The organism is Legionella rowbothamii, from assembly GCF_900639985.1.
GTDB classification, from domain to species: Bacteria; Pseudomonadota; Gammaproteobacteria; order Legionellales; family Legionellaceae; genus Legionella; species Legionella rowbothamii.
In genome coordinates, this window is record NZ_CAAAIM010000008.1 from 1 (window position 1) to 115,343 (window position 115,343).

Sequence of the window (115,343 nt, forward strand, 5' to 3'; positions counted from 1 at the left end):
CTGTTAATTTTACTCCTTATAGGTGGTCTTCCTCGGTGGAATTACAGTAAAGACTGGGGTTATGGGCCTAGTGGTTTAATTGGAACAATCCTGATTATTTTACTTATCTTAGCCTTGTTGGGCCGCATTTAATGAGGATGAGCATTCGTTCCCTATGAGTAAAATTAATCTTTTGAGTATTTAGGAGACTGAAATTATGAATAACATTGACCATTTCGCAGATAAGTTAAAAGAAAATGCCGAAGACACGATCGAGAAAATGAAGGATAAAACCGATTACATAAGTGATTCTGTAAAAAAACAGGCGTGTGACGTTCAAAAAAATTTAGAAAGCAATTACGATGAGTTGGTTAAGAAAATCAAGGAAAAGCCGATTAAATCCGTTCTTATTGCTACAGGAATTGGTTATTTGCTTTCAAAATTTGTAAAATAGTGGACGTTATAATTTACTTCAATGCCTTATTTGGTTAATTCATAACACAAAAACAAATAAGGCCTGATTTCACTTCCATTTTCGTTATGTGTCTCATCGAAGAATGTTTATAACCCATTTAATGCGGGCATTAATATTGGCTTATTAAAACGGTATACAATAAAACCAGTATTTTAAATGTTGCCCAGAGTCTTTTCTAATACTATTGGGATTTAGTCACCGATTTGAGTAACTATTTAAGTGAAGAGATTACCCATAATTAATGAATCATAGGAAAATCCGCAGGATAAAAATCATTTACCTTCACACTTAATAAAACATGATGAGGATGGCGTATCAAGCGCGACCAGCCAAGTCTGAATTACTCTACGAAGTGAGGGGACGGTGCCCTCCCTAAGTTTATACTCCAAGTTCACATCCCGATTTCATTATGGGTGCGTAAAAGGGCTGACAAATACATCTGATGTATGATTAACTCCTTAACGATCTATATCCAAATGATATATCATGATTTTTTATAAGGAGAATTTGCATGATTCAAAAAACCTTAAGCTGTTTTTTGCTGTCTCTACCTTTTCTTGTCCATAGTGCCCCCGAATGCATTGTTATTAATCAACAAAATATAAAAACGCTGCCTCTGGAAAAGATTAAGAACTATGTTCAATCAGCTATCTTTGATCAAAAGGTCACCCCAGGCCTTTTAATAGGGGTTATTTCTGGCAATGAACAAGCGGCAATCAGCTGCGGGGAAACGAAAATAGGGAATAATCAACGCCCGCAAATGGATACAGTATGGCCTATCGGATCAGTATCAAAAGTATTAACCACACAAATGCTTGCAGAAATGGTAGCCCAAGGGCAAGTCAAGCTGAATTCAACAATTGATGAATTATTGCAAAATGGCAAGAAAAATGAGAATCCAATTACTCTGCTGGCTTTGGCGACCCACAGCTCAGGCTTGCCTAGAATGTTACCTAGCCTGCCTGATAATGAGGATTATCAAATTAACATTCCTTATGATATGTCAGAATTTGTTAAATGGTATAACACCTACAAACCTGAATATAAACCAGGAACCCATTACCAATATTCTAATGTAGGCTTTGGTTTACTCGGCCAATTGCTGGCAAAAAAAATGGAGACTGATTTTAGCGGGTTACTAAATCAGTTAATTGCTCAGCCTTTACAGCTCAAAGACACAACAATCAAACTTTCTCCTGAACAACAGAAACGTGAAATAGCAAGCTATTGGATCAATAATGATTTGATAAAAAAAGACTGGGAATTTAACTTTGAACAACCAAGTGGTGGCATCTATTCTACAATGCCGGATATGCTCCGATTTACTGCTTATCAATTAAGCCATGAATCTCGTGCAAGAGAAATTTCTTTTTTAAGTCAAGCCAGTTATATTTATCAGTCTGAATTTTCTAATCCCTTCGAGTTTGGCGATGATGCAATGGCTTTAGGCTGGCATGTCAGTTTTCCAAACAAGGCTTTGCCCGTACAACTTGTAAAAAATGGCTGGGTAGATGGAGTGACTACTCATATCCAGATTACTCCGAGCAAAGACATAGGCCTTATTTCAATGACCAATAAACCTTATCTTGCGATTATCAATGATTTAAAACGTATTACAGGCATGATTATTGATTCTCAGATAGCACCAAATCACTCTGAAAAAAGCAATTGACCTCAGTTAAAAATGGTAACAACCTCCTATGAGTTATGATTCACCTTTTATCCCAAGGTGAATCATACGGCTATTGGAAATAGGGTTTACGGGCACACTAATTTGAAGAAGATTGCACTTGTAAAAAACTCCCGCAGGAGAGGTTGCTCCGTCAACCCCACTTAAAGAAAACTTAATATTTTTTCTCTAAAATATTTTAGTAACAATTCAGCCTCCGCTTCAGTCGATAAATACTGGTCATAAACCAATCCCATCATGTGGTTCAGATGACTACTACGAACCAATAAATTAAACTGTTCAGGACGATTATAATTCCATAGTCCCACCTTATTTCCGCTGAGATTAATTAAATTTTCAATCAAATAATCGGCACAAGAAAGTAAACCGCGAGAAGGCTCCAGATTATATTGATTAAAAATAAATCGGGGTTGCGTATATTCAGCGTATGCCGCATCTTCGCTACGTAAAGGATATTGAAAACGCTCAATCAGTTGAAGCACTTGCATCTGAGTATTTTTAAGGGCTTGGGTTGAGGCGCTGTCGGTTTTGACTTCAAAAAGAAAAGGAACACTATCCGCATAATATCCAATCATTTCCGGATCATTTAATCGACCACGATTTGATTTCACCAGACTAATATAAATCTTATTGAGCTTATTTACCTCAGCCAAAGTAAGACAAAAGACGTGGAAATAAAAAGTATAGAGGGAAATATTATGTCGTCGACAAAAAGCATGTACCCTTTCTGAATCTTCATGAGGTAACAGTTTATAAACTACTCCACCAACATAATTTACTGCTTGGGGTCGCTCAATGTCGGGAAGTGGTTCTAACTTCTGATTAATTTCGCTGTAGTAACGATGATATTCTGATTTATTATTCTCATACAGCAACATTTCTTGGTGATAGTCATGCAGATAACTATTTTTGTGTAGATTGGACTCGGAGTTATTTTTCTCCCCAAGATATACATCCTCCAACCGCTTAAAAAATAATTCAGCACCAACACCATCCGCAATTAGATGATGAAAACGAATTAATAAAATCGATTGCTGATGATCATCACAATGAACCAAATAACAACGAAATAAAGGAGCTTGTGTTATGTCAAGTGGATCTACTAATAACCGCCCTATGGTTTCGCAAAGGATTTTATCATTGATAACCTGCACTTCTGTGTTTGCTTTTGGATTAAAATTCCACTTAAGCCGGTCATTATCCTCAATAAAAAATACCTGTAATGCGGGAGTATCCTTAATCACTTTATTGATTGCTTGATTAAGACGTTCTATATCCAAAACCTCGCCAACTTCTTTGAATACAGGCACATAATAAGGAGTCCTATCAGGATGTCCCTTAAATAATGGCCATAAATTGCTTTGCATTATTGTCGCATCATATAAAGCTAGAGGCTTCTCACCCATCTGAGTATTATTTTGTTCCTGAGCTCTTAAGGTATTTACCCAAGCATCTAATAAGGTATTAGCTAATGAATCATCTATCCTATCGCGTCGATATTTCAAACTTAGCTCTAAGCTTTGTGCTTTTAGCAATACTTTAAATGACAATAAACGTGGTTCATCTCCCCATAAATAATTTTGTATATTGCCACTTTTTAATGCTTTTATTTGGAAATGGGTATCAATATTTAAGTCACTACTCCTTTGAAAATCAAATGAAATCATAGGTGTCGCGAGGCCTAATTCTTTGAATACAGGAATATGGTAGTATTGTTTTTCATGTAGCGAAAATATTTGTTGCTGTAATCGTTCAGCGAGACTAAAAATATTCGTATCACGCCTACCAACTAATAAAACATCATTCGAGGTGTCTCCAAAAACTGTAGCAAAGTCACCGTTTTCTCTTCCTGAGAAAAATACAATAATTCCTTGCCTTTCTTGCTCAAACTTATCGAACAACATAGTAAACAGATTTGCTAAAATGTAGTTACTCAATGAGAGTTTATTTTGTTCTATTAATGCCAAAGAGGAATTCATATCTTTAAGTGTGATATTTGTATGAATCACACCTGCTTCTTGAGGATGCTGGGTTTCTAATGCTAAAGGAACGTCTATAGAAACTCCCTGCAATTGCTGAGACCAAAATGTTTCAATTTCGTCATCAAAACGATTGAAAACCTGCTCCCATTGCCAACTCACATAATCACTGTAATGAATGGCTTCATCTTCAAGAGGCTTATCTTCATAATGGGCAATTACTTCTTTTATAAAGGATGTGGCCGTATAGCCATCACAAATTAAATGGTGAAAAACAAGCAGCCAGCGATATTGATCTTCTCCCTCGCGGATTAAGCAGGTTTTGAGCAAAGGGGCTTTGCTAAGATTGAACGTCATATCAAAAAAGTCAGCAACCTGTTGCCCATTATATTCATCATATAATTCTAAGGTGAGGGAGCAATCCTCATGCACATGCTGATTGACCTGATGTACAATTTCATGAAAACTGCAGCGTAAAATATCATGGCGCTTCAGAACAAATGATAACGCTTGCTGCAATTTATCTACAGATAATTTACCCGTAATTGCAAGTTCCATAGGAATCTGGTAAGCCAGATTCTGTGGAGAATTTTGAATGAAATTCCAAATTTCCTGTTGTTGTAATGATAAAGGAAATGTACGTCTGGTTTGATGAGCAGGAGACTGTATGACACTTTTATCCTGCACAGGATTTTTAGAGTGCTCATTCAGTTTTAGCACCAACTCTTGCGCCGACGCATGATTAAACACATCTTGGGACGAAATACGAGTATTTGGATACCTATGATTAATTTTATAGATAAGTTGAGTTGCCATAATGGAATCCATGCCAAACTCAAACCAATTATCCGTAATCGAGAGTTCTCCTGAAGACAGCTTTAGAACTTCTTCAGCAATAGCGAGGATTTTTTCTGCGGTACATACCTTACTCTTATCCAGAGCATTCGAAGAATCATCAGATGATGAAGCATCGACAATAATCAATGAAGGGTCCCTTGAGAAATTATTCACAATTAAATTAGGTTCATTAATTTGATGCTGAAAAACCATTTGTAATTCTGCTCTTAACAACGGGATAATCCCCTTTTCAGCTAAATAAGAAGTTAATTGCTTTTCATTACGTTTAAATAAGCCTGTGTTTTTAACCGGACCTAAAATTAATGATTGAGCAGGTAAGTTTTTTTGGCGGCGATATGTGCTCAACGCATGCAAAAATGCATTGGCTGCAGCATATGCTGCTTGTCCTTGATTGCCTAATGCCGCACTGAGAGAGGATATGGCAATAAACGCTTTAAGTGGATAATTCAAGGTTGCTTGATGCAAGTTCCAAGCTCCAAGGGCTTTGGTACTCAATATCTCTCGAATATCCTCTTGGGTCGTTTCTTGCCAAGGTTTGTCATGAGCAACTCCTGCTGCATGAACAACCATGCCTATGGGTGGAAAATCATCAGGAAGCTTCTCCATCAACTGCAATAGAGCGTCATAATCCGCGATATCGCATGAATAGTACTTAATTTTAGTTCCTTGATTTTTTTGTTGTACTATTTCCTCACTCCAGGTGGGCTCCTGCTTTTTGCGCCCAATCGCAATAATATAGCGAGCCCCCAACGCGGATAATGATTCAATGAGAGCTTGCCCCACATCACCACCTGCTCCGGTAACTAAACATGAAAAATCAGCACTAATTTTCCGTTTACCGCCAATATTTTCCACTTCGACAGGGCTAATATCCTGACGATAAAACACGTCTTCCTCCCTATGCAAAGCCCAGTAATTTTCTTCCTTACTGCCAATAAACTGCATTGGATTATTATCTACATCATTTAAGTTGAATTCCAAATAATGAACAGACCATAGTGGGTATTCTTGTTTTATTGATTTCAATAAGGCCAATAAAGAAGGAGCAATCAAAGAATTATATTCAGTAAGCAATAGAACTGGCTTCTCCGGATGGTTCTGTATTAAATATTGGACAAAATGAGTAAATGAGATGGTCTCAGCGATAATCTCTTCAGGCTCAGACTGGCAAAAATAAACAATCCAATTTGCTTTTTGTAAGACATTCTCATTAGAGTGATCCATTACTTTATCCGTAGGGAGAAAGTTCATCTTCGTACATAAAAATAGCGAGTTAGGTTCGAGAACTGTAGTACCACTCAAAAGTACTTGCTCATTTTTTAGACTAATTAAAGGTAAATGAGGATCTGCTTTTACCCATTGTTGACGATATAAGTAAGTTTTCCACATCTCACTACTTGGGGAACTATTAGTTCCATTTTTTGGAAGCCAATATTCTTTACCCCCAAAAGGATATTTAAGTAATTCCTCATGGACAAAAGATGCATGCTTATTCAACAGGTGCCATTTGATATCAACCCCTCTTAAATAGAAGGTTCCTAATGTTTCCATGAGCCCTGGCCAAGGATTTTCAGGTTCACTTACTGAAGGTAAAACGATAAATTCATGAACCATTTGTGCTTGAGCTACTAAAATAGGTTTGGGGCCTATTTCTTGGCATAACTCCACTCCACAGGCTACTAAAGTATGAATTCCCTGTAAAAATTCCACGGTTTGCAACATATGTGCACACCAATATTCCTTAGTGATTTCCCCCTCGGTTAATAGTGCTCCTGTCACATTAGAAACAACCGCTATTTTTGCTGGGTGATATGTAATTTCAGCAGCAATTTTGGCAAACTCATCAACGATAGGTTGCATCAAGGGCGAATGAAATGCGTGGGAAGTAGCAACTTTTTTACATCGAATTCCCTGCTCGTCACAATAGTTTTGGCAAGCTAAAATTGCAGCATCTGTCCCTGAAACTACCGTTTGTTCCGGGCCATTTTTTAAAGAGATAACCAAATCATCGAAACGATAAATAAACTGCTCTACTTCCGTCGCTGCGGCATTAATAGCCAACATTCCTCCTGAAACAGGTAACGAAGAAATTAATAATGCACGTTTGCACACTAGATATAAGGCATCATGAAGAGTTAATATTCCCGCAACGCAGGTGGCAACATATTCTCCTAAACTATGCCCTAACAACACATTAGGTTTTAGTCCTAAATGCAAGAACCATTGCGCTAAACTATATTCATAAACAAACAAGGTGGGCTGAGCATATAAAGTATTATTAATATCCACATCCGATGGGGTATTTAATAACATTGTCCGTAAGTCAAAAGAAAGCCAATTTTGGGCAATGGCACAACATTGTTCCAAAACAGCAGCAAATTCAGGAATCGTCTGGTATAAAGCGGTCGCTACATTTGGAACCAGGCAACCTTGCCCAGTAAATAACCAGGCCAACTGATTGCTTTTTACAATCTTTCCCTCATGCCATTGCTGTTGTTGCAAAGCGGATAGCCAACTAGATTGATCTTGGGCACTAATAAAAGCTCTATAGGGGAAATGTGTTCGTTGAGTCAACGATTGATGAGCAAGTGAGGGAAAATGAATTGAATGCTGTTCACCATAAGTACGATAATTTTGGAGATATTGCTGCAAAATTTGGGGCTCTTTGGCACTAACCACCCATAAATGCTCAGGTCGATTAATGTACTCTTTCTTATCCTCCACCCTTGATGTGTTGCCTAAAATAATATGGGCATTGGTGCCGCTAAAACCAAAAGCACTAATCCCAGCATAACGCGACTCATTTTCCCAGGGTATACAATGCATTGGAATAGACATGGAGTCGTGTAGATGCAATTTAGGATTCAACTGGTGTAGATTTAAATGAGCAGGGATTTGCCCATATTTAATTGCCAACACCGTTTTAATGAATCCGGCCACTCCTGCAGCAGCCTCAAGATGGCCAATACGTGTTTTTACAGAGCTAACGTACAAAGGATTCCTACGTTCTTGAGCATACGTGCGGCGAATCCCTTCCCATTCAATAGGATCACCTAATTCAGTTCCAGTACCATGTGCTTCAACATGGGTGATTTGCTCAGGTTTTAAGTGAGCCAAATTTAATGCGGTATTAATTACATCTACCTGAGCTGCCAAATTAGGGGCGGTCAAACCGTTACTAGCTCCATCCTGATTCACGGCACTACCGTAAATCACCGCATGAATACGGTCCCCATCGCGTAATGCATCACTTAGCTTTTTCAGCACCACAATACCGCATCCCTCACCACGTACATAACCATCGGCGCTAATATCAAAAGTACTGCATCGGTCATGATGAGAAAGCATGCCACTTTTACAAAAAATAATACTACTTTCAGGTGACAAAATTAAATTAACCCCGCCAGCAATCGCTAACTCACAATCTCCCGCTTGCAGTGCGCGACTTGCCTGATGGATACAAACTAAAGAAGAAGAACAAGCTGTATCAATAGCCATACAAGGGCCATTCGTTCCTAAGAAATAAGCAATTCTCCCTGCAGACGTAGCAAAACTAGTACCTGTAGCCTGATAAGTACCTAATTCAGTGAGTGGTATTTGTTTTTGAATTAATTGATCGTAATCATGGGTACTAATGCCAAGATAAATACCGGTGTGCGAACCTTTTAATTCGCTTTCGACTAACCCCGCATCTTCCAATGCATGCCAGGTGGTCGTTAATGCCAAACGCTGTTGCGGATCAAGGTATTCTGCTTCACGAGGAGCAATATTGAAAAATTTTGTGTCAAAGCGTTTTACATCATTTAAAAATCCTCCTTTTGCAGAATACATTTTACCTTTAGTATCCGGCTGGGCATCAAAATACAATCGATTATCCCAATGAGAGGGAGGAATAGGTTCAATACTGTCCTCCTCTTTTAACAAGCTCTGCCAAAACTCATCAAGCCCATTAATATCCTGATAGTTTTTACCAGGTAGACGACAATCCATTCCAATAATGGCTATAGGTTCGTACTCTTTGGATTCCACACCTTGATTATTAGTAGCTTCGTGTTGGATTAAATGCGCGCATAAACTATGAATATTGGGAAATTCCCAGGCAAGCCATGGATCCAGAGCTTGCTCAACGACTTTTTCCAAATCACTCATCATCGTTACTAATTGGAGTGATGTAAGACCATATTCAGAAAAAGCTCCATTCACTTCAATTGCCTCAAGAGGAGTGCTTGTCTGCGTAGCAATCCACTCCTTCAGCCAGAGTACGAGCTTATGTTCCATCTCATCTATATGCACGATCTGCTGATTTTCAAATTTTTCTGTATACTGTCCCATCCAAGCTAGCCGTTGAAACTCATCATTCAGATAAGCTTGCTTACATGCACTGCGTTGAATCTTGCCGCTACTGGTTTTTAATATTTTTTGCGGAGGTATTAATACAATATCCGATAAACTAACATCTGTTGCCTCAAGAACTGCTTTTTTGATTTTTGCAATAATTTCTCGATACTGGGTATCGCCAAGCTCCGCTTTAGCTTCAGCGACCAACACACATGCCTCACCTGAATCTTGGGTTATCGAAAAGGCAGCCGCACAATGGGACATAATGGCGCGCTCACTTTGATAGCACGCAGCTTCTATGTCCTGAGGATAAATATTGCGTCCATTAATAATGATTAAATCTTTAACACGCCCACAAATCGTTAAACGGCTCTTCTCATCCAGAAAAGCTAAATCGCCTGTTCTTAAAAAGGGGCCTTCATGCGTATCGGCAGTAAACGCCTCAAATATTTCTTTAGTTTTCTCCGGATTTTTATAATAACCAGAGGCAACTGAATCGCCCTGAACCCACAATTCACCGACAGTATTAACAGGGAGTACGTGCAAAGTATTTGGATCCACAATTCGCACTAAATATTCTTCTGGCACATGCCCACAACTGACTAACTCGACAAAGGTACCAGGCTCACTATTCTTAGTTTGTGTCACAATGCCTCTTTCCAAAGAGTTTTTGTCAATCTGAGCAGAGCGCTCTTTAGTCATCGCAACAGAAATACACAGAGTTGTTTCGGCCATACCATAACCAGGTTTCATCGTGCATTCTTTAAGGTTATAAGGTGCTAGTGTTTGCTCAAAGAGTCGTATCGTTTCAGGATTAATAGGTTCTGCCCCATTGACCGCACAACGCAGATATGAGAAATCAAGTTCTAAGGGTGATTTTTGGGATTTTAATGCTTTAAGAGCCAAATCATAAGAGAAATTAGGAGCCATTGTGTAGGTTCCCTGCTCCCTACTCATTGCTTGCAGCCAGAAAAAAGGATGTTTTAAGAACGTAAAGGGTTCCATAAATACACAGGTACCTCCTGTGTATAAAGGTAATAACGTGTTTCCAATTAACCCCATATCATGAAATATAGGAAGCCAAGAAACACATGTACGCACGGATTCATGTCCTAAATATTTTTCTAAAAGCTTAAGATTAGCACAGATATTTTTATGCGTTACCACTACTCCTTTAGGTGAGCCTGTAGAACCAGAAGTATATTGTAAAAATGCAATATGTTCTGAACAAACTTCTGGTAAAGAGATGCTTAAGTTAGATGGCTTTTGCGCTAAGCTATCCACACAAACTAATGTTGTTCCTTTTGGAAATTCAAATTTATTTTCGTCGCAATAGTTTTTTACCGCACTGGTAGTAAGAATCAATTGAGCGGAAGAATCAGTAATAATTTTGAATAAGCGTTGTAAATGTCGTACTTGACGGGGAGGATAAGCGGTGACAGCAATATTACCTGAATGCAATACGGCGAGAAAAGAAACAATATAATTAATACTGGAATCAAATAACAGCAGTATGGGCTTTTGCATTGTTTGATTTTGTTTGGTTTGTAATGCCGCTAGTTTTTTCGCTAAAGATAAAACTTTTTCACCTAGCTGATGATAAGATAATTCCTGACTACTTTGATAATCAGACTCTAAAAACTTTAAGGCTATTTGTTGAGGTTGGGTTTGCGCATAATGAAAAACCATATTTAATAAATTACTCTCGGAATTCATAATACAATACTCACAAATTAAAAACAAAGAAGGGCGTAAATGATCAATATGATTAATTATAGAGCACAAAAAATGCATTGTTATTCACGCTATACTAGATAGGAGCCAACAAGATTTATTCTGGATTTTATCATGTCAACAAAAATCAATGACAATCAAACAGTTGCATTGTTTGACTTTGATGGTACCATCACTAAAAAAAGCACCACAACTCCCTTTTTAAAATGTATTAGTGGGCACACTTTCCTACCAAAATTGATTACTAGGTTCCCTTCTCTGATTAGCTATCATTGTCATTTTAGTAGCCTGGATCAGTTAAATAACATCATTGCATCAACCTTTTTTAAAGGCTTGACTCGTGAACATTTATACCAATCAGGTGAACACTTTTCTAATCAAATTATCCCTTCTTTGGTCAAGAAAACAGCGTTAGAACGACTAAAGTGGCATCAAGATCAAGGTCATTATTGTATATTAGCGACCGCGGCATTTAATGTTTATATCGATTATTGGGCTATGATTAGTGGTTTTGACGCTATAGCCTCTACAAAAATTCACTTTAATTCTCATGATGTTGCGAGCGGTGCTATTCAGGGACAAAGTTGTTACGGCGCAGAGAAATTGAATCGTGTTTTAGAGCTCATTGGAAATGAACCCCGTTTAATTTATGCCTATGGTGACAGCTCGGGGGATGCAGAAATGTTAGCCTATGCAACTCATCCGCATTACAGAATATTTAAATAAGCTCCTTGGCGAGTATCTGACGTATGTATAGATTCGATTAAATCATCCTTTATTTAATATCTGGAGTTTAATTATTGAGGATAAAAACAGTAAAATTTTTTGTTCTAGGGCCTATGCTTAATAGTACCTTGATAAATAGCATCCCACAGGCCGAAGAATAAAATGCGCATGCAAGTAATGAAAGAAAAAAGACAACTCTGGATTATTTTACTAATCGTCTTTATTAGTTTTATTGGTTCGTCTATTGCGTACCCTATTTTTCCACCGTTGTTTTTACACTCTACGGATCAGTCAATTATCTCTCCCCAATGGAGTGATACCAGTAGACGTATTTGGCTAGGATTAACCCTGGCTATTTTCCCGTTAGGGCAATTTATTGGGTCCCCTATTCTTGGGCGAAATTCTGATTTGTATGGCCGAAAAAAAATACTGATCATCAGTTTGCTGGGAAGCATACTGGGGTATTTACTGACGGTAATCTCCTTTTGGACACACTGCTTCTGGCTATTATTATTTAGCCGATTTTTAACCGGTTTTATGGAAGGAACCTTTGCAGTGGCCAGGGCACTAGCAGCAGAACTGACCACTATTAATAAATTTGTTAGTTTTGGCCGTCTCAATACTATGGCTGGTATTGGTTATATAATCGGCCCAATTATTGGTGGTTTATTATCTAATTCAAATATAGTTCCCTGGTTTTCATGGTCATTTCCTTTCACATGCGCGGGAATAGCGTCAATTACGGCATTAGGACTGGCATGGTGGAAATTGCCAGAACATAAAGGTTTGGGTAATGCAGAAAAAGTATCCATAGGGAGCCAGCTCAATATTGTTCGACAATTTAAACTCTTATTTCAGAATCATCCTCATTTGAAGCCTTTATTGATCATTAGTACGCTGTTCACTTTTGCTGTAGATATGTTTTATGAGTTTGGCCCAGTGTATCTGGCGGGAAAATGGTCCATGTCACCAGGCATGATTGCACTTTATAATGCAGCACTGTCAGCGGCCTTGGCGTTCGGTGCCTCATGGCTTCCGCACCATCTTTCAAAACGCATGCCCATCCACCGAGCTATTATCGGGGCGATGATGGTTACAACGTTAATTTTTGCGGCCATGGTTATTTTTCAATACCCCATACCCATGTTTTTATTCTTCGCACTCATTGGCTTTAGTATCACCAGTGTTACCACGACCATGACTATCCATATATCAAACATGTCTCATACGGCCATTCAAGGGGAGGTCATGGGTACGCAAGTGAGTTTGCGTACCTTAGGTGATGCTGTTATCTGCATTGGAGGCAGTTTTTTAATTGTTGCGTCACTCATTTTGCCTATTGTCTTTTGCTGCATTATTGCATTGTGTGCGGCTATTTTATGTTTGGTATATTTAAAACCAACGAATGCGAATAATCATCAATAGATTGGCTTCTATTCTCTGATAATGGCTTTAAATAACGAGTAATGCTAATGTCACTTAAGATAATGGAGATTACATCTGTTACCGTCATTCTAGCTCTTATAAGAAGCTAGAAAATCAACTTTCTAATCAATTTAATCATCCTGAACAACACCTTGCATGCTTAAAAATGCAATAAATACATAGGTCACAATCAATTAACTCTTAACAAATTAAGAGATTTCTTACATGATTATGAGCTATTTTGAGTGTAACTAATTACAATTATTCGCTATGATTAAACCAGTACGAGGAAAGACAGCGGATGTCTCATGAGGATTATTTGAACGCATCAAGGACGATGCACTACCACAAGGATGTGGTCTGTCTCCTCGGAACACTTAAAGTTTTTGCCATTGAATGCCTCATTATTTAATAACGTCGGTTTGAGATTCTTTCTCATGCACACCATACAGCTTTACGGGCATAACCTTCCCTTTCATCATGACTTCTCCTATATTAATGAATTCATAGCGGTCGGGACGTTTCAGCGACTGATAAACACTTTGGCTGATTAGGATATTTTCTTCATATGTTTTTGTCATAGACTCTATTCGCGCAGCCGTATTCACAACATCACCAATCACCGTACTTTCCAGGCGATTTGTCTCCCCAACAATACCAAGCATTAACTCTCCAGAGTTAATTCCTATGCCAACATGTACTTCTTGAGAGGAAAAAAGCCATGAATTAGTTTTATTTAATAGGGCAAGTTTTTTTAAAATCGCTAGGGCTGAATTCACGGCATCATCGGCACAGGTCTCTCCAGGAAAGAGAGCCATGATTGCATCTCCTACAAATTTATCAATAAATCCTTGATGTTCAACAATTATTGGGGACAATTGTTTAAGCACTGAGTTCACAAAATCAAAATTCCCTTGTGGAGTTAAGCTTTCAGAAAGTGTTGTAAAATTTCTTATGTCTAAAAATAATACAGCTATGGTATGTTTTAAGTTATCTCCCAGCGTCACTTCAAGAATATTTTTTTTATTTAATAATTCAAGAAACTCATGGGGAACAAATCGTTCAAAGGAGTTAGTTATCCGTTCTTGCTTTCGAAATAAGAGATAAATTAATATTGAAATTAATAGCAATCCCACCATAGAGACAATAAAAAGTAGCGTTTGATTTCTAACGGCGGCTTTTTGTATGCTTTGGTGCATATCTCTTGATAGGTCAGTTTGCAATAACCCTATTGGTTTAAAATCAAAGTCCTTAAGTACGCTATAAACCGCTAAGCGTTGATTGTTAATTGGTTCAACATAAGAACGACCGCTATCAATCAGTTCTGCTAACTTTTGCTTTCTTTCAGGAGTTGATTCAAGAATAGTAGGAGCTTGCACAGAAATGGCATAATCTAACTTATGACCTATTTTATTGATAAACTCCGGCGTTAATGTTTTCCCAAAAATTATAAATCCATTTGGGTCGTTATTTTCATTAGAGTCAACAGTGTAATTAACAACATAATAATTGGGATATGGTTGCGATGGTTGCTGTAAAAAGCCGGATATGCCCACTGCATTTCCACCTGAATTATTGTATTTCTCTTTATATTTAATCAGTGATAATGAATTATTTTTAAAATAATTCATTATGCTTGGCTCAACTGGATAAAATTTATTTGTAAGTAAATTATATCCTTGGGACCAAACGACCTTGCCATTTAGTGACAGAAAAATCACTTCATTAATATTTTTATCTTTAAAAAAATCCTCGGAAAAATTCGAGTGGATGTACTCATCGTTAGGTTTTTGTATGTAATTATAGGTATCATCCCAATATGCCATATCAGCAGCTAGCACGTCTATATAGTGTAAGTCTGAAATAACTGTGCGTGCAATTCTGCGGCTTGCTTCTATAGCATCACTGTATTCAAGTTGTTCAAAATCAGTAACAATGAGTTTTTTCGCAATGAAAAAACTTGCTCCAAACAGGGCAAGCCAAATGGATAGGACCGCAATTACATACTTAGTCCTTGGATTCATCATATTAATCCTTTAATTTATATCCTAAATTAGTACGTAAAAAGATTTAAATGGTAAGACGAGTGTAAGTTTTGATTCTATTTTAACTATTATAGACGATCGATCTGATTTTAAAGATTAAGCACTAGAGCGAGCATAATGATGAATCACAATGTTAAGATTAAATTTGCAACGATTGACGATGTCCCTTTAATTTTACAATTTATAAAAGAATTAGCAGAATATGAGAAATTAAGTCATGAAGTTGTGGCCACTGAAGAACTGTTACGGAAAACTCTATTTGGTAACAGCTCCCCTGCTGAGGTAATTTTAGGATATTTAGATGACCAACCGGTCAGCTTTGCTTTATTTTTCCACAATTTTTCTACATTTTTAGGTCGCTCTGGTATTTATTTGGAGGATCTATATGTTCGACCAAAAGCTCGCGGCCATGGAGTTGGAAAAATTATGTTGGCTTATTTAGCTCAATTAGCTAAAGAGCGAAATTGTGGACGGTTAGAATGGTGGGTACTTGATTGGAATGAAGCAGCTATCCACTTTTATAAAAGTCTTGGGGCTAAGGCTATGGACGAATGGACGGTATATCGAGTAGCGGGTGATTCTTTAGATAATTTGGCCAATAATTGCAAAATGCAAGTGGAGTAAATTGGCTCAGATCTCCTATCGTACCTCCTTAAGGGTTATCCACAAGCCATGGTAATACGTGAGCCTTTGATAAGAAAATCATAAGTACGTGCTATAGGGCTGGTTGAAACTCGCTATGGCAAAAGATTATAATCCAAAGATGAACAAAAAATGGCTAACTTGATTTCCATTTAAAATAGGATTGAGCATGTTTAATTCGTTCCATATACAGGGAATAAACGCTTTTGATAAAAATGATTATGAGGGAGCGAAAGTTTTTTTTATTCAAGCAATTGAAAAAAATCCAGAAGTAGCAGAAAGCTATTTATATTTAGGAAAATGTTATTTTTTTTGTGATGAAAAGCAACAGGCTATTTTTCCTTTAAAAATATACCTTGAATTAAGGCAAAACAATTCAGATGAGGTAGCTAATATTTCCTATGCGTTCGATGTATTAGGTCAATGCTATGAAGCGCAGAATCAGGATACCGCAGCATTAAGATGTTACGAGACAGCAACTAAGATTTATCCCTCGGGCGCTTCTGCCTGGAACAACATGGGCATGTTTTATATAAAATCTGCCCTGCATTATCTCGAATCAGACTTAGCTAACACCGTTAAGTTGTTTAAGGGAGCGATGCATTTTATCAAAAAAGCCTTAGGGCTAAGTGGTGACAATCCGGTATTTTTGCAAAGTGTGGCCAGTTGGTATGAACAGTACATCACCGTTCTTGAGAAAGCTGTTGAAAATGAGGAAATTATACAAAAAAATATAACACGCAATTTTTGTTACGCAATACAATATTACCGAAAAGCACTATCCGCCTGTCGGGAGGACGACGTAGCATTAAGAAGTGTTATTTCATCTAATCTTACAGAATGTTTAGCGCAGTATGGCCATCATTTGTATAAAAATGAAGAGTATAAAAACGCACAAGAAACTTATTTTGAAGCACTTCAACTTGACCCAGAGCATCTTATTGTCATTAATCAAATAGGAATGTGTCTTTTCAAACAGAATTGTTTTCCGGAAGCAAGAAAATATTTTTCTTCCATTTTGGAAAAAACAGAAGATAAACAAGAAATTGCGGATGCCTGGTTAAATATTGCTTGTACTCATAGATCACAAAAAAACTGGGAGAAGGCTGAAGAAGCCTTTAACTTCGCAAAAAAATTCTCACCTGAAGACTCTTCTATTACTGAGGAAGAAATGAAGTTGAATGAAGCAAAATTGGCGGCTCTTCTTATATCAACGCCTCAAACATTGTTTGGTAGTTCACATGGTGAGTTAGCTACCGTTGCAAAAGGCGGGGCTGAAATTAGTCCAGCCCAAGTTTCACTACATGGGACCCTCAATGGCAATCTGGGGATTTAGGTTGGGCCAGGGCCCCAACCTAGAATTTATACGGTGGAATGGGGGAAGGACTTAACCATCTTTCTAACTACCTCACAAAAGTAACCATCACTCTCTCTAGTGCAAAAGTATCGGTCGCGAAGGAAGTAAGAAATGTACCTATATCCGTGGTACATGCAGTCAAATATCCTGACTGATACACGAAACAGTGGAGATGTTTTGGGATTATAATTGCCAATAAAAATTGTTCTTTAAATATTGACTTGAATGGTTCAGGAAAAGAAAAATCCTTCCATCAGCCTAATTTTTTGATGGTGTTTAAAAATTTAGACTCGATGAGAGAAATTACATATATTCGCTGCAAAAACTACCCTACGTTTTTGCAACGAACTCTCACCTATCTCTATTGATGCAGATGTACACCGAAAACACGCTGGATTGCGGCACCAACTTCCATTAATTTAGAGTCTTGGCCTCTTAATCCATCTAGTTCCAAACCAACAGGTAGACGTTCTCCAGCGGTTAAGCCAATAGGCATACTCAATGCAGGAGTTCCTAATAGAGGAGAGAGCAAACCATTTTCATTATAAAAACCACTGATTCCGCCTGTTCTGCCTGTTTGCGTTGTATAAGCAAAATCATACAACCCATTGGTCAATGGATTACCACCATTCACAACTATTGTTTCTATTTTTGCTGCAGCAAGCAAGGAAGCTGGATAGATCACTGCATCAAGATTATTATCAATAAAATATTGTTCATAAGCTTGAATTGGACCATTCGTTGCTGGCATCAATACATTCATATAATAAGCTTCTTCTGCCGCTTGAGACGTGTATAGAAGACTCAATATCTGATAGATAAATGCCATTCCAGCAGTTGTATCTGCACCAACGGGGTTAAGCGCGATATTATTTGCTTGTGCCCAATAACGTGTGCCACCCAAAAAGATACTGGATTTCGCAAACCATAAACCTTGGTAAGTAGTAATGGGACTAATAAATCCAGGTATAGGTTGAGCAGGATTAATATTAGGAATATTAGGCGTTTTTACTAAAATAGCACCTCGCCCTTCTAATTTCTTAAATGCTTTTTGGATTACTTTAGCAACGTCAGGTTCCATGTTAGTATAAAAATTTTCTGGAACCCCCAAACGCATACCACGTATTTTCTTCCGAAGATTAGGTTGAACTCCTCCATCCTCAGACAAGAACTTATCAATCAACACCACGTCGCGAATAGTACGCGCTACTATACCTCGAACATCCATTTTATCCTTTTCATCAATAGTTGATGGGTAAGGGGCAAAAGGAACGGTCAATGAGGAATTAGTAGAGGATGCATATCGAGACACAGAAGGTCTATATCCGATTACTCCATTTAAAGCTGCCGGAACACGAAGCGACCCCGCAAGATCATCACCAATAGCAACAGGTGCTATTTTACTGGCAACTGCCGCCGCACCGCCACCTGTGCTGCCTCCAGCAACCCGTGTGCTATCATGAGCATTTCTTATTGGTCCATAAGAAAAATTAATTCCAGTTAGGCCTGAACCAAATTCGTGTTGATTATTTTGACCAATTAAAATAGCACCTGCATCAAGTAGCCTTTGAATGCCTGGATCGTTGTTAGGTGGAGTATATTGATTGCTTAAGTATAAATTACCACTAGAATTAGGATATCCTGCAACAGGAATGGTATCTTTGATTGCAATAGGTACCCCCAATAATGGTTTTTTTACTCCAGCGGCTCTTAATTGATCCGCCTGAATCGCCTGTTGTACTAAACTTGGATTTAAATAGATGTAGGCATTCAAACCAGGAAACGTTTGTAACCCCTGATAGTCATTAACTACATGAGGTGTATTAACTGGTGACAGAGTATTAATTCTTTGTAACAACTGATTAACGCAAGATTGGCTCGTGATCAAATGATTATCAAGCGCGCGTTTAATTTGATTAACCGTCATATTCGTGCAATTAAATTGAGTCGCATAAACGAATTCAGTGCTTAAAAGTGATGAAACAGCAATGGAGCTATTGAAAAAAAATCGGGTAATCTTTTTCATTAATAATCCTTTCTATAGTAACAAAAGATTATATTCAAAAATATTTCTCCTGTGGATTAGGAGAGACATAATTTCTGAAACATCAATAACCTACGAATATATTAATTTAGAAGTAATGGAAGAAAATAACAAATATTTTGGCTAATTTTCATATTAAAAATAATCTTGCCACAGATGTCATGCCCCCTGTGGTATCATCTTTTATACGTTGTTGGGTAAAAATGTCATGGCTATTATGCGGGCCAGGCCTTGAATCTTGAACTACATCCTCAAACTCAATAAAAATCTTCATATTCAAAATTCAAGACCGACTCATGGATAGTACACTCAATGTGTGGCGTGCAAACAAGCCTCCTCAAAAATAGCCAGCTTTTTACGTGTATCCGTACAGAAGAACCCCTGGCTATAGATATTCGTGTAAATATAACGCGAGATAAAATTATGGTGGCGATCGATAAAATCACTATTTTCTTTGTCATTTAACTGCTGTTTAATACTATTAAAAAACTCTGGTGCACCCGCTTGACGATCAGCTGTGGGCCGCATAACAAAAGTTAAGGTTTTTCTAAGTAATGTACTTGTTAAGAGCAGCATTTTATCAGCCTTATCATGGCGTTCGGCTATGCTGGAGTTTTCATTTAGCAATGCAACGGTTTTATCTTTTATACTAACTAAGGCATTATAAACATTGAAATAGGTTTTGGAGCGATAAAGTTCTATTTTTTGGATTTCCATGATCCGTCCATAAATACTTTGGGTTAATTGCTCCAAAATAACCACACTTTGTTCTTGTTCTCTATTCTTATCAATAGGTTGCTTAGATGATTCCTCTGGTATATCAATGCAAATATCATTCTGGGATTCTTTAGCAAGATTTTGTTCCTCATCAGGCTCATTGACCTTAGTAAAATACATATTAGAAATAGTTGTAGCTATTTCTAACATTTCGTATTTAACTGACCTCACTGTACGCGATGGAATAGTTTTAATTGCCATTTGCCGGCATTCTTTTACTTGCTCCCCTATATCTTTGATTTCCCCAAAAACCGATTCCAATAAATCACGTATTTGATTAGGAAAAGCTTCTTTCTCTTCAACTTGCATATTGTTCTGATTGTCTTCTTGAAGCTCAATAAATGATTTTTTGGTGGCTAGTACATCGGCTTTTATTAAAATACATAAACTTTCCAGAACCTCAAAAATTTTACAAAAATGGGCAGGATTACTTACATAAATATCTCCTAACAACTGAATGGATTTTAAGAGGTGAGCACATAAATAGTGCAAAGAAATAAGTTCATGCGCCAATTTCGCCATATTTGCCATCACTAAGGAACGATCAATAAGATGCAATGGATCGCTTACAATCTCAAATTTCTTACTGATTTTATTAAAGCGGGTACTTATAAAATTACCACTTTCACGAAATACTTTGCGAATATGCCTTAATTCCTGTTCAATTTCTTCCTGCTCTGTAGAATGACCAAATAGTTTCCTCCCCAGCATGCTTTTCCCTTTATTAAGCAAGGCAAAGAAAATATTAGGTGGGCTAATCTTATTTTCTTCTTTTAAATCAATGCTCAATGACTTTAGATAATATTCCGATAAATTTTTTATCCACTCTCTAAAAATAGAACGCGGAATTTTTATTTCTTTATCGGACCAAATCTCAATTCCTTTTATTTCCGAGTGGATATAATGTTGACGTAAGATCCCCTCTTGCAACTCTTCATGGGCTACGGTGTCGGCCAAATCAGTGTCTGCATCATTAACCACCATTTTTACCAACATCCGAATCAAATGATCGCTGTGACTCACGCAACTGTCTTTTAATTCCGCAACCGTTTCTTGTAATGATAAAACTTCTTTATGTTTTTCCAATTTTTGTTTCGCTTTTAACAGATGCATATATACTGTTGCTAAACGGCTAAAATGCTGGCTCTTTTCTCCACTATTTTGTGAAGAATATGCATTAATGAATTTACAAATAGCATCTAGATAGGCAATGTCATAATCGTAACCTAAAAAGTTAAGGCATTTCGTATCCAGCATTTGCATTAAATAGGAGAGTACTCCAGCAGTCACATCATTAGCTTTGACTTTCCCATCCTCTTTACGAACAAAATAATATTCTTGTAATTTTTTTATTGCAGCACGCACAGATTCCCTATAGCTTGATAAAGCGATGTCGGAACCATGAATCACATTCGAGCCTATGTCTTTCACTTGCTCAGGAGTAAAATGCATGGACTGATACTTACCATCAATGAGCTGAAAAATAGGAGGGAAACCTTGAATTTTACCTCGATGTGGAACCGTTATTTGTTTTAAATGCAAAGCATAAAACGCATTAACTTTTTCTACTTTCTCCTTATGCTTTTTATCCTGATAACTTTTAAATTCTGCATAAGTAAAAAGAGCTGCGCTAACTGCTAAAACAACTCCGGCGGAAACCATGGCCGGGATGGTTTCTGAATTTGCCAGTAAACTAAGTGCACTGGGACTTCCTAATTTTGTTAAATCTGTACTAACAACCATGGCAAAAACTCCTTGTAAATACCAAAATCAAACGATCAATTAATGAGCACTCCCTAAAATTTGAGTATAGTTTCAAATCCAGTGCGAATTTTTATTGATCAAAGCCGGGAAAATTTAGGCAAATCAAGAATATGGGTAAAATAGAATTAAAGAAAACAATATAAAAACATAATGTGCAGAAAAACAAAAGATTTTAGATAAAGTCCGCGAGTTAGAATGAAAAAATAAGAATTAACTACAGAAAAAATCAGATAGTTCTGTAAACAAGTGTCTCTATTATAGGTCTCTGGTCTTTAAAATCCCAACAACTGAAAAAAATACGTAGTCTTGAAGAATTCAACGCACTACTTTTTTTAATAGTTCCGGTATATTTGGGATAAGTTCCCAAACAGTCATTAATGATGTGTACTGAAAACAACGAGAATTATCCAAAAACTACCCAATAAGCCGGCTTGTTACCGAGCGAGGAAAATTTCTATGTATAGTAAAATTGTGTTAGACGTCCCCCTGAGCAGCCAACAAGAACTGGATACACTTATTAAAAAAAGATGTTCCTCTACACCGATAGTACCGGAATTAGTAGAAGAAAAAGAAATAAGAGCGCCTGAAGCCTATAATCGTTTTCGGAATTTAAAAGAAAAGGAAGCGTTCCAAAAAAAGCTGTTACAGAGCTTGCAAGAACAATTCGCTCAAGAGTTTGGTGCCGCAGACGCGGACTATCTTATTAGTGATTTTCTGCAATTAACTGAAATTATGGAACAAGACGGCGCCTTAATTTTTGGAAAAATGATTGACACGGATAGCTTCCAGGACCTAATAAAGCAGTACACAGAGAAACTTGCGATAGATGGAAGTAACAGCTGGATTCATTCTTATATTAATCTAGGTAATCATCCTGATTTTCTGAGCACAAATCAATTTAACAAAGCGTTTATTCATCCATTACTGATAGCGCTTATCTCCTATTCCTCCGGTGGCCCCATTCGTATTGTGGATGCTCGTGGAAAAGATGCTGAGCCATTAGCAGTTCAGGCCCAAGATAATATGTTGCACATCGACAATACGCCTTTTCGTAGAGAATTTAAAATTATTGTCACTTGGGAGCGCGGCAAACCTAGCGGACCTAAAGGGCAAAATTTTGTATTTATTCCTGGGACCCATAAAGGAGTTCGCAATTGTAATGTTTCCGATAATGGGGATGCTTGGTCTACTGAAGACGGTTCCATTTTTACCTCCCCAAAAGCCGTTCAATCTATATTTGATTTACAGCAAAAACTAACAAGGAAGCCCCCTACTGTGGTTGAAGTAACTCATCCTGAAATGCCACTTACCACAATATTTGAAGCTGGGGCCCTGGTTCATCATCGTTATCGTACATTGGAAAAGGATACTCCGCGAAGCTGCATCATCATGGCCTTTCATCGTGCTAAAGATAATCCAGGGCAGTTTTTAAGTAACCATTATTTAGATACTATCGCGGAAGCTGGAAGCTTGATTCATTTGCTCATGGGAAAACATAGTGAGAATACTGAGAAACATTTTATTGCAGCAATTTTAGCAACTACTAAAGTTATTGCAGAAAAAATTATTGAATTAAGTGCCCCCAATATCCCTGGCACAAAAATTATTCCGCTCCCCACTCGTATTTTGAGTGAGGAGTTAGAGAAATGGAAAACTACAGTTACTTCTGCACCAACAGTTGAGGAAATAAAGATTAAAAGTGCTTATTTCCAGTTAGGAGCGGAACTTACCCCCGAATTACTTACGGAAATGATGAAGTATGATAAGCATGGCCCCCTAGATCTTATTCTTTATGGGGACGGCCATGAGGAAATTCGTAAATGGGCACGTAATCGCATTCGTGAAATGCCCATGAGTCGTTTAGAAAATCGCGTCCAGCAAATTTTTTCTTGGGATTTAATCACCGCCCCGAGTGTTTCCGCGCTACTTTCGCCATTGGTACTGCAAAAAATTGCTAAGGATTTAGTATGTTTTATAGATGGGCTACCGACACAAAATAAGGCTTATTTGGATAAGAGTGAAAAAATAACATCCGAAGTTGCTTATCGTTCACTGCGGCAATTGATTGATGATTTAGGGGAGGCCATAGTACGCTGTACATCACGCCAAGTATTTTTATCAACCAGTTTATTCTTATTCTGGGCCAATGATGAATTATCCCGGCTTCTTGGAGGAACTGAGGAGCAGCCCCCCTCCTACTTAATGAAAAATAGTAATTTATTATTATCTCATTACCTCACAACTTATGTGTTAATAGAAAAACAAATTCAGATGGAGCAAAAACTGCAAACAAGCTTTGATCTTAGCAAGAAAAATCTATCTTCGCTCAGTCTCTTTGCCCCCTTAGACATACCAAAAACAGATAAATCAGAACTTGCGAATTCAACACTGATATTTTAACAGCCCGATCAATAGGGGAGACTTTCAGATGATCTTTACCTAAACCCTAGGAGTTTTGCCATGTACACTTCCAAAAAAATTGTTTATTAAATCAAACTATTTTGAACAATTCTATGGACTCGCAGCCTTTAATCGCCCAAAATAATTGCGTTTTGCGCCTGGGGAAAATTTTGCGACAAAACCTGCTGTTTAACTCAACTTGTTAGTTTGAATGGATTAATTATGACAAAATATATAAGAAATATAAGTGTTTTGGTGTTAATGATGGTATGTCACCTCATATTTGCAGGAAGTGGTATGCTTTTTAATGTTTCGTCAACAGGGACGTCAGCTGATGTGGAAATTACCCTCTGCTTAAATGGAAAAGGGGCTTTATCGTGTCAAAATTATGATGTCTCTTCTTTAAGTTTAAATATATGCGCGGTACCAAAACATTCTTATCCAAATGCTGGAATTAAAGTTAATACACCAGATTTTAAAATAGGTAATTTAGGCATGGATTGTGTGCCAGCGGGTAATGGGTATTGTTTATTTCCAGTAAGCAACACTACATGTAGGAGTATCTCCATAGTTGCCAATACACCACTGTCTATTTCTCCAACATCACTACCTAGAGCTGGTCTGAATAACTCTTATAGTCAAACAATTATCGCAAGCGATGGTACGGCTCCATATACTTATGCCATTGTTTCTGGTGCGTTACCACCTGGACTTACTTTTAATACATCAACTGGAGTAATATCCGGAATACCTACTACTGCTGGGAACTTCTCGTTCACTGTCACAGCAACCGATGCCAATGCAAATACAGGTTCTAGAGGATATACCATTGTTGTCTCAACCTCACTTTGTGTAAATAGCACAACCTCTCTTCCTTTTGATTTAGATAATGATTATACAGGAACGGGATCTCCAGCTTGTGGTGACAATGGTAGCAATTCGGGCCGCTATAAACTGTTTCAATACGACAGTTTTTTTTGTAGCGGAGGACAGTTAACAGCAAGCACCTGCGGTCAAACAACTTTAGACACGCAACTTTCGGTATTTCAATCTCAAGTACCTCCTTTCGGAGCCTGTATAGCGGGTAATGATGATTTTTGTAGCGTGCAAAGCCAGGTTACTTGGAGTGCAGCGGGAGAAGTTTATGATATTGTTATAAATGGATATGGCGGTGCAACTGGTAGTGGTTCTATAATTGTAACCTGCACTTGCTAAATTACAGTTTGTCGCAAAACATTTTTGTCTTGCGACAAACTCCAATTTTATCGTATTTTCTAACTTCTAAACATCCGGCTTGGGATGTTGAATTAACCCAGTGAAAAAGTTCAAGACCTGAGCTCCAATATTCATACGTATTCTTAATTCTCGACCATGTCATCCCAAGGTGATTGAGCGGAAAAATCCAATAAATACAGCTCTGCGGATGAAAAGGTACTGCTTGCATAGATGCGTCTGTTAATAGAACATCGTAACTGCTCGGTGTTGATAAAATAAAAACTATTATTCTCATCCCTGGTTCGTTGACAACACAAAGATCCGGCATGAAGTAAAGCGCATGGGGTCCCCTGCTTTTTAGTAATTAACTTTAAATTAGAATAATGCAGATGTCCTGTGCAAACCACATGAATCGGGCTTTCTTTTAAATATTCCAAAAACTCTGTGGCATTATTTAAGGGGTGGTGCATTCCGGAAAAATACTTAAGGTTATGATGAAAAAACAGAATATTTAACTGGGTGGAGTTAGTAGAAAAATGATTGTTAATTCGGGTTAAGGTCTTAGCACTTAAGATTCCATCCTTAACTTTATACGGTGTTGCACTGTTAACCCCTAAGATCTTCACTTCCTCATTCTCATAGCTCATTTCAAGGTTTGGGGAAACATAAGTTTTAAAACGTTTAAATGGGTGGTAAAAACGCAGAAAAAGATTGTCCATAGGAATGTCATGATTGCCTGGAACGATTAGCTGAGGGGCCCCTAAACGTTGCAAGAACTCAGATAATTGCTGAAATTGCTCCGCTCTTGCTCTTTGAGTCAGATCCCCCGAAATAATAATAATCTCAGGTTTCAATAGAGCAAGATCCTCAATAAAGGGCTCAATGATGTCAGGATCATGCATCCCAAAATGCAAGTCAGAAATATGAATTATTCGCATGGTAAATTCGTTAAAAGTGTTAAAGAGCCCGGCAGCATTTCATAGTATAACGGAGTTTTTACTTTACTCGTTTCACCATCTAAAGAGATGGTAACTTCTTTCTCATGGCGAAAATGAATTTCAATAGGATGTTCTGAGTGGTTTCTTTCAAAAAGATTTTTACTACTGAATAAGTGCTTTATCAATTTAAAGATACGAATTTTTCCGTGTTTAAAATAATAAATACCTAATAATGCTTTTTGGAAACTTTCTCGTTTAATGGCTATCGGAAATTCATAAGAATAGACATTATTACTAATCATCAAAAAAGAAGTATGCAAGGAGAGAGTCAAATTTTTACTTTTTAAAGTGAGGTTAAATGATCTGTGTTTTTTGAGACTCTCAATAAAACCAGGAATATAGCTCAACCATTTATTGTAATATTTACTGTATTGATCTCGTTTATCTGCAAATTTTGGATAAAAACCAATGGATGAATTATTAATAAAGATTAAGTCATTTACTTTAGCCAGATCAATTTTGCTGGTCTGCTGCCTCTTTAGGCTGGCAATCAACTCATCCACACTAAGTGGTAATCCCATTTCTTTGGCAAAGTGATTCAAGGTTCCTAATGGAAGGACTCCCAATATTATGGGGGTATGAACACAATGATGTGCCGCTGTTCGTATGGTACCATCTCCTCCACCAACTAAAATAGTATTATGTTTTTTAGTACATTTTTTTATTATTTCTGACAAATCTTCAGGAGTTGTCTCATAAAGCTCATATGTAATTTCTGCATCGTGCAAACCTTGCAAATAGGCAGTAGCTTCACTGTGATTTCGCGCTTTTTTATTGATAATAACGGCAATAGTATTCATCTGCACACCTCTTATATGTTTCGAGTTACAGTGACTTAGTGTTAAGTATAGATTGATAGACCGAATTACAAAAAAATTTGCCGGTAGTTTTCGTTCTTAAATTGCCTCTATGACTTTTCTGGCCCACAATAGGCGAACAAGCCAATTGGACAGGAGGTTTCTAGTGATTACAAAAATGAAGTCTGCGGCGATTGTTTTTGCCCTTTACATCCTCTTTTTTACTGGGGCGATAGCCCAAGAGCGCCCTACTGCTACCATTTTTGAAAATGTACGTATCTTTGATGGGAAAACCCCAACCCTTTCTGGACCATCGTATGTTCTCATCCGTGGTAACATCATTGAGCGGATTACGAATACCCCTATTCCTGTAAATAATCAAGCCAATACCCGAATCATAGCTGGCGGTGGAAGAGTGCTGATGCCTGGCCTCAGTGACATGCATTGGCATGCTATGCTTGTTCGCCCAACTCCCAGCCAGATGATATCGAACGACATTGGATACACAACGCTGTTAGCAGGTGCAGAAGCCACCGCAACGCTCATGCGCGGATTTACAACGGTAAGGGATATGGGTGGCCCTGTCTTTGCTCTGAAGCATGCCATTGACGAAAATATTATCCCCGGCCCACGAATTTATCCATCAGGCGCGATTATCACAGTAACCGGGGGCCACGGAGATTTCCGTGAGCTTTGGGAGTTACCGCGAACTCCTAAGGCAATGAGTCGTGTGGAGCATCTTGGGGGAAGTGTAATTGCGGACAGCCCGGATGAAGTTAGAAAACGCACACGAGAACAACTCATGCAAGGTGCCTCCCAAATCAAGCTAACTGCGGGTGGAGGAGTCGCCTCTCCTCTTACTCCTCTTGAGGTCACTACCTTCACTGAAGCTGAATTACGGGCCGCTGTTGAAGCGGCTTCAAGTTGGGGAACCTATGTGGCGACGCACGCCTATACGCCAAATGCCATTCAACGTTCTATAATGGCAGGTGTCAACGTGATTGAACACGGCCACCTTATGGATGAAGCAACAGCAAAGCTCATGGCCCAAAAAAATATCTGGTTGAGTACGCAACCATTTATTGACCTTGGCGGAGCAGCGATGCTTACACCACTTCAACAAGAACAGATGCGCCAAATTATCCAGGGAACTAATTCTATGTATGAATTCGTAAAAAGATTCAAGATTAAAACTGGTTTTGGAACAGATATTCTCTTCTCAAAAGCATTGGCTGAGCGTCAGGGCCAGGGAATTGTCGATCTCACTCGTTGGTTTACGCCCGCAGAAGCTCTTATTATGGCGACTTCAATCAATGGTGAATTGTTGGCGCTTTCCGGAACCCGCAATCCTTATCCAGGAAAATTGGGGGTTGTGGAAGAAGGCGCGTTGGCTGACCTTCTCCTCGTCGATGGCAATCCGTTGCAAAATATAAGCCTTGTCGCAGACCCTGGAAACAAGTTTCTCATTATCATGAAGGATGGAGTCATCTATAAGGACATTATACCTAAAGTTTAATTTGGCATTATGAATGTTTGCCTTGGATAGGTTATCAAAGCCCTAGGCTTAATCTTCTTAATGGCATCACGTAAGTTTCTCTTGCCCAATAACCTGTACACTTACCGTGGTTTGACCACTGCATCCGACTTTTGATCTTATGTAAAGTTAAATTTGGAATTGAGGTCTATATTTAAGTTAAAAGATGAACTTTTTAAGAGGCATTCATGGATGAAAAAATATTAGAATCACTTCTCAGCGAAAAAGATCGCATTGAAAGCACTATTTCTGAGGAACTTGCTGAAAAAGATATCCGAGAAATACAAAGCGAAGAATTAGAACTATTAAATAAAATTCTCCAACAGTTAAAAAAAGAAGAGTCTATTAATGATCTTGCGTGGGAAAAAAATAATTTATTTTATTCAATTTCTCTACTTAATCATAACATTAGATTTTATCCTACATTATTGGGTCTTAGATCTTCTTTAGCTTGGATTGATAAAGCACTTGCTACGAAAGGAGTCCTTACTCCTCGCCAAAAGACAGAAATGGAACAAGTCACTATTGATTTATTAGGTGATCATGTTAATACACTAATCCATATTGTTGATGGGGAATAATTTTAATTGAGGCCACCGTGGGGTCGGGTATTTTTTTTTATGCCCCATGGTTTTGGTGGGGAATATTAACAAATTAGACCATATTTATCTCTAGCTGGTACGGTGGAGCAGTCAGGAGTAACAATATTATTAGGGCTGTCAGTGTGCGCAGTACCTCTGCCAACGAATGGAATCAACCTCTATCTTCATTTAGCATGAGTTAAATAAATACTGTCGTTCTTAAGTTATAAGGAATCATTGGGTTGCATTTTGTCTCGAGCAAACAGTAAGATGGGACACCATTCTTACTCGCTCATCCCCTCTTACTCCATTTCTCTCTTCATTCAAAAGAAACAAATTTGAACTATTTGAATATTTAATACCCTGAACTTATACTTTATTTATCCATTGAGGAAAATTTACAAGTACTTCCTGGGGATATTGTATGAGCAAAAATAGACATATCTCTTCTGAGACAGAAATAAAACTGCATTTTGAGCATATGGGAAAAGGTAGTGAAAAAAAACCGTTAGTTTTCCAAGTGCAGAATGTACGAATGGATTTTATTCAGTATTGTATTAACCAAGGTCCACAGCTTAAATCACCTGAAACCGAGTTAAACAATTATCTAAACCGAGCATCACATGCTTCTACGCAAACTTCGGCAAATCCTCCTTCTGTAGGAGATTTAAATCGTCAAAAATTATCTGCACTTTTTGCTCATCTTTCCGCATTTAATTACCAAATGGAAGGATTGGTTATAGAGCCTGTTGCTGTAGCTGATCTGATAAAAAAAATGCGCGAAATAAATAATATGAGTGATGATGAGGCCGCTGCATATTTAGATAAGTTGTTAGGTGGAAAGATTCCTGGACAGCTGGACATGCGCATGGATGAATTTTTATTGTATGTTGGAGGGATGTATCAAGAACAAGGAGTTAATTTTCATTGCTATTTGCGAGAGAATTTTTTTCAACCGCTGAAACCTGAGGCCGTAAAAACGTCGGGGCCAGCCTTAAACTATTTTATGCCAGATGTGTTTCATCAGCAACACATCAATACCTGTGAATTATCGAGTGTAATGACCGTATTAAAAAAAGTAGCGACTAATTTTGATCAAATGCAAGAATGGTGTATGGCTAATAATGAAGTGATGCCTGAGACTGTCCTCCAATCGCGGGAAAAAATTAATGCCTTGGAGCAGCAGTTTGAGCAATTTTTAAATAATCCTGATGCCTTTAAGGAAAAGGATATAAAAAAACTTACTCAGGAATATCGTAAAGAACTTGAAAAAATCCAGGTGCATATGGAGCAAGCTTTGGGTAAGGAGATGAACCCTGAGATTGTCCCTTACCTTAAAAAGCACGCGAATCATACCTTAGCTACTATTCATCATTTTATCACAGCTCGAGTCATGCCTGATGGGTTTGATGTAGAGGATTATAAATTGAAGGACGCTTTAAAACCACATCAAACTCCTTTTCAAGCTAAAGTGCTAGGGGATCATCTAAATATTATTGTTGAAAAGGATATTGTGAAAAATTTACATAAAGACAATGATAATCCTGAAGAGAAAAAAGGGTTTTTAGACAACATAAAGCAGATGTTTCTTTATGGCAAATCACGCGCATTTACTGAGTTTGTTGTCTGTGGTCATGCTCTTTTAATGGATATTTGTAATAATGGCATTTTAAAAGTTATTGAGCATCGTAATTCAAAAGATGAGTCAACCATTTTATCCAAAAATGGGTTACGTGATATTGGTATCCAAAGCCCTTCAGGCAACGGTCCTAGTGCGCTCAAAGAAACAGTCGATAGCATTGAGCAGAAGCTCAAAGTTTTATATATGGAACGAGATAATATTGTTAAAATTAAAGCAGGGATTCCTAGCGAGTCATCAATGTTTGAAGAAATGAATACATTACTCGCAAAAAAAGATGATGAAATACGAGATCTTCTGGAAGTAGAAAAGAATGTTAAAGTGAAATATGGTTTAGAAAAACATGTTAGCCCCGAATCCTCATTCAAAAACCATAGAGAGGCATTTAAACAAATGAAAGAGGAACATCAGATAAAACAACCTAAAAAAGAGGTCGAATTAGAACCTGTTGCGATGACTGCACCGCCCAGTTTAAGCTAGCGCACTCCTAATGCCTTTTCTCCTCCTCGGATTATAACTTAAGGAGTTTCTATAAGCTCCGTTGTGCTTCATTGGAGTAGCAAGTGGAGAATAAGATGGTTCTGAACTCCATAATGCAGATTAATTTAGTGCTAAACTCAATGTAAATTGATTGAAGGAGAAGCAGAATGGATTTGCAACTACAGGGAAAAACCGCGTTGGTCACTGGATCTACTGCGGGTATTGGTTTGGCAATTGCTACACGCTTAGCTGAGGAAGGAGCCGTCGTAATTATTAATGGGCGTTCACAAGCGCGTGTGCAACAAGCGATAAAAACTATCAAAGAACATGCCGCAAACGCAGAATTAATCTCTGCCCCAGCTGATTTATGTAATAAAAAAGAAGTGGAAAATCTTCTTCGTCGAATACCTACTGTAGATATTCTAGTCAATAACGTAGGTATTTATGAGACCAAACCTTTTACAGAAATTACGGATGAAGAATGGCTGCATTTATTTGATGTTAATGTAATGAGCGGGATTCGTTTAAGCAGGCATTATATTACTCCAATGTTACAAAATAATTGGGGAAGAATTCTTTTTATGTCTAGCGAATCTGGTTTACAAATTCCAGGAGATATGGTGCATTATGGAATGAGTAAAACAGCACAGCTCGCCGTTGCGCGCGGTATCGCTGAAACTACTGCTGGAACCAATGTTACTGTAAACTCGGTGCTGCCAGGGCCAACTAGTAGCGAGGGTGTTAGTGAGTTCGTGGCGAATATGGGAAAACAGCAAAATAAATCTGCAGCACAAATTGAACATGAGTTCTTTGCCCAGGTAAGACCTACGTCTTTAATTAAGCGTTTTGCCACTGCGGAAGAGGTAGCTAATATGGTGGTATTTTTATGCAGCCCACTTTCATCGGCTACTAATGGTGCATCAATCCGGGTAGATGGTGGCGTCGTTCGTTCTATTGCCTAAAATCAATCATCTCTTTAGATTGTCAAGGAAGAATGGGGGCTGCCCATTCTTCAAATACTTCTTTACTCATTTTGATTTTTAAAATGAATTGCTGGTCATCCTATGAAAAGAGTAATGGTGAACTTGACGTAAATGGTATGGTGCGAGCGATTGTGGACTATAAAAAAGAACCGTTTGGAAAGCGGCTTAATTGAGAATTAACATTTTGTGGGTTATCCCACCTGCCCCATATATGAAACCATAATGATTGGGGTGACCGCATATCTCCAGCCCAAACTGGTAATGAGAATATTAGTGCGATTTGTGCATACTACACACTGGACAAGTATCCTATCCAGTTCAAGGAGAATCCGCTATCAACTTACTTAAAACATTCCGTCCAAGTTTAATTCTTTCATCACCAACCCCTTTATTTAAAAGAATAACTACACCAACTTTTTCATCTGGAATATAAGCCATGTAGCTTGACATTCCATAGCCGGAACCAGTCTTATCTATAAATATCCTATTTTTAGAAAACCCATTGTTTTTTATTATTTCTTTTTTACCAAAAGTTGGATTTCCATCATTATCATAATCAATGAAGTAAGTATCACCCGTAGATTTTCTTAATTCTGCAATAATATGTGCCTGCCAAGCAAGTTGTTCACAAGCTACTTTGTCTACAAAACAATATCTATTTTCATGGACTACTGGAATGGCCTTAGCGAGATTTATTTCTTTTAAAGAGGAGTAATTGATATGAGCATTCAGATAGTTTGCCATATCTGAAATGGTGGATTTTAGCGATGCTGCAGCAAACCATGCTTCAATATCTTTGCTATAAGATACAATGTTATTATTTTTATCATGGCCTAAAGCGATATACTTTTCTTTTTCCATCGGCACGGTTAAATAAGTTGAACTCATATTTAATGGCCTTAAAATTTTATCCTCTAAAATATCTTGATATTTTCTAGAGTATACATTTTCTAAAACGTAGCCCATTGCCCCTATACCTGCATTCGAATAATAGTACTCGCTTCCAGGAGCTTCTTGCCGCTTGAATTGATTTAAGCGGTTAACAAGATCTAAATAGGTCTTTGGTCGTGGCGCAAAATCAAATGGGAATGAAGACACGTGCGCAAGTAGCTCCCTTGAGGTAATTTCACCTAAATTTTTATCATTATTGAGTCCAGGAAAATACTTATTAAAAGGCACGTCTAATTTCAATTTGTTTTCGACGGACGCGACCGAAACTAACGTTGCTGTAAAGGTTTTTGTGAATGAAGCAATCGTATAAATTGTATCGTTTGTAGTCGGAATTTTTTTTAATTCATTGGCAAATCCATAATTAAAAATAAGTGTTTCATTTTTATTTAAGACAGCAATAGACATTCCCTCAACTTGATTTTCCTTCATAAATTTTTGAGCTAAATCATTTATTTTTGTATTTGAAGTCGAAAAAGAATTAATTGGTATTAAAATGGCGAAAAAGAAAAACATTAAGCTATTAAGTTGATTCATAATCCAAATCTCCGGTGAACTGGCGATAAAACACAGCTCCGCAGTTTATATAAGTGGGCTATTTTATGATGATGTGTCACGGAGTATCAGCGCGATTTTCATATCAGCAAGCCAGCAGTATAGGCAATCGCCCATTTTTTCTCAATAATGCCTAAAAATAGCGTTTAGGATATACGTTCTAGGATGGCGATGGCTTACTAAAGAACCTTATATTTAAAATCTTAAATGGGTGGCTAGTTAATGGTATAATTTGACATACTCAATTAGAATTAGTGGAAATGAGGGTATTTTAACGGGAGAAGCTTTTGTCAAAAAAAATACAACATGTTGTGATAATTGGCTCAGGTTTTGGCGGATTAAATGCTGCAAAAATATTGGCGAATCAATCTGGATTTTCAGTCACTATTATTGATAAAACAAACCACCATCTCTTTCAACCATTATTATATCAAGTAGCTACCGCGGCCTTATCTCCTGGAGATATTGCAGCCCCTATTCGCGAAATATTCCGATCTAGTAAAAACGTCAAAACGTTAATGGCCACCGTGATTGCTATAAACAAAAACGATAAGGTCATAACCCTTGATGATCACCAGAACATTTCCTATGACTATCTAATCGTTGCACCAGGATCGCGGCATTCCTATTTTGGACAAAATCAGTGGGAAAAATTTGCTCCTGGATTAAAAACCTTAAAAGATGCTCTGCGTGTTCGCGAAATGATATTAACTTCATTCGAATTAGCGGAAAATGCTACTGATGCATTACTCATTGAACGCTTATTAACGTTCATTGTTATCGGCGCCGGGCCAACAGGAATCGAAATGGCAGGGGCAATAGCTGAAATTGCGCATCAGAGTTTACAAAGTAACTTCCGATCGATTGATCCTAGTAAGACCAAAGTCTATCTTATTGAGGGTGGCAATCAGGTTCTCAATAGTTACCCTCATAAATTAGCATTTTATGCACAACGTACTCTTGAAAAAAAGAGGGTAACTGTACTGTTGAATACAAGGGTCACGGAGATTACCGATGAAGGTGTAGCTTTTGGTGAGCAATTTATTCCGGCACACAACATTATTTGGGCAGCCGGTAACGAGGCGTCTCCCCTATTAAAATCACTTGATGTACCCTGCGATAAATCAGGCCGTGTTATTGTTCAGCCCGATTTAAGTCTGTCGACGAATCCTGATGTGTTTGTGATTGGCGATGCAGCCTGCGCCCAAGAAAATAATCAGCCCTTACCCGCTATTGCACCAGTTGCCTTGCAACAAGGAAAATTTGTTGGAAATTTAATTAGAAAACAATTCCCCCTGAATAATAGACCGGCTTTTCATTATAAAGATAAAGGCATGATGGCAAACATTGGCCGATTCAATGCCCTTGTATTGTCAGGTCCTTTGCAATCCAGCGGTTTTTTCGCATGGCTAGCTTGGTGTTTTGTTCACATTTACTTCTTAATCGGCTTCAGAACTAAAATATTGGTCTTTATAGACTGGGTCTTCTATTTTTTTAAAGGACAAAGAAATGTGCGCTTAATAGTAAGACCTGCAAAGGCGAGAAAAAAAGAAAAAAACTCCTATATATGAATGAATAAGTTACTACTCGGTGGGTGCTATGATTGGTGGTTGTAAGCGTATGGGATTATTACTACATATGTTTTATTTTCCCCTTAACACATAATTTTTGCATGCTGGCTATCAGGCAGCAGACAACGGGTATTTTCCAACTCCTTCAAAAATTCTTGATAAAGGTGGTTAAAATTACCTAAATATTCTTTTAGAGCATCAAGTAGAAAATGAATAGCTGCAGTCTTGGTATGCGTAGTTGAGCTTTGAGTTTCTTGCAGCACCCTTAGGGTGATAAGAACATTAAAACTGGCTTTTAATAGGGCTTCGGTAAGCTGCCAAAATCCTGCTTTTGGGAACAATTTAGGTTCATTTTCTGGAGAGTAAACTGGTCTTAAGTCCGCTTCAAAGGAAAATAAATCACGGTATAAAACACTATTTGGATGAGATATTTTTGAAAAATTGGTTTTAGTCGTATCATCCACACAATCTAACTGTTCAACTTGACGTAATAAATTCTCCAAATAACAATTAAACTGAGCAGCTAATTGCGCACGATCGATATTATTAAAATCAAAAATACTTTTTTCATCAGATAACGAAATTACATTTAACCAAAGATTCATTTGTTCATCAAAAGAAATAGCCTGGCTTAAAGGCAATCCAACAGTTATAGGTGTGCTTTCTTTGTAATCTAGTTGGTTTGGACCGATTAGACTGTTGGTAAAATCAGATAATGCAGTCATTTTATTTAATCGTTGCATTAAAATCTCAGATAAATCATTAGCAAATAGTTGATAATTTCCCATTTCGCCAAAGCGGATGCTCGTAAAGGACTCGAGATATAAATAGTTAGCCAATTGCTCTTTAATATCATTATCCACTAAATCAACAGGTAATTTCCCTAAAATGCTATTCATCATACTTACAAGTGTCTCTTTATTAATTTTTTCTAGTAATTGCTTTGCATGCGTAGAAATAGCCGGGAAAAGGCCTTTGATTCGTTTATAATTTAAAAAATAACCTTTAGTATATCCTTTATGATTAAAAAATCCTTGATATTCAAAAGGATACAAAAGATCGTCATTATTCCTCTTATGACCGTAATAACGAAAGGCAGCCCCCCAATCAATACGTGCAAATTGAATAAAAGGCTCCTCCATTGAAGATAATATTTTTAAACAAACTACATTTCCGCTGTGTACACTATGATCCCCTAGCAATAATGAAAACATTAATGCTATAGCTAAGCCATAATATTGTTTTAATTGAGTCAGTAATAAGTAAGAGTGGGGACCATAGAACATTTCCCAGAGCGGGTCTCGATCAGAACCATCATTATATCCTGTCCCAATAACTTTATATAATTCCTGAAATTCAACTTTAGGTTGAATAAGTCCATAACTGCCATCTTCGAATTGAATTAATTGGGCACAAATCAGCGAGGAATGATATATTTTTTCAATGAAACCTCGGCTCTTAAACTCTTCCAACAATAGGCCTGCGAATAGTTCAGTGAATAGCTCTCGAGCATCCTGTGGCTTTTTTACAAAATATTCAACTCCAGTGTTATCCGAATAAAAACCATCTACATCATTTCGGTTTTTACCGCCCTCTTTACTTTTGAACTTTGTGAGCTCTTTTCCTTGATAAATAAGCATCATTAACTCAAGCACGTCCATTTATACCTATTTTTATCATTATTAAAATTTTTTAGGAAGATTTATTAAAATGATAAGATTTTTATCTATATAATCTGATGTAGAAAGGCGTTATTTCATAATAATTTTTGATAAAAAATCCTAGCAATTAATTCAAACTAATTTCAAGAGAATGAAAACTTATGCTAATCAAGTTAATCATAAGCACATGTTTGGAACTCTCTTTCGACTAAAAGCGATTTATTGTTAGTAATTTGGCCACTTAAGTTACCCAATTCTTCTTGAACTTGGGTTAACATCCAAATAAAAAGAGATTCTAAATTATTTCCAGAATGTTTCGTGATTTCAAAATCATCAAAATATATTTTTGCAGTGTAAGTCAACATTTTAATTCTCGATATGAAGAAGATAAAGGCGCAAGACGGATGCGAACAAGAAGGTATAATGTGGTGGGGTCGAAAAGAAAAACGTTTATACAATCTAATTTAATTATAGCACAGATATATTATAGTTTTTTGTAGATAGTGTTGGGCCTATCAATACAAGTTATTTATAGGTTCAACAATGGGAAGCATCGATTATGGTCTAAAAAACTTATATACAAAAATAAATGCAATTCCCACTACAGCGCAAAAAATACTTGCTAATAGTATTCCTAATCGAGCCGCATTAATAAGTTCTTGAGGGAGCGCTAGATTTGCGATAAAAATAGCCATTGTAAACCCAATCCCGGTTAATATACTGCCACCAGCTAGTAAAAACCAATTAAGGTCTTTAGGCCGAGTTGCTAATCCGAAAAAAGCAGCAATAAAACTAAAGCAAAAAACTCCTAAAGGTTTTCCTAAAATGAAACCTAAAAAAACAGCCGTGGTAACCCCGTGGGTAAAATCCGCCGAAGATATAGATATTCCTGCATTAGCTAATGCAAATAAAGGTAAAACTAGGTAACCGATCCATGGGTGTAAAAAAAATTCCAATCGCTCAACTGGAGAAAGAACTTCACGAGCAGCTACTTCGGTCATGTGAAGTGCTTTACGATCTTCAGTATCACCACTCCAGTGCTCTCCTGGTGGGTAAGAAACCATATGTTCTAAAATTTTATGTAATCGTTTATCACTTACCCAAGTTTTAGTAGGAGTCATTAATCCTAAAATTACTCCGGTAACCGTGGGATGAATTCCTGAGGCATCTATTGCAATCCAAATGAAAAAACCAATAAAAAAATATACCCCAATATTACGAATTCCCAGTGCTTTCATTATCTGTATAAAAATCAATCCTAATAATGATATAAAAAGAGCAGTCCAAGAAATTCCATGACTATATCCAATGGCAACAACCAGAATCGCACCAAGATCATCAATAATTGCTAGTGATAACATGAACATACGAAGACTTTGAGGAATATGTTTATCCAGAAGAGCCAAGCAGCCGATCACAAAAGCAGTATCAGTAGCCATAACTGTACCCCATCCTCTCTGTCCTGGCTCACCTGATTGGAGTATTAGATAAATTAGCGCAGGAATAAGCATCCCGCCCAAAGCGCCCATAATAGGAAATGCAGCCTTCCTAGGCTCTCGCAGCTCACCAAACACTATTTCTCTTTTCAATTCCAAAGAGACAAAAAAGAAAAATAACGTCATTAAGCCATCGTTAATCCATGCATGTATTGAGCGGGAAAATTCGAAATTTCCCACCTGAATTCCCAAAGGTATTTCCCAGATAGACAAGAAAGATCGTGACCAAGGAGAGTTTGCTATAATTAATGAAATAATGGTAAATAACAACAATAAGCATGCCGTACTAGTCTCAACACGAATATAGCGCGCCAAAGGTTTGGATATCAGATGAATTGGTTCTTTAGGTAATTGCGGATTTAAAGACACGTGTTAAAACTCCATTTAATGTGGATTACTTTTAGAGCTTCAAAATTAGGAAAAGATTTTCTTTTTAATATGGTTACTTAAAACCCGTCTTGAAGTAGTTTATATCCGGTTAATCCTCCAATTCCGATTTGCTTAGCACTTTCTGTTGCCCGCTACGGAAAGTACGAAGTGAGTTTCTCCGTCTATGAAGCGTTTTCCTCAAACCGGCTCTTTTGTGGTTCACTCAATAATATGGCAGCACAAAACTCGCACCGCCTAAAATATCTCCTGAATCAATTTTTAGAAAACTGTGTCTATTAATAAGTATAATTCGACTTTATAAACTGTCTATTAATTTATAAATTAATAGACAGTTAAATTTTCTCATATCCGAAAATTATTTGGGATATATAAAATTTTACTAAGATAAATGTTAGTTCATATCCAGCTTGGCTGGATATACGAGGAAACCCTATTCTTAGAGCAAATATCAATTTAATAAATCCCTGTTTTAATTCTTTGGTCTACGTCATGGTCATAGCCAAACTCTTTGGCTAGTCTCGCATGTTTTAAAACAGTCTCTATGGCACTATTTAATTCCATATTAAATAAATACTCTTCATCACATGCCCTGTGAGGTTGATTAAATTGGTGCTTTTGAGGATCAAATTTATACCTTCTGATTCGATCATAGAATAGTCGATAAAGCTCAGCATAGGTCGCACCATACATAGTTTGGTGCTTTATTGAAGAAGGGATACTAAACAACTCAATCTGCTCCATAAGGAATTGATATTCTTGTTGAGCATATTGATTAAATTCTTCTGAATAGCCATTTAAGATGGTGGCTATAGCAGCTTCTTTAAGCAAGTCATAATAAGTATATCCTCCTAAATACAGGCATAGGGAAAAAGGAAAAATAGGATGCGGAGATATGTTTCCATCATGCATTTTTCTTAACTCTGCTTGGATTTGGGCTTTACTGTCTCGCGCAATCTCAATAATTCCACCATATAATTCTTTGCTGGGATTTTGTATTAAACCTTTATAAAGCTCTTGTTGTTGAAGGCTAAGTGCATAGAGATTGACCCGAGACTTAGGTCCAAAAAAGCACAGTTTGCTTTGACTGATAAGTTCTTGCTTGCTGGTTTCAGCGTCAGGTATAATGAAATCAGGTAGGCTGCTCCCATAAGCTAAAAAGTCAGCATAATCTTCTAAGATTAATTGGCTTAGTGCGGTTACAAAATCTTGATGCGCATCTTGATCACGGAAATAAGAAACAGATACGATATCTTTATGGGTTCGAGGCAAGTATCGAAGTTGCAAAGAATTAGCATAGTTAAATCCATCTTGAGTGTCACCAAATCCCTCACATTCCCCAAAATTGGTAAATACTCCTTGATGGGTACGTAGTTTTTGTTCTAAGGCAATGGGATCCTCGATTAATTCTCTGATAGTACTGGGCGAAGCCAAATTTATCTCATTTTCTTTAAATTCCTCTCCCCAGAGTTGGCATAAATATGCCGATCTTTCCGCAATATCATAAGGGACAAAGATTTGTTGTAATAATGCTTGAGTTAACGAGGTTTCCCGATTTTTTTCGCGATTAAATAGCTGAATATAACGTGCAACACGCTCTTCTGAGTGAATACCCAATAGCTTTAACATATCGCAGATGATCCGTTCTGTTGGCGTACGATCATTTTCTTTGGCATTAAAATACCACCAGAGCGAAGAAGAAGAAGTAGTATGAGCACTTGAAATTAAGGAGGGGTTACAGGCGATGGCTCGTTCCTGAAAACCTGGAGTGTTATTAAATATTTCTTGATCTGTTTTTCTACGTCTCATTTTAAGGAGAAATACATCAACATCATCAAAGGCCTTTTTCATAAAATCATAGAGCCGTAATTCTTGAATTATAGGTAACGTAGCACTTGATTTATTGGTCAGTATCGCTTGCCATAAATTAATAAAGCTATAGAGTTGTAAACTGTTAGGTTCAGCGGTGTGGTACATTACCATGTGGTTAGGGTGTTGCTGCAAAAATGTTTCTTCTTGTTCTATAGCTTTTATTATTTGCTTAAAAAAATCCGAGTTGGCACATATTTGTAGTCCTGCATCGCCAATTTTTTCCCTTCTGGGACTCATACTCGACCAATTGATAGGGTGGAAATGGCTCTTTAAATAAGTCGTTAAATCGGTGTGTAGATTACCAGCAAAATCATCACCCAATTGTAATTTAAGTAAAGCTCGTGTTGGGCCGGAATATGCTGGACTTTCTGTCGTCTCAACGGGGGCATACTCTTTAGGCAAAGTTCTTTGTGCTAATTCACGACTTAATTGGTATCCATAGGCTCGTTGCAATACTTCATGTGCGGGATCTATTAGGGGATCTTTGTCTGCCATAATTGCTTGGAATTGATCATAAGTATCTATAGGTTGATATTTACTATTATCAGCTAAGGCATGAATAAAATGGGTTGTATGACTCAAATAGCTCCTTAACTCTTGATAGGCATTACTACCTTCGTCTTGAAGTTGTAATTCTGGGGCAATAAGGTGATGATCTCCGCTTTGGGAGATAAATATTTGTAGGTTATTACAAACAATGTCTTCTGCTTCAAAAGAGAGTTGTTTTTGTAACATTTTTTCCATAAATATTCGAGCATCTTTAAATGGGGCAATGTCATCGTGTACCGAATGCGTAATCAGCAGAGGAACTTCATCGGGCATAGAGGCAGGGATGGGGTATTTTACTCCACCACTTAAGTGAGCGCCTTTAAAAATAGGTTCATAAATTCCTTTTTTAACCCCGGCTAAGAGATGCGCATTAATGAAAGAACCAAAACTTCCACCTCTCAAATAAATTTTTTCTCTATCTACAAATGGCATTTCTTGAACGTATTTAGTCACTGCGTAAACGTCCTGAGGGCCATAAATATGATATTTGTCTTCACATTCATGTTCCCATTTGTACCATTCAAGCGGTTTATCACCAATTTCAGGATAACCTGTGCTTCCACGATAATTGGGGCAAGCCACTACAAATCCTTGAGAAATAAAATAAGCAATTTCTGCATGCAATTTATTTTTATCCATATAAACATTAGGGCCACCATGGGTATGGATGATTAAGGGAGCGGGAGGTTGTTCGCTGCCATTATGTTCCGGTACAAAAAGCACAAAAGGAATTTGAGGTTGGTTTTTAAACAATGCGGGAGCCATCTTATCAGTGAACTGGAAAGGAGTATCTTTCATTAACCGCTGATATTCGTCTGCAAAAAGTTTTTTAGAATCAGGGGTATTATTTTTTGTTTGGGCGTTTTTTTGCAGTATGTAAAGCTTTATTAATTGTTCTAAGGTCATGGACATAGTTATGGGCTTTTTGGTTCCGAATTGGAGAATTAATATACTATTAATGGCTTAAGAGAATATTAAGTTAAGTCAATATGTTTACATACTGGAGTATAAGCATGAACTTTTTTGGATATAATCGTCGTATAGGTAGCAAAGTGATCCTAAAGCCATATTTGGTCTTTATCGCTATGTTTCTTATAGTGATGGCATATACAATCAGAATTCATTTCACATAGGTTTGGTGTTAATGTACTGCTCTGTCCAAAACAAAATTACAGCTTGGATCGCTATTCTTTTAGGGCTGAATTAATTAGGTAAAATAGATATGATTGAAATTGATCACACATTACTAAGCGAAGAAGCTCTTGATAATTTAATTATTGAGGTAATTACCCGCCAAGGTACTGATTATGGGGAGCTTGAACAGCCTATTCAGACTAAGAAAAAACAACTTTTGCTTAATCTCCAATCTGGTAATGCGGTTATTGTGTTTTCTTCCACAGAAAATGTTTGCGATATAATTTCCCAGGAAGATTTTCTAAACTTTATGAAATTGAGTAGTTAGAACAAGTCAACAAAATATAACCCCGCTGGGTTTGCTAGGCAGAGAATGATTCAATATATCTCGAACTATTCTCAAGCTTTTATTTGTATAAACCTTGGCAACTAATTTTCCTCTATAGAGAATACTATGTATAAATTAATCCTCAAAATAGCGATTGTTTTTCTCTGCGCGCTCATTTGCTTTGATGAGAAGCCTTTATATGCGGCTGAATTTCCAAACATCCCATCCCTGCTCCCTCCCCTGCATGCACGTGCTGGGTCTTCAATAACATCAGATGTTTTACTTCAGCTCCCTTCAATTAATTCGAGTAAAGCCACTATTTCCTGGGTTAATAATCATACGCTTATTTATGTGTTACCTGTTAACAAACAAGAGCCGGCTAAGCTCAAGGGATATGACTTGAACAGCAATCAATATATGGATTGGGGTGAAGGCGGTATTCCCAAGCCGTCTCCTGATGGACAATGGATAGCCTACATTAAAGGAACAGGCGAAGATACCCAGCTTTGGTTAAGGAATAATAACAATGGTGTGACAACCCAATTATCACAAATCACCGGAGGCATAAGCGGCTCCTATAAGTTTTCTTATGATTTCATGTGGTTACCTGATTCAAAAAGACTCATCCTTACCTATCAACCCTATGCGAAATCCCGGGAGAAAAAAGAACGTCCGGAAAGTAAAATTATATTGCTTGATAGAGTTACAGGGCAGTCCCAACTGTTAGCATCAATTGATGCGATTATACGTTATCCCGCTTGGCTTCCTGGAACTGAACGTATTGTGTTTGTAAAAGAGCGTAGTACTTTCTTCTATAATGACGAAGAAGATACTGAGTGGATTCAATCATTAAATCTTCTCAATAAATCCATAGAAACGTTAGCTCAATTTAACGGTTTACAACAATTTCTTCAGCCGACCCCATCACCTAATGGAAAATCCATTGCACTTCTTTATGATGCAGATAATCCTATTTATAGTTATATGCTAAGTATTGGTCTGTTATCTACTGAGCCAACAGCCCGCACCCAAGAGAGGACATTAAATCGAGTAACTAATGAAATGCAACTCAACTTAGCTTCCTGGTCTCCTGATAGCCAAAATATTTATGCGTTAAGAACTTATGGTGCTTATTCCCAGCTTTATCGTATCGATACAAATACCGAAAGTTCGGCACAATTGACCGCTGACCCGCTTAAAATTGAAACTTATGCTCTATCTCCAGATGGTTCAAAGCTCGCATGGATTGGTGAGGACGCGTATGGAAATAATGTAGTGAAATTAGCTCATAATGATGGCTCTCATAATAGAACGCTCGATAAACAGAGCATATTGACACCCGATATAGCACTTAGCGAGATTCGCGAAATTGAATGGGTGACGCGTGATTACCCTGTATCTATGCGCGGATTATTAGTGATGCCCTTAAACTATAAAACAGAAAATAAATACCCCTTAATTGTGGATATTCATGGTGGTGATGCAGGAGATTCCATCCATTTAACAGGAGGTGTTCTGGTTTCAACATCAGTCGAATGGCAACTCTGGGCTGCGAAAGGCTATGCCGTATTTGTGCCGGAATTTCGTTCATCGGCTTCTTTTGGTGCTTTAGGTATTTCTCGCGACTTATTTACTGAGCATGATCGTTTAGGTGGTGATCTTAAAGATATTGAAAGCGGTGTAGACTCCCTGATCAGTGCAGGAATAGCTGACCCTACCCGGCTCGCGCTTATTGGGCATAGTGCTGGCGCATTAAGAGCAAATTGGCTTGCTGTCGCGACGCATCGATATAAGGCGATTATATCTAAAGAAGGATGGGCAGATGAATGGACACAAGCACTACATGAATCACCGAATAAGCGTCATTATGCAATGTATGGCGGTACTCCTTGGGAAGTACCTGAAAATTACTTAAAGAATTCGGCTCTCCATCATGCTGCTGCGGCAGATACTCCGGTTTTATTTTTGATGGCTAATCCTGCACTCGGCGGTGCAGATGCGTACCAAACCGTATTTCAATTATATTATCACTTAAAAAATAATGGTATTGATACGCAATACACATATTATGCTGATGAAGGTCATGTATTTAATAAATTTATAAATCGGAAAGATGCATTAGAACAATGTGAAAAGTGGCTGGATAAATATTTCGCGATTAATAATGAGGAAAATGAATGATTGAAATTAATTTACTTAATTTCTGCAAGGAGATACATAGTATATTTTGGAATCATACCAACAAACAATGGGCTCGGTATTTATCACCTTTATTGCTAGGTTGGGATGAAAATTACTTTTTAGCTTTTTCCTGTTTGCAGGAATTAGCAAAGGAACGTAATTTAATTATTAGTGAAAAAGATTTTCATCAACTAAAGCATCATTTTAATGGAAAAAATGGGCGAAATTTTTTAAATAATCGAGATTTAACTCTTAGTTTAAATATTATAAAAATTAAAAAGAGGATAAAAGGCGCTTCGCTCTACTTGTATATTGATTCTAATAAAAAAGTACACAATTTTTATTTTAGTAATAATGAAGATTTGGACACGGTTAAAGAATTTTTTAGAAACTCTCTCGCATCGAACGGTTTACCTTATCGAATATCTCATTTGGTCCAGAAAGCACAAATGATAAGAAATAAATTTGATATTATAAAAAATAATCCTGACATAGATATTTTTTAATCATGGTTGTAGAGCATCATTGTTGTTTTATGCCCCCCTAAAAGTACGGCTATTTTGAAGTAATAAATTTCTTCCTTCACTTCTAGGCGTTCTTGCTACAAGGTTAAAGCCTAAAAAATTAAAAATCTGATTATTTATGCTAAAGAAACCTTAAACATTCCTCAAGAGGTTTGACTTCACCTGCAGACTCGTTGAGCCAACAAAATAGATTGTTAATAACTACCTGGTGTAATCCCTTTAGGAGAATTTCTTGACGGTGTCCTATATCGGTTTATAAAGCCAAAAGAGTTGACTTTATTTTAACTTTTCGTGCTTAATTTGCGCATCGCGATTTAACTGACGCATCATTTTAAAATAACTTAAAAGGGGATTAAATTGGAAAAAAAACAAAACAAGAAATCTGAATTACCAGCAGCAACTAAAAAGCGGTCACATGCTAATACACCCACAGGCCAGGAAGCGCCTACTAAAAAAACCAAACAGCAATCTCATGGCCCACAGACTCCAAACATGCCAACCTTACTTTTTCCACAGAATGCCCCAACATTCACCACAGAATTTCTCTATCAACAAATTTCTGCCTTCCTAAAGCAACGCGAGTATTTCAATTCAATCCAACCTTCAAGCTCAATAACCTCTGTTTCTCGGGTGGTCTCCGCAATATCTGAGCATCCTATAAATGATCCAATACCTCTTAAAGCAATTTTAAAAGAAATCGCAACAACTGAATTATTAAAAAAATTATCCCATAGCGCCGTAGGTGGGTATTCCCCATCTATGTACTACATTGATAGGACAAATAAAGAAAAATTTGTCTCGGCAATTACTTCAATTATCGAGATAGACAGTACTGAGCTGGTTAAAAAGGGGAATTTATCTGTTTCTAGAAATGTATTTAACAAATATTTTAACCACTTTAATGAGGTGATGGAGCCAATAATTGAGTCCAGTGACGGTGCAAATATAAGCGTAGATATGATGATAACCAAGCTTTTCGTTCGGGTTTTTGCTATCAAGTTAGTCCAGACCATTAGAGAGTATGGAATTCCACTAAACAATACGACTGATTTTTCAGGCGAAGAGTATTTAGATTCCATAAAAAAAATATGGGAATATGGGCGAACTGTAAGTACTGAAAATAACTCATTTATCTTAACTTTTAACCCATACAGCGGAAGTCTTATCGCTGATCGTTTCATCATAGATGAAATATCTAATACCTCAAAACCAGGAAAGAAATCAAACCAGGAAGCATGGGATGACGAGTCTCATTTGCATACGTCGATTTTCCCAGCTCTTGAAAAATTTAAAAAAAGCTCCTCGAAGACCTTTGAGGGCAAGCATATAAAGCAGCAAATTAATCGCAGGTCCCCGCCCACACATTTCAGGCCCACATCGGTAATCGATATATATAATTACTTGGTGCAAGAAAAAATTATTGATGCGGATAGTGCGATTAATTTTTTTGATTCATCAATCGGATGGTTAGATAGATTAACAGCAGCACTTCTTTGCGCCAAGGGGAAAGCATTTAAGTCTTATGTTGGGTTTGATCCTAATCCTAAGGTTATTAGCGCTGGAAATCAGCTTGTTGCCTATTTAAAGCCCAAATATAACCCTAATTTTAATACGCAATTATATCAGCAAGGTATAGAAACAGCTGAATTAAAGGAAATAATCAAAAAAAATGGCGGGTATTTTTCATTCGCATTTACCTCCCCTCCATTTTTTGCTCCGTCAGAAAGATATGGTCTTAATGGCGATAATGAAAATGCTCAGGTCTGGAAACTTTATGAAACAAAGGACAAATATAAAAGCCAATTTTTAAAACCCTTACTAGAAACAAACTTTAATGTTCTTAGGGCTGGTGGTGTTTTTGGACTACATTTCAAGGAAGCTAAACTCCTTCAAGAGACATTAGAACTAGTAAATAAAGACATTAATAATGACAGCATGAAAATGAAAGTTTGGCGGCAGGGAATTTATTACTTTAAAGGTCAAAAAGAATCTAGCGAGCTAATCTATTTATTTAGACGCCCCAACCGAATAGAGGAAATACCTTCTTTAATGTTGAGCAAAGAGAATGAGACACAACATCCATTGGCACAGAAAGGATCGAGCGATCAAAGGAATCCATCGCCCCTAGCGAGGATATCCGCCTCCAGAAATGCATTTTTTTCACCATCATCTTCCGCTCAGAGCAGAAGTATGATAACAGTGCCATTACCCCCTGAGCACGCTCCACCGAGGTATTGAGGATTTACGTAGTACGGGGCAACAACTCCGTATTACGATTTTTAATCTAAAGCCCAAATCATATTGGACCTTGCGTACTTCTCAGAAATAAAACCTATTCTGAACAATTGAGATTGATTTGACAAATTACCAGTAACTTTCTAAATTTAAAAAAAATCACTTAATAATAACATGAAAGAGTCTTGTTTTTTAACGAAGCAATTACTGGCCTTTATGCTTATGCTATTTATTACCAGCATAGCTTTTAGCAGCTCGTTAACTGTTGGCGTGGGCGTTTCTGGACCTCCACTTGTCGAAAAAGCCCATGATTCTAAAGGAGTCTTCTATTTTGGCTTTTCCATTGATTTAATGGACAGTATATGTGAGCAAATAAAAGAAACATGCACCTACCAAGAAGTAACACTAAATAATCAATTTGAATTATTGGATAGTGGCAAAATTGATTTACTGATTCTTACAATACCCTATGATTCATCCAAATTAAAGCAGTATGCTATCAGCATCCCTTATGCAGCAAGTAAAGTTCAGTTCGTAACCTTAAAGACTAATTCAATCAATGGTATAAAGGATGTAGAAAACAAAAGAATTGGGGTGATGCGAGCCACTTTTTATAATCTCCTAACTCAATCCCCGTATCATAAAAACAATCAAATTATTGCCTATGATTCAAACTCCGAGTTGTACTCTGATTTGCACACACATAAAATCGATGTGATTGCACTGAACAATGCTCTTGCTTATGGATTAGAGATGAATAATATTTTTGACCTTAAATTAATTGGAGAGAGTATCTTGTTAGGAGATGGTTATGGCATTATTGCCCTTCCAGATAAGACAAAGTTAATTGAGAAAATAAATAAAGCAATTTTAGATATAGAAAATAATGGAACTTTTACGGCTATCTATCAAAGATATTATAAGTATTGAAGATAAAATTAAGTGACCTTACCACTTGGGAGTGGATTATGAAACAATTCGCTCAACGCCTCAGACCAATATTCTTTAATTCGACGTATTAAACACTTCGACGCTCTTGGGCATTGACTAGAATGATGCCCCCAGATTTTCATAAAAACTTGACTTTATGTTTAATTTGATGCCATGATGTAGCCATTACATTTAATAATTGATATTTTCTAAATGCAACAAATACGCATACAACAAATGATGATAATGCGCTGCCTGGACACTGTTGTCGAGGTTGGGCGGAATTATTTGTAAACGGCGCTAACAAACTAATCCTCACCAATACCAGTGTCCAGGTTTTAGGATGCTTGGTTTTCTTATCTTAACCAAAATAAAGCGCTTCATTAGTACATGAAGGTCATTATCATGAGTCAATCTAAATTTTCAATAAATAGTTTTTTTAATCTTGCGATTAAGAAAAAAAATAAATTAAAACAATTAGATGCATCGTTTAAGGCATTAATACAGAATGGTTGTGTTGAAGGTTTTCCGCCTGGAATTGTCATAAACGAATATCATAGCCATAAATTTCCCAAAGAATTCTTGATTGCTAATTTTCAATATTTTAAGAGCATTGGCATAGAAACATTATTCTTTGAGTTTGCCAACGATAATAATCAACACCTATTTGATGAATTACTAGATGGTAACAGAGCAGTGGCCATAAATTCTAGATTAATAAATGGAGATGAGGATACAAGAGCAGTAGCTATGGCAGCAATCCAAGCGGGGATTAGAATCGTTGCACTAGACTGTAAAAAAGCCAGAGAAGGAAGTCCTGAATATTTTAGACATCCCACCCAAAAAGATTGGGATGAGTATTACCAAAGAAGGGATTCGATCTTTGACGAAAACGTTCGTAGGATATTTCTTAAGGAGCACCAATCCAAGCCTTATCTATTTTACTCAGGACTTGCACATGGCAATAACCACCACGGGTTTCCAAGCTTTTTTTCGAGCTCGAAACTAACTTTACTGTTATCGGATGATGGTTTTGATTTTCAAGTTAATGGAATAAAGCAGCACCTGTATGTTGACGATACTATATTCAGTGAAGACCTCGGTAGATATTATTGTCTTGTTAATAAACATCATGCTAATCAAAAAATTAGATGTCTAAACGATGCAATAGATGAGGGATACTTAGATGAGGATAGAGCCGCCTTTTTGACTAGATGCTAATAAAATAAGTTAATAAGTTTAGTAACAGATTGCTGATGGAAGAAAGCGCGTGCTCCGCATCAGCAATCAATAAGTTAGATTTATTGGTCACATTAGAAATTTAACAGCTTAACGCGTTATTTAAATTCAAGACCCGACCGATAACTCCAGTAATAAATTTATTATTTGCACCAAGTTCTATTTGATTTACTTTTTAATTCCTAGTGCTGACATAATGGCACGCGTCCAATCACGTACTAATTGGCGTACTACTTGTCGAAATAACGTACTTTTAGTCACGGCTTTCAATAGTTCCGTGGCACCTGATTCACTTTCCATATCGGGTACGGATTTACTTTGGTTGGTCTGAGTTGTTTTTTGTGCGGCTAAAATATCTTTGGCTGAGTTTCTTTGTTGCTTTTGTTTATACCGAGTATATAAATTAGAGTTGCCAACAATCTGTTGTAGTTCTTGCTCAGTTATGACCCCCATTCGTGACTCAGGAGCTCTTACCATGCATTGAATTAACGGCGTGGGCTGTCCTTTAGCATCTAATCCACTGACGAGCGCCTCCCCTATTCCCAGCGCGGTTAATAGCTGCTCGGTTTTATAATACGTTGACAATGGGAAGTTTTGAGCCACCAGTTTCATTGCTGTTCGGTCCTTAGCCGTAAATGCACGTAAGGCATGTTGTATTTTTAACCCTAGTTGGCTCAAAATATTTTCCGGAATATCATTGGGACTTTGGGTACAAAATATAATGCCTATTCCTTTCGAACGAATTAATTTGACTACGGTGTCCAACAAACTTAATAAAGCTTTGTTCGCATTACGAAAAATTAAATGGGCTTCATCAATAAATAGCACTAATTTGGGTTTTTCAGGGTCACCTAACTCCGGCATTACTCGATAAACATCAGATAATAGCTTCAGCATAAATGTTGAAAATAATTTAGGCTTATCCTGCATATCGAGCAAGCGTAAAATAGAAATCACTCCTAAGCCTTGTCCATTTATATTTAATAAATCGTGTACATTAAACTCAGGCTCACCAAAGAAATCTCCGCCACCTTGTGCCTCTAGCTCTACAATTTTACGCATAATGGTACCGGTTGATGCGGCCGCCACCGAACCGTACTTCGCTTCAATTTGGGCGTTCCCTTCTTTTGTTTGCACAAATTGTAATAGGCTTTTAACGTCGTCCAAATCAATAAGGGGTAGTTTTTCTTGCTTGGCGTATTGAAATAATATAGCAATCACACCTTCTTGTGTGTCATTCAGATCCAGCATCCGAGAGAAAAGGATAGAACCAAAGCTTTCTACGGTAGCACGTAATGGAACTCCAGTAGATGATTCATTGAGGGTTAAAAATTCAACCGGGTAACCTCTAGGTGTGTAGGAGAGGTTTAACGAGTGACTTCTTGAGTTCAGGGTATCGCTTATTTGGCCTGGCATTGCTATGCCAGATACATCTCCTTTGATGTCCATCACCAAAGACGGAACCCCAGCTAAGGACAGTTGCTCACATAGTACCTGAATGGTTTTCGTTTTCCCACTACCCGTTGCACCGGCAATAAGACCGTGGCGGTTTAATGATTTTAAAACTAAAAATACAGGGGCGTCGGGAATTAGTTTATTATCCACGATAATGCCACCCAATTGCAGTGACGGTGTATCGGTTACTTTATAGGGAGCACGCAAGTCATCGTACATGATTTTTATCCTTCCATGAGCAATAGCTTAAGTATAATCCTTAATTATTTTTCTTGCCTTACCTGTCTTATTTTAAATTATGCATAAGCAAAATTTCGCATAATCTCTGCATTTGGTTAAATTCAATCCATTTGCGCTGATTTCATATCGGCAAATTTAGTAATACCTGAATTCACTAGAGGCTTTATTTTAAGAATATCAGGAACCGATTGATTTGCTCTATTGAGATAGACTTCAAAAAAATCGATTACAAACAAAGGTGAATTTGCATCAATAGTTTCATTGGGATTAGTTTTAAATTCGGGAAGATTTTTATGTAATGGCATTTTAATTCCTTATCAATGCATTAAGTTAAAATAAAATTTATGAGTCACGATGGAAGATAATTTCAGGCCCAACTACCTAAATCACCTCCATATTGGTCGGACTTTGAAAGTTTAATGTATTGATAAGGTAATAAAGTACGTCAAAAATACGGTACTTTTAGTTCTATTTATGGGCAGATTTTTGCTTGATTGGGGGCCTGACATATCTTTGCATTCTCTCCAGCTAATTCGTCAACATAGGCCCGTCTAAAAGACCAGAGCATTAACCCTCTTTGAGTTCTTCATATAGATATTTTTCTGCAGGAATATAATCGAAAGGATATCGCCACCATAATATTTGATTGGGTAGGCTAGCAGCTGAGCTATTGAACAGATCTCTGACAGACGCAAAAAGATCATAAGTGCATGTCCACTTGTTTCGCCATGGAACCTCGTACTAATGCCTCTTTCATATTCTTAGTTGGTGCTAATCTTTAGCGGTTGTTAGTAATATTGTTAGTAATTTATATATTTTAGATGTGGCTTCTATATTACAGTTACTAAAAATAGTAAAACATGGAATTAAGGGTTTTATTTTATGCGTTTATAAAAATAGGAGCTCCCATTACATTAATCAATCTTTTAATCCATGGTTATTTTCTCAAGGAGACTGAGTGAAAAATTCATTATCAAATCGTAGTTTATTTGCGTTAAGTTTAATGATATTTTTCATTGCCTATATTCAAGGAGGTATTGGCCCTATTCTCTCTATTTATCTGCGCTCAAATTTAGGATGGGATACAAGCCAAGTTGGTATGGCATTAGCAACAACAGGTATTGTTAATTTTACGGGCTTTATTATTTTCAATAACAGAAAACGCCCTCTACCTACTGCTTGTCCAATTGCTAGATGGTATCAGCGCCGGCATTTTTGGAGTGGTAGCAGTAGTTATAGTTTCTGATTTAGCAAGTGGAACAGGGCGGTTTAATTTTTTAGTAGGTGTTCTTTGACTATGCATAGGCCTCGGCTCATCACTTAGTAACATTCTCGCAGGCTTTATAACAAAAATTTACGGATTTCAAGTGGGATTTATTTCGCTATCTTTTATTGCCGCAATTGGATTATTCACTTATACATTTGCATTACAAGAGACTAATGCATTGAGTGATAAATAATTGCTCAAAAATATACACTTGGCGTTTAGCTTTATTTTGAATTTTTTCAATATAATAAGGCATTTTGTCAATTGGTTTTTTAAAAGAAAATATTATATATTAACGTGTCAGTCTTTGGTTCAAAAAATTGGAAGTTGCTAGCGAAGAAAAGAAAAAAAGCGTTGAAAATACTACAAACAGACGAAGCTATCATTATTTAGGATCCTGAATAAGGTCATCCAAGCAGAAAGTAAGGAAGGGATTCAAGTGCCGAACTTGCAAAAATATAAGGTTAGTACCCTACATAGTTCTGGGTGGATAAGTGTTTCTGAAACTGCTTCTATCTACTATGAGCAATATGGAAACCCCCAGGGGCCTTCGGTTGTTTATAATCATGGTGGCCCCGGCGGTTTTTCACAACCAGATAATAGCCAATGGTTTGATCCAGATTACTATAATATTATTATTTACGACCAACGCGGTACAGGTAAATCGAAACCTTCGGTTATGGAAGCAAACACAGAGCCTAAACAATTTAGTGGGCTTACAATCATGGATATGGTAGAGGATTTAGAGGTTCTACGAAAATTTTTAGGTATCTCTCAATGGCTGTTATTCGGTGGTTCCTGGGGCTCCACCCTTTCTTTATCCTACGCTTTAAAATACCCAAAGCAAGTAACGGGTTTAATTCTCTATGGTATTTTTTTAAATCAGCCCCTCGAAATGAATCAATACTATGATATTGATGTAATTAAAGAACGTTTTCCTGAATTAGGTGAGACCGCATTAAAAATCTTATTTAACTATGCATGCTTACAAGGTAAAAATGATGCATTGAATAGTCCCGAGCAACTTATAGAGGCTTATTATCAGCTTTGTGTGGAACAAAACGATGTAATAGCTCAATATTTATGGACATCTTTTGAATGGTTTAATGATGATCCTAGCTTAAAGGCTGTAGAAACAATGCAACAAATACCCTTAATACTTGATCCAAGTATACGTACTCATGCGGTGTTTGAAAGCCTGTTATTTCGTGAAGCCTATGATGGTTTTAATCTTTTAGATGAAAAATTATTGTACAGATTAAAAGATATTGATATTCGTATCGTACAAGGCAATTCAGATACGGAAGCACCGCCTATCTTTGCCGAAAAATTAGTGAATGTTTTAAAAAAATTAAACGCTAATGTTTGCTATCAATTAATCGAGGGAAAACATTCTGCTGAGTCATCAACTGCGATGACTACGGCATTATTGGAGTGTACTAATTCGTTTAAACAAGTAATAACCTCAGACATCCAATGTGAGAAATCCTCCCTAATTAAATTAAGTTTATTTTCACCGGTGCCCCCCCTTAAATATATGGATACTAAATCGCAAGCGCCAGGAGCTGTTCCTCCTTCTTTAGAATAATAAACTTTGTTTCTCGCTTAATTTCGAAACAACGGCGTGTTTTCTCTTTTTACCGATGATAGTATCAATTTCTCAATCAACAATGCGCTTTTTTCATCCACAATTTTAGGTCCTTCATCAATAAAGCATTTATTTTTGATGGGCCTAACTGTTCGGACTCCCATAGCGTTTGCGATATTTTTTATTTTGAGATCATAATATTAAATAAGTGCTCCTTTTAGCATACCCATGAATCTACTTGGGAGTCACGTGATGCAACTCATTGATTTATAAAACATTATTATTAATAAAAATAATTGCCGCTTATGTCCATTATAATAAGTACAAGGTGAAGAGGTATTCTTTACTATCCCAATTATAGTCGGTGCCCGGAGCATAGTCATTCTGTATGTCTTTTACTGGATTCCCGTGGCTGGCTCTCGGGCAAGTCGCGAAAATTCGGCCAAGATGGTTTTAGTTTTAGCTTGATCGAGTCGGCAGAGGTTTCCTATATCTTCCTAAACCTAATACTATTTTAACTAATACTTGAGCTAGGCTCTTCTGATAATTTTTTCATAATTTCCTCAATAGGCAAACCCATCACGTTGTAATAGGAACCATTGATTTCTTTAACAAAAGTATCATGTACACTTTGAATACCGTATCCCCCCGCTTTATCAAATGGATCTCCGGAGTCAATATAATTTTTTATTTGTTGTTCCGTCAGATTGTGAAAAGTAATCTGTGTTGCCACACAATCAATCCACCATCGTTGTTCTGGTAAAAAAACTAGAGCATAACCCGTATAGACCGTATGGGACTTTCCGCTGAGCATGCTTAACATTCGATACGCATCCTTGGCATCGAATGGTTTTTCTAAAATATGATTCTCATAAGCTACAGTGGTATCTGCTGCAAGAATGACGTCTGCTGAGCTTGCATCAACCCGCGGCAAAATTGCGTGCGCTTTTTCCTTTGCTAGCCGAGTTACATAGGCTTTAGCCTCTTCGTCCTTTTGCGGAATTTCTTCAATATTGGCAGGCATAACAATAGCAGCTAATCCATGCTCTTGTACTATTTGCAAGCGCCTAGGAGAAGTGCTAGCTAAAATTAGGTTTAATGAATGAATGGGTTTCATAAAGCGCTCATGAGATTAATTTCTTTAATCAACAGTTAAAAAGGGTTGATTTTATCGCCTACATCGTGCACAAAAAAGCCTAGAACAAAAAAAATTATTCTTTAGGTCTCTTATAAAATGAATAGGTGCAAAATCATCTTGCAATTACTAGCCTGAAATGGCTATCCTAAAAATGCACTGATTGGGCAATTTCATTATTTTGGAGAACAAGGATGAAATGTTTTGGTTTAGCAACAAAGTCTGGAAACACCCCTTTTACCTGGCATATCCAAGGTAATAGTTTATTTGGTATGTTTAGTAAAATTTTTCCCGAATCGACCAAGAAAGAAATCACTGACTTTTGTGACACGCAGATTCAGCCGTCTCAAATCCACTATTTTAATAAAGATAGTTATTGGTTTTCCGTGTATAAAGTTAAAGAAAATTATTGCATTGTTGCTGCGGATTGCAAACTGGATGCCTCCCAAATGTCCTACCTTTATTTATATCTTTTCGATGAAAAAATACCCATGGTAACAGCCGCAAGTAACATAGAAAAATATACGCAAAATGAAAAAATAAATGAAATAAAAGAGACATTGGAAGAAACTAAAAAATTAATGCACAACAATATTGAACTCATGTTACAGCGCCAAGAAAAAATAGAGGATTTAGCAGAAAGAAGTGATGCACTTGCTAAAGAGGCTGTCTCATTCAAACATAAGGCACAAGAATTAAATAGTTGTTGTACTCTCTTATAGTGATGGGCTTCTCAATCGTAGTTATAATGGAGCTTTGCTCCATTAGCCTTTAAAAAGAATCCGTGGTATCCAAAACTCGACGTATAAAACGAGTCATCTGTGGATGCCGCGGGTATTATGGTTTAGTCAATAAACTACTAATCGAACCAAGTTTATCTCAAATCTCTCTTTTATTTATGTTCCATGCAAGAAACCTTCCATCTTCAATGCTATTCTAATTTTTTTAAAATTTTATATTTTTTATACCTTGATTTGTTCAATTCACGCACCGGAACCAACATACATCTTGTGTTGCAAGGATTAACTGCCCAGCCTATAAATAGAATTCCGCAACTTAGCGTGGTTCGTATGTCCGGCCCCCAAATCAATCCACGACTTGTTAATGAATAGTCCAAGTAATAATAGCTCCTGAATAATAAGAAACTTTACTTTGATTTCCATACCAGCGTTGCGTAATGGGCAAAGAAATACCTAGTTGGAAAATCATTTTAGGAGTAGAAAACCAAAGCGATGGAGTTGCATAAATAATAGTTCCTCCTGTGTTAGGAACAACATATGAGCCTAATTTGGTCCTAGCGCTATATTGACCATTTATCTCCAACAAGCCTAAGAATATATATTTTTTTTCCACGGCTTTAATATTACGCCCTATTCCTAAATTGTAATAATATTGCGTTCCTTGCTCAATGGAATCATGTTTGTCGATGAATAGAACTCCTGGAGCAACAAACCCATACCAGTCAACCAAGGTGCGTGAATAAGTTGAGCCAATGAAATAAGTCATTGCATTGAAACTAGAGGGCGCGTTTACTCTAGAAAATCCAGATGTACGACTAGTGGGATCAAGTTTCTTAGAAATTTCATCTAAATTACTGGTGGGAAATGTGGGTGAAAAAATAATCGTAGCTTGATCTGAATAATGTGCGTTTTCCTTACTATAAAAGGCATATTCTAAATCAAGAACCAAATCGCCCATCCCAGACAAGGTTTTCTTGCCAGTTGCATATTTTAAAGCTATAGGAAGCGTCAACAATACAGAGAAAGAATCGGTTATCCCATAGAGAAGAGATGAAGTTCCTTCAAGAATACTCTGAGTTTTACTGTATAAGTAATCAGGAGTATAAGAAACTGTCAATTGATTTTTATCAATAATATTTTGACCAAAAGCGAAAAATGGACCTGGTTGTTGTGAAGAGGATAAGGAAAAATTTCCAATGGATGGTGGTTGAATCGCTATTGCCATGTTCTCCCAAAATATGAACAATAAAAATAACCATCCTCGCGCGAAGCGTAAAAGATTGATATCTGGCATCCTGCGTTCTCAACCCCATTCGTAAAAAATTTTACGCCCATATTAATAAATAAAGGTTAATTTATGCAAGTAACTCCAACTGCAAATCTTGAGAAAGTTCCCTCTACGCCATCCCTGGATAAAAGGACTGGTCTACATTCTCTTCAGCTGAACGTTGTTGTTTTATATCCGCATATTTTACTTTAAAGTCATTAAAAGGTTTTGCATTTCTGCGCGAAGCCATGTTGCCGCGGGTATGCCGCGGCACGTCAAATATTTTTGATTAATTGCAATCAGAAACAATAATCAGACAATCTGAGTCTTTACATTGATTTATCGCCATATCTTCTGCAATTTGTTTGCTAGCCCCCATCCCCGCTCCGTTATGAGTTTTAGAAAGAGCAAAGGCACCACACTGCTGATAAGCCACAACCACGCTGCATCGTTCACCACCGGCTTCCTTACAGAAATTCTGAGCATTTTTTTCTGCTTCTACACGAGAAGCACCACCACCAATACCATAAGCACTGCCTTTATCATGGCTTGCAGAGTCAACGGAGATAACCCCCCAACCATCAGCCGATCTTTGATTTTCAGTACTAGTTTGAGTAGCCTGCGCAACATCAAATTTTATTGATTTCACTAAATTATCATCTACATAAATATCCATATGATATTTACCAACTGGCCAACCATTATTGGGTTTAGTAATTTTAAATTTACCACTCCATTGATTACCCGGTAGCAGGGCAATTAGAGTAGTTGCCGCTCCAGGTTCAAGTGCTAATTCTACCTCATCAATTTTATAATTAGGTGGAGCAGCATAATTGGTCTCCTCTGCTATCCAAACTGATTTTATTTTTTGTCCTTGCTTCAGCTGAGTTGATTTCCAAAAAACATAAAGAACTGGGGTTTCTTTAGTAAAGGCCTCTTTAGGCATTGGATGATTATCAGAAGCTTGATCAGTAAGGATGGTATCTATTTGGGGAGATGTTTCTGCACAAAGTGGCGTACTAAAACTCAATAAACATAAAACGAAGAAAGATAAAAAACTATTTTTTAGTGGAGCAACCATAACCAATCCTTTGTTATTTCAAGAAAGTAAAACAAAAACTAAGCCTAGACATAAAGTCTAGCAATAAACTGCAGGTTATCAAGAATGCTTATCGGAAGAAGAAATTGGATAACTTCACAGTCTAAATCAGCAATCTCCTCATTTTAATGAGGGGACCGGTGATGAAAACCAGTCAAAAAAGGCATATTTAATATTCCCTTAATACTTTAATTTTATACTACGCGCCCTCTTACACTTACCATAGAATGATATTATAAATGAAAACCCTATTTACTAATTGGCGAGAACAAGATCAAAAAAACAAGAAACCAGATGTACCTTTATTTGATGTACCAGAACACTTAATTAAACGTACCATTAAAATTGCTGACCGCCCATTAAGCGAAACACCCACTATCGTTGAAATCCCGACAGACCAAGTAAGTAGTTATTTAACCAAAAATTTTGGCAGAGCACCTTTTACATGGTGTGAAAACCTAATGGGGCCTGCATCATTTAAAAATACTAATGCAACTAAAACACCAGATCAGCAAGTAGAGGCGTTTTTTAATGAATCAAATATTAGTGATGCCTTGGTTTTGTGCTTTATTAATGAAAAAGTAGGTTTTGGTTTATTTGCTTTACAAGATATCCCTAAAAATACATTGATTGGTTTTTATGCGGGAACATTACAGCAAGATTACTTACGCAGCGACCCCACCGATTACTATAGATGACAATTAAACAATCGTTTTAACTGCTTTTACCCCACTGATAAAAAATACAAAAATTTTGAAGATCATCAAATTCCTCATGTAAGCGCTAAATTAAAAGGGAATTTAACACGGTTTATGCAATGCCTACCCAATAAGAGTGATGTGAAAAATGATTTTATGGAGCAAGCAGTGCAAAGAATAGCTACTGCGAATATCAAGTACAAAAATATAACTCACTTAGGGCTGCCACAAATTGGAATGATCACCACGGACGATGTCAAAAAATCCCAGCAAGTTGGATTTGATTATGGTCCTGGATATTTTAATGAGCGCAATCGCATGGAATATTTTGAACATTCAGGAGCAGTATTTGATTATAACGAATTGTCTTTTTTCAATAAGAAAAGCTGCCCTAAAAAGTTAGAGATAATTCCGCCACTGATAAAGACTAATCCTTCACAAGCACTTCACATGATAGCTAGCCTACTGAATGGATACCATAAAGAATTATTACCTCTTTTTAATAAAAAAATTATTGATTGGCTATTAAATAGACCAGAATTTGCTCCTCAGGAACTCGCAATATATCGTAGATCCTTTAAACCAGATTCAGCGGGTTCTCTATTAATAAGTTGGCTTGATTTAAAAAATAATCTAAAAGAGGCACCAAACCTCTTTGACAAAGCGCTGAGTTGGCAAATTATGATTGCGGAAGTAACGAATCAAAAGATGGAGATAAATATTGTTTCAAAATTAACCTCCTCAGATGCAAAAGCGTTAAATTATTATGTTGAGCGCCTCAAAAAAGAAGGTATTGAAACTAAGATTCAAGAAGAGCCAAATACAAAACACCGGCGTTTAATAATAACAAATGCAACGGAACTTTGCCTCCAACAGCAAATGCAAAGTGAATTAATCAGAGAGTTTAATTCCCTGCGTTAGTAACCTCATCGTATCAGTTAAATATTTTTCATAAAATTCAATTAGTTAGTCATCTATTGTCGCACCGTGGTGCGACAATTAAGTATCTTACTTTTATTACATTGAGGAGCAGAATGTATAGCCCACTTACATTCACGATTTGAATTGCAACTCAATAAAAAGTGGAATTTTTTATAAACAGATAATACACTAAATACATTTAATGGTTAATTGTAAGGCAATCGTTGACTATATAACAATTGCGCGCTCTAAGCGAAGAGTAATATAGAATAGACAGTCATGGAGGATATACATGAGAATTTGGCGAGCAATCATTGTTAGCGTATTATTCATTTCCTTAAATCCAGCCCACGCGGCGGGCACGAATATCACTAACTTTTCTCAATTAGTGCAAGCTGTTGAAAATGGTGATGATGTTAGAGCAATCATCCATTTTGATAATTGTCTTGTGACTGAACCGTCAATTAGAACTCAGGTAATGAGGCGATTAAATGGTGCCACAACACGGTTTAACTTTACCCAATATTTTCATGCTAATGAAAATATTAATGAACGGATAATCGATACGGTCACCACATCCATGAAGATTTTTATAGAACGCCCTACAGGAGAATCTTTCATCTTATCTGGTCGTTTAAGTGTTTTTGAAGATAATACCGCAACACTTCACTTTAACTTCTTGGATCCCATTTTGCATAAGCAACTATTGGTTGTTGATTGGACTTGTAACATTAGTAATGGCCAAGATGATAATAATGGTTTAGTGTTATTTAATGTTTCCTAATTGGCATTTACACAGTTAAAGAAATGCTCATAGCCATCTAATTAGAAGGATTCTCGCAAAATAGAATGGATTGATAGGGATTATATACAGCCAAAGAGTCATATCGCGAAAGTCGAGGAGTACAATCATTCCTTGTGCATCTACTATTTCTGCATCGACTGGATTTAAATGAGGAGCAATTTCTTCGATTTTGTCATTTACAATGAAAATATCCACTTGTTGGGATTGTCGATTATCCTCCATATTTAATAACAAAGCATCTCGGATCAAAATAGTGCTGTTCTCCATCCCGATCCTCTTTACCAATAAATTTGGGACTAAACCGGGTTAAGCCTGAAGGCCACTACGTGACCTCAAGCGCATGAAGATTAAAAAGTTATCGCGCGAACACACCGCACGTAGTGCGCCCCACCCTTGTAAGTTTGGGCCTGAACACCAGTGCCATACGAGAAAGCATGATACCACGCATCGAATGCTGGCCGCCCGGAATACTCAGTAGAACGCCAATAAGCAACATTGTCTTGAAGACCACCAAAACCAAGCTTAAACAAGTTGACCTCAATGTTGGCTAATCCGCTTGCACTGCAAGTTGCCATTGAATTTCCCATTTGACAGATGGCCGGTAAATACCACGTTGTTTTTATTGTACAATCCGTATTTGTACTTTATTTGAGGCTTAAATGACCATACCTACCCAAAGAAAACCTAATATTGAACCCAAACCTACAGTTAATGAATCTGAAAGATGGCCTAGAAGACCGCTCGTCATAAGATTTTTTGCTCCAAACCACCAGGCACAAAGACAAAATGAGCAAGAAGAAGCAATGAATTTATTACCGCAAATGGCGATGTAATTCCCTTTTTAAACTGTTCTTATTTTATCTCCTATTAGGTAGTTGTTCTTCTATTCGTTTAATCATGTAGGGGAAAAACGGATTGGATGAAAGTCGAAGGATTGAATCCAAACTTACGATGAGTACTTGTCGTTCACCACGCGAAGCGATAGTTCCTAATTGAACGCCATATTCTTTTGAGTCAGGAGCAAGACCATAGAGGCTATCGTTTACCGGAAAGGGAATCGCAACATGTGACAGGGAATAGACATCGCGGGGATAAGCCAATCCTAACGGAGAAACATGTTCCGTCACTGTTCCAGCTTCAGTGACACGCTCGACCACATCAATACTCCCATCATTCGCATTAGTGATGATTACGCTACGAAATTTTCGTGGGGGGACATTTAAAAGCCTGGTCACGGCCGTATCTGCGGAGGGGCGTAATAAAAGACCTAATTTAGCAGCTCTATTCAAATCAAATAAGACTAACTCACTACCATTTGCAGGAAGATTGGCATAAAAAGCAGTAATTATTGCACGCGTACTTACTGTAAAATCCATTACAGATTGGAACGTCAATACAGATGGAAGTTCAATTAGCCGATCTTCATTGGCAAGGCGTACAATTTGTTGTTGTAATGCTGCTGTTAAACGATGAGACTGACTTGCTCCATTAACTGGAAAAGAATTGTATTTAAATGGATTGAACTCAGGAAGTATACTGAGCCAGGCTGCTTTTGCAAAGGGTGGTAAAATCGCTGGTAAGGAAGCAAATCCCGCAAAGCGCGCAAAGCGGGTAATACCAATCATTGGTGAAATTAAGATAATCTTATCTGGTTTTGTTAATTGTTTATTTTCAATGGAATCAAGAGCATATTTTAATGCTAATGCTCCGCCATTAGAAAAACCTACGAGATGGAGAGGTAGTGATGGTCCTATGCGTCTTCGTGCTTCACGTACAGCTAGCCGAGTTGCCGCCAACCAATCTTCCCATTTCACATCGGTTAATGCAGCCGGTACGGTGCCATGAGCAGGCAGTCTAATCGCTATTGCAACATAACCATGGGCCACATATCGTTTGGCAATATGGCGTAGACTATAAGGAGAATCAGTAAGTCCATGCAAGAATACAACCGCTCCCACAGCTGGACTTTGAGGTTCAAGTATATATGAGCGATTCCAATCAGTAGAAAATTTCTCGGGATAAACTGGACTGTCAGAGAAATATCGATTACCTGGAATACGTTGTTTGCTAGTTAACTTTTCAGTTACTTCGGTGCGTACCGCGTCAAAAAGAGTATTTTCTATTCCTATGTATTGTGCCCAATTAAGTTTATCAAGTTCTTTAGCATGTTTTTCTTTTGGGACATAAGTATGCCATAGCTCCAGTGCAGGACCACGTTGTGAATCAATTATCCGTAACCCAAGCAAAATGACAAGACATAAGCAGACAAGCTTAGTTAGTGATTTTAACAACTTAAGTAATCTAGCTCTCATTGATGGGACTCTTTTTCTCTATTGTCTGAGCAAAATACTCATGCAATTTCTCTATGCAATGATGAGCATAACCTGCTTATTATGCAAAAGCCAGATGAATGTTTATCCATAAAATCCTTATATATAATGTCTTTTCAAATACATATAATTTTTTATACAACTCGCGAATACAAACTCTGCAATAATACTAAAGGGTCCTAAAATAACCCAAATAATTGACTTAATACATTAAGAGAACGTAAAATATGGACAAACTGATTTTATATTAACAATGGGCTTTTAGATTATAAACAAGAGAGTACTTAGTTGATCCAGCATAAAAAATCACCGCTTAAGCGTCTTACTGTGTGTCATATTTTTTTAATCACCATCAGTAATATCTTAGTTCAATACCCTTTTGAGTTTTTGGGCTATCATACTACTTGGGGTGCGTTTACTTACCCTTTCATTTTTATTTTAAGCGATTTAACTACTCGACTTTCTAATGCTAAAACTTCTCGAAATATCATTTTTCTAAGTATGTTCCCTGGACTACTTATCTCCTATTTTATAGCAAGCTCTCTTGAAATTATGGGTACCTTAAGTTGGGAGAATTTGTTCACTCTACACTATATGCCAATGCGGATCTCATTAGCATGCTTTGTTGCCTATACCATTGGGCAGTTAATGGATGTTTTTATTTTTCAGCGTTTGCGCAATAGCTCCTCTTGGTGGGTTGCGCCGACTATTTCAACTACGATAGGTAATATAATAGATACCCTTTTGTTTTTTACTATTGCGTTTTATCACAGTAGCAATCCTTTTCTAAACCAACATTGGCCGGAAATAGCGGTGGTTGATGCCGGTTTTAAAATTACTATTAGCCTACTAGCCTTTGTTCCAGTCTATGGCTTTGTGTTACACTTCTTTGATATCAAAAATAAAAATATAGTTACGGCATAATCACTCGTCGATTACAAGGACATATCCATTCATGTCTGCAAAAATACTCATATCAGAAAACGATGTCTTAGATGGCACTCTTATCCAATTAGAACCAATTGCAGTTCAACATCGAGAACCTTTGTCTGACGCCGCGAATTATGAACAAATATGGCAATATATGCCGCAAAAAGCCACGAAAAATGTATTCGACTCCTGGTTTAATGGTTGTCTGGATAAAATGTTCACTGGGGAGCAAATTACTTACGTCGTACGCTGCAAAATAAGCCAAACTATTGTCGGCGCCACGGCCTATTATGCTATTCAATTAGAAAACAAAAGCCTTGCCTTAGGCTATAGTTGGTATACCCCTAGTCGCTGGGGTAGCAAAGTAAATCCTGAAGCGAAGTTATTGATGCTAACCCAGGCATTTGAATGCTGGGACATTAATCGCGTTGAATTAGGCACTGACTCGCGGAACCGCCGCTCCTATCATGCCATCAAGAAACTAGGCGCTACTGAAGAAGGCTTATTACGGCAACACATGATTCTTCAAGATAAAGTAATCACGGACACCATAGTGTTTAGTATCCTTCGTTGCGAATGGCCTGCTATTAAAATGAACTTAGTAAATCGTATAACTCATCAAGCAAATACCCAGTAGCTTATTATCCTCCATTGTGAAGTAAACTAAGGATGGAAATATGAAACATTATTCCAGACCGAAAAAACTTTACAAAACGCTGATATCAGCCCTGATTTACCAAGCCCCCCATTTGTTTGGGTGTGGTAGCCATGAACGCAAGCGTCGATGATGTAACCGTAGAAATGTGCACCATGTGTTACTTCCCTGCGAAGACCCACTTTGCTAGGGTAGAGCCTATTCACTATAAGCCTTTCTCGCCATTTAATAAATGTTCACAATCATTTACAGATAAGGGAGGACTAAAATAATAGCCTTGCACTGCGTCAACGTGCTGGATGCGTAATAAATTCACTTGCGAAATATCTTCAACTCCTTCAGCAATCACTTGCAGATTTAAACGGTGAGCTAATCCAATGATGGCTTCTAAAATAATCTTATCTTGCTCTTTTAACTGATTTTTATTAATAAAAGATCGGTCAATTTTTAATTTACTAAGAGAAAAACGTGTCAAATATGCTAAGCAGGAATAGCCTTTGCCAAAGTCATCAATGACTAAATTAACGCCTAAATTCTTTAACGCCTCCATTTCTTTTATAATGTTGGCTGATTCGATAAGAATAGATTCAGTTAACTCAAGCTCTAAATAGATAGGTTGTAGTTGAGTTTCTGCTAAAATGTCGGCAATTAATTGGCTAATTGATTGATTTTCAAATTGCAATGCTGAAATATTGACCGCTATAGGTATCCTCGGTAAATCTTTATTTTGCCAGCTCTTAACTTGCTGGCAGGCTGTGCGCAGTACCCATTCACCTACGGAGAGCATGAACGGCGTTTTTTCGAGTAATTGAATAAATTGATTGGCTTCTAATAATCCCTTTGTTGGATGTTGCCAGCGCAGCAATACTTCAAGACTTATAATGCGCTCGCTTACTAAATCAAAGATTGGCTGATAAAATAAACAAAATTCCTGATTCGCTAATGCATTTTCGAATTCAGTTTCAAGATGATGGGTTTGCTGAATGTATTGAGTTAATGCCACTGAATAAAACTGATACTGGTTTTTACCCAGTTCTTTAGCCCGATATAGAGCCGTATCCGCTTGCTTTAAAAGGCTCTGAATATCCGTAGCATCTTTGGGGAATAAACTGATACCCGCACTGGTTGAAATATGGATAGTATGACCTTGTATAATAACAGGAGCGGCAAGTTTCTGATAAATTTTATCTATGATGACCTTTACCTGCATGCTTTCATCAAGGCTATCCAATAAAATCACAAACTCATCGCCTCCCAGGCGTACTGGCAAATCGCCAGCTCGCAGACACGATTTAATCTGCTCTGAAAAATAGATAAGTAACTTATCACCGATTTCATGACCCATAGTATCGTTAATAGTTTTAAAATAATCCAAATCTAGGAAAATTATGGCTAATTGTTTGGCTTCGCGGGATAAACGCGATGCGCTTTGCTGAAAAATTTGAAAGAGCAGATTACGATTGGCAAAACCCGTCAATGGATCATGAGTTGTTTGATAATAAAGGTACGCATTTTCTAATGAAATGGCGGCTTGGGACACCACAATAGTAAGGTCTTGTAAATGCTGAGCTGTAAAGGAATGCTTAAGCATATTATTTTCAAGATAGAGAATGCGTCTTAGTTGACCTTGATAGAAGAAAGGAATTATTAATATTGATTTAGATTTAGACTGCTGCAAATAAGGGTCTAAAAATTGGATGTCATTAGCGACATCCTGTATTAGCACGGCTTCTTCGGTGCGTTGTACGTAGTTAATAATCGTGAGCGGTAAATCTGAGCGTGTCTCTACGCTTTTTGCATCTACCAACCAAATGCGTTGTTCCTCTAAAGTACCCTCAGCTTCGATAAGCCAGGAGTCGTCCTTCTTTATGATAAGTACACTACGTTGTGCGCCAGCATTTTCAAGCACAATTTTCAGTAGCTTTTTTAATAACTTATCGAACTGTATTTCACTGGCAATCGTTTGAGTTAATTTGAGAATTGCCATAAAATCTATGGAAAGATCACTGCTTGATGCCGATGTTTGCGTGTTAGTCATGATCTTTTGCTGTAAGGATGTTTTAGGACGGTCATACTCATAAAACGATTGGGGAGATTGTTGCTTTAAACGCTGGCAAAGTGCGAGAGCTCCCCAACGCTCATACCCATAATGCGCTTCGCGAAAATAGTGTTTTGCTATGTGCGGTTTGTTTTCCTGTAAGTAAAAGCGAGCAGCACACTCATTAATAACGCCAGTAAGCTGAGGGTGATTATTATCTAATGCAAGTTGAGCCGCTTGGTCGTACAAATCACTTGACTTGCGGTAATTTCCTTGAATAGCGAAGATTTCTGCACTGAGCACTAAATAATACGGTTCAAAATTGGTAGCACACCATCCTGCCCATTGTTTAAAAGACTTTTGAATAGCGAGGAGCTTCTTTTTGTAAACGCATTGCTCAGTGATGGTGGCCGTTTTGTAGCTCGCAGCTAAACTCAGAGCATAATATAATTGTCCTTCGACATAGGTGATGGTTCCTATCGCTGAATCTGCAAATATCTCTGCATCGAGCCCCATTGCCACTGCTAACGAAAATTTACCGCTCAAATAGGCGAGTTTTATAGCACAAAAGTAAAAACAAGCCTGTTCATGCTGCGTTTTGCATTCAACAATAGCTTTGAAAGACCGCGCTATTTTTTGATCAAAGTTTTTATTTATTGACGAATGCTGCAAGTTTATTACTGAATATTCCAACAAAATCCAGACCGGATAGAAATAATCATTCGGGCCACGTTTCTTTAGCACTTCTCTGAGGGTGTTTGCAAGGTCAGATAGTGGGTAACTTAAAGCATATTGATTTAAAAAATGACTTATAAAGCTATAATCAGCGGTTGCTAAATCCCCTGTTTGTTGTGCTAATTGATAACTGTGTAAGGTATAATTTAGGGATTGGGAGAGTGGATATTTCCAAAAATGGAGAAAATGTCCCATACAAAATTCCACTTTAGCTAATACAGAAGGATCGGGGTAATATTCGGCAAGCCGATAAGCAAGTGCAACGTACTTAAAACTTGCGTCATAGCGCTTAAATACATGGAGTAATACAAATGCATAAGCTGCAAAACAATATGAACTTTCAGGTGTGTACCCGTAGCGTAATGATAGTTTAACAGCATGAAATATGAGTAAAACGAATAATTCTTTGTTCGAAGTGATATAGGTAGAAGCGTATAACTGATTTAAGATTTTTTGCAACAAACTGTATTCATTACTAGCTTGTTGAGTTAAATCCAAATTAGTAAATTTTTTACCATACAATCGCCATTCTATAGACATATACGCCACTAAAATATGATACGGTTTAGGGTATAGGGGAAGGTCAAGCCCAAAAAGACGTAATACCTCCAATCCCTGCTGTAGCGCATCGTTATAACGGTTTGCAAGGCTAAGCCGTATGATATCGAGCTGATAGACCAGCATTCTATCTAGCTTGGTTTTAGCTTGCTTGAAGAGTATTGCCAAGTGCTGCTGAGCAAGCTGATGATCATCAGTTAATAATTCACTTTCAGTCAGGCCACAATATAAAGAAAAGGTAAGGTTATAATGATGTTTCCATGCATCTTGTGGTAATAGGGAAACAGCTATACTGAAATAATTTTTTGCAGCTTGGTAGGCCGCTACCGCTTTTGCTTTTTTGCCTACTTGCAAATTAAATTCGGCGAGTGCCAACCTTTCTGCAGGCAAAGTAATTAATGAGGAAGCTTCATTTAAATGACGTACGATTTGGCCAAGATGAGTTTCATCACCCGAATTCATATCCGCGTTGGTTAGCAATAAACGACCAATGTTTAAATGCAATTCACGTCTAAGATTAGGTGCTATAAGTTGATAAGTTGCTTGCAAAATACGGTCGTGTTTAAACTGAAAAATAATCAAGTCTTCTGAACGTTGCGCATCAGTGAGGTTACCATCCATCAAATCGATGGACTTGTAATTACCAGAGATTAACTGAATGAGGTTGGCATGTAAGGCTTCCTGCAACAAGCTCAGGGTGAGTGATACGGATTGTTGGCTTATAACCGCTAATGTGTGTAAATCAAACTGGATACCAATACAGGCGGCTAATTTCAGATTATCTTGTGCAGGGGGTGATAGCTGTTGGATGTTGTTAATGAGTAGTTCTACGACATTTTTTGTCATATGCTGCTGCTCGATTTGCATAATATCCCATTGCCATTGGCCTTTTTTATAATCGAAAGTTAGCAGATGATTATGATGCAGACTCTTCAGAAATGCATGTACGAAAAAAGGATTACCTTCGGTTTTTATCTGCAGAATTTCAGCCAAGGGTTTTGCCCGGGCAAGTCCGCAGCCCAGCGTATCGGCAAGTAGTTGTTGCAGATGAGAATGTGTCAATGGCGGTAATTTAATAGCATTGAGGACTACCCCACTCGCCCTTAGTTTTTTCTGAAACTCGATTAAGGGATGGCCAAAATCCACCTCATTATCTCGATAAGTGCCAATCAACATAAAATATCTATTTGCTGAATCCTTTAATAAACGTTGCAGTAGTTGTAACGACGCATTATCTGCCCATTGCAAATCATCTAAAAAGATAACTAATGGGTGATCTGCCTGACAAAAGACCTGTATAAACTGCTGGAATGCAAACGTCAGTTGGTTTTGGGCTTCACCAATGGTATTTTCTAAAAGTGACTGCGGTCCAAGCAGTCGTTTAATAGAAGGAATCAAAGCCAACAGTGCATGCCCTTGATTGCCAATAGACTGTTGTAAGGCCTGTTTTAAGTGTTTTAGTTTTTGCTCAGGCTCTGCCAATACCTGCCTAATCAGGTTTTGCAACGCATCAATGAGCGCACTATAAGGTTTGTTCTGCTGTAATTGGTCGTATTTACCTTGAATAAAATATCCTTTACGGCAGGTCAACGGTTTATAGATTTCCTTAACGAGCGAGGTTTTACCGATACCGGAATAACCAGACACTAGAACCACTTCATTTTTCCCTTGACTAACTCGCTCAAAAGCAGCAAGTAGCTCTGCAATTGGTTCTTCACGTCCATACAATTTTTGTGTTTGCTGGAGCTGATCACTGATATCAATAGCGCCTAAAGCAAATTCAGCAATCATTTTTTTTGATTGCCATTGTTTAGCACATTTGGCTAAGTCTGCTGCCAGGCCTCTTGCACTTGCATAACGTTCTTCTGGCATTTTAGACATTAGCTTGATAATAATCTGGCTAACCATAGTGGGAATATTCAGAGGAAGCGATGATAGAGGTACCGGAGCTTTTGCAAGATGACAATGAACCAGCTCAAGAATATCAGTTGCATCAAAAGGTAAGTGACCTGCTAACATTTCATAAAAAGTGACTCCCAGAGCATAAAAATCGGTGCGGTAATCAATACTTCGGTTCATTCGCCCTGTTTGTTCGGGCGATATGTATGACAGTGACCCCTCTAAAAGATGAAGGTTATTATAGCCTTGTGTTTCCTCAAGTAGCTGTGAAGCAATACTAAAATCTGCCAGTTTGATTAACAAGGTATGAGGCTCAATAATGATATTAGCCGGCTTAATGTCTTTATGAATAATATGCTGTTGATGTAACTCCGCTAAGGCGTAGACCAACTGTAAGGCAATTGTGAAGAAAACATCCAGTTCCAATGGCTTTTCTTGTAAAAAACTCTTTAAGGTCTGACCATCAATATCTTCTAAAACCAAAACAGTAAGGTGACCTTGTTGAATGAGTGCATAGGGCTTAATAATACCTGGAATATTAAGTTGCTTGAGTAAAAAATATTCGTGTTGCAAGTCCGCGAGAATATTAAGAGAGGGGTGCTCTGAGTAGGGACATTTGAGCATAACCGGAACATTATCAAGAAGCCGTAACCCGCGGTAAAGTACCGTATTAGGGGTTTGAGAAAGCGTTCCCAATATTTTATAGCCTTTAATAATGCCCATACTAACCGGATATCCAAGACAGATTTTAATCATACAGTTCTTAATAGCCTTGGGTGAGCTATGGACTCGGCAACTCAATCAAGTGAACTAATATGAATAAAAGTTATATATGATTCAATAATGTTGTTATCAGTAAAGTATAGTACTAAAAGGTGTAACTTTCATATTATAGGTGTTTCCAATGGTCCCATCGCAGCAATAATTTTAGATAGGCCCTACATTAAAACTTCTTCGTTGGGGGCCACTTGGATCCACTTTAAACTCATAAAGAATTAACTTTGATAACAAAGTGCAAAATAAACTCGACCATTAAAAATCAAGATAAGCGCTAGCTCATTGTTTCGACCCTCGTTTTTTGTTTATAAGAACAATAGTATAGCTAATAATATTTGAACTCCCATATAAAAATTCATTGAAGCACATTAAAAGATATTTCTTGGTTCAAATGACCGATAAATGTACATTTTATTAAGGAGTTAAGGGTCCTTGATAAACTTAAAATAAACACCCTTGAAAACACAAATATTTATTTTCTTTAAAAGCCTTTGAGGGCTGCTCGCTATAGTCAATTTCATTTAGAACATTGAAAACTACGAGAAAGCATAGACTACAGCCCATCACCTTTACCATTACTACTCTTTCAAAGAAAATACTTTGCATACTTCCCAAATCACGAGGCATCAAAACGGCATATTTAGGACGCCCCATCCCTTGATGATTAAACTTTTATCTCACGGATAAAATGAAAATTACTCTCTGGTGAATAGGAATAAAATGACTCTATTTCTTCTTCTCGCTCCCTGGAAGGTAAATCCCCTAGTTCAACATGCAATACTTTCGCTATTTCTGATAAGTCCACACTAAAGTGCTCCTCAATCTTATAAATGATATCAACCATTTTTTTCGATAATTCAATATAAGCGAAATGATTTCTAAATAATGCATCGACAGTAGGCACAAAAAATCTCACCGTATCAGACTCTGTTTGGGGGCAAAATTTTTTTAGACAGTCGGCACAGAACCTTAATGATATATCGTGTGAACTTGCACTAATTTTATCAAACATAAAAAATCCCTCTTCAATTTCAACGTGTCGCCTGCTCTAAAGCATTACATTACAAAAACAGAATGTCAATGAGAATGATTATCAATTGCATTTATACTTAGATCCTGCAATACCGTTCGGAGAACCTAATTTCATCTTCGGCAAAACGTTTCAATGTTGACTGTGTTAACCCCGATAGGTCTCTGTTAATGACTGATATCTTTACAAGAAGTGAGACTATATGGAAATGACTGGTGTGGCTCAATGTCTTGTTAGGCCTATAATTTATAAAAAACAACTGTTAAAGATGGTGCGAGGCAGCTCCTAATAAAAAAATTTACATTCCAATCATTAGCCTAGCCTCGGATATGTAGTTAACTACTTTAAGGAATCGTCGCGATTAAAATTCTCGCTATAACCTGGTAGCCCTTTGATAAAATCTGAGCCCACTACTTGCGATGGTGTTTTATAACCACCTTTTAGTTTATTGTTTAGCAAATACTCAGCTATACCTAGACTACTAGCCACAGTAAGCGCATAGCCATTCGCTGTTGTAATCCGCACTGCTTTGCTTTTCCCTTGTGTGTTTGTTACTTCACCCCAGACATAGGTTAATTGGCTTTTAACTTGTTCAATATTTGGCCCCTTTTGCTCTGCAGCTTTCTTTTTAAGAAAACTTTGTATAAAGCTCCAACCTAAAAGCCAACGTATATAATTGGCCCGTTTCAAAATAGATAATCTTTTAGAGCTCATTGGAATATATACTTCAATATTAGGTATCCCCGTTGTATAAAATGCAGTACTTACATCTCCCCATGGAATAGTGGTGGCTAATTTGTCTCCTTTACCAAAGTCAATAAGGCGGGTTTTCCAGGCCAGAGGAACTGTTTTTATTTGGCCATTAATACGAACTTTTCCTCCCATAGCTAAACCTTCTATAGCTGTTTTTGCTGTGCCTGGGGACATAGCTGAGTTCGAGTCAAATCCAAGAGCCAAATAATGTGCATCAGGAAGCATTTGCTTTAATTGGGCTGCGATACAGTCCGTTGGTGTGACATCAAATCCAACTCCGGGGCAAAGTACAATGTTGGCCTCTTCTGCTCGCAAATTTTGGCTATGTGCATATTCAAAAGTTGATATTTCACCTGTAATATCGAGGTAGTGGGTTCCGGACTGAATACATGCAGTGATCATTTGCTGACTTGTAGTAGAAAAAGGCCCTGCGCAATTTAAAACTAATTGCACCTCAGAAAGCTGATGTACTGTATTTTTCTGATCACTTAGATTAAAAATCCGATTATTAAATCCTAGTTCTTCTGCTAATGCTATGATTGCGTTCTCGTTGCGTCCCGCAAGGATAGGATTCAATCCTCTAGCTTTTGCTTCTCTTGCAATCAATTCTCCTGTATATCCATTTGCCCCATAGATCATCCAATTAGCCATTTTGACATCCTCGGTTTGCGAAGAGAGTATTGTTAATTTTAATTGTAGACAAGATATTCGTCTCATCATTCATTAAATAACATAAGCCCGTTCATCACGATATGAATTTTTGTTACAATAAACAAAGAGATACGCGAACGACTGGACGGCAGGCCCAGGTCTTACAATCCATAGCCTCCAAGCTAAGAAACTTTCTGGGCCAAACTCATGGATCTCGCGGGTCAAGCCGCGAAAATTCGAAGACTATTTTTGGTTTGACCGCCATGGGCTTGCGGCCAAGCCTATACCAAGGCAAGTAGAGATGTTTAATCTCTCAATAACCTTAAATTGACGTCATTATGCGAACGCTTATTATTAAATAAAAACAAGGATATAAATAAATATGGATGTTAATCTGAATAAATTCTTGGTTTCTTCATGTATTTTTTTGATGCTCTCTAATCTGGGTAATGCCAATCAAGTCAGTTTTTTTGTCTCTGGTGGTCCTAATTTTTCAACCCTTAAAAATAACCGTTTAGTTGAAATTAATGAGGTAATTACCAATGCCTATCACACCAAAAGCCAAACTACCACGCAAGGTTTTTGGGCTATAGGAGCAAGTCATACTTTTGAAAATTCGGTATTTCCATCTTATCAATTATCCCTAGGTGTGGCGGGCTACTTTTTCCAGTTAGGGCATGTGAAAGGAACAGAATATCCATTTATCAATGCTGGCCTTTTTGATACGTTACACTATGGTTTTCAAGCAAAAAGCGATGCACTAATGGTTGAAGCCAAAGCACTTTACTCACGCCATGCATTGAAGCCTTATGCTTTGGTCGGTATTGGTCCTAGCTGGAATAAGTTTTCTGCTTATCATGAAAAACCAAGCGATCCCTCTTTAAGCGCATCTCCAGCAATGCCTTTTAGTGATCAGACAAAACAAACTTTTGCCTATGAATTAGGCGCCGGCCTTCAATACTTACTCTGGGATGATCAACGGCGACATCTCCAATATTACGCTTCTGCCGGTTATCAATATTTTAATTTAGGCAGAGGTGCTTTGGGCCCCTCATTAGCACAAACATCACTTGGTCGCATCAAAGTTAAAGACCTATATACACAGGGGGTCATATTTACACTGACAGCATCTTTTGGTTAACAAGGACGAATACACTCATGAAAAAATATCTCTTATTCCCAATCTGCTGTGGCCTGCTCACGCTAACGGCAGCAGCGCAGGCAGCCTCGATTGTGGAAATTACGCCCAGCAGTTCCAGCCCAATTGCAATTTCCCCCACAGGTTCGACTTATGTAACTTATAACGCGAAAAACAACACCCCAAAATCGTTAAATGGAATTACCATAGAGCCTGGTTTTGGAATTACAAGTAATGCACTGAAAGCTTCTTTAATCAGCAATACGTGTGCCACTTTAGCCGCAGGGGCTAGCTGTTCTTTTATTGTTTCCATACAAGGAACTGGCCAAAACTCACAATCAAACTTAATGCCGCGGATTTGCGCGTACAAAGGAGCAACATGCTCTGTACCTGTGGCCAGAAATCGCATTCCAGTCACCGCAACCACAGTTCTTCCAAGCAGCAAATATCCACGTCCTTATGCCGGCACTTTCTACCCAATCTACAATTCCGGCGTAGGCCAATGGCTCCCACCCAATCAAGTCCCTTTTCCGCCATTTAATCGTGTAAGTACTATTCTTGTAGCCTTTGCCCATGTCTATACACAGCAAAATGGTGCCATTTTTACTTATGAACGAGGACAAGCGGATCAGTCTGCACGTCTGGCTTTATTAGTACAAACAGCGCGTGCAGCTAATTCCAACATAAAAATTTTGATGTCTTTGGGATGGAATCAAAATGATTGGGGCTCGATTAATATGGATTATATAAATCATGCGAATATTTTCGTACCCAGTGTGATTCAATTTATTCGTACCAATAATCTGGATGGTATAGATATTGATGATGAAAGTATTGGTGGGACCACTGGTTCTATTCCTCAAGCCAACTTTGATGGAGTAATTGCCAATTTAAAAAATGCACTAAATTATGCCTCGCTCCAAGATGGTAAACCTTATTATTTAACCATTACCCCTGCAGGAAATAATAGTGAACCCGGTGGTATTGGTGATACCCAGGTCGATGCTTTAAACGCCAAAAGTTTTGATTTAATCAATATACAAACTTATTATGATGAAGCATGGGCCGAGAGCTTTTTTGACGCGCTTATTGCTATAGGTTACCCTCAAACTCAAATCGCTAATGGTGTAGATGTAGAGCTATCTAGCTGTAATCCCGATTTCCCGCCCTATATTGGATTGGCCGGGCTGTTTAACTGGAATATGACTAGAGACAGTACTTGTAATGATTATGCCAATACCCTCACTATTGCTAATATGGTCGGCTATTACGGAACATTTAACTAATATTCACCTGTAGAACGTCATTCCAGTGAAGAATGACGTTCTACAATATTGAACTCTATTAATTCTAATGTTAAGTTATGTCCATTGATTATTAAAGATAATTTATGATGACACGGACGCTTATTACTACCCTACTTTCGTTATTTTTTTCCATTGCCTTTGCACAGGACAGAATAGTTGATAATTTCTTTAACGATGTAAATCCCGCAACACTTACGGCCCAGAGCAAAAATAGTATTCGTGCAACGCATTACCGCCTAATACAAATTGATTTAAATCAACTTTATGCAGAACTGGAAAATGTACCTCATCGCGACGGATTAAAATCAGGAGTAGCCACACAAATAGCACTCCCCTTACCCGATGGAACGAGCAAACTATATCGAATTGTGGAGAACAGCACCTTACATCCAGAGCTTGCAGCCAAATATCCTTCGATTAAAACTTATGACGCTTATGGAATCACTGATCCTGGAGAGTTTGTAAAATTGGATTTAACTGCTCAAGGATTTCATTCCATGATTTTGCGGCCAGGAAAAAGTCCCGTTTTCATCGATCCCTTAGGAAAAGGCAAACATCAATATTATGTGGTCTACAAGAAAAAAGATTTAATGAGTACTAATCATTTTAAATGTAATGTGCATAGCGTAAATCAAGGATTCAAAACACTGAGCCGAAGCCCTTCATTTGCACAATTTAATGCATGCCAACTCAAAACCTACCGCTTAGCCATGGCCGCAACTGCACAGTATACCCAATTTTATGGCGGCACCATAAATGGTGCATTAAGTGCACAAGCTACAACAATGAATCGCGTTAATGGCATCTATGAAATCGATATGGCAATCACCATGCAAATTATTGCCAATAATGATCAAATTATCTTTACTGATCCCAACACCCAACCTTACACCAGTGGGGATATTTATAAACTGATTGCTGAGAATCAAGTAACAATAGATAGGATTATTGGCTCCAGCAATTACGATATTGGCCATGTCGTTGATGCTGCGGGTAGCGGTTTGGCACGTCTACAAAGCGTTTGTGATAATGAAATCAAAGCCATGGGTACTACAGGCAAAGCTGAACCCATAGGTGATCCCTTTGATGTGGATTATGTGGCCCACGAAATGGGACATCAATTTGGTGCAGAACATGTACAAAATAATGCTTGCAATCGCAACGATCCTACGGCAGTAGAGCCGGGATCTGGTAGTACGATCATGGGTTATGCAGGAATTTGTCCCCCCAACGTACAAACTAGTTCCGACTCATATTTTAATGGCATTAGCCTAAAACAAATGGGCGATTTTGTTTCGAGCTCAGCGCATACCTGCCCTGTTACCATGCCGATTGCTAGTGCTCCAGTAATTCATCAAACCAATGGTGGCGTGAGTATTCCAGCACAAACTCCTTTTGCATTAACCGCAGTGGCAACCCCAGGCTCTGCAGGAAGTACCATTACTTATACCTGGGAACAGATGGATAATGAAATATCTCCTCAACCCCCCGTAAGCACATCCAGAGGCGGCCCCAATTTCAGGAGTCTCTCGCCACAAACTAGCCCCACGCGCTATTTTCCTAAGCTTAGTGCCCTAGCCAGTGGAGGGCCTTTTACCTGGGAAGTATTATCCTCCGTATCTCGGGCAATGAACTTTAGAGTATCAGCGCGCGCTAATACACCAGGTGGTTCATGTAATGCCTTTACAGATACCAAAGTAATGATCACCGATAATGCAGGGCCTTTTAAAGTTATTAATCCTTCTGCTGCAAACATACTATGGGCAGGACAATCACTACAAACAGTAACCTGGGATGTGGCTAATACAAATACTTATCCAGTCGGTGCACTTTTAGTGAATATCTTCTTATCTACAGATGGCGGAATAAGCTACCCCACACCTTTAGTCGTAAGTACCAGCAATGATGGTCATGCTAACATTTGTGTTCCTAATATTAATACTACGGCTGCACGAATTATGGTCCAGGCAAGCAATGGCTCCTTCTTTAATATTTCCAATAATAATTTTTCGATTGTTGCTACACCACCCAAAGCACCGGTATTAACTGGAGCGGATCGTAATCGCATGAATACTAAAGAAGCTTTTGTTTTATATGCAGATTGCCTATCGTCTTCCAACACAACCTATATAGTGAACGGCTTGCCTGGGGCAACGCTGAAATTGGACCTCCAACGTCGTCGCTTTGTTATTGGTAATATTTTAACGCCCAAACGCGTACGCAATGTCACCATTACCGCTGTCGATGAATCGAATGTCAGCCGCACCTCAAATCCAATTACGATCCCTAGTATTTTATAAAGAAGGTATAAAATGAATAATAAATACAGCTTATTAATAATTATCGCCTCAATGCTCTCGTTTCATGCTAAGGCCGCAGGATATGCTGGCATTAATTTAGGTATTAATGCAGTAAAAGTGCAAAAGGATTTAACCTATCCACTGGAAGAAGAAACCCCTACCACATCTCATTTTAATAATGCATATACTAATTTTCATGGGCAACTACTTGCTGGTTATGAGGTCCTCTTAAAACCTAGGTTTTCCGTTGCGCTAGAGGCTGATGCAGAGCTATTTACTGGAGCATCTCACTATAAAATTAATAATTGGTTTTTTACCCAAAATGTATCTACAAAGGAACAATTGCAGTATGGGTTCTCCTTCTTTTTTCTGCCCGCTTATCAAATTAATGAATCGGTTCGCCTTTTTGTAGGTCCTGGTGTTTCTCCAAGCTATTTTGTGGTGAAAAGTGAAGAAACGGCGGGTAATGTGGGAGTCAGTGGAGATATTCATCAGTGGTTGACTGGCGGCGGATTAAAAGCAGGAGCAATTACGCGCTTAAATAACAATCTAGATCTAGTCTTCACCTACCAATTTATGCAATACAATAGTGTTAAACGCACCCAAATTGAGCCTATATCTGATGAACGCTTGCAAGGAAGTTATAAGCCTAATGTAAATTCGGTGTTAGTTGGTCTGCGATATAACTTTACTGAGATCAGACCTACACTGTATAAGTAGTTATGTAAATGGACAAATTACCGTGGTTAAGCCACGGTAGTTTGAAAAGGATGATAATTATTAGGGGATACCTCAAGCTGCGGTAATTCGTCGGAATTATTTGAAACTTAAGTAAGTACATTAATGCCAGCAATAACGTTTCCTTGTACGGCAATCTATCCAATCAAACCCTCTTCCAATAGTTTTCTGAATCAAAGCGCTCTAACAAAAAATCAATAAACACCCGGACTTTAGAGGGCAGATAACGCTGATTCGGATAAGCTGCATGAATATTAATGTCATGCTCACAATAATCGCTTAAAACGCTAATTAATTTGCCTGCTTTCACCTCTTCCGTAACCATAAAGCTCGATAACTTGACTAAACCAACTCCGGCTATTGCCGCTTTTACCAAGCCCTGATTACTGTTAATTCGTAAATTTCCAGATACAGGTATAGCCAATTTCTTTTCCTCATCATAAAAACGCCACTCATGTTTTTGACCAATACCTAATGAATTTCCCAGCTCAGATTGGTAAATAAGGCAATTATGCTGTGTCAGATCCTCTGGGATTGCAGGTACACCAAATCGTGCAAAATAATCTGGAGAACCATAAACCCCACTATTACGAACTGCAATTTTTCGCGATTTCAATAAGGAAGTATCAGGTAAATCATTGATGAAAATAGCTAAATCTAATCCTTTATAAATAAAATTCGCATATTGACTGCCAAGAATTAATTCAATTTTCATTTCCGGGTAAACGGCTAGAAAATCATTTACCGCAGGAATAAGGTGTACATGGCCAAAACTAATCGGTGCGTTAATCCGTAGAAGCCCTGATGGGATTTGATGTTGTTGAAGGATTTTATCAGCGGCATCATTAATTTCAGATTTAATCCGTTTGCAATGCTCATAAAAGAGCAGGCCACTTTCTGTAAGAGCCATTGTACGCGTGGTCCTTTGAATCAACTGGACTCGAAGTTGATTCTCCAAACGGCTAATCCGTTTGCTAATAACTGATGAGGAAATAAATAATTTTTTAGCTGCTGCCGCAAAACTCCCCTCTTCCGCCACGCTTAAAAATACCAATGCATCACTAATTATAAAATCCGTCATTTGTATTCCCATAACATTCATGCAAATTTTGCACGAATGTTATTCTAAAAAGAGACATTGTTTATTATTTTATATCAATTTACTATGTGCACCAAATGCTTATCTAGCTGTCAGTAAGAAAAAAAGATAGCCAATTAATAGTGGGATTAATATATATGGGCCTGGTATTAAAAGAAAAGAAAGCAACGGAAAAGCAATTCAACAGCTACTGCAACTATAAAGCACGTTATGTTGAATTAGCAAAGCCTATGACAGGCACCGTAGCAATAATCATTTATTATGTGCTTGAAGATATTGACGGCGATCCCAATATGAAGCTCAACTTGAGCAATACCATTGCCACATTTATTTGTTGGATATTGGGAGAACAATTACTTCACCGCATTTGTGTTTATTTTGATTTATATACAAAACCAAATTCAAAAAATCCTTTATATCGAAACTTAAAAACCCTCGCAAGCTTAGGATCTTCTTTAGGAATTATTTTTGCTTCACTAAATAGTACCTTATCTAATCGCAAGCTATCCATTTCTCTACACAGCATGCTGATGGGTTCTATGCTCGGTTTATTAGCTTTTATCATTCATCAATATGATAGCTCGCTATTGCAAGATGAAGAAAGTATTGATGCGCAAGTTGGTACTGAAGGCTGGTCGAAATATGCCAAAACAGCTCTTGTTTTGGGAACCTCTATGGGACAATTTCTTGGTGGAATAATCTCATACCTGCAAGATTGTGACTCCCTAACGAGTTCAAGCAATATAACCCTCTACAGTGCTCTTGCGTCCGTAGCTGCTTTTCTTACGGTCATGGCCTTTGTTCCTCTTATAAATTATTTAACACGTAATAAAAATGTAAAAACAGCCCGAGGCATTTTGGTAACCGATGATCGTTCCCTGTTTAATAATAATTATGTGCGCTCCGGTCTAACTCTAGGTGTTGCTGGGGGTACTGTTTTAGGCAGCTTTTGGGGTCCTGTATTGATTCCAGGGCTTAGTGCCGAAATTGCCATTGCTCTTGCTGCAAGCTCCCTATCCATTATTGGGGGCATCGGCTTAGGGTTTTATGGTCAAAACCTATCTTCTTATTTTGAAACCTATTGGGGAGTTTCCAGTACGACCGAAAACAGTTGGTCTTATGCAGCACGTAGTACTGCTAATTTTTTTAGTTATCTAGGTATTGCTCTTGCTTATATATTATGTCCGGGAGCTGCCTTAATACATACTGCCCTTATTGGCTCAGCAATGGGTAGTCTAATTGGTTGGTTTGCGGGTTTATTTATTATATGTTTGGCTCGTACAATAGAGCCTGATGAGGCAGCGATGGACGCAGCCACCCTCCCTTGGACCCAGCGAATTGCAATTGGTACAACTCGAGGAACTATTATTGGTGCTGTTGTAGGTTTAGCTTTAGGTTTTGTGGTTGGTGGTCCTTTCACGCTGATTGGCTGGAGTGTTTTTCTAGGTACACTAGGAGGTATTATCGGAGGGATGCACGATATAGTTGAGGATCCCGTTTTTTTCAAATCAATGGATAAAGCAAAACATCATGTGAAAAATTCAGTTTCTTCATTGTTTTATTGCACTGTTCAAACTGAAGACGCTCTACTTCCGATTGAGAAATCAACTGAGCATAATTCTAATTCAACACTCAATCGCTACACTTTATTTTCTGGGAGCAAATCTAAATTTAACGTTTCTCCGGGAATTAGCACATCTTTAGCCCAGATAAATAACATGCTCTAATGGTACTCAAGGTAATGCATGTTAGTATCATTCCCCCAAATGCACCCCGTTAATGCCACCCCAAATAGGTAAATAGCTCATTATATCTACAATAATCTATATTTTATCAACCAATTGCTCATATATCAATCGATTTTGTTGAGGAACTAGTTAGATGCTTTTTAAGAAAATTTTTCCAATCTAAGTAAGCTTTTTTTAAAAGAGGAATATAGGCAGGATTATCATAATAGGCTTTACGAAATGCTCGAGTTTCCCCGTGTGTTCCTCCTTTTTGATGTCCTTTTTCGTACTGCTCAATACATAAGGTTGTTAATCCAGCATGCGCAGCATTGTAAAGAGTTGAACTACCAATACCACCACAACCTATTATAATGAGATCGTATATTTTATTCATTTCCTGATGTAATCCATGATTTCCTAACGATGGCCTCTTTCATATAGAGACTTGATTTCAATAATCATATAACGCGATAGTTGCTTATAGACTATAGATTGTCAATATTTTTAACTCCTTTTTTAGACTGTAGCTGTGGGTATCTTTAGATTCATAACTAACTGCGCTATAGTATAAAAAAACATCTTGATAGAGAATACTATGGCAGAAATAATTAATCTTAATAAGAAAAGAAAAGCTAAAACTCGCGTGGAAAAGGAAAAAAAGGCCTCTGAAAATCGCATCAAATTTGGAAGGTCCAAAAAAGAAAAGCAGAGAGCGAAGCAAGAAAGTGAACGTTTTGAGCGCCATCTAGATGGTCATAAATTGGAAGACAAAGACAACGAATAAACATCTATGCAGGATGGAGATAAATCCAAAACTTCCAAGCCTATCAAATGCAGCCTAAATGTATATCATGGCACTTACTGAAATTTTTCTTATACTCAAATTACTGTGATTAAACCACAGTCGCCCATTGCCCATAACATATTAGCCAAATATAGCCATTAGCCATTAGCCATTAGCCATTAGCCATTAGCCATTAGCCATTAGACGTTAGACGTTAGACGTTACATAGTGTAATGAGGGACCATGGTTCAGCGAATTCATATGTAAAATAAAAAAACCCCATCAGTGTAAACTGACAGGGTTTTTTAAAGTCGCTGGCTGTATTACTTAGCAGCAGCGGCTTTCTTTTCTTTTTCTTTGGCAATTACTGCTTCAGCTACGCTATTTGGGCAAGGAGCATAGTGAGAGAATTCCATTGAGAATTGACCACGTCCTGAAGTAAGAGTACGTAAAGTACTGATGTAACCAAACATTTCAGAAAGAGGAACATCGGCTTTAATGCGTACACCAGCAGCACTTGGCTCTTGGCCAGAGATCATACCGCGACGACGGTTCAAGTCACCAATCACGTTCCCTACATCATCTTCCGTACTATATACGTCAACTTTCATAACTGGCTCAAGCAATTGAGGAGCCGCTTTTGGTATCGATTGGCGGAACGCACCTTTTGCTGCAATTTCGAACGCGATTGCTGAAGAGTCAACTGGGTGATAAGCACCATCCGTCAGAGTAACAACCACATCTAATACTGGGAAGCCTGCCAATGTACCAGTGCCCATCATTGAACGGAAACCTTTCTCAATTGCAGGGAAAAATTCTTTAGGAACGTTACCACCCACAACTGTTGAAGCAAAGGTAAATCCAGAGTTTGGCTCACCTGGCTGGATAGTGTAGTCAATCTTACCGTACTGACCAGAACCGCCAGATTGCTTCTTATGCGTATAGCTGTCTTCGATCTGCTTAGTAATAGTTTCTCGGTAAGCAACCTGTGGTTGACCTACGATTAACTCAACATCGTAAGTACGCTTCAGAATATCCACTTTAATATCAAGGTGTAATTCACCCATACCACGAAGAATAGTTTCACCTGAATCTTCATCAGTTTCCACTCTAAAGGTTGGATCTTCTGCAACCATTTTACCAATCGCAATACCCATTTTTTCAGTTGAACCTTTGTCTTTTGGCGAAACTGCAATAGAGATTACAGGCTCAGGGAACACCATCGCTTCAAGTGTGCACTCATGGTTAGGATCGCAAAGAGTGTGGCCGGTACGAACGTTTTTCATACCTACAATCGCAATAATATCACCTGCTTCAGCACTTTGTAATTCGTTACGCTCATTCGCTTGCATTTCAACCATACGGCCAACACGTTCAGTTTTGCCAGTAAAGGAGTTAAGAATAGTATCCCCTTTATTGAGTCGTCCTGAGTAGATACGTACGAAAGTTAATGCACCAAAACGGTCATCCATAATTTTGAATGCCAAGGCACGGAATGGCTCATCAGGAGAAACGATTGCGAATTGACCGTTTGGCTCTCCTTCAGCATCAGTTAAAGGCTGAGGATTAACTTCATGAGGGGCCGGTAAATAGTCAACTACCGCGTCTAATAATAATTGCATTCCTTTGTTTTTGAACGCTGAACCGCAATAAGTTGGGAAGAATGCTAATTCAAGTGTACCTTTACGGATACAACGCTTAATATCTTCTATTGAAGGCTCTTCACCATCTAAGTAAGCCATCAGCAAATCATCATCCATTTCAAGTGCTGTTTCAATTAATTGCGCACGGTACATCTCAACGTCATCATGCATATCTGCTGGTACGTCAGTAACAGTGTAATTTTCTGGCTGTCCAGATTCATCCCAAACGTAGGCTTTACGAGATAACAAATCAACAACACCAACGAAGCTGTCTTCGAAGCCGATTGGTAAAGTCATAATTAAAGGATTTGCACCCAACACTTTTTTAATTTGCTCGGTAACTTTCAAGAAGTTCGCGCCGATACGGTCGAGTTTGTTTACGAAAATCAAACGAGATACTTTTGAGTTGTTCGCATAACGCCAGTTGGTTTCAGACTGAGGCTCAACACCACCAGAGCCGCAGAATACTCCGATACCACCATCGAGAACCTTCAGTGAACGATATACTTCCACAGTGAAGTCCACGTGTCCTGGAGTATCGATTACGTTGAAGCGTGTGCCTTTCCAGAAGCAACTTACAGCTGCTGACTGAATAGTAATACCGCGCTCAGCCTCCTGTTCCATGAAGTCGGTTGTTGATTCACCTTCGTGAACCTCACCCATTCTATGGATTCTACCTGTCAGCTTAAGAATACGTTCGGTGGTAGTGGTTTTTCCGGCATCTACGTGAGCGAAGATTCCAATGTTTCTATAAAGGTTTAAGTCAGTCATAATACTCTTATAAAATTTAATGGATAATAAATTGTCGCATATTGTACAGCATTTTATCCGGATTTGCAGCAGAACTTTCCCCTTTTTTATGATTATTTTACCTAGTGCGCTACAAAACAAATGAATACACATTACACGATAGAAACCCGCCATTATTAGAAAGAAAGTTACTCCCAAGAGCACAGCAAAAAATAGGATGTATTTCTCAAATAAATGGGCTAATGCTATCTATTTATTTAGGATGTCATTGGTAGAATAACTACCGCTGATTACTCATTTAATGTTTTTTGTATTAATTTTGCTTGTTTTAGGTGTTTTTCTAATTGCGGCCGTGTTTCAAGAGTTAACTTTCCCAAGGCGGGATTAGAAACAGTTCTAAGCAAACTATAATCCATCATATGCAGCACCCTCTCATGGCCTTGGATCATCATTTTTATGTATTCTTTTTCTAATGAAGTATTTTTTAAGGTGAATAATTGATTTAATTCTTTCTTATTATACTTTTTTAATGAGCCCGTTATTGCTGTTGGCACAATATCGATGTGTTCATTTTTACTCAACTTCATGACCCTATATAAATTTTCAGTATGCTCCTTCTTTAACATTTGCGCATATTGTTTAACTTGAGGAGAGCTTACTTTTTTTAATAGTTCATTGGCTGCGACGATTTCCCCTTCATCCACTGTGAGTAAAATAGTTAAAATTTCACTGTCTTTTTTAGTTTGTACCGCGTTTGATACTTTTATGAAAAAAAGTGCGCAAATAAAAAAAAACACCGATAAAAAAGAGAAAAAGTTTTTTTTAGTATCCATAAAACTAATCCTTCATAACATGTAGAAGAACTATATTAAGATAAGCCAACAAATATACAATTAGTGCTTTCAGGAGTAACTTATGGAAATCCTTAATCTATTTGGCTGAATTGCTCTCGGTTACCTCTCTCCTTAGCTCAGGCGCTGGAATATCCCTCACAAAAATATTAGTATTTGTTATTTTCAAATTGACCAAAAATCTAAAAATAAACTGATAAACATCTCTTGATGTTTTAACCCTTTTTTATTAGCTAAGCATTCGATGGACGATTTTTGTGCTTTACTTTGTTGGTTTTTTTGTTACTATAGGCGAGAAAAAAATAAGTTATATCATATTCTAAACAGGTTGAATATTAAAAAGCATGAGGTTATTCTTAATTAAAGAATAACGCGTTAAATACTTGTATATGGATCTCCCTATAGGGACATTAATTTTATTTTTAAAAATATTAATTTTTAATATAAGTAAAAATATTTAAGAATGCTAAATTAGCACTATAAATTCAATTAATTTTCTTATTAATGTCTTTGTTACAGAAAAAATATTTTATACATTATTAATTGGCATAAAGTGAATATAATAATAAAAAAACTAAACCAATCAATATTAACTATAGGAAATACTAATAGGATTTTTTCAAAAAAATCCCCTATAAAACTGATAAAAAGAACAAATAAACTTCAGAATTCTTTTATAATTGATACTATTTTTTCTATTAAAAAACTTGATAACCCTGCTTCTCGGCTATTAGCAACCAGTAGAAAAACGTTAATAAATCAATCACTGAAAAAATACCAAAATTTGTTCATACGAAAAGTCAAACAAATAGCACACACTAATTTAGCACAAGCATGTGAAATCGAATTGGTTGAAAATGATGGTGCATCAAGAAATGTAGTTTTCCCATGCAGCGCGGCAGAAAAAAATTTACTTGCTATTGATGGAATAGAAACTTCGTCGATGCGTCAATCACAAAGCAATGATTATGATATTGAGCGATTAACCCTAATCAACAAATTATTTGATCAAGCGAATGATCAACGTCGAGAAAATAAATTTATTTTACACATTAAAAACACGATAGATTACAGCACAAACTTCAAGCAGATATTTCAATGAGATGCAAAAACAGCGTAATTAGTGCAATGACCAGCGTACTAGCACACGAGATCAACCAACCATTAACTGCCATTGCCACATACAGCCGTAACTGTCTTTTTATGATTAAAAATAAAGCATCTCATGATAATTTAGAAGAAAAACTGTCCCTTCAATTAGAAAAAATCTCTTCACAAGCCGAATTGGCAGGAAAAATCATCTCCAATATGAAGCATTTTATTCGTGAGGAACATGTTTACGTAGAAAAAACTGATATTAATCAATTAATACATAATGCTCTCTCCATATTTCATTATGAATTACTCGGCCTTAAATTGAAAATCACTCTAAATTTAGAAGATAATATTCCATCGGTATTAATTAACAGAACCCACATTATCCAGGTTATTTTAAATTTGGCGCGAAATAGCATTGAAGCATTTCAAGATAGCCCTGAAGAAAGCCCTGAACTATCTATTGAAACCTCAACGTCTGAAAATTACGTTCAAGTTACTATTCGCGACAATGGACCAGGAGTACCAAAAGAACATATAGATAAACTATTCAGGTCTAATTTTACTACGAAGAAACAAGGTCATGGCATTGGCTTACATATTTGCCGAACCTTAATTGAAAACCATGGTGGAAAACTCAATTTTAAAGCTGAAGATAGAAAAGGGGCTTGCTTTGTCCTCAGTGTACCATTCGAAGTCTACAATGAAAAAAATTAAACTCTATATTGTTGATGATAATGAAGCCATCTGCGATGCATTATTCCTTTTATTAAACTCAGTTTACAAGGATCAACTCGAGTTAAAAATATTTAATCATCCAGCTCATTTCTTGCAACAGTATTCTCCCGAGTGGGATGGTTGCTTAATTGTGGACATGAACATACCCTCCATGAGTGGGCTTGAATTAGTGCAAGAAATTAAGAGCAACCCGTGCAAACTAAAAATTTTCATGATGAGTGGCAGCGCTAAAGAAAGTATTATTAATACCCAATTAAACTACGGAATTGATGAATTTATAGAAAAACCGTTTAAAACGGATCTTTTTTTAGAAAAAATTACCAACTTGATTTAAAAGAATTTTCTCATAAAAATTAATGTTTTCCATGATACAAAATTTAAAAAAAATCAACATATAATTCGAAAACTAAATTTTACTCATGAAAAAGGGACAAGTATGTCTGAAAAAATAAATGGTATTGTTAAATGGTTCAGGGACGATAAAGGCTTTGGCTTTATTCAAAGCGAAGGACAAGAATATTTCGTTCATTTTAGCGGAATACTAGGTAATGGATTTAAATCACTTCCAGCAGGTGCAATGGTTTCTTTTAATCTAACTAAAGGAACAAAAGGCATGCAAGCACACGATGTCGAAGTTATTAATTAGTTTGAATAACCAGGTTTTTCATAATGCGTTATAGGGATATCTATAAAGGTTAGTTGAGACTCAAAATAAGGATATTAGGAATTCATATGCAAACAAACAAGCAAACCATCTTCATCATCGATGATGAACCCGCTATATGTGATTCGCTACAATGGCTGTTTGAGTCGATACAATATCAAGTAGAGACCTACAGAACTGCATCCTCTTTTCAAAAAAGCTATGATCCCCAACATGCTGGATTGCTCATCACAGATGTACGTCTCCCAGATATAAGTGGATTGGAGCTTTTAGAGAGCCTAAGACAACAAAAAATATTTTTACCCGTAATCGTTATTACAGGATACGGTGATATCCCCATGGCTGTAAGGGCAATGAAACTCGGAGCAAAAGACTTTTTGTTAAAACCTTTTAACGAACAGGTTCTGTTGGAAAAAGTACAAAAACATGTTAATCAGTCCATGAATAGTGAATCGCTCCACCTGCTCAATAAACGCATCAACAGTTTATCTAAGCGAGAGCAACAAATTATAAAACTCATTATCGATGGAAAATTAAATAAGCAAATAGCCCATGAACTTTCCATATCCATTTCCACAGTGGAGGCACACCGTTCAAATATTATGGCGAAAGTTCAAGCCAAAAACTTAGCGCAGCTTATTAAATTATACCTACAAGCACAGCATGATTATGAGTCTGTTTAATAGAGATGGAGCAATATAATTAGCTCAGGCCACCCCTCCTTGTATCGTAACGTTAATACCTTAACAGCGAGCAAGTTTGATCGAATCTAATAAAATATTATAAACGCAACTGAAATTAGGTTTTTTGAGATTTTAAATACCTGTTTTTTTATTATTTATAATGGCTTATAAGGAGAGAAGTTATTCTCAGTTATTTTTTTAAAGCTAATTTCTGTGGAACAAGAGTATCTCAATTTAGAAAGGTCTTTGGTAAATAGCAAAATGCGAGATGAGCTCTTGCATTTAGCAAATGCTGAGCTTAACAGTCAAGCCTATGCGAGCGAATCAGTATTGGTAGCAAGCGTAGATACCTTAATCTAAAATAATGGGTTCAATATTAAGTTCCACATCATAATGCTCTTTAATTTGCGATTGAATCCAATCGGCAAATTTCAATAATTCTGATTGATTAGCTCCACCATAATTTACCATTACCAGTGCATGCTTCTGGTAAATGCCAACATTTCCTTGCCGTAATCCCTTCAAACCCAAACTATCAATCAGCCACCCTGCTGATACTTTAATTTTCTCCGGATCATATGTAGGGAATACCGGTAAATTAGGGCATTGCTCACATAATTTCTGTGCTATTTTCTTTGCTATGACAGGATTATGAAAAAAACTACCTGCATTACCGAGCTGGTCAGGGTCAGGTAATTTACTTTGACGAATGCTAATGATTATATTACGCAAGTCATACGGTATTGGATTGGTTAAAGATGAAAGTCTTTGTGCGACATCACCATAACTAGCATTCAGATTGGGCTGCGTTAATAAAGTAAAACTGACGCTAATAACAATATAACGCGGATTATTTTTTAAAAAACTGTTTCGATAACTAAATTGACATTCATTGTTGCTAAGACAAACTAGCTTTGCAGTTTGAAGATCATATACCAAAACCTCTTTGATGAAATCTTTAACCTCAACTCCATACGCACCAATATTTTGAATGGGCGATGCCCCCACTGTACCAGGGATTAAGCTTAAATTTTCCAACCCAAAAGCACCATGAGTGCTACAATAAGCCACAAACGAATCCCAGTTCTCACCCGCCATTGCAGTAACTATCTGTTCTTGGCCAACTTTAGTAATTGTGATACCACGTAACTTATTATGAATAACTAAACCTTGATATCGGCTGGGTATAATTAAATTACTCCCTCCTCCCAAGATAAAGAACTTGGAGAACTGAGAAATAATCTCTCTAATTTCATCTAATTGTTCGACTTGATTTAAGACAACATAATGAGACGCCGTTGATTTTAAGTGCAATGTATTTAAGGGGGTTAAATCAATATTTTCTAGAATGTTCAGCATCAGTTGCTAATCAGTTGGTATTAATTATTTATTATCTCGAATTTTATTTGGTGGCACAATCGGTTAACTGATAATAAGTTTATTATTTATAAAATACTTTAAACCTCCCCAACGGTTTAGTCACAGCATCACTTCGCTAGTCAATGGGACACATATTTACCCTATCCTCCCTTTCATGAGTCTAATGCAGTATCCAACCCAAAGAATATTTTCAAGGAGATTGATCATAATTTGATTAGCAAGTTCTAAAAAAGATATAATTCGCGATTTTAAAGTCAACAAGAGAGTAGAATGCCTACAAATAACTTACCCTCAACAGCAAGTGAATCCCACCTCTATGAGCTTAAGAAGAACCGGGCATAAGTACATCGAAGAATACTCCAGCAAGAACAATATATCACAACAGATAGTGATTGAAGCCTACCTTCTAGCGGAGAGTTACGAAAAACTATTTCAAGCTTACATCGTTGATTATTTTTGGGACAAAAGCCATTTTCTTGATATCATAAACTAGTAGCAATATTAGCTCCTATTCTGTTGCTTAGCGACTTTTTTTAATTATTTAAGAACAAGAAATGAAAAACAAAATACCTCAGGAAAAATTACCTCCAGCTAATTTAAAAAGAGCGCTGGAATATGTCAAAAGCCTTTCTCCTTTAGGCTCTTCTAACAAATTTGCAGACCAGCTACGAACTAATTTTTGGACTAGAACCGCTACTCAGCTCAGAACACATGAAACTTATTTTATTAAGTCTCATAGAGCAACGATAGAAGACCAAGAGAAGAATGCTATATATGAGCCTAATCAACGCATTTTTATGTACACCGAAAAAAATTGGCTCTATCGTTATAGAAAAATTAGGGATTCCTCTTTACGAGTGTGCCCTTTAGAGCTTACTGATCAAAAAATCTCATTAGATGCATTTCACTTAGAGCGTGGACACTTATGGGTTTTATTTCTCGCAATGGTCGCCAAAGAATTAGGTGGAGGAACTTGCGATTTTAAGGCAGCACTTGCAGCCAAATATCTCTGGGAACATAGTGAAGAGATCAACCGGATTGAATTAGTTAGCGCGTTAGATTTTCAGCACTGCTATGTTATCATAAATAGAGAGGGAGTCCTTGCTGATTATAAAACGTGGGGAGAAAACGCGTGGATAATTGATCCTTGGTATGGTGAAAATGGGATAATTTATCCGGCATCCAGCTTTTCAGAAACCATAATGAAAATAAAAGCGTTTGATTTCAACCAGCATATGAATTTAAAAGAGCTGGGTTACGGACAAGGATCCTACACTCTTTCTCCACCCTCAGAAGAGCCATGCACGTGCACTTGTGAAATTAACCCTCAGAGCCAGCCCTATCCTAAATACAATGGAAAACCTTTAGATTATTATTTCAGCGTTGATATATACCCACATCGAGAAGAAGAATTAGAAACCCCTTTCGCCTTTGTTATGCATTTAAATAAACACAAAGAAAGCATGGCCAAGTGTTTCCCGGAGATAAAAAAGAAGTCTTTTTCCTTGAAAAACTCTAAGCATTCTTTATTCGCTCATAAACATAATCAAGAAACTTGTGAACTAAATGAATCAGTTTTGTCGCAAAAACAATTGCAGGCTTAGAGTGGAGCTGGTTAGGTAGCGAGTCTATAAAACCTTTCAAAGATAGACTGTTTTTCTGCCTGGAGAGGCTGTACTTTTCGGAGTATAGGGTGAAGTTCAAGGCCACCCACCGTAGTGCTAGTGCTAATAAACTTTAAATATATCGCCAGATTTTAGACAATATGCTATGTTTAGAGCATTATTCAAGACTTGAGTATAATCAATGAGATTTGCCATTAATACTATGCGATATTTTATAATGATAGGCTTATTATTTAGTTTAACCGCCTGTATAAATACAGGTCATCGTGGGCATGTAGCTTCTTATAAAGTTAAAGGTAAAGTATATACACCCCTTAGATCAGCAAAAGGTTATAAAGCGCGAGGACTAGCTTCGTTTTATAGTAATCGCTTACATCGTCATAAGACCTCTAATGGAGAGCGTTATAATATGTATTCTATGACGGCAGCACATACTACACTTCCATTTAATACCCGACTACGAGTTAAGAATATAAGAAATGGAAGAACAGTGGTGGTTCGCGTTAATGATCGAGGCCCTTTCTATAGTTCGCGAATTATAGATATTTCTTATGCGGCCGCACGTCGCCTTGGAATCAAAAGTACTTCTATGGTAGAAATACAAGCGCTAAATTAGACATATAAATTTCGTGTATTTTTCCGAGCGTTTATTCTAATATCAATTTTATATCATTATGCTGGTTAGTTTAAGCAATAATGCCTTTTGTATAGCACAATAAGCACTAGCCATTTTATGGATTTTCTTCTTAAGAAACACTTGAATTTTTCAGAGTGCTGGCCCGAGCAGATTAAGTAACATCCAAGGAGTTACTGCCGACTGGCTATCATCTACATTCAGGAAAGAAATGTGAATACTGGCATTCCTGTTTCTTTTCCAGCATATTGGCTTTCGATAAATAAAGAACCGTTTCGCGTAAAGTTAAATTGACCATTTCCCCTTACCTTTGATCTGTTCATTATTTGTACTATAATAAAAAAACTCCTTCCTGTGGATAGAGGTTTTTAATGCCTAATGCTGTAGATTCTAACCAAGCCGTAAACTATGTATTAGATTCCCTAAAAAAGAATGCGAGTACAGACTCACCCGAAGCAACCGCGACCAAATTATTTTTTATTTCCGCAAATCTTTTCGAAAAATATAATATGGATGATCGCGATAATCACAAAAAGAATATGGCGGCCATGGAGGAGATCCGAGTAAAAACCCAAGCCCAAGTCAAAGAGTCCATCCTGGAAGACGTCGCTCCTGAAAAAATAAGCACTAAAATTACCTATTGGACAGATACGATGGAAGAACTGCTTAAAAAAGGAGATCGCGCTACCGCAGCCTCCGTTCGTCTAGTGATTGATGAGCTGGCTTGGAGCAAACAGGAAAATCTACGCCAAGCATTTGCAACACTCCCTACAAAAACTCAAGACGCATTAAATAATTATAAGGTTGATGCACGAGTTACTTACTTAAGCACCTATGAAAATCAACATGTTACCGTGCCCTTCATGGGGATTTATCCTAAAATCCTGGATATGGCTAAAAATGCAGCTTCCCTGGAAGATGATCCTGAAAAGAAAAAAATGGAAAATCCAGGCATCACTAAATTAAGAACATTTACCCAAAATATTAAAGCGAATTTAAGCACCCAAATGAAAGAAGAGCATAAAAATTTAGATCGTATGCTTTCACAAGAACAAGATAATTTAAACGGCATGATCGCTAAGGTGTCCGCTTATAACCATCAGTATGAAGACTCCAAAAATTCCCCAGATCAAAAAAAATACTACGCCTCTCATCTTTTATTGCAGGTGATGAACAACAAATCGTTAACCACCGAAGATAAGGTTCGTTTTTTGCAAAATTTTATTGAGCAAACTCCCAAAGGTTTAGAACATAAAAACTTCTTTCATCGCATAAGCAACAAGGACTTTACAATAATCAAGCTTGCTCAAGAGATCCTGCCCATTATGCAAAATACTGCCACTTTAGAAGCATTCACTCATAAAAATGCAAAAAATCAAGCAGAACTGGATGAGCACCAAGCGGCAATCGCAAGCAAAGAGGTGGTAAGCCAATTTGTCCCCGGAAAAATACCCCAGCAGCCCGCCACTCCATTTGTCCTAGGACGCAAGCCCATTAATCCTGAGCCAGAAGCAAGCAAAGTGACAGCCGCTACCGTCTCCAAAGAAGAGCATGTGACGAAGGAAGCCCCCACAACCATATCCCCTCCTCCAACATCCGAACCGAAAGAAAATACTGTGAAACTTACCTCGTCATTTAAGGAAAAATTAGCCTTTTTTGAAAGTCTCATTAAAAAAGATGAGGAACCAGAAAGCGGTCCACGAGGCCCAAGACGCTAAAAAGGGGGCTATAACCGTTGGTGAGGTGATTTGACCCAACTCATGGAGCATCGCAAGCTCCTTGGGAATACCACAGCGCTACGTTCTGCTGTTGAGCCCAAAGGCACTACTTACATTAGATTAAAGAAAGTTTGCTTATTATATAGCCTAATCGCAATACATTGATTACTTGGTAAGAACCAATCGTTATAACAAGTATTCTCGCGATCTGGCTTCGAGCTATAAAAAAATACGTGAAGCAGAAAATCGCTCATTAATCGACTTGATGTCTAACTTGAGATCGAAATGTATTCTTTACATTCCCGAATGGCTATTAATCAGCTAACTAATAGAAAAATGGTGCGATAGATTCGACTAGGATAAGGAATGAAATCTTTCCCTTCAGGGAAGGTTTTCCTATATACTCGCTTCAAAGATGGAGAGAAGCGTTTTGAAAATGTTTCTGCTTAGATTGACCGCTTAGCGGTGTCCCTAAGGTACTTTTATAAGGATATAATCCATGAATAAAAATCGTTTAAAATACGTAATTCTTGCGGGATTAGTACTGTTAAATCCAGCCTATGGTGGTATTCCTGTATGGACGTTTACCCAAGTCCCCGGATATCCCCCCTCAGCGAGAGTGAGCAGCACACAGACAACGACCATCAAATACCTCCTGACCAATCAATCACATAAAACGCATACATTACGGATGAAGCCTATTCAAGGAATTACCCCATCAGGATGTATCTCCCCTTTGAATTATCAGGAAAAATGCATTTTAACTTTGGATGTAAAAGGGAGCGATTTAAAGGGAGACATAATGGGAGGCCCAGAACTATGCGAACGAGGTAATCCCAATCAGTGCTATCGACCAAGCCAGGCCGACAGTTTAGTCATCCGACTAACGCAAAAGCCTCCTGGCACAGCTACTTTAATACCAAGCACATCAATACTGGCACTTTCAATCAACTGCCCGCCCGCTTCATCTTGTATGACCACGCAAGATGCAGCGCTCACGGGCAACCCAAGACACATAACTATTAAAAACACAGGCTCTGCTCCTGCCACCAATATCTCCGTTAGCACCATTAAGCTTCCTTCAGGAACGAGCATCAGTAGCACAACATGTACGGGCTCACTCAATGAGGGGGATTCCTGCATGATTACTTTAACACCAGGCCCGATAGCCAGTGATGATTCAAATAACGCGGCATGCACAGCCGGAACACAACCCGTTGCTGGTACGGTGATGATTAGGGCAGATGGTGGTGTTTCCAGCCAAGTCAATATCTATGTGTTAGGCTATGGTTGTCAGTACCAAGGAGGTTTTATTTATTCGGTTGATGACACCACATTAAAAACCGGCAGCATTGGTGGTAAAGTAACTGCTCTTGTTGATCAAGCAATGCCTGCCGTTCTCTCTGGCCCTTTAAATCCCGGCATTATTTGGAGTTCCAATGGGAATGGAGTGGGCAATTTTAATGTGGATTACACCAGCATTCTTGGGATTGATGAAACATCGACTACTACTACCCCCTCTCCCACCTTACCCTCTTATCCCGCTGGCACACCTCCCTATAGCCCATGCAACGGCAGTACCGATGGGTCATGCAATTCGAGAAATATTGTTTCTTATTATAATCACAATCGAACTAGTGGAGGAAGCCCACCTACCCCCCTTAATTATTATGCGGCAGGCCTATGCGTACTCTACACCATAGACTCGAATGGTACTACTCCATGCACAAATGGAACTTGCTATAATGATTGGTATTTTCCTGCAGTTTGTGAGATGGATTCTAACGATCTCTTGATAGGTTGTCCTAATGGAACTCAAAGCATGGTAGGCAGCCTTTCTTTCTTGATTGGAAACTCAAATGATCCCTCCCCAAGCACCTCTTGCTCCCCGCCCAGCGGAACAAGCTGCCTTGCAGGACTTTATTGGAGTTCCACCGAAGATTCGAACGCGCCGCAGACTGACGCAAGGACTGTAGATATTAACACTGGTGGTAGTGTTCAAGGCGGCAACGATAAGTTTGTTTCGATTGGAGTTCGTTGTTCTCGAGCGTTAAGTTATTAGACTTTTTTACCTGCTTTGCCTAGCAAAGCAGGGTAACGATATCTTTTCAGCTCAGATATTGGTACCCCCTCCTCATTTATATTACAATCCTTAGCTATAACTTACTGAATAAAATACTTTTTAACTATGTCTAATTTTTTTATCTATTATGGGGTTAATGAGCACCACCAGCTGTTCATCAGTTGCTATCATGACAACTTTGCCGCAATGTTTGCCTTTAAAACCTTGACGAAAAGGCAAACCCACTCTGAAACCAAGATAATAGGCCTTTTGTCTACCAATGAAAATGAAATTAAAGAAACCATACTTAATGAATTAACCATGATCCAACGCGATATTGCCGCCCGTTACCCCAAGATAACCAAAATTTATTACAGCGGTGATATCAATTTAGGCTTTGGAGGACAAGAACAATACCCTGCCTTTCTTATGGATGGCAGTTTACAAAAATTATTTAAAGGCCATGAGTATTTTGCTAAGGTGCCACTTTTAGTATGTCTTGAATCCTATAATGATGAGCTTGTCCGCAAAGCGGCAAAAATTTATAGTGAATATTATGTCACAACGCATAAAAAAAACTATCCTGATTGTAAAGTAGAAATTAAAAATAAACTCAGTGTCAAATCGCTTTATAATTCATCGAATGGCTGGTTATCCCCACCACCATCCCCTCCCTCTTCTCCCAAAGTTAACAAAAAAATGGAAACCCTCCATTCAGTTACTCATTTGATGCGTAAAGCATCTCCCTCCTCTCCCAACATGAATCGGCATGCTTTTTATCCACATAAAAAAATGGATGAGGTAGAAATAAAAAATGAGGTAACTCGAACTTATTCCCCTGGGCAAACCAGAAAATAGGCCTAGTACGTACGAGCCCCATGCTGACATCGTCAACACGGTGTGTATTATCACCGTAAAACTAGACGAGAATATCGTAAATGCTCAAAGAGCTATTTAATTCCTAAATAAGACCCCAAGTTCACTTGAGGTCCATGCATTCAGTACGCTACTGCATTGATTTTTTGATTTCGTATGAACTGGGGAGATGCCACGGTTGCTTCAGATTTAGGTGGAGAGCTGAGCTTTCTCCTTGCCATTGGCGTTTACAAAATTGTTCATAGAAAACAGGTTCTTTTTGTTGCAGCAGTTTTAGATGACGAGCTCTAATCGTCTGGGTTAGATTAGAATCAGTGGGCCAAGTTTTTTGTTCTAAATCGCAATAGATATTTTCAATGAGAAATGCACCACAGCTGGTGCCATCTTTTTGCTCTAGAGCATGTTCAAAGGGTTTGATGTGAGTAGCCATTGGCCATAAGTCTAATACACTAAGTGCCTGATTTACTTCCTCAAGTAAAGCAGGGATTAGTTGAGCATCGGGCGTATAGTTTTTAATGCTGTTATAATAAGTAATTTCAGGTAGCGCTCCTGTTCTGAGTTGAATACGTATTCCCACCCAATGATATTGATGGACTATGGGAATAATGATGTTTTCTACCGAATTGTTGCCTCTTTGGGGCGCAAAGGGTCCTGCTACATAGTCCCGCAGTATATTGAGTACTCGATTACCAAGATAATTTTCGGACATATTCGCCACTCCAAGCACAATAAGCCCTGGTGTTTGATTATCTTGAAGCCGTAATTGAAGAATACGGCACACATCTTCATCTTGATACATATAGGAACTATTGGTGTTTTCCCCAACAGTATTGGGCTGAGCAAAGAGGCTATTATTTGCTAAGGTTTTGCCCGACGTATTGAGCGTTTTGGGGATCACTTTACCAGGTTGCTGATTAATAAACTTTATTTTCTGTTGGTATTCATTCAATACATTTATATAATGCGGTACTGCAAATTGAGTAGAAATTTTTGTCATCCAATGTTGGCATGATTTTTTTTCCGTTTTGCCTAGCCACGATGTCACTTGGTGCGGTTTGACCTGGATCAAGGCATCTAAAAGCTCCTGGAATTTTTGAGCAGTATACAGCTCCTTATTTTCCGTTCTTTTTGAATCGAAAAAGAAACCATATGCTTCATAGGCAAAACAGGCCAGGATATCATCCTGAGCAAGCTGTTGATTGTGGTGCAGTATGCTGGCTAACCACTCCGGAGTGATTGCACGCAAAGCGAGCTCCAAATGTTTTTTTAATGAATGATCCTTTAAGCAATTCTGTTCAAATATTACTTGATACGACTGGAATGACTCGTTCTTTTGAATGGCATATTGTATATCCAAATAGAGCAGTTCACGATTCACCTGAAAATATTTTGAGTGGGCTTTGGTAATAGCCTCTTGATCCTTTAATAATCCGAAATCGCTTAAATTAAGATGATGATCTGCCAAAATATAGGCGATTTTTTCTGGATCCTCGGGATTTTTTCTGAGAACACGTCCAATGATCTGGCGAACTGTCGCACTGTTTTCATTATTATTTCGGGCAATGAGAGCCCAGGATAAATGTTTATCATCGTAACCTGCTTGCAGCATCCCAACCACAATTAAGATGCCTTGTTCATGGTATTTTTTCTTGTGAAACTGAGTAATTAATTGCGCAGAGTTGCTAAGGCCACTATGAACCGAGAGCGCCAAAGGTTTAGCGCGATCCTGATTAATGACTTGCGCTAATTCATTTGCTTGGGCAATAGAACTAACAAAGATAATTCCTTTGCTGTTCTGTAAACATTGCCCATCGCGCGGATGCCGATGGCTCTTAAGTAGCTCACTAATTTTTTCTTTTCTTTTCTCATTTGTGTTACTTAATTTATAAGGCAAACGATCAATAATCATGGGAACGGTAATTTTTGCCTGTAAGGAATCAAGCCGGGAAAAGTGATATAAGGGCTGATATTCTTTAGGAGGTGTTGCGGAAAATCCTAAGGCGGTTACATTGCCCCCCAATATTGTTTTGGCTGTAGTAAGATATAAGTGAAATTCATCTAATAAAATAATTGCGGATTGAATGTTAATAGCATCTGTTGATTCGCCTAATTCATTCTGAAATTTATTAAAGCTGTAATCGCAGAAAATAACCACTTTTGCCTGTTTCTTGAGTACGTCGTTTTTATAGTAATTTTTCCAGGGAACATTACCCGAATCACTTTGAACTTTGATAATATCAAGCATAGTCACGTGTGCATTGTCTTCTAAGAGATTAATAGTTTCTTCACATGAGAGGTAGAATTGTTCCACTAATTGTTGGGTTGGCGTAATAATATAAATGGGGCTATCTTGTTTGGCTAAAAGATAATTGAGCAGCAAGATTTGCAGGCGGGTCTTACCGGCCCCGGTTGCAATATTTAATACGCCATTATTGGCAGTGGATTGCCCTATTTTTTTTAATGCTTCTTGTTGATAGGGATAACATAAGTGACCTATTTGCGATAAATAGGTTTCCATATTCCAGTGCTCATCCCCTGCCATTAATTGATTTAAGTTCTTATTTGAACAATTTAGCTTCCAATGAGAGGAATGAGGAGTCTGTTTCCGTTTCTTCTTCAAAGAGGATGATGCTTTCTGGGGTTCCTCATCATTCGAATATATATTATCTAACAAAATAAAATTAGGCGGGATTAATGCATCGCTGAGTTTTCTTTTTTTTATCTGGGTATTATTGAAAACAACCTGAGGTAAATCATCTCGTGTTTTTTCAAATTGTTGGCGTGCTTCAAATGCTTTTTGATTCCGGATTACTTGTTTTTTAAGGTATGAAAGGGCCCAATTCATCCATTGTTGATGATTTTCTTTTAACATGCTCAAATCAAACGATCCAAATTCTATTTTCACCACATCGTTATAAGGCGCTAACCACTTTTTGGCCATGTTGGAGTTTATAGTGCTTCGTTTAAATCCAGCATGGTTTTGATCTATTATGTGGCGACATGCACGTGATATTTTTTTCGAGTCTACCGCAATATCCAAGAGCATTTGAAAATAAAAATCTTCCAAACAATGGTTTGCATAAGTCGCAGGGTAGCCTAGAATAAATATGTCATCGTTATTTTCTAAGTCCAATAATTCTCGGATGCATTGAAAATTCAGAGAATAAATTTTATAACAGTAGTCCGGTATGATTTGATGCGAAGAGGTTCTTACAGTTTGCAGTCCTGACATAAAAGATTTATTTAGTTCGCGTTGCTCTTTAAGATAACTGGTAACCTGCGACCATATTAATTCATGGGAAGAGTTTTGTGAATTTAAACCAATCCACTCAATATTATCATCAAGATAAATGCAATCAGTTAAGTTCCAATAATAAGAAGCATAAAAAGCCGCCAATCGTCTTGATTGAATGCCTCCCTTATTTTCGTAATTACCATGTGAAAGAGACGCCAGGCTATTAATAACCAAGAAGCCTAATGAAGGAGGGCAGGAGGAAATATTAAGCGCATGAAACTCTTCTGATGTAAGTACTACAATGCAATGTTGCTCATCTCCCATTTGGTCCATATCAGGTAAAAAAGCATTCTGTGTTCTTCCTGCAAAAATAAAGGTTACTGTTTGGGTAGATAGCTCCTTTTGTTCGGCAGCATAATAATTCATTTCAGTAGTATGCAAGAAACCATCGCTATTTATTGACTCAACGTGTGAGATAATGTTCCATTTTTTGCTGAACGTCTTGATTAAAGGAATCAGGTGATGTTGACAATTCAATTCGTTATATGGAGTTGAATCATGCATATCCAGAGAATGTATTTTCTTTAATCCAGGTTCCGAGGCAAGGTACTTTTGGCTAAAGAATGCTATTTTTTGCTCAGCTTTTTTCTGTTTATTGTTTGGAGTGGTTTGGGGAATGGCGTCTGCCAGCGCATTTATTTCATTTTGTCCCACCATCTCGTCTATTGATAAAAAGGATGGGACTTCAATAAGCGCTTGTGGATTCCTAAGTTTTATTAAAAGCTCAGTGGCTCCTTGTTCATTTAATAAATTCTCCAAGCTACACCCATGCCTAGGATGCTGTTTATTTTTTGGGGAGGCGCTTAAGTCAATAAGAAAAGGGCTATTTTTTATTAGCTCGCTGAATAATGATATTTGATGCCGTGCCGCTAATAACCATGCTAAGGAAATACCCTTTTGTGACAGTTGGTCATAAGTAGGTTGTGCATTCAAATCGATGAATATGGATGGGCTTTGAGAATAAATTTTCTTAAATAAATCGATCGCATTGTTTCGTATGAGCAGCCAAGCTAAGGAAATACCTTTGCCTAGATGTTGCTCCTGAGTCGGTTGTGCATTCAAATCGATGAATATGGATGGATTTTGGGAGTAAATTTTCTTAAATAAATCGAGTTCTTTTCTTAGGGTGAGCAGCCAAGCTAAGGACATCCCTTTGTCTTGATGTTCTTCGTGAGTAGGTTGGGCATTCAAGTCGATGAATATGGATGGATTTTGGGAGTAAATTTTCTTAAATAAATCGAGTTCATTTTGTTTTATAAACATCCAAGCTAAGGAAATACCCTTGTTTGGATGGTGTTCGTCAGCAGGTTGTGCATTCAAATCGATGAATACAGATGGATTTTTGGAGTAAATTTCCTTAAATAAATCGAGTTCATTTCTTATTAGGAGCAGCCAAGCTAAGGAAATACCCTTGTTTGGATGGTGTTCGTCAGCAGGTTGTGCATTCAAATCGATGAATACAGATGGATTTTTGGAGTAAATTTCCTTAAATAAATCGAGTTCATTTCTTATTAGGAGCAGCCAAGCTAAGGAAATACCCTTTTGTCGATGATGTTCGTCAGTAGATTGTGCATTCAAGTCAATGAATATGGATGGATTTTTGGAGTAAATTTCCTTAAATAAATCGAGCTCATTTCTTATTATGAGCAGCCAAGCTAAGGAAATACCTTTGCCTAGATGTTGCTCCTGAGTCGGTTGTGCATTCAAATCGATGAATATGGATGGATTTTGGGAGTACATTTTCTTAAATAAATCAAGTTCATTTCTTTGTATGAGCAACCAACCCAAGGAAATACCTTTGTCTAGATGGTGTTCGTTAGTAGGTTGTTCATTCAAGTCAATGAATATGGATGGATTTTGGGAGTACATTTTCTTCAATAAATCAATTTTATTGCTTCGTATAAGCAACCAAATTAGGCTAATACCTCCGGTTACCTTATTATGATCTGGGTTATTTAGATCAATGGAAACATTTGATATGTAAAATGGGTTAAGTTCTTCCTTTTTCCTAGCGGATGCTACATTTAAGGGATGCGTGTGTAGAAGAGGATCTTGAATATATTCAATCGCATAAGAGTTATTTTTTTCTTTTTTCATTTAAAACAAACCCACAAGAAGAAATCACTATGATTTTTAATAATACAATGGAATGGCCTTTAAGAACACATTATGCTTTAAATTTACTCTTTTAAGAAATGGTGGCGGAATTTACCCAGCCTGCCCGCCACCCCTTTTAAGATTTCACAATCTTTGTTCTGTATAACCAGATAATCATTTCCGAAATAAAATAAATCCCCGTTCTAGAGCGGGGATAATAGCCACAAAGTGCTAATTTATTTGTAGTGCGCTTTTTACAGAATGATGTTCTTCGGTTCTTTGAACAAACTCTCTAAAGAAAGTCTGTGCGCTCTTACCTGATCGATTATGCAATGTACTCCAAGCTGAATTATGACCATTTTCATCTTGCACATCAGTTTCCATTTTCCTATCGCTTTTAATTTTTTCCCTAGCTTCAACTACAGCCTCTCTTGCCTTAGCGAGTCCTGGTTTAGTGAGAGGATCTGCCTTATGAATTATGTCATCTAGATTTGCAATCTCTTTATCAATCTTCGCCTTTTTCTCGCGTCGATCTGAAGTAAGTTCTTTATGAATAGATGCATAATGAGGAATCACAGCATCATCGATACGATTTTCTCTTATCTCTTTACTTGATCTAACTACTATGTACTCTTTATATGCTTCAGGAATGCCCTTAAATGCACTACCAGCATTAATTTCCCATTTAACTAAAGCAACACCGAATTTAACGAAGGGTTTAAACAACCATCCCAATACTATCCCTGTTATGCCATCTTTATGACCGATTGCTTTACCCTCTTCATTACGTTCTAGACGCACATTTCCTACTAAGAAATTAGTAATAGTCGAGAAAGAACGGCTACTAAATAAATTAATCGGTTGTCCTAGCTGATGGAAATGTTGTGCTACCAACGAGGCTATACCCGCCCCAAGAGAATGACCTTTAAGGGTAATATTTTGTGGGGAAACACCTTGATCTAATAATCGTTGTACCTGGGCAATACCATCTAAAACTAAATCATCTTTTGATTTAGCTCTGCCCGTGCTTTGACCAACACCACGAAAGTTAAAACCAACGACATTAGCCTTGAGAGCTTGCGCATCTTCTTTTATATCATCAATGATATGTTCATAACACATACCATTCCCTACTAAATTGATAATATAGGGTTGATATTTAGGATCAATATTTTCTTGGGACTTATACTTTACCTCGAACGTATCTAAATGTATTCCATCATGAGTAATTACCTCATGTTTTTCACAGGCTAGATTGTCATCATTATAATAACTCACAGAGTCATCACTAACTGCTAAATGAACAAAACTCTCATTTTGTGCGGGCAGCACCAAACTACCGACCCCTTCACCAAGCAATTTATTCGCCCCGAGTTTTATTAAATCCCAGAATAAAACAGGAGGAAAAACAGACCGAATTGCAATAAACTTAAACCATTCCCAACCACTATATCTCGGTTTTGGGGCATTATAAACCTTAGCCATTATTCAATCTCATTACATTTAGTGTGCTAAAATTATAAGCAAAAAACATTAAGGTAATATTAAAGCTTCTCGTAAATTGAGAAAAGATTTGATTATCATCATTACAACTCAATACTTTGATTAAGACAATGATAAAACACTGAGCAACTGAGAGTTTCTTAATTGGCAGCATGAGCAGTGAGCTGTCAACCGAACGCGAGCAAGTTGATTTTCCCTAAACCAAAACCAACTACCCTCATTCTTTTCAACATAACTCAATCAATTCAAGAGACCCGCGACTGATTTAAGTTGCTCTGGTTGAAGCAACTGAATTTTCTTATGCTCAATAGAAATAATTTTATTATTTTTAAATTGAGTAAAGATCCGGCTAATCGTTTCTGCTGTTAATCCCAGATAATTTCCAATATCTTGACGAGACATCGGTAAAAAAAATTCTATGCCTTGCTCACAAACAACCAATCGCTTAGATAAATCAATCAGAAAAGCAGCTAGACGTTGCTCTGCAGTGACGAAATTTAAATAATAACCTGTAGCTAATTGCTGACTAATTAAATACAAAATTTGCTTCTGCAAGCTGGAATGAGAACGCAATAACTCCAGAAAATGAGTATAGGGAATCTCACAAACTAGTGCATCAGAAAGCGCAGCCGCTGAATAAAGATAGTTTCCGCGCGCAATGGCCTCAAAACCGAGGATTTCACCTGCAAAGTAAAACCCACGTAGTAATTCATTACCGTCTCGGTCTACTTCATAAGTTTTTAAACACCCGGACTTAATCGCATACAGACTATGAAACGTAGTTTGAGGAAAATACAGGAACTGCTTTTTTTTAAGCACATGCTGTTGGCTTACTGCGGCATTAACTTGATTGACCCATCGCGACTTAGGCTCTTCTAACGTGCAAAAAGGGGAAAATCCACAGTACGAACAGGATTGAGTATCTTTTGTGTGCATGAGGACGCCATAAATTTCTAATTAGTATAGTTTAGCTTGTTTTTAAGCCTTTTTATATTTTTCCATGATGTAAATCAGGGTATTTGGAGGAGTGCCGCATATAAAATGAAACAAGCTAATCGAGCCATAACATGGCGAACAATTTTTAGCTTATAAAATCAACAGCGAGAACACAATGAAGAAGAAATTAACCCAAACTTTAGTTGCTGGAACCTTACTTTCAATAGCGATACCAGTAATGGCCGATTCACCCTGGCTCGTTCGATTACGTGGAATTGGCGTATTACCTAGTGAATCAAGCTCTACCATTAGCATCATTGGGGGTAAAGTAACTCACATTAGTAATGAAATAGTCCCTGAGTTAGATTTCAGTTATTTCGTTACTCCTCATATTGCAGCCGAACTCATTTTAGCAACTTCACGACATAGTGTAGAGGCGACCAATACAGTTCTAGGGACGGTTAACTTAGGGAAAGTAAGCGTGTTGCCGCCTACCTTAACAGCCCAATATCATTTTGATCTTAGCCCCCACATCAAACCCTATGCAGGTGTCGGGATTAACTACAGCTATTTCTTTGATGTTAATAGTGGCCCCGTAGCAACCAAGATTCATTATAGCTCCAGTGTGGGCCCAGCATTACAAATAGGGGCTGATTTTGCAATCAATGATCATGTGTTCATTAATGCCGATTTAAAAAAAATCTGGCTCAATTCGAATGTAAAGGTATACACACCCATCGCTCAATTGAATACCAAAGTAAACATTGACCCTTGGATAGTAGGCTTAGGTGTGGGCTATCGATTTAGTTAAGAACCTTTTACTTTTATTTTAGTAAGTGATTACCAATATTTCGGAGCGCTCATCATCAAATCGATTACACGCGATATTTCTTTGACATTAGTTATCAAATTATTGCTTCTATTTATTTTGTGGTGGGTTTGTGTCCGAACCATGCATCCCCAGCTTGAAAAAGGGAGTAGTTGGTTACTCGACACACAAGAAAGGCCAGTTATTATTAAGAAACAAGAGGTGTTTAAATGATTCCAGCAACAGAGGTGGTTGACCTCTCTCGATTACAGTTTGCATTAACTGCACTGTACCATTTCTTATTTGTCCCGTTGACCTTAGGGTTTTCCGTCCTATTGGCGATTATGGAAACCGTTTATGTCATGACTGGTAAAGAGATTTGGCGAAAGATGGTGAAATATTGGGGCATCTTATTTGGAATTAATTTCGTCCTGGGTGTGGCAACTGGCTTAACCATGGAGTTTGAATTTGGGACAAACTGGTCCTATTATTCTCGATACGTTGGGGATGTTTTTGGTGCTCCATTAGCCATTGAAGGATTAATGGCCTTCTTTTTAGAGGCTACCTTTGTCGGCTTATTTTTCTTTGGATGGGAACGCCTATCCAAACTACAACATTTGGTTTGTACTTGGCTGCTGGCTTTAGGTACAAACTTATCAGCACTTTGGATTTTAGTTGCAAATGGATGGATGCAAAACCCTGTAGGTGCCTATTTTGATTATCAAACCATGCGCATGGAAGTGAGCAGCTTTTTCGATATTTTATTTAACCCTGTCGCCCAAGCAAAATTTGTGCATACCATCAGTGCGGGATACGTTACCGGATCGGTATTTGTCCTCTCCGTTAGCGCTTATTTTATGTTGAGAAATCGCAATAAAGATTTTGCAAAACGCTCCATGACCGTTGCGACCTCTTTTGGTTTGGCTGCAGCCTTATCAGTCGTTGTTCTTGGTGATGAGAGTGGCTATCTTGCCAATGAAGATCAGAAAATGAAAGTCGCGGCTATGGAATCCATGTGGGAAACCGAGACAGCACCTGCTAGTTTGACTCTTTTCGGCATTCCCGATGAACAAACAAGAACGACAAAATACGCAATTAAAATTCCCTATGCCTTAGGGATAATAGCGACTCGTTCGTTTAACACCCCATTACAGGGTATTAATGAATTAATTGAGGATGGCAAAAATCGGATCAAAGATGGTCTGCTGGCCTACAATGCATTAAACACGTTGCAAAAAGCTCCTGATAATAAAGAAGCAAAAGAACTCTTACAAAGCCATGTTAAAAATTTAGGCTATGCCCTATTACTTAAAAAATACTCATACAATATTATTGAAGCAACAGAAGACCAGATAAATCAAGCAGCAAATGACTTAAAACCTAAAGTAGCTCCGCTCTTTTTCTCTTTCAGAATTATGGTTGCCTGTGGTTTTTATTTTATCTTGCTGTTTGCATTAGGTTTCTATCTCGCCGCGAAAAACAAATTACACACAACACTCTGGTACCACCGGATGGCATTTTATTCTTTACCACTGCCATGGATTGCAGCAGAACTAGGCTGGGTAGTTGCGGAGTACGGGCGCCAACCCTGGGTGGTGCAAGGAGTTTTACCGACCTTTATGGGAGCGTCCAGCTTATCAACAAATCAAGTTCTGACCTCATTAACAGGTTTTGTATTATTTTACACGATCTTAGCAATAGTGGAGCTCTTCCTAATGGTTAAATACATTCGGCTTGGCCCAGACAGAATGCTGATTGAATAAATCTTAGCAAACCTTATTGATAAAGACATTCATTACGGAGTGGAACATGATTTTAGATTATGAAACCTTAAGAATAATCTGGTGGCTATTGCTAGGCATTTTATTAATTGGCTTTGCAATTATGGATGGTTTTGACCTAGGTGTTGCCATGTGGTTACCTTGGCTTGCTAAAACCGATATCGAGCGTCGTATTTTGATTAACACAATAGGACCTACTTGGGAAGGCAATCAGGTCTGGTTTATCCTCGGTGGTGGGGCAATTTTTGCAGCATGGCCCGATCTTTATGCATTATCTTTTTCGGGTTTTTATTTGGCCATGTTAGTTGTTTTATTATCTTTAATATTAAGACCTGTTGGCTTTAAATATCGCTCTAAACTGGATAATCCTACATGGAGATCCACTTGGGATTGGCTCCTTTTTATCGGCGGATTTGTACCCGCGCTAATTTTCGGAGTGGCCATAGGCAATGTTCTCCAAGGTGTCCCCTTTAATTATGACGACAGCTTAAGAACTATGTATACCGGTACTTTTTTACAGTTACTAAACCCTTATGCGCTCTGTTGTGGCGTACTTTCCGTATTAATGCTTGCCATGCATGGTGCATTTTTTATCCAGATAAAAACTGACGGAACGTTGCAACAAAAAGCGAGAAAAAGCGCGCGCTACGCTGCTTTATTGATGACTATCTTATTCGTCATAATGGGTTTTTGGACTAAAACTCTTGATAGTTATACCTTAACCAGCGTCATGCCACACGACGGCCCATCAAATCCCTTGTATAAAGAAGTAGACATGCAAGTCGGTGCATGGCTCACTAATTATAAGGCGGCGCCGATTACTTTATTGGTACCTCTTTTGAGTATTGTCTGTGCATGGCTAGCCATTCTATTAACTAATAAAACGGTGATCGCTTTTATATTAAGTAGTTTGAGTGTAGGTTCATTAATCGCCACTGTAGGGGTGAGTATGTTTCCCTTCATTCTACCCTCATCAACGCATCCCAAGCATAGCTTAATGGTATGGGACAGTTCATCAAGCCAAATGACTTTATTCATTATGCTGATTGCAACAGTAATTTTTCTGCCGATTATTCTGGCATACACTGCATGGGTTTATCGAATTCTTCGCGGTAAGGTCACTGAAAAAACCGTTACAGAACAACCAGCTTCATATTAACACTAAGGAGAAGATAATGTGGTATTTCTCTTGGATTCTTGGAACGGGACTTGCTTGTTCCTTTGCAATATTAAATGCAATGTGGTTGGAGTTAAGAGATCAGCAGAACTCAGAACCCGATAAGAAGGGGTAAATAAGGTTTTGCCATTCCCACCTCCGTGGGATGGCAGTACCTGAGGTGCTCTTGCATCGCGAAGTCTCTCTATTACAATGGTGATTGCATGTTTTTGAATGATATTTCCGAACAATTAATACTAAATTATGAGGGTCAGATTCCAAGATACACGAGCTACCCAACAGCCCCTCATTTTTCCCCTGAAATTAACAGCACGGTTTATTCGCAATGGCTTAGCTCGCTCCCATCACAGGACACTCTGTCACTTTATATTCATATTCCATTTTGCCGACAATTATGTTGGTATTGCGGATGCTCTACTAAAGTCACTAATAAAGAGAAATCACTTGCAGCATATAGTGAACTAGTAAAACAAGAAATAGCTTTAGTTGCTTCACTTTTATCTAAGAACAGGGTGACCCACATTCATTTTGGTGGCGGATCACCCACGATGTTACCACCTCAGCTCTTTTTAGATTTGATAAGCACCATCCACAATTTATTTAATGTATCTCCGCATGCAGAAATAGCCATAGAGGTCGACCCGCGTACCGTCGATGAAGATAAAATATACGCCTATGCTTCTGCTCGGGTAAATCGAGTGAGTATTGGTGCACAAGATTTTAATCTTGAGGTTCAACAAGCAATTAATCGAGTGCAATCATTTGAATTAGTGCAATCCTGCGTTAATCTTTTTAGACAGCATGGGATAAACAACATAAACCTTGATTTGATTTATGGATTACCGAAACAAACTATGGAAGGTATTAAAAACAATATAGACGCTGTTTTTCTATTGAGTCCCAATCGAATCGCCCTTTTTGCCTATGCCCATGTCCACTGGATGAAAAAACATATGCAACTCATCCACGAGCAGGACCTACCGAGTAACGCCACGCGAATAGAAATGTTTGTCACAGCCTCTGAAAAACTAAAGCAAGGAGGCTACTTACCTATTGGCCTCGATCATTTCGCTAAACCCACTGATGCGATGACACGTGCATTAAATGCAAAAACACTCAAACGGAATTTTCAAGGATATAGTGTAGAGCGTGCATCGCATCTCATTGGTCTTGGAGTTTCATCAGTCAGCCAAGTATGCAACGGATATGCACAAAATACTTCTGAGCTAAAACAATATAAAAATGACATATTAAATCATCAATTACCCATTGCGCGCGGCATAGAAATTTCCGATGAAGATCAATTAAGAAAAAAGATTATTGATGAAATTATGTGTTACTTGAAAGTGGATCTCAAAGAACAGTGTGAACTGTTTAATTATCCATTTGATTATTTTGCTAATGAGCTTAATTTATTAGACGGTTTAGTCCGGGATGGACTTGTAACGGTTAACAATTACGTCATTCAAATCCACCCGAAAGCAAGGCAAATAACTCGCGTGGTAAGCAGTTATTTTGACCGATTTTTTAAGAAAAATACTCAAAGACATTCAAGAATTGCTTAAGCGTCAAGTGAAACAAACGTTGTCTCAAAAGGCTACTAATTTGCTTGGGTAATATCACTAAAAATGCCATCAAAATTCCCGCGGCTTTGACCGCGGGAATTTTATAAAGGTAGTTTTCTCAACTTGATGCCATGCAGGACATTAGCTGGGCCTTTAAGCCCAACCTATACTTTTTTCAAAAATGCATGGTTACTCCGATGCATTCGCTCTGCGTTGATTTTGTTTCATTTCTTTACGCGTCTGAATAATTGCAGCAACATCACCTCCAATGTGTGTTTCACCACGCGCTTTTGCCAGCTGATTTTGCTTTTCTCGTTCTTGATGGCGTTGTTTTTGTATCTCCGTATGTTGATCAACACAATGAGGACAACTCACCCCCTGAACATAAGACGCACTACGCATGTCTTCTTCACTAATTGGCAAACGGCAGGCATGACATTGTTCATAACTACCTTTTTCCAATGAGTGATTTACTGCAACGCGATCATCAAATACAAAACACTCCCCTTCCCATAATGATTCAGCTGCCGGTACTTCTTCTAAGTACTTTAAAATCCCTCCTTCCAAATGATAGACTTCTTCAAAGCCTAACATTTTTAAGTAAGCTGTTGATTTTTCACAGCGAATACCCCCGGTACAATACATCGCTACCTTCTTATGAGTTTCAGGTGAAAGGTTCTCGGCTATATATTGAGGAAATTCACGAAACGATGCGGTATTTGGATTGATTGCGTTTTTAAAAGCCCCTATTTGTACTTCGTAATCGTTACGGGTATCAATTACAGTAACATCCGGAGAACTAATTAGCGCATTCCACGCCTCAGGTTTTACATAAGTTCCCACAACATCATTCGGAGATACTCCTTCCACACCCATAGTGACAATTTCTTTTTTCAATTTGACTTTAGTTCGATTAAAGGGAATTTCATCAGAAAAGGATTCTTTATACACAATATTTGCCAATGACCTATGTTCATTAAACCAGCCATACAAAGCATCAATCGCTTCTCTTGTTCCTGCTACAGTGCCATTTATGCCTTCTTCAGCCAATAATAAACTACCTCTGATTTTATTAAGTTTCATAAAACTTAATAAAGGCTCTTGTAACTGAAGATAGTCACTTAATGATACAAATTTATAAAGCGCAGAAATTACGTAACTCATATGAACTCACTTTAAATACTGAAATTATTTGTGGTTATATTATACACTATCCTTGGCTATAAATGTATGAATATCCAGCCTGTACCGTGGATCTGCCCTTAATAGTTTGGACATTGAATCTTTCTTGCAACAGAGCCAGCTTTTCTCTGAAACTACAGTGTTGGGCTTATCAGCCCAACCTATATTCTGTTTAATTTCTAACCGAAATAAACTTAAAAGGGGTTGCAGGCTTTAACGCCGAAAAGGCATCGCCAGCGTAAATTTGTCCCTGCGCTAGGTCAAGCTTTAATACCGGAGATCCTTTAGCAAAATTTAATTGATTTAAGTTAATCCAAAAAGTATTCGGACGAGTTGATGAATCAAAATAATAAACCAGATTTTTCTGATCCGAAATCGTACGCCATAAAGTTGAAGCGATATTAGGTTCGTTAGGGGTAGTAATGCCCAATGGAACACTTACAGAGCGTAAAACGCTCAAAACATTAGCTACCGCTTGATAAGCATATGAATGATCTGGCACACTTTCGATATAGCTTTTATTTAAACTTTTAGGAACTGCATTAATCAAAAACGAGGTTCTGGCAAAGCGATCTGCGGCTCTGTTAGTCCCTGGTAAAAACACGGTACCGCCGATAGACTGCCAATAAGTATTTAAGGCTAATTGTTGATCATAAGTGGGTGAGTTGGTCATTACGGTATATTCTTTTCCGTGATGTACTACGAGCTTCCCATTAATGTATTCAAAAATTGCGGAATCACCAGTAGAATCAGATAAAGACAAATGCAGCTGGCTCTGCTCTCCATTGGGAAGAGACATAGTTAATAAATGAAAGGGGCGAGCTTGCATGGATTGCACAGCCTCAGCAACTGTAGCAAAATTATCCAGGGCATATTGCCCCCAAAGGCTTATTGATAACGGGGGATTTTTTTCACTGTCATTGCCGTAATCAGATTCGGCTAAATAAAGTAAATTCATCACTAAGCCTTTTTCATTCATCCCATCAGCACTAGCAATTCCATATACTGAGGTGACGACACTACCATATTTTGCTTCCCAGCGCGGAGAGTCAGGGCCTGCTTCGCCATTCCGTTCAATTCCCCGGGGTAAAACCCAAATATCAGAGCCCATATCCTCAGACCAATCCATAGAACGACCAGTAATTACCGTATTATCTGCACCATTATAAAGCGCTCTAGTACACGCAGATGCCGAGCTAATCGCGACCAGGCCGCCCAAAATACTTGCTTGTATAATTCCTAAAATAAATCTCTGGTACATTTGAAATTCCTTTTTAATTTAAAATTCCTAAAATACGATAGCTGAAGTAAAAGGAAAAAATCCCTCATTAACTTAAGCTGCCTCTGCTCCATCCAATTCACCGTCATCAGATTCTGTAGTAGATAAACGATTAAAATGCCAAGAACAGTAAAGAGCTCCGACTCCGCAGGCCATTAAACCTAAAGGTAATGCATTAAGTGTCCGCATGAGAAAATAAGCACTAACTATGGTTAATAACGAAGAGCCAAACATTCTTATGGTATGAATAAAAGCTAGAGCAATTCCAGTATTTTCTTTAAAATCGGCTAGCATTAAGGACATTACTGCCGGCGCAATAACACTAATCCCTAAATTACAAATTAGAGCAAACGATAAAGCGTACAAATTAAACCCATAAAGAGTGGAGCTCATCAACATCGCAAAGCCCCCTATGAGTATAAGCCAACTTCCGAGATAAATAGTAGATGCCATACTAAAAGACTTGCGTAAATGAATTCCTAAATAATTACCTACGATAATATTTAATCCATTAAAAATAAAAATAACTCCATAGGCCAAGGGTGAAAAACCAAATTGATCAATAATCAAATAAGAAGAGTTAATTACTGAGAGCATTACTGCTGCAAAACTAAACATCATAATCAATGAACCACTCCACAAATAAGAAGAGGGTAAAATTTCTTGATATGATTTTATTACTTTTTTAATTGAAAAAGTTTGTTGCGGTGCAGTCCAAAAAGGCGATTCAAAAAGTCCTTTACGTGTTTGTAGCAGTAATGCCATGCCAATAAAGGCCATCAATGCAAAATTTGCTTGCCAACCACAATAAGTAAAAATAACAGAGCCCAAAACAGGAGCAAGAATTGGCGATATTGAGACAATCATGGAAACATAGGATAAGACTTTTGCCCTTTCTACTGCGTCTTCAAAATCTCTAGAAATTGAAAAAGCTACTAAATTAGCACAACATAAAGCGAAACCTTGTAAAGCACGTCCTAAAATCAACACCTCTATGTTAGGGGCGACAACACAAATTAAACTTGCAATAACAGCAAGAACTAGACTGCCTGGTAACAAACGCCGACGACCATAATGATCAATCAATGGCCCCCAAATTAATTGAGTGCACCCAAAAACAAATAAATAAATACTTAAAGTAAGCTGACTTAAATCGTGGGTGGTTCCAAAGTAAGTCGTGATGTATGGCAATGAGGGTTGATACAAATCAAATGTTAGTAAAGAAAAGGCCGAGAGTAATCCGATAAGTAAAATAGATGTTTTTGATTGCGTCATAATAACTCATAAAAAAAAGGAATTATTTTAGTTCAATTTGATTTGATTTTCTATAATCAATTCTCATAACCACATCTCGCTCTAAATAAACACATAAAAAAGACAGCGTCAATTTAACATTTGAACATACAAAAAAATACGTTTGGCGAATTTTAGGTGCAAAGAATCTCAGCCGCCGCAGAATTCCCAATATTTAACCTTCTCATCACCTAACGTCATAGCCAACCCATGCATTAAACTAATTGGAAGTGTTATCATTACAAACCAGTAGTCCTCTTACTCATCCAAATTGCAAGTGTCGTTCAACTAGGTAATGAGACCGGTGGGAGTTATAAAAATGACAATCGCCGCAAAAATACTTTTTTCACGTTTAAAGTTTAATTGACAGTGCCGTATAAATTATTACTCGTTTCTGCAACGTCGCCTTATGTTGATTTATTTGCCAAAAAATATATAATACGCGCAAAATATAGCCGAAATATGTAATTGAATGTTAGTAAAATTAACATATCAAGAAATTTATTCCCCTTCCTTGCTGGAGAAAAAAATGTCTGATATTTCATTAGTAATTAAAAGATTTAACGCCCTATCTACGACAACTCAGGTTAAACCAATCGTTGCGGCCCTCCAGCAAGTCGCAGCCAAAACAGCGGGAGATGATTTAATTGCAAAGCTAAGAAGAAAATTATTGCCGTTAACCACAGAGGACAACTACAGCAGCAGTAAGCAAAATCTTGTCGATCTAGCTTATGACACGTTATTAATTCTTGCGGAACTTTATCCACTGAACAGTGTGGAGCCCATAACACTATTAGATATGAAGGATATAGACCCTAGCGATCGTATCTTTGTTTCGACTGGGCATCAATTTTCACTGTCCCAATTAATTGAATGGCATAACCAACGTGCTTGTCGTACAGGGGAAACCGATACTAGCAAATCCTTACTCAATCCTTTAACGAATAATAAGTTTTCACCAAAAGATTTAACTC

Annotated in this window: 83 protein-coding genes and 1 pseudogene (1 of these 84 running past the window's edge); 52 read left to right on the forward strand and 32 right to left on the reverse strand. The window is 37.7% G+C overall.

What is annotated here, in order from left to right; genetic code table 11:
- Positions 1-6 precede the first annotated feature (6 nt).
- The 3 genes from E1P08_RS12920 to E1P08_RS12930 all read left to right on the forward strand — a co-directional run bounded on the left by E1P08_RS12920 (position 7) and on the right by E1P08_RS12930 (position 2,126).
- Complete coding sequence (locus E1P08_RS12920; protein WP_278043066.1) at positions 7-132, forward strand: DUF3309 family protein; 126 nt, start codon at positions 7-9, stop codon at positions 130-132.
- Positions 133-196: 64 nt separating this feature from the next.
- Positions 197-433, forward strand: coding sequence for a hypothetical protein (locus E1P08_RS12925; protein ID WP_133137430.1), 237 nt, complete (start codon positions 197-199; stop codon positions 431-433).
- 532 nt (positions 434-965) lie between these two features.
- Entirely contained in the window at positions 966-2,126 is a 1,161-nt protein-coding gene (locus E1P08_RS12930) for a serine hydrolase (RefSeq protein WP_133137431.1), read from the forward strand.
- A gap of 161 nt (positions 2,127-2,287) precedes the next feature.
- Here E1P08_RS12930 and E1P08_RS12935 read toward each other — a convergent pair whose 3' ends face one another.
- Positions 2,288-11,035 carry a type I polyketide synthase gene (locus tag E1P08_RS12935; protein ID WP_133137432.1) on the reverse strand — a complete coding sequence of 2,916 codons (8,748 nt, stop codon included), beginning with the start codon at positions 11,033-11,035 and terminating at the stop codon, positions 2,288-2,290.
- A gap of 132 nt (positions 11,036-11,167) precedes the next feature.
- On the opposite strand from E1P08_RS12935, the gene E1P08_RS12940 reads away from it, so the two are divergent.
- Positions 11,168-11,779 (forward strand): HAD-IB family hydrolase, encoded by a 612-nt coding sequence (locus tag E1P08_RS12940; protein WP_133137433.1) that lies wholly within the window; start codon positions 11,168-11,170, stop codon positions 11,777-11,779.
- 162 nt (positions 11,780-11,941) lie between these two features.
- Complete coding sequence (locus E1P08_RS12945) at positions 11,942-13,204, forward strand: MFS transporter (RefSeq protein ID WP_133137434.1); 1,263 nt, start codon at positions 11,942-11,944, stop codon at positions 13,202-13,204.
- Between the two features lie 404 nt (positions 13,205-13,608).
- Here E1P08_RS12945 and E1P08_RS12950 read toward each other — a convergent pair whose 3' ends face one another.
- On the reverse strand, positions 13,609-15,231 hold the full coding sequence (locus E1P08_RS12950) for an adenylate/guanylate cyclase domain-containing protein (RefSeq protein WP_133137435.1): 1,623 nt from the start codon (positions 15,229-15,231) through the stop codon (positions 13,609-13,611).
- A 135-nt stretch (positions 15,232-15,366) separates the two neighbouring features.
- Here E1P08_RS12950 and E1P08_RS12955 point away from each other — a divergent pair, with 135 nt between their 5' ends.
- Positions 15,367-15,873, forward strand: coding sequence for a GNAT family N-acetyltransferase (locus E1P08_RS12955; RefSeq protein ID WP_242602462.1), 507 nt, complete (start codon positions 15,367-15,369; stop codon positions 15,871-15,873).
- A 187-nt stretch (positions 15,874-16,060) separates the two neighbouring features.
- On the forward strand, positions 16,061-17,227 hold the full coding sequence (locus E1P08_RS12960) for a tetratricopeptide repeat protein (RefSeq protein ID WP_133137436.1): 1,167 nt from the start codon (positions 16,061-16,063) through the stop codon (positions 17,225-17,227).
- 382 nt (positions 17,228-17,609) lie between these two features.
- On the opposite strand, the gene E1P08_RS12965 is transcribed toward E1P08_RS12960, so the two are convergent.
- Positions 17,610-19,274: an amidase family protein gene (locus E1P08_RS12965; protein WP_133137437.1), complete on the reverse strand. Its 1,665-nt coding sequence runs from the start codon at positions 19,272-19,274 to the stop codon at positions 17,610-17,612.
- A 327-nt stretch (positions 19,275-19,601) separates the two neighbouring features.
- The gene (locus tag E1P08_RS12970; RefSeq protein WP_133137438.1) at positions 19,602-21,812 is read right to left on the reverse strand and encodes a hypothetical protein; all 2,211 of its coding nucleotides are present in this window, start codon (positions 21,810-21,812) and stop codon (positions 19,602-19,604) included.
- Between the two features lie 477 nt (positions 21,813-22,289).
- On the opposite strand from E1P08_RS12970, the gene E1P08_RS12975 reads away from it, so the two are divergent.
- Positions 22,290-24,233: a hypothetical protein gene (locus E1P08_RS12975; RefSeq protein WP_133137439.1), complete on the forward strand. Its 1,944-nt coding sequence runs from the start codon at positions 22,290-22,292 to the stop codon at positions 24,231-24,233.
- 222 nt (positions 24,234-24,455) lie between these two features.
- The gene (locus E1P08_RS12980) at positions 24,456-25,448 is read left to right on the forward strand and encodes an Ig domain-containing protein (RefSeq protein WP_133137440.1); all 993 of its coding nucleotides are present in this window, start codon (positions 24,456-24,458) and stop codon (positions 25,446-25,448) included.
- Positions 25,449-25,591: 143 nt separating this feature from the next.
- Here E1P08_RS12980 and E1P08_RS12985 read toward each other — a convergent pair whose 3' ends face one another.
- Together E1P08_RS12985 and E1P08_RS12990 are read right to left on the reverse strand one after the other, a co-directional pair.
- Entirely contained in the window at positions 25,592-26,386 is a 795-nt protein-coding gene (locus tag E1P08_RS12985; RefSeq protein ID WP_133137441.1) for a metallophosphoesterase family protein, read from the reverse strand.
- Positions 26,377-27,246 (reverse strand): diacylglycerol/lipid kinase family protein, encoded by an 870-nt coding sequence (locus E1P08_RS12990; protein WP_133137442.1) that lies wholly within the window; start codon positions 27,244-27,246, stop codon positions 26,377-26,379. The genes E1P08_RS12985 and E1P08_RS12990 overlap by 10 nt, the downstream gene beginning before the upstream one ends.
- Positions 27,247-27,409: 163 nt before the next feature.
- On the opposite strand from E1P08_RS12990, the gene E1P08_RS12995 reads away from it, so the two are divergent.
- From E1P08_RS12995 to E1P08_RS13010, 4 genes are all read left to right on the forward strand, one after another.
- Positions 27,410-28,759, forward strand: a complete 1,350-nt coding sequence (locus tag E1P08_RS12995; RefSeq protein WP_207387370.1) for a metal-dependent hydrolase family protein — start codon at positions 27,410-27,412, stop codon at positions 28,757-28,759.
- A 206-nt stretch (positions 28,760-28,965) separates the two neighbouring features.
- A complete protein-coding gene (locus tag E1P08_RS13000; protein ID WP_133137444.1) occupies positions 28,966-29,358 on the forward strand; it encodes a hypothetical protein in 393 nt (130 codons plus the stop codon).
- 424 nt (positions 29,359-29,782) lie between these two features.
- A complete protein-coding gene (locus E1P08_RS13005; protein WP_133137445.1) occupies positions 29,783-31,477 on the forward strand; it encodes a hypothetical protein in 1,695 nt (564 codons plus the stop codon).
- Positions 31,478-31,644: 167 nt separating this feature from the next.
- Positions 31,645-32,439 (forward strand): SDR family NAD(P)-dependent oxidoreductase, encoded by a 795-nt coding sequence (locus E1P08_RS13010; RefSeq protein ID WP_133137446.1) that lies wholly within the window; start codon positions 31,645-31,647, stop codon positions 32,437-32,439.
- A gap of 339 nt (positions 32,440-32,778) precedes the next feature.
- Here the strand turns inward: E1P08_RS13010 and E1P08_RS13015 are convergent, their stop codons facing one another.
- Positions 32,779-33,945 carry a serine hydrolase gene (locus E1P08_RS13015; RefSeq protein WP_133137447.1) on the reverse strand — a complete coding sequence of 389 codons (1,167 nt, stop codon included), beginning with the start codon at positions 33,943-33,945 and terminating at the stop codon, positions 32,779-32,781.
- Between the two features lie 305 nt (positions 33,946-34,250).
- Between E1P08_RS13015 and E1P08_RS13020 the strand changes: the two genes are divergently transcribed.
- A complete protein-coding gene (locus E1P08_RS13020) occupies positions 34,251-35,534 on the forward strand; it encodes an NAD(P)/FAD-dependent oxidoreductase (RefSeq protein WP_133137448.1) in 1,284 nt (427 codons plus the stop codon).
- Positions 35,535-35,617: 83 nt separating this feature from the next.
- Here the strand turns inward: E1P08_RS13020 and E1P08_RS13025 are convergent, their stop codons facing one another.
- The 4 genes from E1P08_RS13025 to E1P08_RS13040 all read right to left on the reverse strand — a co-directional run bounded on the left by E1P08_RS13025 (position 35,618) and on the right by E1P08_RS13040 (position 42,411).
- On the reverse strand, positions 35,618-37,195 hold the full coding sequence (locus tag E1P08_RS13025) for a hypothetical protein (protein ID WP_133137449.1): 1,578 nt from the start codon (positions 37,193-37,195) through the stop codon (positions 35,618-35,620).
- Between the two features lie 173 nt (positions 37,196-37,368).
- Positions 37,369-37,560, reverse strand: coding sequence for a hypothetical protein (locus E1P08_RS13030; RefSeq protein WP_133137450.1), 192 nt, complete (start codon positions 37,558-37,560; stop codon positions 37,369-37,371).
- A 192-nt stretch (positions 37,561-37,752) separates the two neighbouring features.
- Positions 37,753-39,060, reverse strand: a complete 1,308-nt coding sequence (gene nhaA / locus E1P08_RS13035) for a Na+/H+ antiporter NhaA (RefSeq protein ID WP_133137451.1) — start codon at positions 39,058-39,060, stop codon at positions 37,753-37,755.
- Positions 39,061-39,534: 474 nt separating this feature from the next.
- Positions 39,535-42,411 carry an alpha/beta hydrolase family protein gene (locus tag E1P08_RS13040; RefSeq protein ID WP_133137452.1) on the reverse strand — a complete coding sequence of 959 codons (2,877 nt, stop codon included), beginning with the start codon at positions 42,409-42,411 and terminating at the stop codon, positions 39,535-39,537.
- A 310-nt stretch (positions 42,412-42,721) separates the two neighbouring features.
- On the opposite strand from E1P08_RS13040, the gene E1P08_RS13045 reads away from it, so the two are divergent.
- From E1P08_RS13045 to E1P08_RS13070, 6 genes are all read left to right on the forward strand, one after another.
- On the forward strand, positions 42,722-42,961 hold the full coding sequence (locus E1P08_RS13045; RefSeq protein ID WP_133137453.1) for a YheU family protein: 240 nt from the start codon (positions 42,722-42,724) through the stop codon (positions 42,959-42,961).
- Positions 42,962-43,087: 126 nt separating this feature from the next.
- Positions 43,088-45,142 carry a S9 family peptidase gene (locus E1P08_RS13050; protein ID WP_133137454.1) on the forward strand — a complete coding sequence of 685 codons (2,055 nt, stop codon included), beginning with the start codon at positions 43,088-43,090 and terminating at the stop codon, positions 45,140-45,142.
- Entirely contained in the window at positions 45,139-45,648 is a 510-nt protein-coding gene (locus tag E1P08_RS13055; RefSeq protein ID WP_133137455.1) for a hypothetical protein, read from the forward strand. Before E1P08_RS13050 ends, E1P08_RS13055 begins: the two co-directional genes overlap by 4 nt.
- Before the next feature lie 375 nt (positions 45,649-46,023).
- Positions 46,024-47,904, forward strand: coding sequence for a hypothetical protein (locus tag E1P08_RS13060; RefSeq protein ID WP_133137456.1), 1,881 nt, complete (start codon positions 46,024-46,026; stop codon positions 47,902-47,904).
- 171 nt (positions 47,905-48,075) lie between these two features.
- Positions 48,076-48,831: a transporter substrate-binding domain-containing protein gene (locus tag E1P08_RS13065; RefSeq protein WP_133137457.1), complete on the forward strand. Its 756-nt coding sequence runs from the start codon at positions 48,076-48,078 to the stop codon at positions 48,829-48,831.
- 405 nt (positions 48,832-49,236) lie between these two features.
- On the forward strand, positions 49,237-50,052 hold the full coding sequence (locus E1P08_RS13070) for a TraB/GumN family protein (protein WP_133137458.1): 816 nt from the start codon (positions 49,237-49,239) through the stop codon (positions 50,050-50,052).
- A gap of 186 nt (positions 50,053-50,238) precedes the next feature.
- On the opposite strand, the gene E1P08_RS13075 is transcribed toward E1P08_RS13070, so the two are convergent.
- Both E1P08_RS13075 and E1P08_RS13080 read right to left on the reverse strand, forming a co-directional pair.
- Positions 50,239-51,744, reverse strand: a complete 1,506-nt coding sequence (locus tag E1P08_RS13075) for a helicase HerA-like domain-containing protein (protein WP_133137459.1) — start codon at positions 51,742-51,744, stop codon at positions 50,239-50,241.
- Positions 51,745-51,866: 122 nt separating this feature from the next.
- A complete protein-coding gene (locus E1P08_RS13080; RefSeq protein WP_133137460.1) occupies positions 51,867-52,070 on the reverse strand; it encodes a hypothetical protein in 204 nt (67 codons plus the stop codon).
- A gap of 653 nt (positions 52,071-52,723) precedes the next feature.
- On the opposite strand from E1P08_RS13080, the gene E1P08_RS13085 reads away from it, so the two are divergent.
- On the forward strand, positions 52,724-53,011 hold the full coding sequence (locus E1P08_RS13085) for a hypothetical protein (RefSeq protein WP_133137461.1): 288 nt from the start codon (positions 52,724-52,726) through the stop codon (positions 53,009-53,011).
- Positions 53,012-53,471: 460 nt separating this feature from the next.
- Positions 53,472-54,620: an alpha/beta fold hydrolase gene (locus E1P08_RS13090; protein WP_165485176.1), complete on the forward strand. Its 1,149-nt coding sequence runs from the start codon at positions 53,472-53,474 to the stop codon at positions 54,618-54,620.
- A gap of 514 nt (positions 54,621-55,134) precedes the next feature.
- Here the strand turns inward: E1P08_RS13090 and E1P08_RS13095 are convergent.
- On the reverse strand, positions 55,135-55,737 hold the full coding sequence (locus E1P08_RS13095; protein ID WP_133137463.1) for a Maf family protein: 603 nt from the start codon (positions 55,735-55,737) through the stop codon (positions 55,135-55,137).
- Positions 55,738-55,949: 212 nt separating this feature from the next.
- On the opposite strand from E1P08_RS13095, the gene E1P08_RS13100 reads away from it, so the two are divergent.
- Positions 55,950-56,477, forward strand: coding sequence for an R-SNARE family protein (locus E1P08_RS13100; RefSeq protein WP_133137464.1), 528 nt, complete (start codon positions 55,950-55,952; stop codon positions 56,475-56,477).
- 379 nt (positions 56,478-56,856) lie between these two features.
- On the opposite strand, the gene E1P08_RS13105 is transcribed toward E1P08_RS13100, so the two are convergent.
- Both E1P08_RS13105 and E1P08_RS13110 read right to left on the reverse strand, forming a co-directional pair.
- Positions 56,857-57,720 (reverse strand): hypothetical protein, encoded by an 864-nt coding sequence (locus E1P08_RS13105; protein ID WP_242602463.1) that lies wholly within the window; start codon positions 57,718-57,720, stop codon positions 56,857-56,859.
- A gap of 331 nt (positions 57,721-58,051) precedes the next feature.
- Positions 58,052-58,843 carry a DUF4189 domain-containing protein gene (locus E1P08_RS13110; protein WP_133137465.1) on the reverse strand — a complete coding sequence of 264 codons (792 nt, stop codon included), beginning with the start codon at positions 58,841-58,843 and terminating at the stop codon, positions 58,052-58,054.
- 257 nt (positions 58,844-59,100) lie between these two features.
- Here E1P08_RS13110 and E1P08_RS13115 point away from each other — a divergent pair, with 257 nt between their 5' ends.
- The 3 genes from E1P08_RS13115 to E1P08_RS13125 all read left to right on the forward strand — a co-directional run bounded on the left by E1P08_RS13115 (position 59,101) and on the right by E1P08_RS13125 (position 61,264).
- Entirely contained in the window at positions 59,101-59,559 is a 459-nt protein-coding gene (locus E1P08_RS13115; protein WP_133137466.1) for an SET domain-containing protein, read from the forward strand.
- A gap of 141 nt (positions 59,560-59,700) precedes the next feature.
- A complete protein-coding gene (locus tag E1P08_RS13120; RefSeq protein WP_133137467.1) occupies positions 59,701-60,480 on the forward strand; it encodes an SET domain-containing protein in 780 nt (259 codons plus the stop codon).
- A gap of 292 nt (positions 60,481-60,772) precedes the next feature.
- A complete protein-coding gene (locus E1P08_RS13125) occupies positions 60,773-61,264 on the forward strand; it encodes a hypothetical protein (protein WP_133137468.1) in 492 nt (163 codons plus the stop codon).
- A gap of 27 nt (positions 61,265-61,291) precedes the next feature.
- Here E1P08_RS13125 and E1P08_RS13130 read toward each other — a convergent pair whose 3' ends face one another.
- A complete protein-coding gene (locus E1P08_RS13130) occupies positions 61,292-61,552 on the reverse strand; it encodes a hypothetical protein (RefSeq protein WP_133137469.1) in 261 nt (86 codons plus the stop codon).
- A gap of 392 nt (positions 61,553-61,944) precedes the next feature.
- On the opposite strand from E1P08_RS13130, the gene E1P08_RS17215 reads away from it, so the two are divergent.
- Positions 61,945-62,118, forward strand: a complete 174-nt coding sequence (locus E1P08_RS17215; RefSeq protein WP_165485177.1) for a DUF4174 domain-containing protein — start codon at positions 61,945-61,947, stop codon at positions 62,116-62,118.
- A 24-nt stretch (positions 62,119-62,142) separates the two neighbouring features.
- Here E1P08_RS17215 and E1P08_RS13135 read toward each other — a convergent pair whose 3' ends face one another.
- Positions 62,143-63,597 (reverse strand): alpha/beta hydrolase, encoded by a 1,455-nt coding sequence (locus E1P08_RS13135; protein ID WP_133137470.1) that lies wholly within the window; start codon positions 63,595-63,597, stop codon positions 62,143-62,145.
- Between the two features lie 306 nt (positions 63,598-63,903).
- Here E1P08_RS13135 and E1P08_RS13140 point away from each other — a divergent pair, with 306 nt between their 5' ends.
- Positions 63,904-64,539 carry a 7-cyano-7-deazaguanine/7-aminomethyl-7-deazaguanine transporter gene (locus tag E1P08_RS13140; protein WP_133137471.1) on the forward strand — a complete coding sequence of 212 codons (636 nt, stop codon included), beginning with the start codon at positions 63,904-63,906 and terminating at the stop codon, positions 64,537-64,539.
- A gap of 31 nt (positions 64,540-64,570) precedes the next feature.
- A complete protein-coding gene (locus E1P08_RS13145) occupies positions 64,571-65,182 on the forward strand; it encodes a GNAT family N-acetyltransferase (RefSeq protein ID WP_133137472.1) in 612 nt (203 codons plus the stop codon).
- 223 nt (positions 65,183-65,405) lie between these two features.
- On the opposite strand, the gene E1P08_RS13150 is transcribed toward E1P08_RS13145, so the two are convergent.
- The 3 genes from E1P08_RS13150 to E1P08_RS13160 form a co-directional block, all read right to left on the reverse strand.
- A complete protein-coding gene (locus tag E1P08_RS13150; protein ID WP_133137473.1) occupies positions 65,406-71,186 on the reverse strand; it encodes an EAL domain-containing protein in 5,781 nt (1,926 codons plus the stop codon).
- A 685-nt stretch (positions 71,187-71,871) separates the two neighbouring features.
- Entirely contained in the window at positions 71,872-72,219 is a 348-nt protein-coding gene (locus E1P08_RS13155; RefSeq protein ID WP_133137474.1) for a hypothetical protein, read from the reverse strand.
- A gap of 357 nt (positions 72,220-72,576) precedes the next feature.
- Entirely contained in the window at positions 72,577-73,641 is a 1,065-nt protein-coding gene (locus E1P08_RS13160) for a saccharopine dehydrogenase family protein (RefSeq protein WP_133137475.1), read from the reverse strand.
- 382 nt (positions 73,642-74,023) lie between these two features.
- On the opposite strand from E1P08_RS13160, the gene E1P08_RS13165 reads away from it, so the two are divergent.
- The 4 genes from E1P08_RS13165 to E1P08_RS13180 all read left to right on the forward strand — a co-directional run bounded on the left by E1P08_RS13165 (position 74,024) and on the right by E1P08_RS13180 (position 79,106).
- The gene (locus tag E1P08_RS13165; protein WP_133137476.1) at positions 74,024-74,782 is read left to right on the forward strand and encodes an outer membrane protein; all 759 of its coding nucleotides are present in this window, start codon (positions 74,024-74,026) and stop codon (positions 74,780-74,782) included.
- 17 nt (positions 74,783-74,799) lie between these two features.
- Positions 74,800-76,065, forward strand: a complete 1,266-nt coding sequence (locus E1P08_RS13170) for a glycoside hydrolase family 18 protein (RefSeq protein WP_133137477.1) — start codon at positions 74,800-74,802, stop codon at positions 76,063-76,065.
- 104 nt (positions 76,066-76,169) lie between these two features.
- Positions 76,170-78,386 carry a reprolysin-like metallopeptidase gene (locus E1P08_RS13175; protein ID WP_242602464.1) on the forward strand — a complete coding sequence of 739 codons (2,217 nt, stop codon included), beginning with the start codon at positions 76,170-76,172 and terminating at the stop codon, positions 78,384-78,386.
- Positions 78,387-78,398: 12 nt separating this feature from the next.
- The gene (locus E1P08_RS13180; RefSeq protein ID WP_133137478.1) at positions 78,399-79,106 is read left to right on the forward strand and encodes an outer membrane protein; all 708 of its coding nucleotides are present in this window, start codon (positions 78,399-78,401) and stop codon (positions 79,104-79,106) included.
- A 163-nt stretch (positions 79,107-79,269) separates the two neighbouring features.
- Here the strand turns inward: E1P08_RS13180 and E1P08_RS13185 are convergent, their stop codons facing one another.
- The gene (locus tag E1P08_RS13185; protein WP_165485178.1) at positions 79,270-80,205 is read right to left on the reverse strand and encodes a LysR family transcriptional regulator; all 936 of its coding nucleotides are present in this window, start codon (positions 80,203-80,205) and stop codon (positions 79,270-79,272) included.
- Positions 80,206-80,360: 155 nt separating this feature from the next.
- On the opposite strand from E1P08_RS13185, the gene E1P08_RS13190 reads away from it, so the two are divergent.
- A complete protein-coding gene (locus E1P08_RS13190) occupies positions 80,361-81,950 on the forward strand; it encodes a hypothetical protein (RefSeq protein ID WP_133137480.1) in 1,590 nt (529 codons plus the stop codon).
- Positions 81,951-82,068: 118 nt separating this feature from the next.
- On the opposite strand, the gene E1P08_RS13195 is transcribed toward E1P08_RS13190, so the two are convergent.
- Entirely contained in the window at positions 82,069-82,344 is a 276-nt protein-coding gene (locus tag E1P08_RS13195) for an FAD-dependent oxidoreductase (RefSeq protein ID WP_133137481.1), read from the reverse strand.
- 201 nt (positions 82,345-82,545) lie between these two features.
- Here E1P08_RS13195 and E1P08_RS13200 point away from each other — a divergent pair, with 201 nt between their 5' ends.
- Positions 82,546-82,734 (forward strand): DUF4169 family protein, encoded by a 189-nt coding sequence (locus E1P08_RS13200; protein WP_133137482.1) that lies wholly within the window; start codon positions 82,546-82,548, stop codon positions 82,732-82,734.
- Positions 82,735-83,057: 323 nt separating this feature from the next.
- On the opposite strand, the gene fusA is transcribed toward E1P08_RS13200, so the two are convergent.
- On the reverse strand, positions 83,058-85,148 hold the full coding sequence (gene fusA, locus E1P08_RS13205; RefSeq protein ID WP_133137483.1) for an elongation factor G: 2,091 nt from the start codon (positions 85,146-85,148) through the stop codon (positions 83,058-83,060).
- Between the two features lie 269 nt (positions 85,149-85,417).
- Positions 85,418-85,960, reverse strand: a complete 543-nt coding sequence (locus tag E1P08_RS13210; protein ID WP_133137484.1) for a DUF4142 domain-containing protein — start codon at positions 85,958-85,960, stop codon at positions 85,418-85,420.
- Positions 85,961-86,531: 571 nt separating this feature from the next.
- On the opposite strand from E1P08_RS13210, the gene E1P08_RS13215 reads away from it, so the two are divergent.
- The 5 genes from E1P08_RS13215 (at position 86,532) to E1P08_RS13235 (ending at position 89,158) form a co-directional block, all read left to right on the forward strand.
- A complete protein-coding gene (locus tag E1P08_RS13215; RefSeq protein ID WP_133137485.1) occupies positions 86,532-87,080 on the forward strand; it encodes a hypothetical protein in 549 nt (182 codons plus the stop codon).
- Positions 87,077-87,790 (forward strand): sensor histidine kinase, encoded by a 714-nt coding sequence (locus E1P08_RS13220; RefSeq protein ID WP_133137486.1) that lies wholly within the window; start codon positions 87,077-87,079, stop codon positions 87,788-87,790. Before E1P08_RS13215 ends, E1P08_RS13220 begins: the two co-directional genes overlap by 4 nt.
- Positions 87,777-88,145: a response regulator transcription factor gene (locus tag E1P08_RS13225; protein WP_165485179.1), complete on the forward strand. Its 369-nt coding sequence runs from the start codon at positions 87,777-87,779 to the stop codon at positions 88,143-88,145. Before E1P08_RS13220 ends, E1P08_RS13225 begins: the two co-directional genes overlap by 14 nt.
- A 102-nt stretch (positions 88,146-88,247) precedes the next feature.
- Entirely contained in the window at positions 88,248-88,457 is a 210-nt protein-coding gene (locus tag E1P08_RS13230; protein ID WP_133137488.1) for a cold-shock protein, read from the forward strand.
- Between the two features lie 86 nt (positions 88,458-88,543).
- The gene (locus E1P08_RS13235) at positions 88,544-89,158 is read left to right on the forward strand and encodes a response regulator transcription factor (RefSeq protein WP_133137489.1); all 615 of its coding nucleotides are present in this window, start codon (positions 88,544-88,546) and stop codon (positions 89,156-89,158) included.
- A gap of 351 nt (positions 89,159-89,509) precedes the next feature.
- On the opposite strand, the gene murB is transcribed toward E1P08_RS13235, so the two are convergent.
- The gene (gene murB / locus E1P08_RS13240; protein WP_133137490.1) at positions 89,510-90,517 is read right to left on the reverse strand and encodes a UDP-N-acetylmuramate dehydrogenase; all 1,008 of its coding nucleotides are present in this window, start codon (positions 90,515-90,517) and stop codon (positions 89,510-89,512) included.
- Between the two features lie 575 nt (positions 90,518-91,092).
- On the opposite strand from murB, the gene E1P08_RS13245 reads away from it, so the two are divergent.
- The 5 genes from E1P08_RS13245 (at position 91,093) to E1P08_RS13265 (ending at position 97,435) form a co-directional block, all read left to right on the forward strand.
- Complete coding sequence (locus E1P08_RS13245; RefSeq protein ID WP_133137491.1) at positions 91,093-92,142, forward strand: hypothetical protein; 1,050 nt, start codon at positions 91,093-91,095, stop codon at positions 92,140-92,142.
- A gap of 238 nt (positions 92,143-92,380) precedes the next feature.
- On the forward strand, positions 92,381-92,779 hold the full coding sequence (locus E1P08_RS13250; protein WP_242602465.1) for a septal ring lytic transglycosylase RlpA family protein: 399 nt from the start codon (positions 92,381-92,383) through the stop codon (positions 92,777-92,779).
- Positions 92,780-93,168: 389 nt separating this feature from the next.
- Positions 93,169-94,515 carry a hypothetical protein gene (locus tag E1P08_RS13255; protein ID WP_133137493.1) on the forward strand — a complete coding sequence of 449 codons (1,347 nt, stop codon included), beginning with the start codon at positions 93,169-93,171 and terminating at the stop codon, positions 94,513-94,515.
- Positions 94,516-95,014: 499 nt separating this feature from the next.
- Positions 95,015-96,577, forward strand: a complete 1,563-nt coding sequence (locus E1P08_RS13260; protein ID WP_133137494.1) for a hypothetical protein — start codon at positions 95,015-95,017, stop codon at positions 96,575-96,577.
- Between the two features lie 126 nt (positions 96,578-96,703).
- Positions 96,704-97,435 carry a hypothetical protein gene (locus tag E1P08_RS13265; RefSeq protein ID WP_133137495.1) on the forward strand — a complete coding sequence of 244 codons (732 nt, stop codon included), beginning with the start codon at positions 96,704-96,706 and terminating at the stop codon, positions 97,433-97,435.
- 148 nt (positions 97,436-97,583) lie between these two features.
- Here E1P08_RS13265 and E1P08_RS13270 read toward each other — a convergent pair whose 3' ends face one another.
- The 3 genes from E1P08_RS13270 to E1P08_RS13280 form a co-directional block, all read right to left on the reverse strand.
- Positions 97,584-102,845 carry a DEAD/DEAH box helicase family protein gene (locus E1P08_RS13270; RefSeq protein WP_133137496.1) on the reverse strand — a complete coding sequence of 1,754 codons (5,262 nt, stop codon included), beginning with the start codon at positions 102,843-102,845 and terminating at the stop codon, positions 97,584-97,586.
- A 231-nt stretch (positions 102,846-103,076) separates the two neighbouring features.
- Positions 103,077-104,330 (reverse strand): alpha/beta fold hydrolase, encoded by a 1,254-nt coding sequence (locus E1P08_RS13275; RefSeq protein ID WP_133137497.1) that lies wholly within the window; start codon positions 104,328-104,330, stop codon positions 103,077-103,079.
- 258 nt (positions 104,331-104,588) lie between these two features.
- On the reverse strand, positions 104,589-105,284 hold the full coding sequence (locus tag E1P08_RS13280; RefSeq protein ID WP_133137498.1) for a Crp/Fnr family transcriptional regulator: 696 nt from the start codon (positions 105,282-105,284) through the stop codon (positions 104,589-104,591).
- Between the two features lie 175 nt (positions 105,285-105,459).
- On the opposite strand from E1P08_RS13280, the gene E1P08_RS13285 reads away from it, so the two are divergent.
- The 6 genes from E1P08_RS13285 to hemN all read left to right on the forward strand — a co-directional run bounded on the left by E1P08_RS13285 (position 105,460) and on the right by hemN (position 110,615).
- Positions 105,460-106,095, forward strand: a complete 636-nt coding sequence (locus E1P08_RS13285; protein WP_207387371.1) for an OmpW/AlkL family protein — start codon at positions 105,460-105,462, stop codon at positions 106,093-106,095.
- Positions 106,096-106,176: 81 nt separating this feature from the next.
- A complete protein-coding gene (locus E1P08_RS17690; protein WP_423202236.1) occupies positions 106,177-106,326 on the forward strand; it encodes a hypothetical protein in 150 nt (49 codons plus the stop codon).
- Positions 106,323-107,855, forward strand: a complete 1,533-nt coding sequence (locus E1P08_RS13295; RefSeq protein ID WP_133137499.1) for a cytochrome ubiquinol oxidase subunit I — start codon at positions 106,323-106,325, stop codon at positions 107,853-107,855. Before E1P08_RS17690 ends, E1P08_RS13295 begins: the two co-directional genes overlap by 4 nt.
- 46 nt (positions 107,856-107,901) lie before the next feature.
- Positions 107,902-109,032 carry a cytochrome d ubiquinol oxidase subunit II gene (cydB, locus tag E1P08_RS13300; protein ID WP_133137500.1) on the forward strand — a complete coding sequence of 377 codons (1,131 nt, stop codon included), beginning with the start codon at positions 107,902-107,904 and terminating at the stop codon, positions 109,030-109,032.
- Positions 109,033-109,045: 13 nt separating this feature from the next.
- A complete protein-coding gene (cydX, locus tag E1P08_RS13305; RefSeq protein WP_207387373.1) occupies positions 109,046-109,165 on the forward strand; it encodes a cytochrome bd-I oxidase subunit CydX in 120 nt (39 codons plus the stop codon).
- An 88-nt stretch (positions 109,166-109,253) separates the two neighbouring features.
- The gene (gene hemN, locus E1P08_RS13310; RefSeq protein ID WP_133137502.1) at positions 109,254-110,615 is read left to right on the forward strand and encodes an oxygen-independent coproporphyrinogen III oxidase; all 1,362 of its coding nucleotides are present in this window, start codon (positions 109,254-109,256) and stop codon (positions 110,613-110,615) included.
- A 453-nt stretch (positions 110,616-111,068) separates the two neighbouring features.
- Here the strand turns inward: hemN and trhO are convergent.
- The 3 genes and pseudogenes from trhO to E1P08_RS13325 form a co-directional block, all read right to left on the reverse strand.
- A pseudogene (gene trhO, locus E1P08_RS13315) lies at positions 111,069-111,779 on the reverse strand (oxygen-dependent tRNA uridine(34) hydroxylase TrhO); the annotation flags it as partial.
- A gap of 190 nt (positions 111,780-111,969) precedes the next feature.
- Complete coding sequence (locus E1P08_RS13320; protein ID WP_133137504.1) at positions 111,970-113,058, reverse strand: linear amide C-N hydrolase; 1,089 nt, start codon at positions 113,056-113,058, stop codon at positions 111,970-111,972.
- A 72-nt stretch (positions 113,059-113,130) separates the two neighbouring features.
- Positions 113,131-114,351 carry a multidrug effflux MFS transporter gene (locus E1P08_RS13325; protein ID WP_133137505.1) on the reverse strand — a complete coding sequence of 407 codons (1,221 nt, stop codon included), beginning with the start codon at positions 114,349-114,351 and terminating at the stop codon, positions 113,131-113,133.
- A 547-nt stretch (positions 114,352-114,898) separates the two neighbouring features.
- On the opposite strand from E1P08_RS13325, the gene E1P08_RS13330 reads away from it, so the two are divergent.
- Positions 114,899-115,343 carry the 5' portion of a hypothetical protein gene (locus E1P08_RS13330; RefSeq protein WP_133137506.1) on the forward strand. Its footprint extends 443 nt past the window's final position, so 445 of the gene's 888 nt are visible here — the first part of the coding sequence; its start codon is at positions 114,899-114,901; the stop codon falls past the right edge of the window.

Coding starts and splice junctions, on each gene's coding strand:
- E1P08_RS12925 (WP_133137430.1), top strand. CDS start 197: ATGAATAACATTGACCATTTCGCAGATAAGTTAAAAGAAAATGCCGAA.
- E1P08_RS12930 (WP_133137431.1), top strand. CDS start 966: ATGATTCAAAAAACCTTAAGCTGTTTTTTGCTGTCTCTACCTTTTCTT.
- E1P08_RS12935 (WP_133137432.1), bottom strand. CDS start 11,035: ATGAATTCCGAGAGTAATTTATTAAATATGGTTTTTCATTATGCGCAA.
- E1P08_RS12940 (WP_133137433.1), top strand. CDS start 11,168: ATGTCAACAAAAATCAATGACAATCAAACAGTTGCATTGTTTGACTTT.
- E1P08_RS12945 (WP_133137434.1), top strand. CDS start 11,942: ATGCGCATGCAAGTAATGAAAGAAAAAAGACAACTCTGGATTATTTTA.
- E1P08_RS12950 (WP_133137435.1), bottom strand. CDS start 15,231: ATGATGAATCCAAGGACTAAGTATGTAATTGCGGTCCTATCCATTTGG.
- E1P08_RS12955 (WP_242602462.1), top strand. CDS start 15,367: ATGATGAATCACAATGTTAAGATTAAATTTGCAACGATTGACGATGTC.
- E1P08_RS12960 (WP_133137436.1), top strand. CDS start 16,061: ATGTTTAATTCGTTCCATATACAGGGAATAAACGCTTTTGATAAAAAT.
- E1P08_RS12965 (WP_133137437.1), bottom strand. CDS start 19,274: ATGAAAAAGATTACCCGATTTTTTTTCAATAGCTCCATTGCTGTTTCA.
- E1P08_RS12970 (WP_133137438.1), bottom strand. CDS start 21,812: ATGGTTGTTAGTACAGATTTAACAAAATTAGGAAGTCCCAGTGCACTT.
- E1P08_RS12975 (WP_133137439.1), top strand. CDS start 22,290: ATGTATAGTAAAATTGTGTTAGACGTCCCCCTGAGCAGCCAACAAGAA.
- E1P08_RS12980 (WP_133137440.1), top strand. CDS start 24,456: ATGACAAAATATATAAGAAATATAAGTGTTTTGGTGTTAATGATGGTA.
- E1P08_RS12985 (WP_133137441.1), bottom strand. CDS start 26,386: ATGCGAATAATTCATATTTCTGACTTGCATTTTGGGATGCATGATCCT.
- E1P08_RS12990 (WP_133137442.1), bottom strand. CDS start 27,246: ATGAATACTATTGCCGTTATTATCAATAAAAAAGCGCGAAATCACAGT.
- E1P08_RS13000 (WP_133137444.1), top strand. CDS start 28,966: ATGGATGAAAAAATATTAGAATCACTTCTCAGCGAAAAAGATCGCATT.
- E1P08_RS13005 (WP_133137445.1), top strand. CDS start 29,783: ATGAGCAAAAATAGACATATCTCTTCTGAGACAGAAATAAAACTGCAT.
- E1P08_RS13010 (WP_133137446.1), top strand. CDS start 31,645: ATGGATTTGCAACTACAGGGAAAAACCGCGTTGGTCACTGGATCTACT.
- E1P08_RS13015 (WP_133137447.1), bottom strand. CDS start 33,945: ATGAATCAACTTAATAGCTTAATGTTTTTCTTTTTCGCCATTTTAATA.
- E1P08_RS13025 (WP_133137449.1), bottom strand. CDS start 37,195: ATGGACGTGCTTGAGTTAATGATGCTTATTTATCAAGGAAAAGAGCTC.
- E1P08_RS13030 (WP_133137450.1), bottom strand. CDS start 37,560: ATGTTGACTTACACTGCAAAAATATATTTTGATGATTTTGAAATCACG.
- E1P08_RS13040 (WP_133137452.1), bottom strand. CDS start 42,411: ATGTCCATGACCTTAGAACAATTAATAAAGCTTTACATACTGCAAAAA.
- E1P08_RS13045 (WP_133137453.1), top strand. CDS start 42,722: ATGATTGAAATTGATCACACATTACTAAGCGAAGAAGCTCTTGATAAT.
- E1P08_RS13050 (WP_133137454.1), top strand. CDS start 43,088: ATGTATAAATTAATCCTCAAAATAGCGATTGTTTTTCTCTGCGCGCTC.
- E1P08_RS13055 (WP_133137455.1), top strand. CDS start 45,139: ATGATTGAAATTAATTTACTTAATTTCTGCAAGGAGATACATAGTATA.
- E1P08_RS13065 (WP_133137457.1), top strand. CDS start 48,076: ATGAAAGAGTCTTGTTTTTTAACGAAGCAATTACTGGCCTTTATGCTT.
- E1P08_RS13070 (WP_133137458.1), top strand. CDS start 49,237: ATGAGTCAATCTAAATTTTCAATAAATAGTTTTTTTAATCTTGCGATT.
- E1P08_RS13075 (WP_133137459.1), bottom strand. CDS start 51,744: ATGTACGATGACTTGCGTGCTCCCTATAAAGTAACCGATACACCGTCA.
- E1P08_RS13080 (WP_133137460.1), bottom strand. CDS start 52,070: ATGCCATTACATAAAAATCTTCCCGAATTTAAAACTAATCCCAATGAA.
- E1P08_RS13095 (WP_133137463.1), bottom strand. CDS start 55,737: ATGAAACCCATTCATTCATTAAACCTAATTTTAGCTAGCACTTCTCCT.
- E1P08_RS13100 (WP_133137464.1), top strand. CDS start 55,950: ATGAAATGTTTTGGTTTAGCAACAAAGTCTGGAAACACCCCTTTTACC.
- E1P08_RS13105 (WP_242602463.1), bottom strand. CDS start 57,720: ATGGCAATAGCGATTCAACCACCATCCATTGGAAATTTTTCCTTATCC.
- E1P08_RS13110 (WP_133137465.1), bottom strand. CDS start 58,843: ATGGTTGCTCCACTAAAAAATAGTTTTTTATCTTTCTTCGTTTTATGT.
- E1P08_RS13115 (WP_133137466.1), top strand. CDS start 59,101: ATGAAAACCCTATTTACTAATTGGCGAGAACAAGATCAAAAAAACAAG.
- E1P08_RS13125 (WP_133137468.1), top strand. CDS start 60,773: ATGAGAATTTGGCGAGCAATCATTGTTAGCGTATTATTCATTTCCTTA.
- E1P08_RS13130 (WP_133137469.1), bottom strand. CDS start 61,552: ATGGAGAACAGCACTATTTTGATCCGAGATGCTTTGTTATTAAATATG.
- E1P08_RS17215 (WP_165485177.1), top strand. CDS start 61,945: ATGACCATACCTACCCAAAGAAAACCTAATATTGAACCCAAACCTACA.
- E1P08_RS13135 (WP_133137470.1), bottom strand. CDS start 63,597: ATGAGAGCTAGATTACTTAAGTTGTTAAAATCACTAACTAAGCTTGTC.
- E1P08_RS13145 (WP_133137472.1), top strand. CDS start 64,571: ATGTCTGCAAAAATACTCATATCAGAAAACGATGTCTTAGATGGCACT.
- E1P08_RS13150 (WP_133137473.1), bottom strand. CDS start 71,186: ATGATTAAAATCTGTCTTGGATATCCGGTTAGTATGGGCATTATTAAA.
- E1P08_RS13155 (WP_133137474.1), bottom strand. CDS start 72,219: ATGTTTGATAAAATTAGTGCAAGTTCACACGATATATCATTAAGGTTC.
- E1P08_RS13160 (WP_133137475.1), bottom strand. CDS start 73,641: ATGGCTAATTGGATGATCTATGGGGCAAATGGATATACAGGAGAATTG.
- E1P08_RS13165 (WP_133137476.1), top strand. CDS start 74,024: ATGGATGTTAATCTGAATAAATTCTTGGTTTCTTCATGTATTTTTTTG.
- E1P08_RS13170 (WP_133137477.1), top strand. CDS start 74,800: ATGAAAAAATATCTCTTATTCCCAATCTGCTGTGGCCTGCTCACGCTA.
- E1P08_RS13175 (WP_242602464.1), top strand. CDS start 76,170: ATGATGACACGGACGCTTATTACTACCCTACTTTCGTTATTTTTTTCC.
- E1P08_RS13180 (WP_133137478.1), top strand. CDS start 78,399: ATGAATAATAAATACAGCTTATTAATAATTATCGCCTCAATGCTCTCG.
- E1P08_RS13185 (WP_165485178.1), bottom strand. CDS start 80,205: ATGACGGATTTTATAATTAGTGATGCATTGGTATTTTTAAGCGTGGCG.
- E1P08_RS13190 (WP_133137480.1), top strand. CDS start 80,361: ATGGGCCTGGTATTAAAAGAAAAGAAAGCAACGGAAAAGCAATTCAAC.
- E1P08_RS13195 (WP_133137481.1), bottom strand. CDS start 82,344: ATGAATAAAATATACGATCTCATTATAATAGGTTGTGGTGGTATTGGT.
- E1P08_RS13200 (WP_133137482.1), top strand. CDS start 82,546: ATGGCAGAAATAATTAATCTTAATAAGAAAAGAAAAGCTAAAACTCGC.
- fusA (WP_133137483.1), bottom strand. CDS start 85,148: ATGACTGACTTAAACCTTTATAGAAACATTGGAATCTTCGCTCACGTA.
- E1P08_RS13210 (WP_133137484.1), bottom strand. CDS start 85,960: ATGGATACTAAAAAAAACTTTTTCTCTTTTTTATCGGTGTTTTTTTTT.
- E1P08_RS13220 (WP_133137486.1), top strand. CDS start 87,077: ATGAGATGCAAAAACAGCGTAATTAGTGCAATGACCAGCGTACTAGCA.
- E1P08_RS13225 (WP_165485179.1), top strand. CDS start 87,777: ATGAAAAAAATTAAACTCTATATTGTTGATGATAATGAAGCCATCTGC.
- E1P08_RS13230 (WP_133137488.1), top strand. CDS start 88,248: ATGTCTGAAAAAATAAATGGTATTGTTAAATGGTTCAGGGACGATAAA.
- E1P08_RS13235 (WP_133137489.1), top strand. CDS start 88,544: ATGCAAACAAACAAGCAAACCATCTTCATCATCGATGATGAACCCGCT.
- murB (WP_133137490.1), bottom strand. CDS start 90,517: ATGCTGAACATTCTAGAAAATATTGATTTAACCCCCTTAAATACATTG.
- E1P08_RS13245 (WP_133137491.1), top strand. CDS start 91,093: ATGAAAAACAAAATACCTCAGGAAAAATTACCTCCAGCTAATTTAAAA.
- E1P08_RS13250 (WP_242602465.1), top strand. CDS start 92,381: ATGATAGGCTTATTATTTAGTTTAACCGCCTGTATAAATACAGGTCAT.
- E1P08_RS13255 (WP_133137493.1), top strand. CDS start 93,169: ATGCCTAATGCTGTAGATTCTAACCAAGCCGTAAACTATGTATTAGAT.
- E1P08_RS13260 (WP_133137494.1), top strand. CDS start 95,015: ATGAATAAAAATCGTTTAAAATACGTAATTCTTGCGGGATTAGTACTG.
- E1P08_RS13265 (WP_133137495.1), top strand. CDS start 96,704: ATGTCTAATTTTTTTATCTATTATGGGGTTAATGAGCACCACCAGCTG.
- E1P08_RS13270 (WP_133137496.1), bottom strand. CDS start 102,845: ATGAAAAAAGAAAAAAATAACTCTTATGCGATTGAATATATTCAAGAT.
- E1P08_RS13275 (WP_133137497.1), bottom strand. CDS start 104,330: ATGGCTAAGGTTTATAATGCCCCAAAACCGAGATATAGTGGTTGGGAA.
- E1P08_RS13280 (WP_133137498.1), bottom strand. CDS start 105,284: ATGCACACAAAAGATACTCAATCCTGTTCGTACTGTGGATTTTCCCCT.
- E1P08_RS13285 (WP_207387371.1), top strand. CDS start 105,460: ATGAAGAAGAAATTAACCCAAACTTTAGTTGCTGGAACCTTACTTTCA.
- E1P08_RS13295 (WP_133137499.1), top strand. CDS start 106,323: ATGATTCCAGCAACAGAGGTGGTTGACCTCTCTCGATTACAGTTTGCA.
- cydB (WP_133137500.1), top strand. CDS start 107,902: ATGATTTTAGATTATGAAACCTTAAGAATAATCTGGTGGCTATTGCTA.
- hemN (WP_133137502.1), top strand. CDS start 109,254: ATGTTTTTGAATGATATTTCCGAACAATTAATACTAAATTATGAGGGT.
- E1P08_RS13320 (WP_133137504.1), bottom strand. CDS start 113,058: ATGTACCAGAGATTTATTTTAGGAATTATACAAGCAAGTATTTTGGGC.
- E1P08_RS13325 (WP_133137505.1), bottom strand. CDS start 114,351: ATGACGCAATCAAAAACATCTATTTTACTTATCGGATTACTCTCGGCC.